Below are 115343 nucleotides of genomic sequence, written 5' to 3'. Positions count from 1 at the left end.
GTTGGCCATCGCGACCGTGCCGGCCGGGTAGACGACCTGGCCGTTCTGGTCCGCCTTGCCGAGCGCGTCCAGGTTCTCGTCCGCGATCGTGTAGCCGGGGCCGCCCTTGCCGGTGCCCTCGGGGTCACCGCACTGGAGGACGAAGATCCCCTCGGTGGTCAGACGGTGGCACTTGGTGTTGTCGAAGAAGCCCTTGTCCGCGAGCGACTTGAACGAGTTCACGGTCTGCGGGGTCTTCGCCGCGTCCATGTCGATCTTGATCTCGCCCTCGCCGGTCTTGAGGGAGAAGGTGTACTTCGCCTTGGCGTCGATGGCCATGGCCGGCGACGGGGACGACTTCGGCGCGGGGGGCGTCGGCGAGGCCGACGGCTGCGCGGCGGCGTCCTTCGTGTCCTTCTTGGAGTCGAACACGCCTCCCACCGTCAGGCCGACCAGCACCGCGATCACCACGGCCGCGGCCGCGCCGACCACCGCGGTGCGTCTGCGGGCCTTCTGCCGGGCCTTGGCCCTGCGCTCCTGCTGACGTTCGAACTTCTCCCTGGCGAGCTGGCGCCGCCGCTGATCGCTCGTGACCACCGGGTCTGTCTCCTCGTTGCAGTGGGGCTGTGGGCTGTAAGGCTGTAGGAACCGCTAGGAACCGCTGAGGCCGTACCGTATATGGGTTCGCTGTGCGATGAGCGTCGCCGGTAGGCTCTGATCTGCATCAACCCCACCTGACGATTGAGGACGAACGTGCTGATTGCCGGGTTCCCCGCCGGGGCCTGGGGGACCAACTGCTACTTGGTCGCCCCCGCCGTGGGTGAGGAGTGCGTCATCATCGACCCGGGCCACCAGGCCGCCCAGGGTGTCGAGGAGACGCTGAAGAAGCATCGGCTCAAGCCCGTCGCGGTCGTCCTCACCCACGGCCACATCGACCACGTGGCCTCGGTGGTCCCCGTGTGCGGAGCGCACGACGTCCCCGCCTGGATCCACCCGCGGGACCGCTACATGATGAGCGACCCGGAGAAGGCCCTCGGCCGCTCCATCGGGATGCCGCTCATGGGCGAGATCACCGTGGGCGAGCCGGACGACGTCCGCGAGCTGACCGACGGCGCCAAGCTGAGCCTGGCCGGTCTGGAGTTCACCGTCGCGCACGCGCCGGGGCATACGAAGGGGTCGGTGACCTTCCAGGTCCCGGAAGCCGCGGACATTCCGTCGGTGTTCTTCTCGGGCGACCTGCTCTTCGCCGGCTCCGTCGGACGCACCGACCTGCCCGGCGGCTCCCACGCCGAGATGCTCGAATCGCTGGCCCGCGTGTGCCTGCCGCTCGACGACTCGACGGTGGTGCTGTCCGGCCACGGTCCCCAGACCAGCATCGGCCGCGAGCGCGCGACCAACCCCTACCTGAGGGAAGTCGCCGCCGGCCACGGAGCGGGCCCCGCTCCACGACGAGGAATGTGACGAGTTTCGTGAGTACTTTTCAGGCCCCCAAGGGCACGTACGACCTGCTGCCCCCCCGCTCCGCCAGCTTCCTGGCGGTGCGCGAGGCGATCGCCGCGCCGCTGAAGAACTCGGGCTACGGGTACGTCGAGACCCCCGGCTTCGAGAACGTCGAGCTGTTCTCGCGCGGCGTCGGCGAGTCCACCGACATCGTCAGCAAGGAGATGTACACCCTCACGACGAAGGGCGGCGACGAGCTCGCCCTGCGCCCCGAGGGCACCGCCTCCGTGCTGCGCGCGGCCCTCCAGGGCAGCCTGCACAAGGCCGGCCTGCTGCCCGTCAAGCTCTGGTACTCCGGCTCGTACTACCGCTACGAGCGGTCCCAGAAGGGCCGCTACCGCCACTTCTCGCAGGTCGGCGCCGAGGCGATCGGCGCCGAGGACCCGGCGCTGGACGCCGAGCTGATCATCCTCGCCGACCAGGCGTACCGCTCGCTGGGCCTGCGCAACTTCCGGATCCTGCTGAATTCACTGGGCGACAAGGAGTGCCGCCCGGTGTACCGGGAGGCGCTTCAGGCCTTCCTCGGCGGGCTCGACCTGGACGAGGAGACCGTCCGCCGGGCCGAGATCAACCCGCTGCGCGTGCTCGATGACAAGCGGGCCGATGTCCAGAAGCAGCTCGTCGGCGCGCCGGTACTGCGCGACTACCTGTGCGACGCCTGCAAGGCGTACCACGAGGAAGTACGGGCGCTGGTGACGGCGGCCGGAGTGGTCTTCGAGGACGACGAGAAGCTCGTCCGCGGTCTGGACTACTACACCCGGACCACCTTCGAGTTCGTCCACGACGGTCTGGGCTCCCAGTCCGCGGTGGGCGGCGGCGGCCGCTACGACGGCCTCTCCGAGATGATCGGCGGCCCCGCGCTGCCCTCCGTGGGCTGGGCGCTCGGCGTGGACCGTACGGTGCTGGCCCTGGAGGCCGAGGGCGTCGCGCTGGACCTCCCGGCGGCCACCTCGGTCTTCGCGGTGGCCCTGGGCGAAGAAGCGCGCCGCGCCCTCTTCGCCACCGTGACCGAGCTGCGCCGGGCCGGGATCGCGGCGGACTTCTCCTACGGGGGCAAGGGCCTCAAGGGTGCGATGAAGGACGCCAACCGGTCCGGGGCGCGCTTCACCGTGGTCGCGGGCGACCGTGACCTCGCCGAGGGCATCGTCCAGCTCAAGGACATGGAGTCCGGGGAGCAGACCCCGGTCGCCCTGGCCGACGTGGTCGACGCGGTGCGCGCGAAGCTGGCCTGACGCCGGTACGCCCCGCCCGAAGCCTCCGGCTTCGGGCGGGGCGTACTTATGTCCATCGAACGGTGGGCAAGGGGCCCCGTACGGCACAATGGCCCCTGCTTGTCGACCTTGCTTGCGCACACGTGGGAGAGCGGCCGTATGACGACCACCACCGGTAGTGACGTTCCGCGGACCGTCGGCGGCAGCAGGGCGCTGGCCTGGCTGCTGGTGATCACGGGAGCCGCGGGCCTGCTCGCCGCCTGGGTGATCACCATCGACAAGTTCAAGCTGCTGGAAGACCCGAACTTCAAGCCGGGCTGCAGCCTGAACCCGATCGTCTCCTGCGGCAACATCATGACCAGCGACCAGGCGTCCGCCTTCGGGTTCCCGAACCCGATGCTCGGACTGGTCGCCTACGGGATCGTCATCTGCGTCGGCATGAGCCTGCTGGCCGGTGCCCGCTTCCGCCCCTGGTACTGGCTCACCCTCAACGCGGGCGCCCTCTTCGGCGTCGGCTTCTGCACCTGGCTGATGTACCAGTCGCTCTACCGCATCAACTCGCTGTGCCTGTGGTGCTGCCTCGCCTGGGTCGCGACGATCTTCCTCTTCTGGTACGTCACCGCGCACAACGTCCGCGAGCGCCTGCTGCCCGCGCCGGGCTGGCTGCGGAGCTTCCTCGGCGAGTTCGCCTGGGTGCTGCCCGTGATGCACGTCGGGATCATCGGCATGCTGGTCCTGACGCGCTGGTGGGACTTCTGGACCTCCTGACCGCGGGCCGGGCTGTCGGTGGGCTCGCATAGGCTTCCGGTGTGGAACCAGACCTCTTCACCGCAGCCGCCGAGGACCGCCAGGAGAAAGACCCGTCGAGTTCTCCGCTCGCCGTCCGGATGCGCCCGCGCGTCCTGGACGAGGTCGTCGGCCAGCAGCACCTGCTGAAGCCCGGCTCACCGCTGCGCCGCCTGGTCGGCGAAGGGGCGGGCGGTCCGGCCGGTGCCTCCTCGGTGATCCTGTGGGGGCCGCCCGGCATCGGGAAGACCACCCTGGCGTACGTCGTCAGCCAGGCCACCCAGAAGCGGTTCGTGGAACTCTCCGCGATCACCGCCGGGGTCAAGGAGGTCCGCGCGGTCATCGAGGGCGCCCGCCGCGCCGCCGGGGGATACGGCAAGGAGACCGTCCTCTTCCTCGACGAGATCCACCGGTTCAGCAAGGCCCAGCAGGACTCCCTGCTCCCCGCCGTCGAGAACCGCTGGGTCACCCTCATCGCCGCGACCACCGAGAACCCGTACTTCTCGATCATCTCCCCGCTGCTCTCCCGGTCCCTGCTGCTCACCCTCGAACCGCTCACCGACGACGATCTCAGCGCCCTGATGCGGCGGGCCCTCACCGAGGAGCGCGGCCTGGGCGGGGCGGTCACCCTGCCCGCCGACGCCGAGGCGCACCTGCTGCGGATCGCGGGCGGTGACGCGCGGCGCGCGCTGACCGCGCTGGAGGCGGGGGCCGGATCGGCCATCGCCAAGGGCGAGGCCGAGATCACCCTCCAGACGGTGGAGGAGGCCGTCGACCGGGCGGCCGTCAAGTACGACCGGGACGGCGACCAGCACTACGACGTGGCCAGCGCCCTCATCAAGTCGATCCGGGGCTCGGACGTCGACGCGGCCCTGCACTACCTGGCCCGGATGATCGAGGCGGGCGAGGACCCGCGGTTCATCGCCCGCCGCCTGATGATCTCGGCGAGCGAGGACATCGGCCTCGCCGACCCGACGGCCCTGCCGACCGCCGTCGCGGCCGCCCAGGCGGTGGCGATGATCGGCTTCCCGGAGGCGGCGCTGACCCTGTCGCACGCGACGATCGCGCTGGCGCTGGCGCCGAAGTCGAACACGGCGACCACCGCGATCGGGGCCGCGCTGGCCGACGTACGGGCGGGGCTGACGGGGGCGGTGCCGGCGCACCTGCGGGACGGGCACTACAAGGGGGCGGCGAAGCTGGGGCACGCGGTGGGGTACGTGTACCCGCACGACGTGCCGGGGGGGATCGCGGCGCAGCAGTATGCGCCGGACGAGATTCATGGGAAGCGGTATTACGAGCCGACGCGGTATGGGGCGGAGGCGCGTTACGCGGATGTGGTGGAGAAGGTGCGGGAGCGGCTGCGGGGGGTCTGAGCGGTTGTGGGCTCGGGGCTCCGCCCCGGACCCCGCCCTCCGGGGGCGCCTCAAACGCCGGCGGGGCTGGTTTTGCTCGCGGTGCGCTGGAAGTGCACGTGGTGGGGGTGCGGCCTACGGTCGTCCCATGAGGCTGCGTTCCGGGGGTGTGCTCGCGGTCGCCGCGGTGCTGCTGGTCGGGGGGTGTCAGCACGCCCGGCAGGAGCAGGTCGCGCGGGTGCCGCTCGTCGGGGTGGGGTTTCCGCCCGGGGCGGTCGAGGCCAGGGCGCAGTTGGCGGGGCTCGCCGTCGAGTGGGGCAGGAACTGGGAGACGTACAAGCGCGAGAGCTTCGGCAAGGACTGGTCGGACGAGACCGATGCCGTCGGCGGGCGCAACGGCTGTGACACCCGGGACGACGTGCTGCGCCGGGATCTGAGCGAGCTGCGCGAGGGTGACCGTGATCCCTGTGTCGTGGTGTCCGGGGAGCTGCACGATCCGTATACGGGGAAGGTCCTGCCCTATTACTACCGGCGGGCCTCGCAGATCCAGACGGACCATGTCGTCGCGCTCGGCGCGGCCTGGCGTGCGGGGGCGTACGCCTGGACCCCGCAGCGCAGGCTGGAGTACGCCAACGACCTGGACGTGCTGCTCGCGGTGGACAAGCAGACGAATCAGGAGAAGGGCAGCAGGACCGCGGACAAGTGGCGGCCGCCGCGGCGGGAGTACTGGTGTGAGTACGCGCGCCGCTACACCGGCATCAAGCACAAGTACCGGCTGTCCGTCACGGCCCCCGAGAAGCTCGCGCTCCAGGAGCTGCTGGGCACCTGCCCGCCGGGTCAGTGACCGGCCGCGGCGAACAGGGTGTGCATCGCCCGGCGCAGTCCGCGGATGTCGCGGACCGGCGTGGGGAAGTCGAAGCGGGCGTCGAACGGGCCGCCGGTGCCCCCGGTGAAGCGGACCCGCAGGCCGAGCCGGTCCAGCGCGAGCGGTACCGCGTCCAGGCCGTCGCCGTCGCCGCCGCGCGGGCCCAGCAGGCCGCACAGTTCGCGGACCCGGTCCGCGTGGTCGGCGTACAGGTGCTGGAGCAGCTCGGTCTCGTGGGCCACCATCGGGTCCGGCTCGGCGCCGGCCAGCTCGTCGGGGTCCACGTGTCCCGCGCCCCACAGGTCGTCGACGGTGATCTCGCCGACCTCCAGCCGCAGCAGCATCCAGGCGGGGCGGCCGAAGCGGCCGGGCTCGGGATCGGGTTCGAGCGCTTCGCCCATGCCCAGCAGCTCGCCCACCGGATGGCGCTCGGCGAGCAGTGCGGCGCAGGCGGCGCGGTCGGCCCCGCGCACCGGAGTGAGCCAGCCCGCCAGCCACGCGCGCCCTCGGATACGATGGGGCACGGACACCGGCGCCACATCCGTGATCTCGATCACGGCGGTGAGGTCGTCGTCCTGGGCGTGAGCGGCTGCCCTGGCAGCCGCGGATTCCCCTGACACAAGGAGAATCACGTCCCCGTCCGGAGTGACGGTCCGTGCGGCCGGCATTCCTGTCCCGAACCTGTCGGGCTCGTGCGTGTCGTGAGCACCCGGCAGAGTGAGGGATACTGAGGCGTTGGACTCTACGAGGGTTCGTACGCGCTCGGCTCCGGTGAGCTGTCGAGCGCCTTCCCTGGGACGCGGTTGACTCTGCCAATCGTCGTCGAAAGCAGATCCTGTTTCGTCTGGACCTGAACTTCGACGCGCACTGGGCAGAGGGATCCCATGTGGTCGAGACATTACGTCCTCCTCGCTAAGGTAAGCCTCACCTAACTTACATGGAGGTAGGTTCCACGTGAACCAGAAGCGACCCAAGGTCAAGAAGTCGCGTGCCCTCGGCATTGCGCTGACCCCGAAGGCCGTCAAGTACTTTGAGGCCCGCCCCTACCCGCCGGGCGAGCACGGCCGTGGCCGCAAGCAGAACTCGGACTACAAGGTGCGTCTGCTCGAGAAGCAGCGTCTGCGCGCCCAGTACGACATCTCCGAGCGCCAGATGGCCCGCGCGTACGACCGCGCGAAGAAGGCCGAAGGCAAGACGGGCGAGGCGCTTGTCGTCGAGCTCGAGCGTCGCCTCGACGCCCTGGTCCTGCGTTCGGGCATCGCCCGCACCATCTACCAGGCGCGCCAGATGGTCGTTCACGGCCACATCGAGGTCAACGGTGGCAAGGTCGACAAGCCGTCGTTCCGTGTCCGCCCGGACGACGTCATCACGGTCCGCGAGCGCAGCCGCGACAAGCACCCCTTCCAGGTTGCTCGTGAGGGTGGCTACGCCGGCGAGGGTGAGGCCCCCCGCTACCTGCAGATCAACCTGAAGGCCCTGGCCTTCCGCCTCGACCGTGACCCGAACCGCAAGGAAATCCCGGTCATCTGCGACGAGCAGCTCGTCGTCGAGTACTACGCCCGCTGATTTTTCTCAGCGAGCGCGGTCCTCACAGGCTGTTCGTCTCGACGGAAGCCCGTCCGCTCCCCTTCGGGGGAGGGGGCGGGCTTTCCGCCGTTCTCCGGCCCCCGCAGGGCCCGCTCCACCACCGCGTCGAGGTCCAGGCCGCTGCCGTGCCGGGCCCCGGCCGCGTACCGCTCCGCGCCCAGCAGCTCGCCCGCCCGCTCCTGGCACATCAGCCGCGGCGCGTTGAAGTAGCCCGAGCCGAAGAGCCGTAGCCCCACCGCACCCCACATCGGCTCCGCCGCGCCCTGGAGCACCGCGGCCTCCGCCGGTTCCCCCTCGGTCACCGTCACCAGCGCCAGCAGTTCGAGGGCCAGCACCAGCCCCAGCAGGTCGTGGAAGGCGTGGTTGATCGTCACGCACTCGTTCAGCAGCCGCCGCGCCTCGGCCGCGGAGCCCGCGTCCAGTGCCGCGAAGGCGAGGACGTACAGCGCGTACGCCTTCGCCCAGCGTTCCCCGCGGTCCTCGCAGATGTCCCGGGCGTCCTCGCACAGCGCCAGCGCGCCCGCCAGATCGCCCTGGAACGCCATCGTCATCGCCAGCTCCACCTGGCACATCAGCACGTTGCTGTTCAGCTCCCCGGCCTCCCGGTAGTGCTCCAGCGCCGCCCCCAGCAGCTCCCCGGCCCGCACCATGTCGTCCGAGAGCAGCGCCAGGCAGCCGAGGCGGTGCACCGCGTAGGCCGTGGCCACCGGGTTCCCGGCGGCCACGGCCGCGTCCCGGCACTCGTGCAGGGCGCTCATCGAGCCCACCGCGTCGCCCTGGAGCGCCGCGACGTACCCCAGCACCCACAGGGCCTTCAGCCGTGCCGGTTCGTGCTCGGTCCCCGGGCGTCCGGGCTGCTCCAGCGAGCGGTCCAGCCAGAGCCGCCCCTCGGTGAGCCGCCCGCAGCCCGCCCAGTAGAACCACAGGGTCCCCGCCAGGTACTGGCCCAGGTGCGGCTCGTCCGGATCCTCCAGGCAGCACTCCAGTGCGAGCCGCAGGTTCGCCAGCTCCGTATCCACCAGGGCCGCCACCTCGTGCTGGCGCGGACTGAACCAGTCCAGCTCGCACCAGGTCGCCAGGCCCACGTACCAGTCGCGGTGGCGCCGCCGCAGCCGCCCGGCGTCGCCCAGCGACTCCAGCCAGCCCGCGCCGTACATCCGTACGGTCTCCAGCATCCGGTAGCGGACCCCCGCCGCAGTCCGCTCGCGCACCAGCAGTGACTGTGCGAGCAGCTCGCCGACCAGGTCCAGCACGCTCTCCACCGGCAGGTCCGGGCCCGTGCACACGTATTCGGCGGCCTCCAGGTCGAACCGGCCCGCGAAGACCGACAGCCGCGCCCACAGCAGCCGCTCCTGAGCCGTGCACAGCTCGTGGCTCCAGCCGATCGCCGTCCGCAGCGCCCGGTGGCGGGGGAGCGCCCCGCGTCCCCCGCCGGTCAGCAGTGCGAACCGGTCCTCCAGCCGGACCAGCACCTGCGCCGGGGTCAGCGTCCGCAGCCGTCCCGCCGCCAGCTCCAGGGCCAGCGGGATCCCGTCGAGACGGGCGCACAGCTCGGCGACGGCGGCCCGGTTCTCCCCGGTGACCGCGAAGTCCGGGTCGGCCGCGGCCGCCCGGTCGGCCAGCAGTTCCATCGCGTCCGCGGGATCCAGCGGGGCCAGCGGGAAGGACCGCTCCCCGTCGAGCGCGAGCGGCCGCCGCCCGGCGGCCAGCACCCGCAGGCCGGGGGAGCGGCGCAGCAGCTCGTGGACCAGCTCCGCGCACTCGTCGACCAGCTGTTCGAAGCCGTCCAGGATCAGCAGCAGCCGGCGGGGCGCGAGGTGCTCGGCCAGCACGGTCCGGGGCGGGCGGGTGGTGTGGTCGGTCAGCCCGAGGGCCTCGGCGAGCGTCAGCTCCAGCAGGGCGGGATCGCGTACGGCCGACAGCTCGGCCAGCCAGACGCCATCGCAGTAGCGTTCCTGCGCCGGTGTCCGTGTCTGCCCGGATGCCTGCTCCTGTGCCCGCCGGGCTGCGGCGAGCGCCAGCCGGGACTTGCCCACCCCGCCCACACCGGTCACCGTCACCAGGCGCGCGGCGTCCAGCAGGCGCTCCAGCTCGCCCAGTTCCGGGCCCCGGCCGACGAAGCCGTTCAGCTCCGAGGGAAGATTGCCGTACGGCGCCGGGGCGGGGGCGCGGTCTTGGGGTGCTCGCATGGGACACGGAGGGTACTGGTCCGGATGCGCCGCGTACAAAGCGCCTGCGGGAACGCCCGAATTCCGGTAGGGCCGTGGATCTCCGGCGCGATAGGGTCGGGGGACGAGTTTTCAACACGCAGAGAGCGGTGCAAAGTGTCCGGTGGAGAGGTGGCCGGGATCCTCGTGGCCGTCTTCTGGGCGATCCTGGTCTCGTTCCTCGCGCTCGCGCTGGCGCGACTGGCCCAGACGCTGAGGGCGACCACCAGACTGGTGGCCGAGGTGACCGAGCAGGCCGTCCCGCTGCTGGCGGAGGCCTCCACGACCGTACGCTCCGCGCGCACCCAGCTCGACCGGGTCGACGCCATCGCCAGCGACGTCCAGGAAGTCACCTCCAACGCCTCCGCGCTCGCCGGCACCGTGGCCTCCGCCTTCGGCGGCCCGCTGGTCAAGGTCGCGGCCTTCGGCTACGGAGTGCGCAAGGCGCTCGGGCGCAAGGAGGCGGCAGCGGCCGCGAACGGCGTGCCCGCGCGGACACCCAGGCGTACCGTGATCGTCGGACGGACCGTGCCGGCGGCCCGGCGCCGGAAGCAGAAGGACTGAGACCGCGATGTTCCGCCGTACCTTCTGGTTCACCGCAGGCGCAGCCGCCGGCGTGTGGGCCACCACCAAGGTCAACCGCAAGCTCAAGCAGCTCACGCCGGAGAGCCTCGCCGCGCAGGCCGCCGACAAGGCGCTCGAAGCGGGCCACCGGCTCAAGGACTTCGCCCTCGACGTCAAAGCGGGAATGACGCAGCGCGAGGACGAGCTGAACGACGCACTGGGTCTGCACCAGGACCCCGACCGGCCCGACAACGTCACCGCCCTCCCCGGGCCGCGGCGGCTGCGGGCCATCGGGACCGACCCGGGCACCACGAAGAACCCCAAGACCAACCCACTGAAGTTTTCGTACAACCGGAATGAGGACCACTGATGGAGTCGGCTGAAATCCGCCGCCGCTGGCTGAGCTTCTTCGAGGAGCGCGGTCACGCCGTTGTCCCTTCGGCGTCGCTCATCGCGGACGACCCGACTCTGCTGCTGGTCAACGCGGGCATGGTCCCGTTCAAGCCGTACTTCCTGGGTGAAGTCAAGCCGCCCGCCCAGACGCTGACCAGCGTCCAGAAGTGCGTGCGTACGCCGGACATCGAAGAGGTCGGCAAGACCACCCGCCACGGCACGTTCTTCCAGATGTGCGGCAACTTCTCCTTCGGCGACTACTTCAAGGAAGGCGCCATCACCTACGCCTGGGAGCTGCTCACCAGCTCCGTGGCGGACGGTGGCTACGGCCTGGAGCCCGAGAAGCTCTGGATCACGGTCTACCTCGACGACGACGAGGCCGAGCAGATCTGGCGCGAGAAGATCGGCGTCCCCGCCGAGCGCATCCAGCGCCTGGGCAAGAAGGACAACTTCTGGTCCATGGGCGTCCCGGGTCCCTGCGGCCCGTGTTCCGAGATCAACTACGACCGCGGCCCCGAGTTCGGCGTCGAGGGCGGCCCGGCCGTCAACGACGAGCGGTACGTGGAGATCTGGAACCTGGTCTTCATGCAGTTCGAGCGCGGCGCGGGCGAGAACAAGGAAGACTTCCCGATCCTCGGGGACCTGCCGTCGAAGAACATCGACACGGGCCTCGGTCTCGAACGCCTCGCCATGATCCTGCAGGGCGTACAGAACATGTACGAGACCGACACCCTGCGCGTGGTCATGGACAAGGCCACCGAGCTGACCGGTGTGCAGTACGGCGCCGCGAAGGACAGCGACGTCTCGATGCGCGTGGTCGCCGACCACATCCGCACCTCCGCCATGCTCATCGGCGACGGCGTCACCCCCGGCAACGAGGGCCGCGGCTACGTGCTGCGCCGCATCATGCGCCGCGCCATCCGCAACATGCGCCTCATGGGCGCCACCGGCCCGGTCGTCCTCGACCTCATCGGCGTCGTCATCGACACGATGGGCCTCCAGTACCCGGAGCTGGTCACCGACCGCAAGCGGATCGAGACCGTCGCCCTCGCCGAAGAGGCCGCCTTCCTGAAGGCGCTCAAGGGCGGCACGAACATCCTCGACACCGCCATCAGCGAGACCAAGGCCGCCGGCGGCTCGGTCCTGGCCGGCGACAAGGCGTTCCTGCTCCACGACACCTGGGGCTTCCCGATCGACCTCACCCTGGAGATGGCCTCCGAGCAGGGCCTCTCCGTGGACGAGCCGGGCTTCCGCCGCCTGATGCAGGAGCAGCGCGACAAGGCCAAGGCCGACGCCCGCGCCAAGAAGACCGGTCACGCCGACCTGTCCGCCTACCGCGAGGTCGCCGACAACTCCGGCGAGACCGAGTTCACCGGCTACGGCTCCACCGAGGGCGAGTCCACCATCGTCGGCCTCCTCGTCGACGGGGTCTCCTCGCCCGCCGCCTCCGAGGGCGACGAGGTCGAGATCGTCCTCGACCGCAGCCCGTTCTACGCCGAGGGCGGCGGCCAGCTCGCCGACCAGGGCCGGATCAAGCTGCACTCCGGCGCGGTCGTCGAGATCCGCGACGTACAGAAGCCCGTCCCGGGCGTGCACGTGCACAAGGGTGTCGTCCAGGTCGGCGAGGTGACGGTGGGCGCCTCCGCGTACGCCGTCATCGACGTCAAGCGCCGCCGGGCCATCGCCCGCGCCCACTCGGCCACCCACCTGACCCACCAGGCGCTGCGCGACGCCCTCGGCCCGACGGCCGCCCAGGCCGGTTCCGAGAACTCGCCCGGCCGCTTCCGCTTCGACTTCGGTTCGCCGAACGCCGTCCCCGGCACGGTCCTCACCGACGTCGAGCAGAAGATCAACGACGTGCTGTCGCGCGAGCTGGACGTCACCGCCGAGGTCATGAGCATCGACGAGGCGAAGAAGCAGGGCGCCATCGCCGAATTCGGCGAGAAGTACGGCGAGCGCGTGCGCGTCGTCACCATCGGCGACTTCTCCAAGGAGCTGTGCGGCGGCACCCACGTCGGCAACACCGCGCAGCTCGGCCTGGTCAAGCTGCTCGGCGAGTCCTCCATCGGCTCCGGCGTGCGCCGCGTCGAGGCCCTGGTCGGCGTGGACGCCTACAACTTCCTCGCCAAGGAGCACACGGTCGTCGCCCAGCTCCAGGAGCTGGTCAAGGGCCGTCCCGAGGAGCTGCCGGAGAAGATCGCCTCCATGCTCGGCAAGCTGAAGGACGCCGAGAAGGAGATCGAGAAGTTCCGCGCGGAGAAGGTGCTCCAGGCCGCCGCCGGTCTGGTCGCCGGGGCCCAGGACGTCCGCGGCGTCGCCGTGGTCACCGGCCAGGTGCCGGACGGCACCGGCGCCGACGACCTGCGCAAGCTGGTCCTCGACGTCCGCGGTCGCATCCAGGGCGACCGCCCGGTCGTCGTGGCCCTCTTCACGGTCGCGGGCGGCCGCCCGCTCACCGTCATCGCCACCAACGAGGCCGCCCGCGAGCGCGGACTCAAGGCCGGTGACCTGGTGCGTACGGCCGCCAAGACCCTCGGCGGCGGTGGCGGCGGCAAGCCGGACGTCGCCCAGGGCGGCGGGCAGAACCCGGACGCCATCGGCGACGCCATCGCCGCGGTCGAGCGCCTCGTCGGCGAAACGGCCTGACGATGACGCTGCGCCGCGGCCGACGCCTCGCGATCGATGTCGGTGACGCCCGGATCGGGGTCGCCTCGTGCGACCCCGACGGGGTGCTGGCCACACCGGTCGAAACCGTGCCGGGACGTGACATCCCGGCCGCGCACAAGCGGCTGCGGCAGCTCGTGGCGGAGTACGAGCCCCTCGAAGTCGTGGTCGGTCTCCCCCGCTCGCTCAGCGGGCGGGAGGGGCCGGCCGCGGCCAAGTGCCGGGCCTTCGCCATGGAGCTGGCCAAGGGCATCAAGCCCGTGGGCGTGCGCCTGGTGGACGAGCGGATGACCACGGTCACCGCGGCCCAGGGGCTGCGGGCCTCGGGGCGCAATGCCAAGAAGGGCCGGTCGGTGATCGACCAGGCAGCCGCTGTGGTCATCCTCCAGAACGCTCTGGAGACCGAACGGGTATCAGGTAATCCGCCCGGTGAGTGCGTCGAAGTGGTTGTCTGATCGCGATACGGTAACGTTCCGCGCGATGTGACGGCATTCGAACAGCCGTCGCCCACCACTTCAGAGGCGGAACCGGGTGCCGCGGCCCACCAAGCAGCCGCTGCCTCCGTCTCGCGGCTCTAGGGGACCGATGACCGAGTATGGACGGGGCTCCGGCCCCGAACCGTGGCACCCAGAGGACCCTCTCTACGGGGACCCGGCGTGGGCGTACCAGACCCAGACCCAGCAGGGTCAGGTGCCCCACGCCGTCGGCCAGCAGCAGTATCCGCAGGAGCCGCAGTACCAGGGACAGCCGCAGCCGCAGCAGTACCAGCAGCAGCCGCAGCCGCAGTACGTCCAGCACCCGCAGCACCTCCAGCACCCCCAGCAGCAGTACCCCGCGGAGTACCAGGGCTACGCGCCCGAACACCCGCAGCAGCCGCAGCACCCCCAGCAGCCGCACCCCCAGCAGCACCCGTACCCGCAGCAACAACAGCAGCAGCCCCAGCCGCAGCCCGTGTACGACGGCGGGACGGGCCAGCTCGGCCAGGTCTGGGACACCGGCCAGGGTCAGCAGGCCGTCCCCTACGGTGTGGACGCCTACGCCCAGCAGCCCGTGGCCTATCCGGGGGAGACCCCCGACGACTACGGCACTGACGGGGCCTACCCCCCGCCGCAGCCCCCCGGCCGCCGTCACCTCGTCCCCGAGCCCTCCACCGAGTGGCAGGACGAGAGCGCCGAACCGCAGGACGCGGAGGACGAGTCGCTCCTCGCGGCCGGTGGCCGCGGTGACGACGACGAGCCGCCGTCCGGCGGGCGCCGCGGCGGCCGCGGCAAGGGCAAGGGGGGCAAGAGCAAGGGCACCAAGCGGGCCGGTTCGGCCTGCCTGGTCGCCGCCGTGATCATCGTGGGCGCGGTCGGCGGCGTCGGCTACTTCGGGCTCTCGTACGTCAAGGCGAAGCTCGGCATGGCCGCGGACTACTCGGGCGAGGGCACCACCGCGGTCGACGTGGAGATCCCCAAGGGCGCGACCCTCGGCCAGATGGGCGCCATCCTGGAGAAGGCCGGCGTGGTCGCCAGCGCCGAGGCCTTCGTGAGCGCGGCGGCGCAGCACCCCAACGGCAAGGGGATCCAGCCCGGCCTCTACCCGCTGCGCAAGCAGATGTCGGCGAAGTCCGTGGTCGAGGTCATGTCCGACCCCTCCAAGCTGAACGTGATCATCGTCGCCGAGGGCCTGCGCAACGTGCAGGTCTACGGCGCGATCGACAAGAAGCTCAAGCTCCAGGAAGGCACCACGGCGGAGCTGGCCAAACGGGAGGTCAAGACGCTGGGCCTGCCCGCCTGGGCCGAGGGCGCCCAGAACGTCAAGGACCCGCTGGAAGGGTTCCTCTACCCGGCGCGCTACGACCTGACCACCGGGATCACCCCGCAGGACCTGCTCAAGAAGATGGTCAAGAACGCGACGGAGAAGTACGCGGCGCTCGGCATCGAGGGCAAGGCCAAGGACCTCGGTCTCAAGTCCCCGCTGGAAGTGGTCACGGTCGCGAGCCTGGTCCAGGCCGAGGGCAACAAGCACGAGGACTACCGCAAGATGGCGGCCGTCATCTACAACCGTCTCAAGCCGACCAACAACATCACCAACCAGAAGCTCGAATTCGACTCGACGATCAACTACATCAAGGGCACGAGCAACATCAACGTCTCCCGCGAGGAGACGCGGTCCATCGAGGACCCGTACAACACGTACAAGAACCGGGGCCTGCCGCCCGGAGCCATCGGCAACCCCGGCGCCGACGCCTTCAACGCGGTCCTGAACCCGGACAAGGACGGGTGGATGTTCTTCGTCTCGGTCGACGGGGACAAGACCACCTTCAGCAAGACCCTCGCCGAGCACAACAAGCTCGTCGAGGAGTTCAACGCACGCCAGGCACAGAAGAAGCAACAGCAGAGCGGTGGGTAGCGGGAACATGTCACGGATAAGGGCCGCGGTGCTGGGTTCGCCCATCGAGCACTCCCTCTCACCGGTGCTGCACCGCGCCGCCTACCAGGAGCTCGGCCTCGTCGACTGGTCCTATGACCGGTTCGAGATCGACGAGGCCGCGCTCCCCGCCTTCGTCGCCGGACTCGGCGCCGAGTGGGCGGGCCTGTCGCTGACCATGCCGCTCAAGCGGGCGGTGATGCCGTTGCTCGACGAGGTCAGCGCGACCGCCGCCTCCGTGGAAGCGGTCAACACGGTCGTCCTCACCGGGGACGGCCGCCGGGTCGGCGACAACACCGACATCCCCGGGATCGTCGCCGCGCTGCGCGAACGGGGCGTGGAGAAGGTCCCGGCCGCCGCCGTCCTGGGCGCCGGGGCCACCGCCTCCTCCGCGCTGGCCGCCCTCTCCCGGATCTGCTCCGGCGAGGTCACGGCGTACGTCCGCTCCGCCGAACGGGCGGACGAGATGCGCATGTGGGGCGAGCGCCTCGGCGTGCCCGTCCGCACCGCCGACTGGTCCGCCGCGGCCGAGGCGCTGCACGCGCCGCTGGTGATCGCGACCACCCCGGCCGGGGCCACCGACGCCCTCGCCGCGGCCGTCCCCGAGCGGCCGGGCACCCTGTTCGACGTGCTCTACGACCCCTGGCCGACGGCGCTGGCCGCGGCCTGGACCGGGCGCGGCGGGCAGCTGGTCGGCGGTCTCGACCTGCTCGTCCACCAGGCCGTCCTCCAGGTCGAGCAGATGACCGGACGCTCTCCCGGCCCGCTCGCCGCGATGCGCGCCGCCGGGGAACGGGCCCTCGCCGCGCGGTAGATCACCCGGCGTGATCCGTCCGTACCCGCACGAACCCCTCCCGACCTCCCACAGTGGCGTCCGATAGCTGGACCGGAGGCCTGGACATCGGCCCGGACATGGGAGGATCGGGGGTGGCGAGCCCGGACGGCGCACCCGGTCACGCCGTAGCTGTGCCAGGCGCGAGCATGAGGAGCATCGTTGAGCAGGTTGCGTTGGCTGACCGCCGGGGAGTCGCACGGACCGGCGCTGGTAGCGACGCTGGAGGGTCTTCCCGCCGGCGTTCCGGTCACCACCGAACTGGTGGCCGACCACCTGGCGCGCCGCCGGCTCGGATACGGCCGCGGTGCCCGGATGAAGTTCGAACAGGACGAGGTGACCTTCCTCGGCGGCGTCCGCCACGGCCTGTCCCTCGGCTCCCCGGTCGCGGTCATGGTGGGCAACTCCGAATGGCCCAAGTGGGAGAAGGTCATGTCGGCCGACCCGGTCGACCCGGCCGAGCTGGAGGGCTCCGGGCGCAACGCCCCGCTGACCCGCCCCCGCCCGGGCCACGCCGACCTCGCCGGCATGCAGAAGTACGGCTTCGACGAGGCCCGCCCGATCCTGGAGCGCGCCAGCGCCCGCGAGACGGCCGCCCGCGTCGCCCTCGGTGCCATCGCCCGGTCCTTCATCAAGGAGACCGCGGGCATCGAGATCGTCTCCCACGTGGTGGAGCTGGCCTCCGCCAAGGCCCCCTACGGCGTCTACCCGACCCCCGCCGACGTCGACAGGCTCGACGCCGACCCGGTGCGCTGCCTCGACGCCGACGCGTCGAAGGCGATGGTCGCGGAGATCGACCAGGCCCACAAGGACGGAGACACCCTCGGCGGCGTCGTCGAGGTGCTCGCCTACGGCGTCCCCGTGGGCCTCGGCTCGCACGTGCACTGGGACCGCCGCCTCGACGCACGGCTCGCCGCCGCGCTCATGGGCATCCAGGCGATCAAGGGCGTCGAGGTCGGCGACGGCTTCGAGCTGGCCCGCGTCCCGGGCTCCAAGGCCCACGACGAGATCGTCTCCACCCCCGAGGGCATCAAGCGCACCTCCGGCCGCTCCGGCGGCACCGAGGGCGGACTGACCACCGGCGAGCTGCTGCGCGTACGGGCCGCCATGAAGCCGATCGCGACCGTGCCCCGCGCGCTCGCCACCGTCGACGTCGCCACCGGCGAGGCCACGGTCGCCCACCACCAGCGCTCCGACGTGTGTGCCGTCCCCGCGGCGGGCATCGTCGCCGAGGCGATGGTCGCCCTCGTGCTGGCCGACGCCGTCGTGGAGAAGTTCGGCGGCGACTCGGTGATCGAGACCCGGCGCAACGTCCGCTCGTTCCTCGACCACCTGCAGATCCGGTGACGGGCGGCCCCCTGGTCGTCCTCGTCGGACCCATGGGCTCCGGCAAGTCCACGGTGGGGGAGCTGCTCGCCGAGCGGCTCGGCGTGCCCTACCGGGACACGGACGCCGACATCGTCGCCGCGCAGGGCCGGCCCATCGCCGACCTGTTCGTCGACGAGGGCGAGCCGTACTTCCGTGACCTGGAGCGCAAGGCAGTCGCCGACGCGCTCTCCGGGCACACCGGGATCCTCGCCCTCGGCGGCGGCGCGATCCTCGACGACGGCACCCGGGCGCTGCTCGCCGGGCTGCCCGTCGTCTACCTGTCGATGGACATCGACGAGGCGGTCCGCCGGGTCGGCCTCGGCGCGGCCCGCCCGCTGCTCGCGGTCAACCCGCGCCGCCAGTGGCGCGAGCTGATGGACGCCCGCCGCCACCTGTACACCGAAGTCGCGCGCGTCGTGGTGGCCACCGACGACCGCACCCCCGAAGAGGTCGCCCAGGCGGTCCTCGACGCTCTGGAGTTGAAGGACGTATGACAGACCAGGTGACGCGCATCCAGGTCGGCGCGAGTGCCGGACACGACGCGTACGACGTGCTGGTCGGCCGGCAGCTGCTCGGCGAGCTGGGCACCCTGATCGGCACCAAGGCGCAGCGCGTCGCCGTGATCCACCCCGAGGCGCTGGCCTCCACGGGTGAGGCGCTGCGCGACGACCTCGCGGCCCAGGGCTACGAGGCCGTCGCCATCCAGGTGCCGAACGCCGAGGAGGCCAAGACCGTCGAGGTCGCGGCGTACTGCTGGAAGGCGCTCGGCCAGTCCGGCTTCACCCGCACCGACGTGATCGTCGGCGTCGGCGGCGGCGCCACCACCGACCTCGCGGGCTTCGTCGCGGCCTCCTGGCTGCGCGGGGTGCGCTGGATCGCCGTACCGACGACCGTCCTCGCGATGGTCGACGCGGCCGTGGGCGGCAAGACGGGCATCAACACCGCCGAGGGCAAGAACCTCGTCGGCGCCTTCCACCCGCCCGCCGGGGTCCTCTGCGACCTGGCGGCCCTCGACTCGCTGCCGGTCAATGACTACGTCAGCGGGCTCGCCGAGATCATCAAGGCCGGATTCATCTCCGACCCGGTGATCCTCGACCTGATCGAGGGCGACCCGCAGGCGGCCCGGACCCCCGAGGGCCCGCACACCGCCGAGCTGATCGTGCGCTCCATCCAGGTCAAGGCCGACGTGGTCTCCAGCGACCTCAAGGAGTCGGGCCTGCGGGAGATCCTCAACTACGGCCACACCCTCGCCCACGCGATCGAGAAGAACGAGCGCTACAAGTGGCGCCACGGCGCCGCCGTGTCCATCGGCATGGTCTTCGCCGCCGAACTGGGCCGGCTCGCCGGCCGGCTCGACGACGCGACCGCCGAACGGCACAAGAGCGTCCTCGCCTCGGTGGGCCTGCCGCTGACCTACCGCGGCGACCAGTGGCCCAAGCTGCTGGAGACCATGAAGGTCGACAAGAAGTCCCGCGGCGACCTGCTGCGCTTCATCGTCCTGGACGGGCTGGCCAAGCCGACCGTCCTGGAAGGCCCGGACCCGGCCGTGCTGATGGCGGCCTACGGCGAGGTGTCCGCGTGAGCCGCAAGGTGCTCGTGCTGAACGGCCCGAACCTGGGCCGCCTCGGCTCGCGCGAGCCCGACGTGTACGGGGCCACCTCGTACGCCGGGCTGGTCGAGAGCTGCCAGAGCCTCGGCCGCACGCTCGGCTTCGACGTCGAGGTCCGCGAGACCAACGACGAGGGCCAGCTGGTGCGCTGGCTGCACGAGGCCGCCGACGGGAAGATCCCGGTGGTCATCAACCCCGGCGCCTTCACGCACTACTCGTACGCGATGCGGGACGCGGCGGCCCAGCGCACCGCGCCGCTGATCGAGGTGCACATCTCGAACCCGTACGCCCGCGAGGAATTCCGGCACACTTCGGTCATCGCCTCGGTGGCGACCGGGACCGTGGCGGGCTTCGGGCTCGGCTCCTACCGGCTCGCGCTGCACGCGCTGGCGGAGGAACTGCCCGCCGCCTGAGATAACGTTCTCGCATCAGTCCTCGCCTGAACGAGACGGAGTGGCAGCGGATGCAGCACGGAGTGGGGGGATGGGGCGAGCCGGGACAGCACCCGGCCGCCCCCGCGCAGCCGCCGATAGCCCCCGTGCCCGGCTGGGCGCCGCCCGCCGGTCCGCCGCACGCGTCGCACCCGGGGGGGCTGCCGCGCCACCACGCCGGTCCGCCGCACCCCGCACAGCGCCCGGCCGCTCCGCCGCACCCGGCGGGCCCCCCTCCGCTTCCCGCCGGACCGCCGCACTCCGCCCCGGTGCCCCCGCCGCACGGGGTGCCGCGGCCGCCCGCCCACGTACCCGGGACGGGCGGACAGCCCACGGGCCCGGTGGTGCCCGTACCCGAACCCACCGGGCACATCCCGCTCCCGGCGGCGGCCCCGCCCGCCCCCGGCACCGGCGTCGCCACCCTCGCCGTGCTGCTCATCGGCCCCGCGGGCGCCGGCAAGACCACCGTGGCCCGGCACTGGGCGGGCTCCCGGCAGGTGCCGACCGCGCACATCAGCCTGGACGACGTCCGCGAGTGGGTCTGCTCCGGCTTCGCCGACCCGCAGTCGGGCTGGAACGACCACTCCGAGGCCCAGTACCGGCTCGCCCGCCGCACCTGCGGCTTCGCCGCCCGCAACTTCCTGGCCAACGGGATCTCCTGCATCCTCGACGACGCCGTCTTCCCCGACCGGCCCGTGGTGGGCCTCGGCGGCTGGAAGCGGCACGTGGGCCCCGGGCTGCTCCCCGTGGTCCTGCTGCCCGGCCTGGAGATCGTCCTGGAGCGCAACGCGGCCCGCTCCGGCAACCGCCGCCTCTCCGACGAGGAAGTCGCCCGGATCCACGGCCGGATGGCGGGCTGGTACGGCTCCGGCCTGCCCATCATCGACAACTCCCACCTGGACGTGGAGGGCACCGCCCGGGCCCTCGACGAGGTCCTCGCCCGCGCCATCGCGGCCCCCGGCGGCTGGTGACCGTAGAAGGAAGCTCCGGCCCGCCCCCCGTCCGGACGCGCTCACCAGGCCGGATGCGCGCGCCGCTCGTACGCTCGAAGACATGTCAGACGTGTACGCGGCCCGTCGGGGCCTGCTTCGCGACCGCTGTGCCGCAGCGGGCAACTCCGCCGCACTGATCACGCGTCCGGCCAACGTCCGCTATCTCGCCGGGGCCTTCCCCGAGGGCGCGGTACTGCTGATCGGGCCCGCCGAGGACGTGCTCTTCTGCGCCGCCTCGCCCACGGGCGAAGCGGACGAGGGCCGGCTCGACGAACACCTGCGGCTGTCCGTGCTCTCCGGCCCGGGCGGTGATCCGGCCGTCGCGGCGGCCGACCACGCCTCGGGCCAGGACGTCCGCGCGGACGCGCTCGCCGTCGAGGAACACCACCTCACCGTCGCCCGGCACCGCGCCCTGCGCTCGGTGGCGCCCCGGCTGCGGCTGGCCGACCTCGGACCCGCCGTCGAACAGCAGCGGCTGATCAAGGACGAGGAGGAGATCGCCTGTCTGCGGATCGCCGCCGAGATCGCCGACCAGGCCCTCGGCGAACTCCTGGAGTCCATCCTCGTCGGCCGCACCGAACGCCACCTCGCCCTGGAGCTGGAACGGCGCCTGGTGGACCACGGCGCCGACGGCCCGGCCTTCCCCACCTCCGTCGGCACCGGCCCGCACTCCGGCCGCTCCCGGCACCGGCCCTCCGACCGCCGGGTGGAGGAAGGGGATTTCCTCTCCGTCTGCCTGGGCGCGAACTACCGCGGCTACCGGTGTGAGATCGGCCGTACCTTCGTGATCGGCACCACTCCCGCGGACTGGCAGATCGAGCTGTACGACCTCGTCTTCGCCGCTCAGCGGGCGGGCCGCGAGGCCCTGCTGCCCGGGGCCGCGTACCGCGACGTGGACCACGCGGCGCGCTCCGTACTGGACTCCGCGGGCCATGGTGAAGCCCTCGCTCCGTGGACCGGACACGGCGTCGGCCTCGAAATCGACGAGGACCCGCAGCTTGCACCTACAGCAATGGGTAAACTGGACGCTTGCGTGCCGGTCACCGTCGAACCGGGGGTTCACCTCCCGGGCCGGGGCGGCGTCCGGATCGATGACACGCTCGTCGTACGCCCTGAGGCGGACGGCGGACCCGAGCTACTCACCATCACGACCAAGGAGCTGCTCGCGCTCTAGCTTTGCTGTGCGCGCCACCCGTGGTCCACCAGTCCAGGAGATTTCGCAACCGTGGCTTCCACGAACGACCTCAAGAACGGCATGGTGCTCAAGCTCGACGGGGGCCAGCTCTGGTCCGTCGTCGAGTTCCAGCACGTCAAGCCCGGCAAGGGCCCGGCCTTCGTGCGCACCAAGCTCAAGAGCGTGATGTCCGGCAAGGTCGTCGACAAGACGTTCAACGCCGGCACCAAGGTCGAGACGGCCACCATTGACCGCCGTGACATGCAGTTCTCGTACATGGACGGCGACTACTTCGTCTTCATGGACATGGACACCTTCGACCAGCTGATGGTCGACAAGAAGGCCGTCGGCAACGCCGCCAACTTCCTGATCGAGGGCTTCACCGCCTCCGTCGCGCAGCACGAGGGCGAGGTGCTCTACGTCGAGCTGCCGGCCGCCGTCGAGCTCGTGATCGAGCACACGGACCCGGGCGTCCAGGGCGACCGTTCCACCGGTGGCACCAAGCCCGCGACCCTGCAGACCGGTCACGAGATCCAGGTCCCGCTCTTCGTCACCACCGGCGAGAAGGTCAAGGTCGACACCCGTACCAGCGACTACCTCGGCCGGGTGAACAGCTAACCGTGGGAGCCCGGAGCAACGCCCGCAAGCGTGCTTTCCAGATCCTCTTCGAGGCCGATCAGCGCGGCGTGCCCGTGCGTGAGGTCCTCGCGGACTGGGTCCGTCACTCACGGAACGACACCGACGGCCGTCAGCCGGCGGTCAGCGAGTTCACGATGAACCTCGTCGAGGGGTACGCCGACAAGGTGGACCGCATCGACGACCTGATCGTCACCTACGCCGTGGACTGGGACCTCGACCGCATGCCGGTCGCGGACCGGAACATCGTGCGGCTGGGTGCCTACGAGCTGATCTGGGTTGACGAGACCCCGGACGCCGTGGCGATCGACGAGGCCGTCCAGCTCGCCAAGGAGTTCTCCACCGACGAGTCCCCGGGGTTCGTGAACGGCCTGCTGGGCCGTTTCAAGGACCTCAAGCCGAAGCTCCGGCGGGACGAGAGCCAGTAGCGTCCCGGACCGGCGGTCCGGTACACGCAGGGCCCGCAGCGCACCACGCGCTGCGGGCCCTGCGTGTACCCGGTGCGCGGCGTGCACCCGGTACGCGAGAAACCGGTGGGGGCCGGGAAGCACATGGCTTCCCGGCCCCCACCGGTAACGTTTCTGCTGGGCCTGGGCCCGGAGATCAGAGGGGGACTCAGATCTCCTCGTGGGTCACGGCACGACGGGCGTCCGCGTCCAGCACGCCCCAGCTGATGAGCTGCTCGGTCAGGACCGAGGGCGACTGGTCGTAGATGACCGCGAGGGTGCGCAGGTCGTCCTGGCGGATCGACAGCACCTTGCCGTTGTAGTCGCCGCGCTGGCTCTGGATCGTCGCCGCGTAGCGCTGGAGCGGACCGGCCTTCTCCGCGGGCACGTGGGCCAGGCGCTCCAGGTCCAGACGGAGCTTCGGCGGCGGCTCGGCCGCTCCGCCCGGAGTGGTGCCCGGCAGGAGCTCCTGCACCGGCACACCGTAGAAGTCCGCCAGCTCGGCGAGGCGCTGGACGGTCACGGCGCGGTCCCCGCGCTCGTACGACCCGACCACCACGGCCTTCCACCGGCCCTGGGACTTCTCCTCGACACCGTGGAGGGAAAGGCCCTGCTGGGTGCGGATGGCACGGAGCTTGGCCCCGAGCTGCTTGGCGTATTCGCTGGACATAACGCTCCCGGACGCTGTGACGCTGTGATGATATGGACAACGTGCGGCTGCGCCGCGCGGCTGGTAACTCACTGTGAGGTTACGCAGCGTTACTTGGATGCGTCAAGCCGAATGCTCTCCATCGCCCCTTGAAGGGGATCCCGCCGGGCCCCGGTCCGGCGGCCCCGCACGGCCCTGGTACCGTTGAATCCGTACGACCCGGTTGCCTCGGGCAGCCGGTCCAGACGTCCTTTAAGGTCCGTCCCGTGAGGCGGAGAAGGAGGTCCTTTTCATGGACGCTCAGCATGACCGGCACACCGCCGATGGTGCCCGCCCCGTACTCGAGGCGCAGGACATCGCACGGGTGCTGACCCGCATCGCCCACGAGATCGTCGAACGCGCCAAGGGTGCCGACGACGTGGTGCTCCTCGGCATTCCGACCCGCGGTGTCTTCCTCGCCCGCCGGCTCGCCGCCAAACTCGAAGAGATCACCGGCACCAAGGTCCCGGTCGGCTCCCTCGACATCACCATGTACCGCGACGACCTGCGGATGAAGCCCGCCCGGGCCATCGGCCGCACCGAGATCCCCGGCGACGGCATCGACGGCAGGCTCGTGGTCCTCGTCGACGACGTGCTCTTCTCCGGCCGCACCATCCGCGCGGCCCTCGACGCCCTCGGCGACATCGGCCGCCCCCGCGCCGTCCAGCTCGCGGTCCTCGTCGACCGGGGCCACCGCGAACTGCCGATCCGCGCCGACTACGTCGGGAAGAACCTCCCCACCTCGCTGCGGGAGACCGTCATGGTCCAGCTCCAGGAGGAGGACGGCCGCGACGCCGTACTGCTCGGCCAGCGGACCGCCCCGGCAGGCGGGCACTAGCCCGAACGAGTGAGGGCCCTCTCTCCAGGGGCCCGCGCCCCGGGGCCCCGCGCCCCGGGAGCCCGCGCCGACGCCTGCCCGGACAGACCCCTGCCCGCGCGGACATCGCCACGCCGGCGCCTGCCCGCACGCCAGCACGCCCGCCCGACCTCCCCGCAGACCCACGGACCCACGGAGCACCCAGATGAAGCGTCACCTCATCTCGGCCGCCGATCTCTCGCGCGACGACGCCGTCCTCATCCTCGACACCGCCGAGGAGATGGCCCGGGTCGCCGACCGGCCGATAAAGAAGCTGCCCACCCTGCGCGGCCTGACCATCTGCAACCTCTTCTTCGAGGACTCGACCCGCACCCGGATCTCCTTCGAGGCCGCCGAGAAGCGCCTCTCCGCCGACGTGATCAACTTCGTCGCCAAGGGATCCAGCGTCTCCAAGGGCGAGTCCCTCAAGGACACCGCCCAGACCCTCGACGCCATGGGCATCGACGCCGTGGTCATCCGGCACAGCGCCTCCGGCGCCCCGTACCGGCTCGCCACCTCGGGCTGGATCGACGTACCGGTCATCAACGCCGGTGACGGCACCCACCAGCACCCGACCCAGGCCCTGCTGGACGCCTTCACCATGCGCCGCCGCCTGGTCGGCCCCGACGCGCTCGGCCAGGACCTCTCCGGCAAGCGGATCACCCTCGTCGGCGACGTCCTGCACAGCCGGGTCGCCCGCTCCAACGTCGACCTGCTGCACACCCTCGGCGCCCACGTCACCCTGGTGGCCCCGCCCACCCTGGTCCCGATCGGCGTGGAGACCTGGCCCTGCGAGGTCTCGTACGACCTCGACGAGGTGCTGCCGAAGTCCGACGCGGTCATGATGCTGCGTGTGCAGCGAGAGCGGATGAACGCCGCCTTCTTCCCGACCGAGCGCGAGTACTCGCGGCGCTACGGCCTGAACGGCGAGCGCATGGCCAAGATGCCCGCGCACGGCATCGTGATGCACCCCGGCCCGATGGTCCGGGGCATGGAGATCACCGCCGAGGTCGCCGACTCCGACCGCTGCACCGTCGTCGAGCAGGTCGCCAACGGCGTGTCCATCCGCATGGCGGTCCTGTACCTGCTTCTGGGCGGCAACGAGTCCGCCGTCAGCCACGCCCGCCCCGTCGAATCGGAGAGCAAGTAAAGATGAGCAAGATCCTTATTCGTGGCGCGAAGGTGCTCGGCGGCGACGTCCAGGACGTCCTGATCGACGGCGAGACCATCGCCCAGGTCGGTACCGGCATCGACGCGGGCGACGCGACCGTGATCGAGGCCGCCGGCCAGGTCCTGCTCCCCGGCCTGGTCGACCTGCACACCCACCTGCGCGAGCCGGGCCGCGAGGACTCCGAGACCGTCCTCACCGGCACCCGCGCCGCCGCCAGCGGCGGCTACACCGCCGTCTTCGCCATGGCGAACACCTTCCCGGTCGCCGACACCGCCGGCGTCGTCGAGCAGGTCTGGCGCCTGGGCAAGGAATCCGGCTACTGCGACGTGCAGCCCATCGGCGCCGTCACCGTCGGCCTGGAGGGCAAGCAGCTCTCCGAGCTGGGCGCCATGCACGAGTCCGCCGCCCGCGTCACCGTCTTCTCCGACGACGGCAAGTGCGTCGACGACGCGGTCATCATGCGGCGCGCGCTGGAGTACGTGAAGGCCTTCGGCGGCGTCGTCGCCCAGCACGCCCAGGAGCCCCGCCTCACCGAGGGCGCCCAGATGAACGAGGGCATCGTCTCCGCCGAGCTGGGCCTCGGCGGCTGGCCCGCCGTCGCCGAGGAGTCGATCATCGCCCGTGACGTGCTCCTCGCCGAGCACGTCGGTTCCCGGGTGCACATCTGCCACCTCTCCACCGCCGGCTCCGTCGAGATCGTCCGCTGGGCCAAGTCCCGCGGCATCGACGTGACGGCCGAGGTCACCCCGCACCACCTGCTCCTCACCGACGAGCTCGTGCGCTCGTACAACCCGGTCTACAAGGTCAACCCGCCGCTGCGCACCGAGCGCGACGTCATGGCCCTGCGCGAGGCGCTCGCCGACGGCACGATCGACATCGTCGCCACCGACCACGCCCCGCACCCGCACGAGGACAAGGACTGCGAGTGGGCCGCCGCCGCCATGGGCATGGTGGGCCTGGAGACCGCGCTCTCCGTCGTCCAGCAGACGATGGTCGAGACCGGCCTGCTCGACTGGGCGGGCGTCGCCGACCGCATGTCCTTCCGTCCGGCGCGCATCGGCGGCCTGGAGAACCACGGCCGCGCCGTCTCGGCAGGTGAACCCGCGAACCTGACCTTGGTCGACACCTCGTACCGTGGTGTCGTGGACCCCGCACACTTCGCCTCCCGCAGCCGCAACACGCCCTACCAGGGCCGTGAGCTTCCGGGACGCGTCACTCACACCTTCCTGCGGGGCCGGGCAACGGTCGTGGACGGGAAACTGGCGTGACACCTGCAGTAATCCAACTGGCCGCCGAGGCCGCCGAACGACAGTCGGCGGAGGTGACGGACTGGGACGCGCGCATCGCGTGGGTCCTCGGTCTGCTCGTCTTCATCGCGTTCGTGTACTGGCTGATGCGGCAGGGCTGGAAGTGGCGCGGCGCACTGCAGAACGATCTGCCGGCGCTGCCCACGGCACCGAGCGGTCTCCCCGCGCACCGGCTGGCCCTGACCGGCCGGTACCACGGCTCCACGACCGCCGGCCAGTGGCTCGACCGGATCGTGGCCCACGGCCTGGGCATCCGCAGCCGGGTCGAGCTGACGCTCACCGACACGGGCCTCGACGTGGTCCGTCCGGGTGCCACCGACTTCTTCGTACCGGCCGCGCGGCTGCGCGGCGCCCGCCTCGACAAGGGAATCGCGGGCAAGGTACTGACCGAGGGCGGTCTGCTCGTCGTCACCTGGGCGCACGGCGACAAGCTGATCGACTCCGGATTCCGCTCCGACCGGGCGGCCGAACACGCCGCCTGGGTCGAAGCAATCAACTCCATGAACCACTCGCACACGACGGAAGGCGCCGAACGATGACGACCTCCACCAGGGGAGCAGCCAAAGCTCCCGCCGTACTCGTCCTGGAGGACGGCCGCATCTTCCGCGGGCGCGCCTACGGGGCCGTGGGGGAGACCTTCGGCGAAGCCGTGTTCTCCACCGGTATGACCGGCTACCAGGAGACGCTGACCGACCCGTCGTACCACCGCCAGGTCGTCGTGATGACGGCCCCGCACGTGGGCAACACCGGCGTCAACGACGAGGACCCCGAGTCGGCCCGCATCTGGGTCGCCGGATACGTCGTCCGCGACCCCGCCCGCGTCCCCTCCAACTGGCGCTCGCAGCGCTCGCTGGACGAGGAGCTGGTCAAGCAGGGCGTCGTCGGCATCAGCGGCATCGACACCCGGGCCCTGACCCGCCACCTGCGCGAGCGCGGCGCCATGCGCGTCGGCATCTTCTCGGGCGCCTCCATCGCGGACGACGCCGCGCTGCTGGCCCGCGTCCTGGACGCCCCGCAGATGAAGGGCGCGAACCTCTCCGCCGAGGTCGCCACCAAGGAGACCTACGTCGTCCCCGCGATCGGTGAGAAGAAGTTCACCGTCGCCGCCGTGGACCTCGGCATCAAGGGCATGACCCCGCACCGGATGGCCGAACGCGGCATCGAGGTGCACGTGCTGCCCGCGACCGCCACCGTCGAGGACGTCTACGCCGTCAACCCCGACGGCGTGTTCTTCTCCAACGGCCCGGGCGACCCGGCCACCGCCGACGGCCCCGTCGCCGTCATGCAGGGCGTCCTGGAGCGCAAGACCCCGCTCTTCGGCATCTGCTTCGGCAACCAGATCCTGGGCCGCGCGCTCGGCTTCGGCACCTACAAGCTGAAGTACGGCCACCGCGGCATCAACCAGCCGGTGCAGGACCGCACCACCGGCAAGGTCGAGATCACCGCGCACAACCACGGCTTCGCCGTGGACGCGCCCCTCGACAAGGTCTCGGACACGGCCTACGGCCGCGCCGAGGTCTCCCACGTCTGCCTGAACGACCAGGTCGTCGAGGGCCTCCAGCTGCTCGACCAGCCGGCCTTCAGCGTCCAGTACCACCCCGAAGCAGCTGCCGGCCCGCACGACGCCGCGTACCTCTTCGACCGCTTCGTGAATCTGATGGAGGCCGAGCGTGCCTAAGCGCACCGATATCCAGTCCGTCCTGGTCATCGGCTCCGGCCCGATCGTCATCGGCCAGGCCGCCGAGTTCGACTACTCCGGCACCCAGGCCTGCCGCATCCTCAAGGCCGAGGGCCTGCGGGTCATCCTGGTGAACTCCAACCCGGCGACGATCATGACCGACCCGGAGATCGCCGACGCCACGTACGTCGAGCCGATCACCCCCGAGTTCGTCGAGAAGATCATCGCGAAGGAGCGCCCCGACGCGCTCCTGCCGACCCTCGGCGGCCAGACCGCGCTCAACACCGCGATCTCCATGCACGAGCAGGGTGTGCTGGAGAAGTACGGCGTCGAGCTGATCGGCGCCAACGTCGAGGCCATCAACAAGGGCGAGGACCGCGACCTCTTCAAGGGCGTCGTCGAAGCCGTCAAGGCCAAGATCGGCTACGGCGAGTCCGCCCGCTCGGTCATCTGCCACACGATGGACGACGTCATCGCGGGCGTCGACACCCTCGGCGGCTACCCCGTCGTCGTCCGCCCGTCCTTCACCATGGGCGGCGCCGGTTCCGGCTTCGCCCACAACGAGGACGAGCTGCGCCGCATCGCCGGCCAGGGCCTCACGCTCTCCCCGACCACCGAGGTGCTCCTGGAGGAGTCCATTCTCGGCTGGAAGGAGTACGAGCTGGAGCTGATGCGCGACACCAAGGACAACGTCGTCGTCGTCTGCTCCATCGAGAACTTCGACCCGATGGGCGTCCACACCGGTGACTCGATCACCGTCGCCCCGGCGATGACCCTCACCGACCGCGAGTACCAGCGGCTGCGCGACATCGGCATCGCGATCATCCGCGAGGTCGGCGTCGACACCGGCGGCTGCAACATCCAGTTCGCGATCGACCCCACCGACGGCCGGGTCATCGTCATCGAGATGAACCCGCGCGTCTCGCGCTCCTCGGCGCTCGCGTCGAAGGCCACCGGCTTCCCGATCGCCAAGATCGCCGCCAAGCTGGCCATCGGCTACACGCTCGACGAGGTCCCCAACGACATCACCGAGAAGACGCCGGCCTCCTTCGAGCCGTCCCTCGACTACGTCGTCGTCAAGGCCCCGCGCTTCGCCTTCGAGAAGTTCCCGAACGCCGACTCCACCCTCACCACCACCATGAAGTCGGTGGGCGAGGCCATGGCCATCGGCCGCAACTTCACCGAGGCGCTCCAGAAGGCCCTGCGCTCCCTGGAGAAGAAGGGCAGCCAGTTCACCTTCGTCGGCCCCGTCGGCGACAAGGACGAGCTGCTCGCCACCGCGGTGCGCCCCACCGACGGCCGCATCAACACCGTCATGGAGGCCATCCGGGCCGGCGCCACCCAGGAAGAGGTCTTCGAGTACACGAAGATCGACCCCTGGTTCGTCGACCAGATGTTCCTCATCAAGGAGATCGCCGACGACCTGGCCGCCGCCGAGAAGCTCGACCCCGAGCTGCTCGCCGAGGCCAAGCGCCACGGCTTCTCCGACGCCCAGATCGCCGAGATCCGCGGCCTGCGCGAGGACGTCGTCCGCGAGGTCCGCCACGCGCTCGGTGTCCGCCCGGTCTACAAGACGGTCGACACCTGCGCCGCCGAGTTCGCCGCGAAGACCCCGTACTTCTACTCGTCCTACGACGAGGAGTCCGAGGTCGCCCCGCGCGAGAAGCCCGCGGTGATCATCCTGGGCTCCGGCCCGAACCGCATCGGCCAGGGCATCGAGTTCGACTACTCCTGCGTCCACGCCTCCTTCGCGCTCAGCGACGCGGGCTACGAGACCGTGATGGTCAACTGCAACCCCGAGACCGTCTCGACGGACTACGACACCTCCGACCGCCTGTACTTCGAGCCGCTGACGCTCGAAGACGTGCTGGAGATCGTGCACGCCGAGTCCCTCGCGGGCCCGATCGCCGGCGTCATCGTCCAGCTCGGCGGCCAGACCCCCCTCGGTCTCGCCCAGGCCCTCAAGGACAACGGCGTCCCCGTCGTCGGCACCCCGCCCGAGGCCATTCACGCCGCCGAGGACCGCGGCGCCTTCGGCCAGGTCCTCGCCGACGCCGGCCTGCCCGCCCCCAAGCACGGCACCGCCACCACCTTCAAGGGCGCCAAGGCCATCGCCGACGAGATCGGCTACCCCGTCCTCGTACGCCCCTCGTACGTGCTCGGCGGCCGCGGCATGGAGATCGTCTACGACGAGACCCGCCTGGAGTCGTACATCGCCGAGTCCACCGAGATCAGCCCCACCCGGCCGGTCCTGGTCGACCGCTTCCTCGACGACGCCATCGAGATCGACGTCGACGCCCTCTACGACGGCACCGAGCTGTACCTCGGCGGCGTCATGGAGCACATCGAGGAAGCCGGCATCCACTCCGGCGACTCCGCCTGCGCCCTGCCCCCGATCACCCTCGGCGGCTACGACATCAAGCGGCTGCGCGCCTCCACCGAGGCCATCGCCAAGGGCGTCGGCGTCCGCGGTCTGATCAACATCCAGTTCGCGATGGCGGGTGACATCCTCTACGTCCTGGAGGCCAACCCGCGCGCCTCGCGCACCGTCCCCTTCACCTCGAAGGCGACCGCGGTCCCGCTCGCGAAGGCCGCCGCGCGCATCTCGCTCGGCACCACCATCGCCGAGCTGCGCGCCGAGGGCCTGCTGCCGAAGACCGGCGACGGCGGCACCCTGCCGCTCGACGCGCCGATCTCCGTCAAGGAGGCCGTGATGCCGTGGAGCCGCTTCCGCGACATCCACGGCGCGGGCGTGGACACCGTCCTCGGCCCGGAGATGCGCTCCACCGGCGAGGTCATGGGCATCGACTCGGTCTTCGGCACGGCGTACGCCAAGTCGCAGGCCGGTGCCTACGGCCCGCTGCCCACCAAGGGCCGCGCGTTCATCTCCGTCGCCAACCGCGACAAGCGCTCGATGATCTTCCCGGCGCGCGAGCTGGTCGCCCACGGCTTCGAGCTGCTGGCCACCTCCGGCACCGCCGAGGTGCTGCGCCGCAACGGCATCAACGCCACCGTGGTGCGCAAGCTCAGCGAGGGCGAGGGCCCGGACGGCGAGCGGACCATCGTCCAGCTCATCCACGACGGTGAGGTCGACCTGATCGTCAACACCCCGTACGGCACCGGCGGCCGCCTCGACGGCTACGAGATCCGCACGGCGGCCGTGGCGCGCAGCGTCCCCTGCCTGACCACGGTCCAGGCGCTCGCCGCCGCCGTCCAGGGCATCGACGCGCTCAACCGCGGCGACGTGGGCGTCCGCTCGCTGCAGGAGCACGCGGAGCACCTGACCGCGGCCCGCGACTAGCAGCCCGTAGCTCGTAGCCCGTACAGGAGAGGGGGACACCGGACGCGCCGAGGCGCGCCGGGTGTCCCCCTCTTCATGAGCGCAGAAGGATCCTCAGCCCATGTACAAACTCTTCTTCAACCTGGTCTTCAAGCGGATGGACCCCGAGAAGGCCCACTACACGGCCTTCCGGTGGATCCGCCTCGCGGCCCGCACCCCGGTCCTGCGGACCTTCGCCGCGGCCGCCCTCGCCCCCCGCCACGAGGAACTGCGCACCGAGGCCCTCGGCCTGCGGATGCACGGCCCCTTCGGCCTCGCCGCGGGCTTCGACAAGAACGCCGTGGCCATCGACGGCATGTCCATGCTCGGCTTCGACCACATCGAGATCGGCACCGTCACCGCCGAGCCGCAGCCCGGCAACCCCAAGAAGCGGCTGTTCCGGCTCGTCGCCGACCGGGCGCTGATCAACCGCATGGGCTTCAACAACGAGGGCTCCGCGGCCGTCGCCGAGCGCCTCGCGCACCGCCGTCCGGTCTTCAACACGGTCGTCGGCGTCAACATCGGCAAGACGAAGGTCGTGCCCGAGGAAGAGGCCGTCGCCGACTACGTCGCCTCCACCGAGCGCCTCGCCCGGCACGCCGACTACCTCGTCGTCAACGTCTCCTCGCCCAACACCCCCGGCCTGCGCAACCTCCAGGCCACGGAGTCGCTGCGGCCGCTGCTGACGGCCGTACGGGAAGCCGCGGACCGCACGGTCACCGGCCGCCGGGTCCCCCTCCTCGTCAAGATCGCCCCCGACCTCGCCGACGAGGACGTCGACGCGGTCGCCGACCTCGCCCTGGAACTGGGCCTGGACGGCATCATCGCGACGAACACCACGATCGCCCGCGAGGGCCTCGGCCTGAAGTCGGCGCCCGAACTGGTCAAGGAGACCGGCGGACTCTCCGGCGCGCCCGTCAAGGCCCGCTCCCTGGAGGTCCTGCGCCGCCTGTACGCCCGCGTGGGCGACCGGATCGTCCTCGTGGGCGTCGGGGGCATCGAGAACGCCGAGGACGCCTGGCAGCGCATCCTGGCCGGGGCCACCCTGGTCCAGGGCTACAGCGCCTTCATCTACGAGGGCCCGTTCTACGCCCGCGCCATCCACAAGGGCCTGGCCGCACGCCTGGCCACCAGTCCGTACGCGACCCTCGCCGAAGCGGTGGGCGCCGAAACCCGAAAGGCCGCGTGACCGCTGTGACCTCCGCCCCTGTGATCCCCTTCGGCAAGCGCCTGCGCGAGGCCATGGACACCCGCGGCCCGCTGTGCGTCGGCATCGACCCGCACGCCGCCCTGCTGGCCTCCTGGGGCCTGAACGACGACATCGCGGGCCTGGAGCGCTTCTCGCGGACCGTCGTCGAGGCGCTGGCCGACCAGGTGGCCGTCTTCAAGCCGCAGGCCGCCTTCTTCGAGCGCTTCGGCTCCCGGGGCATCGCGGTGCTGGAACGGACCGTCGCGGACGCCCGGGCCGCGGGCACGCTGGTCGTCATGGACGCCAAGCGCGGTGACATCGGCTCGACGATGGCCGCCTACGCCCAGACCTTCCTCGACCCGGCCTCGCCGCTCTTCTCCGACGCGCTGACCGTCTCCCCGTACCTCGGCTACGGGTCGCTCGCCCCCGCCGTGGCGCTGGCGCGCGAGTCGGGTGCCGGGCTCTTCGTCCTGGCCCTCACCTCCAACCCCGAGGGCGCGGAGGTCCAGCGGGCGGTGCGCGAGGACGGGCGGACCATCGGTGCGACGATGCTGGCGCACCTGGCCGCGGAGAACACCGGCGCGGAGCCGATGGGCTCCTTCGGAGCGGTCGTGGGTGCGACCCTCGGGGACCTGTCCTCCTTCGACCTGGACATCAACGGGCCGCTGCTGGCCCCGGGCATCGGTGCGCAGGGCGCCACCGCGGCCGACCTCCCGGCGGTCTTCGGCGCGGCCGTCCGCAACGTCGTCCCGAACGTGTCGCGCGGCGTCCTGAGCCACGGCCCCGACGCGGCCGCGCTCCGCGCCTCGGCCCTCGAATTCGCCGACGCCATCCGCAAGGCCATCGCGTCGGCCTGACGCACCCCCCTGGCGGGGGCCAACCTCAGCCCCGCCGGCGTGCCGATGAGGCTGGATGTGGCGGGGCCAACCTCAGCCTCGCCGGCGTTTGAGGCGCCCCAGGAGGGCCCCGCCGGCGTCAGCGGCCCCTCAGGCGTAGTTGAGCGGACGGTGGCCGCCCGTGTGCCTCCGGCGGCGCCTCAATCGCCGGCGGGGCTGGATGCGGCCGGGCGGTGGCCGCCCGTGTGCCTCCGGCGGCGCCTCAATCGCCGGCGGGGCTGGATGCGGCGGGGCGGCGCCGTCCGACCGCGGGATCGGGTCGTTCACGTCCGCCGTGGGGCCGGCCCATCGGTCCACATGACGAATTCGTACGTCCTCCGCCGGACAAAACCGGGGTATTTTGTCCGTGATGTACGGTTCAGTGGAGGCTGACCAGGACTTTTCGTCCGTTCTCGCTGACTGGAGCGGCCGCGGCCGCTAGTCTCCGACCAGAGTGAACGAACGGCGGACCTGCGGGACCGTCGTTCGTGGGGCTCGCCTGGTGAGGTGCCTTGTGTTCCCCACCGGTCCGTATCCGACAGTTCGACATCCGAGGTGACGTAGGCGTGGCTCTTCCGCCCCTTACCCCTGAACAGCGCGCAGCCGCGCTCGAAAAGGCCGCCGCGGCTCGCCGGGAGCGGGCCGAGGTGAAGAATCGACTCAAGCACTCCGGTGCATCCCTGCACGAGGTCATCAAGCAGGGACAGGAGAACGATGTCATCGGCAAGATGAAGGTGTCCGCTCTCCTGGAGTCTCTGCCGGGCGTGGGCAAGGTCCGCGCCAAGCAGCTCATGGAGCGCCTCGGCATTTCCGAGTCCCGGCGTGTCCGAGGTCTCGGTTCCAACCAGATCGCTTCCCTGGAGCGCGAGTTCGGCGGCAGCGGCGCCTGACGCGTCACCCGAAGTTCTCCCGGTGTTCTCAGGCAGTCCTGGGAGCCTGGATAATCGCTCTATGGCAGCAGAGGTACGTCCGCGGCTGACCGTGCTCTCCGGCCCCTCAGGGGTCGGCAAGAGCACGGTCGTCGCGCATATGCGCAAGGTCCACCCCGAGGTATGGCTTTCGGTCTCGGCCACCACCCGCAAGCCGCGGCCCGGTGAGCGTCACGGAGTCCACTACTTCTTCGTCACAGACGACGAGTTCGACAAGCTGATCGCCAATGGCGAGCTGCTGGAGTGGGCCGAGTTCGCGGGCAACCGCTACGGCACACCGCGCGGCGCGGTGCTGGAACGCCTGGACAACGGCGAGCCGGTGCTGCTGGAGATCGACCTGCAGGGCGCCCGGCTCGTCCGCGAGTCGATGGCCGAGGCCCAGCTGGTCTTCCTCGCTCCGCCCAGCTGGGAGGAGCTGGTCCGCCGGCTGACCGGCCGCGGCACGGAATCGGCCGAGGTCATCGAGCGCCGACTGGCGGCCGCGAAGATCGAACTCGCCGCCGAAGAGGAGTTCGACACCACCCTTGTCAATACCTCCGTCGAGGACGTGGCCCGCGAGCTGCTAGCCTTGGTGGCAGTTGTTTGATCGTTGTTCGATCATTACCCATCTTCGGAAGGTAGAGCGTGTCCTCTTCCATGTCTGCGCCCGAGGGCATCATCAACCCGCCGATCGACGAGCTGCTCGAGGCCACCGACTCGAAGTACAGCCTCGTGATCTACGCGGCCAAGCGTGCCCGTCAGATCAATGCGTACTACTCGCAGCTCGGTGAGGGCCTGCTGGAGTACGTCGGGCCCCTGGTGGACACCCACGTCCACGAGAAGCCGCTTTCGATCGCGCTGCGCGAGATCAACGCGGGTCTGCTGACCTCCGAGGCCATCGAGGCCCCGGCCACCTAAGCAGCACGCGACACCCGATTTTTGTCACCTCAGGCCCGGTAGACCGACTGCCGGGCCTGAGGTGTGTCATGTCTTAGGGTCGGTGTCGGTGTCGGTGTCATGTCGTCCCGGTGGGGCGGCGCGTGAGGTGACGAGGGAGTCGCAGTGGACAAGCCGAAGGTCGTGCTCGGGGTCAGCGGCGGGATCGCCGCCTACAAGGCCTGCGAGCTGCTGCGCCGGCTGACCGAGTCCGGACACGAGGTCCGCGTGGTGCCGACCGAGGCGTCGCTGAACTTCGTGGGCGAGGCCACCTGGGCCGCACTCTCCGGGAACCCCGCCTCCACCCGGGTCTGGGAGAGCGTCCACGAGGTGCCCCACGTGCGGATCGGCCAGGGCGCCGACCTCGTCGTGGTCGCCCCGGCCACCGCCGACATGCTGGCCAAGGCCGCCCACGGCCTCGCCGACGACCTGCTCACGAACACCCTGCTCACCGCCCGCTGCCCGGTGGTCTTCGCCCCCGCCATGCACACCGAGATGTGGGAGCACCCCGCCACCCAGGAGAACGTGGCCACGCTGCGCCGCCGGGGCGCCGTGGTGATCGAGCCCGCCGTCGGGCGGCTCACCGGCAAGGACACCGGCAAGGGGCGGCTGCCCGACCCCGAGGAGATCTTCGAGGTGTGCCGCGGGATCCTGCGGCGGGGCGCGGAGGCCGGGCCCGACCTCGCCGGACGGCACGTCGTGATCAGCGCGGGCGGTACGCGCGAGCCGCTGGACCCGGTCCGGTTCCTCGGCAACCGCTCCTCCGGCAAGCAGGGCTACGCCCTCGCCCGGACCGCCGTGGCCCGCGGGGCCCGGGTCACCCTCGTCGCCGCCAACGCCGCGCTCGCCGACCCCGCCGGGGTGGACGTCGTACGCGTGGGGACGGCCCTGCAGCTGCGGGAGGCGGTGCTCAAGGCGGCCGCCGACGCCGACGCGGTGGTGATGGCCGCCGCGGTCGCCGACTTCCGGCCCGCCGCCTATGCCGAGGGCAAGATCAAGAAGCAGGACGGGCAGGAGCCCGCGCCCGTCGCCCTGGTCCGCAATCCTGACGTACTCGCGGAGCTTTCCGCCGGGCGCTCCGTGCCGGGCCAGGTCGTGGTCGGCTTCGCCGCCGAGACCGACGACGTACTGGCCAACGGGCGGGCGAAGCTGCTCCGCAAGGGCTGCGACCTCCTCGTCGTCAATGAGGTGGGCGAGGCCAAGACCTTCGGTTCCGAGGAGAACGAGGCTGTGATCCTGGCCTCTGACGGGGCCGAGACGCCTGTGCCCTACGGACCCAAGGAAGCCCTCGCCGATGTCATCTGGGACCAGGTGGTGACCCGGCTGGCGCCGCCGGTCACCCTCCGACGCGCCTGAAAGACGGCCCTTTTCTCCGGCTGTCCGATGAGACAAGATGGAGTGCCGCAGGTCACACGGCTCCCACAAGGCGAGACGGGTGGTCCGGCAGACGGTGGCGACCGATAAACTGCACAAGGAACACGGCCAGGCGCAGCTCCCGGTAGTGTTCCGCCAATTGATCAGCCAGCAGCCGCTGCAACCCCAGGGAGCGATGTGTCCCGCCGCCTCTTCACCTCGGAGTCCGTTACCGAGGGCCACCCCGACAAGATCGCTGACCAGATCAGCGACACCATCCTCGACGCCCTGCTCAGGGAAGACCCCACCTCGCGCGTCGCGGTGGAGACCCTGATCACCACCGGTCTCGTGCACATCGCCGGCGAGGTGACGACGAAGGCCTACGCCCCGATCGCCCAGCTCGTCCGCGACAAGATCCTCGAGATCGGCTACGACTCCTCGAAGAAGGGCTTCGACGGCGCCTCCTGCGGCGTCTCGGTGTCCATCGGCGCGCAGTCCCCGGACATCGCGCAGGGTGTCGACACGGCGTACGAGAGCCGGGTCGAGGGCGATGAGGACGAGCTGGACAAGCAGGGCGCCGGCGACCAGGGCCTGATGTTCGGCTACGCCTGCGACGAGACGCCCGAGCTGATGCCGCTGCCGATCCACATCGCGCACAAGCTCTCGCGCCGCCTGTCCGAGGTCCGCAAGAACGGGACCATCCCGTACCTGCGCCCCGACGGCAAGACCCAGGTCACCATCGAGTACGACGGCGACAAGGCCGTCCGCCTCGACACCGTCGTCGTGTCCTCGCAGCACGCCTCGGACATCGACCTCGACTCGCTGCTCGCTCCCGACATCCGCGAGTTCGTCGTCGAGTACGTCCTCAAGCAGCTCGTCGACGACGGCATCAAGCTGGACACCGAGGGCTACCGGCTGCTGGTCAACCCGACCGGGCGCTTCGAGATCGGCGGCCCGATGGGCGACGCCGGCCTCACCGGCCGCAAGATCATCATCGACACCTACGGCGGCATGGCCCGTCACGGTGGCGGCGCCTTCTCCGGCAAGGACCCGTCCAAGGTCGACCGCTCGGCCGCCTACGCCATGCGCTGGGTCGCCAAGAACGTCGTCGCCGCCGGTCTGGCCTCGCGCTGCGAGGTCCAGGTCGCCTACGCGATCGGCAAGGCCGAGCCCGTCGGTCTCTTCGTCGAGACCTTCGGCACCGCCAAGGTCGACGTGCAGAAGATCGAGGACGCGATCGCCCAGGTCTTCGACCTGCGTCCGGCCGCGATCATCCGCGACCTCGACCTGCTGCGCCCGATCTACGCCCAGACCGCCGCCTACGGCCACTTCGGCCGCGAGCTGCCGGACTTCACCTGGGAGCGCACCGACCGCGTCGACGCGCTGCGCGCCGCCGCCGGTCTGTAAGCACAGCCGGATCACGCTTCACGAACGGCCCCGGACCTCACGGTCCGGGGCCGTTCGCCGTCCCGCGCGTCGTTCGCCGTGCCGTGACTGTCGGTGGCATGGGTGAGAATTCCGGTGTGAGCAGCCAGAACGAAGACGGGACCGGCGGGGCGCCGGAACAGCTCGCGCTGATGCGGGAGATGGTCGCCGAGGCGAAGGCCAAGGCGCCCAAGGCCAAGCCGCGCACCTGGCGCGGTGCCTCGCTGGCCCGGGAACTGCCCGTCGCGCGGATCCTCGTGAACAAGGGCGTGCTCCACCTCGACCAGCTCTGGGACTACGCCGTCCCCGAGGACCTGTCGGAGGCCGCGCAGCCCGGGGTCCGGGTCCGGGTCCGCTTCGGCGCGGGCTCCCACCAGGTGCACGGGGGCCGCCGCGAGGGCGGCGGCCTCATCGACGGCTTCGTCGTCGAGCGGCGCGCCGACACCGACTACAACGGCCCGCTCGCGGCCCTCGCCCAGGTCGTCTCGCCCGAAGCCGTCCTCGGCCCGCGCATGCTCGCCCTCGCCCGGGCCGTCGCCGACCGGTACGCGGGCAGCCTGGCCGATGTCCTCCAGCTCGCCCTCCCGCCCCGCAACGCCCGCGCCGAGGCCAAGCCCTCGCCGGAGCCGCTGCCCGTGCCCGCCGCGCCGGACCCCGGAGGCTGGGAGCGCTATCCGGCCGGGCCCGGCTTCCTGCGGGCCCTGGCGGCCGGAGCCGACCCGCGCGCGGTGTGGACCGCGCTGCCCGGGCCGGGCTGGGCCGACGAGCTGGCCCGGGCCATGGCCGCCACCCTCGCCTCCGGCCGCGGCGCCCTGGCCGTCCTGCCCGACGGGCGCACCGCGTCCCGGGTGGACGCCGCCCTGACCGCGCTGCTGGGGGAGGGGCGGCACGCGCTGCTGACCGCCGAATCCGGTCCCGAGAAGCGCTACCGGCAGTGGCTCGCCGTCCACCGCGGCTCGGTGAAGGCCGTGATCGGCACCCGGGCCGCGATGTTCGCACCCGTCAAGGACCTCGGCCTGGTGGCCGTCTGGGACGACGGCGACTCCAGCCACAGCGATGACCACGCCCCCTTCCCGCACGTGCGGGAGGTGCTCGAACTGCGCGCGGTCACCGACGGCTGCGCCTTCCTCGTCGGCAGCACCAGCTGCACCGTGGAGGCCGCCCAGCTCGTCGAGTCCGGCTGGGCCCGGCCGCTGGCCGCCGACCGGGAGCGGGTACGGGAGTGCGCGCCCCGGATCCGGACCGTGGGCGACGAACTGCTGGCCCGGGACGAGGCCGCGCGCGCCGCCCGGCTGCCGAGCCTGGCCTGGGAGACCGTACGGGAGGGACTCAAGGCCGGTCCGGTCCTGGTCCAGGTGCCCCGGCGCGGGTACGTGCCGCGGCTCGCGTGCGAGCGGTGCCGGACCCCGGCCCGCTGCCGCCACTGCGCGGGGCCGCTGGAGGCCCCCGACGAACGGGAGCTGCACTGCGGGTGGTGCGGGCGCGGGGAGGCCGCCTGGCGCTGCGAGGAGTGCGGCTCCGTCCGGCTGCGGGCCCAGGTGGTCGGCGCCCGGCGGACCGCGGAGGAGCTGGGGCGGGCGTTCCCGGCGGTCCCGGTGCGGACCTCCGGGCGGGACCACGTGCTGGACTCGGTGCCCGACCGGCCCGCGCTGATCGTGTGCACGCCGGGCGCGGAACCGGTGGCCGAGGGCGCCGGGTACGCCGCCGGGCTGCTGCTGGACGGCTGGGCGATGCTGTCGCGGCCCGACCTGCGGGCCGGGGAGGAGGCGCTGCGGCGCTGGATCGCCGCCGCCTCGCTGGTCCGGGGGGACGGCTCGGTGGTCGTCGTCGCCGAACCGACGCTGCGGCCGGTCCAGGCCCTGGTGCGCTGGGATCCCGTGGGGCACGCCGTACGGGAACTGGCCGAGCGCGCGCAGCTGGGCTTCCCCCCGGTCTCCCGGATGGCCGCGGTGGCGGGGCGGCGCGAGGCGCTGGACGCGTTCCTGGCGGGGGCCGGGCTGCCGGGCGATGCGGAGATCCTGGGCCCGGTGCCCTTGCACGGCCGCCGGGGCGAGCCGTCGCCCGGCGAGCGGGCCCTGGTCCGGGTGCCCCCGGGCAGCGGCGCCGCGCTGGCCGCGGCCCTCAAGACGGCCCAGGCCGCCAGGATGGCCCGCGGGGTCGCGGTGGCGGACACGATCCGGGTGCGGATCGACCCGCCGGACATCGGCTGACGCCCACGGGACCCTCCGGGGGCGCCTCAATCTCCCCCAGCTACCGCTGGGAGGTGCCCCCGGGCGAGGCTGAAATTGGCTCCGCCAACCCGCCCCCCGGCCGGGGCGACATCCAGCCGCGCCAGCGTTTGAGGCGCCTCCGGGCCGGGTTTGAAATTGGCTCCGGCAACCCGCCCCGGGCCGGGGCCATACCCAGCCCCGCCGGCGTTTGAGGCGCCTCCGGGCGGGGCTGAAACGGGCTCCGCCAACCCACCCCCACCCCCGGGGCCACATCCAGCCACGCCGGCGATCGAGGCGCCGCCGGAGGCACGGGAGCGGGCGCTGCCCGCTCTGCTCACGCCCCGGAAGGGGGGTCGGCCGTCGCCGGTCAGCCGTTGCGGGGGCCGGGGAAGGCCGAGGGACGCGCGGACGCGGCCCCCGCGGCGGACTCCTCGCGCTGCGGCTGCGGCGGCACCGACCGGGCGGCCGGGATCGTGGGCATCGGTGACATCGGGGGGATCCCCAGGGTCCGCGTGGTCGTTCCCTCGGCCAGCGGCTCGGCCGCCTCGGAGGCCTGCGCGCGCCGGGCCCCGTACCGCCGGTGCACGGCCTGCTTGGTGACCCCGAGGGCGGATCCGACCGCGTCCCACGAGAAACCGAGTGAGCGGTCGAAGTCCACCGCGGCGGTGACCAGCGTCTCGACGCTGTCCCGCAGTTCCTGCGCCAGGCGGACGGTGGGGGCGGGCGCGCGCCCGTAGACGACGAACCCCGTGGAGGGGCCGGAGCGGCGCGGGCGGTACACATTGCCCAGCTGGGCGGTGAGCGTACGCAGCGCATCCACCTGCCGGCGGACCCGCTCGATGTCCCGCACCAGAAGGTGCAGGCTGGCCCGCGCTTGGGCGTCGTGGGTGGCGTGGTCGGCCATGAAGAAGCCTCTCGAACCGGTGCTGAGGAGCGGATCGGGCCGCACACACCGTTCACACGCGGCCCGCTTCGGGTCAATCTCTCTTGACCAACGCGTCATGTGGCGCGTTGGTCACGCTGTGGGGGCGTGTCGGCATATGCGAGAGGCGCGCGCGTGTGCGTACGCCCCCCGTGTGGGTGGTGCGGGCGGGGGCCGGTGGGGCGGATGACCGTAGCTGGGGAGGAGGTGGCCGCCGGTGGGGCGCGGCCCGGGCGCCGCATAGACTGGTGCGCTGCTGACAGCCGAGATTAGCGAGGTAGACACCGGTGAAGCTCGTCTTCGCAGGCACCCCCGAGGTCGCCGTACCCGCCCTGGACGCCCTCCTCGCCTCCGGGCGCCATGAGGTCGCCGCCGTCATCACCCGCCCGGACGCGCCCGCGGGCCGCGGCCGGCGGCTGGTCGCGAGCCCGGTGGCCGAACGCGCCGAGGAAGCCGGGATCGAGGTCCTCAAGCCCGCGCGGCCGCGCGACGAGGCGTTCCAGGCCCGGCTCCGGGAGATCGGCCCGGACTGCTGCCCGGTCGTCGCCTACGGCGCCCTGATCCCCAAGAGCGCCATCGAGATCCCCTGCCACGGGTGGGTCAACCTGCACTTCTCGCTGCTGCCCGCCTGGCGCGGAGCGGCGCCCGTGCAGCACTCGATCATGGCCGGGGACGAGGTCACGGGCGCGTCCACCTTCCAGATCGAGGAAGGGCTGGACTCCGGCCCGGTCTACGGCATCCTCACCGAGGAGATCCGCCCCACCGACACCAGCGGCGACCTGCTGACCCGCCTGGCCTTCGCCGGGGCCGGTCTGCTGGCCGCCACCATGGACGGCATCGAGGACGGCACCCTGCGCGCCGTCGACCAGCACCCCGAGGGCATCTCGCTCGCGCCCAAGATCTCCGTCGAGGACGCCCGCGTGGACTGGACGGCCCCGGCGCTGCGCGCCGACCGGGTCGTGCGCGGCTGCACGCCCGCGCCGGGCGCGTGGACGGTGTTCCGCGGGGAGCGGCTCAAGCTCATCTCGATGGCCCTGGTGACGGACCGGACGGACCTGACGCCCGGCGAGCTGGCGCCCGCCAAGAACAACGTCTTCGTCGGAACCGGCTCCCACGCCGTGGAACTGCTCTGGGTCCAGCCGCAGGGCAAGAAGCCGATGAAGGCGGCCGACTGGGCGCGCGGGGTGCGGATCGCTCCCGGCGAGCGCCTGGGCGGGGCCGACGTAGGCTGAACCGAAGGACGAAGGCCGAAACCGGCCACCCGAACCGCACACCGCTAGATCTCACCTCCATCTCGTCTCGTAATCCCGGAGCACCTTTCACGTGAGCGAACAGCCCCGCCGTCCCGCCGCCGCGGGCGGCAAGAAGGCCAACCCCTACCGTCGGCCCAAGAAGGACCCCGTCCGGATCCTGGCCTTCGAGGCGCTGCGGGCGGTGGACGAGCGGGCCGCGTACGCGAACCTCGTGCTGCCACCGCTGCTGCGCAAGGCCCGTAAGGACGAGAGCTTCGACGCGCGGGACGCGGCGCTCGCGACCGAGCTGGTCTACGGGACGCTGCGCCGCCAGGGCACCTACGACGCCATCATCGGCGCGTGCATCGACCGGCCGCTGCGCGAGGTCGACCCGCCGGTACTGGACGTGCTCTCGCTCGGCGCGCACCAGCTGCTCGGCACCCGGATCCCCTCGCACGCCGCGGTCTCCGCGAGCGTGGAGCTGGCCCGGGTGGTGCTCGGCGACGGCCGTGCCAAGTTCGTGAACGCCGTCCTGCGCAAGATCGCCGCGAAGGACATGGAGGCCTGGCTGGAGCAGGTCGCCCCGCCGTACGACGTGGACGCCGAGGACCACCTCGCGATCGTGCACTCGCACCCGCGCTGGGTCGTCTCCGCGCTGTGGGACTCCCTCGGCGGCGGGCGGGCCGGCATCGAGGACCTCCTCGAAGCCGACAACGAGCGCCCCGAGGTCACCCTCGTCGCCCGGCCCGGCCGGTCCACGCCGCAGGAACTCCTCGAAGCGGTGGGCGAGGACTCCGCGCTGCCGGGCCGCTGGTCGCCGTACGCCGTCCGGATGGCCGAAGGCGGCGAGCCGGGCGCGCTGGAGGCGGTCCGCGAGGGCCGCGCGGGCGTCCAGGACGAGGGCAGCCAGCTGGTGGCCATGGCGCTCGCGAACGTACCGGTCGAGGGCCGCGACGCCCGCTGGCTGGACGGCTGCGCCGGTCCGGGCGGCAAGGCGGCGCTGCTCGCCGCGCTCGCCGCGGAGCGCGGCGCCTTCCTGCTGGCCTCCGAGAAGCAGCCGCACCGGGCGCGCCTGGTGGAGAAGGCGCTGGCGGGCAACCCCGGCCCGTACCAGGTGATCACGGCGGACGGCACCCGCCCGCCGTGGCTGCCGGGCTCCTTCGACCGGGTCCTGATGGACGTGCCGTGTACGGGCCTCGGCGCGCTGCGCCGCCGCCCGGAGGCCCGTTGGCGGCGCCGCCCGGAGGACCTGGAGGGCTTCGCGCCGCTCCAGCGCGGGCTGCTGCGCGAAGCGCTGTCCGCGGTGCGGGTGGGCGGGGTGGTCGGGTACGCGACGTGCTCGCCGCACCTGGCGGAGACCCGGATCGTGGTGGAGGACGTCCTCAAGGGCCGCGGCGCGGGCCACGAGCCGATCGCGGCCGAACTCATCGACGCCAGGCCCTACATGGAGGGCGTCCCGGCCCTCGGCGACGGCCCGGACGTCCAGCTGTGGCCGCACCTGCACGGGACGGACGCGATGTACCTGGCCCTGCTGCGGCGCACGGCCTGACGCCTTACCCGCCCTCCATGCCCTCCATGCCCTAGTCCAGGAGGGCGAGCAGTCGCGCCACCGCGTCGGCGACGGGCTGGCCCACCGTGCCGACGGCGGCCGCGATCTGCGCGACGCGGGCCAGGACGAGCCCGCGCTCGCGCAGGGCGCCGGGGTCGGGCGACAGCTCGGGCAGCGCCCGTTCGACGGTCCGGTCCTGCTCCGGGGTGAGGTGCTCGCGCAGCTCGCCGAGGAGGCGGGTGAGTTCCGCGACGGCGGCGCCGAGCCCGGTCTCCTGGACGCCGCCGCCGACGGTGCCGTAGTTGATGCCGACGTTGTCGTGGCCGTCGTTCATGTTGACCACGGGTCCGTAGTAGTTCGAGCTCGACGTCTCGCTCACAGCCTCATCCCCGTGTTCCCCCTGCCGCCGTTCATGTTGACGACGGGACCGAAGTGGTTCGTCTGGTTGCTGTGGTACTGGTGCACGACCGTGGTGAATTCGGCTTCCGGGTGGTCGATCGCGTACACGATCTGTGCCGCGATGTGCCGCAGCTCGTCCATGTTCGGCAGGGTCAGCAGGATCATGGAGCCGCCGGCCGTCTCGACGGCCAGCACCGGTTTCGGCCTCTTGAACAGGGCCGCGAGCGCGAGGACGACCAGAACGATCAGGGCCAGCGGGAGCAGGGTGTTGCTGTTCCCGCCGCTGATCGCGTCGCCCTGGCTCACGTAGGCGAGCGCGGCGAGCAGCAGGGCGGCGCCGATCAGCCACTTGACTGAGCTGACGAAGGCCTCCCACCGCGAGGGCTGGAACCTGAAGGCGTCGACGAGGGTGATGTTGCGCAGCGGCACGGCCGCCGAGCCGACCCACAGCATCCGGCCACTGACCCGGAGCACCAGCCGACCCCGCCCGACGGACGCCGACGGCTCCCGGGGCGGTGGGGGTGGTGGAGATGGTTGGGGTGGTGGGGATGCTGGGGGCGGCGGGGCCCCGACGTTTCCTGTGGAATCCATCTGCTCCCCCGTGGTGGTCGCGCCAGCCCACACAGTGCGGAGCACCATTAAGCGACCGCGGCTCGGTGAGGGGCAGACGGAATACGGCCATTTTCGGCATGCTGGCTGGAAGGGGGGCCCGGCTGGCGCCGGGTGCGGCTTCGCCGCAGAGGGTGCGTTGTGCGCGTCCGGGGTCGGGGAGGTTCCGGGGGCTGCCCGCCAGTTCAACTGTCTCTTCGTGCCGGGTCACGCTGTCAAGGGCGCTCCTTCGTCGCGTCGCTTCGCGATGGCCTTCGGCCACCCTTGACAGCGCGCCCCGTCACGAAAAGCCAAGAACTGTCGGGCGGCCCCCGGGGGAAGGCATGGGGGACAGGAGCCACTTATCGGGGTTCCGGGCGGGTGGCCCAGGGGCCAGGTGCGGCCAAGCCGCGCCCTCCGGGCGGACAAGCGACAAGCCGCACCCAAATCGCTACGCGCTCCTCCGGGAGCGGCGTCTGCGGCCCCGTTGGGGCTGGTGAGTGGTGCGGGAAGGCCGAAAGCTCGGCTGGACGAGCATGGAGTCGAGTCAAGCCGCTCCCACCACTCAACACCCCTCCAATACGCCCCTTTTGTGATGCTTTGGACCCACAGCCTTGGGGCGGACGGCCGGCTGACCCGTCTCCACTTCGGCTGACGGAAGTCCGGGCCACAAACAGCCCGCAGACGCCTCCCCAAGCGCAACTGTGTAGCGATCTGTGTGCGGGTCTGTTGCTTGTCGCCTGTCCGCCCGAAGGGCGCGGCATGGCCGCACCCGGACCCCGGGCCGGTGACCAAGGCACTGGAGCATGGACCAGGTCCCCCATGCCTTCCCCCGGGGGCCGCCCGACAGTTCTTGGCTTTTCGTGGTGCCGTGACCTGTCAAGGGTGGCCGAAGGCCATCGCGTAGCGACGCGACGAAGGAGCGCCCTTGACAGGTCACGGCACCACGAAGAGACAGTTGAACTGGCGGGCAGCCCCCGGAACCTCCCCGACCCCGCCCGCACAACGCCACCGCCCCCCCGCGGCGAAGCCGCGCCCCGCCCCCGGGCACCCGAAGCCACCGCCCCCCGCGGCGGAGTCGCGGCCCTCCGGGGTCGTGTCCGGAACTGGTTGCGGGCATGGCACGCTTGGGGGCATGGCCGTTCAGATCAATCCCAGCATCCTGTCCGCGGATTTCTCCCGTCTCGCCGAAGAGGCGAAGGCCGTCGAGGGCGCCGACTGGCTGCACGTCGACGTCATGGACAACCATTTCGTGCCGAACCTCACCCTCGGCGTGCCGATCGTGGAGTCCCTCAGCCGTGCCACGGACATCCCGCTGGACCTGCACCTGATGATCGAGGACCCGGACCGCTGGGCCCCGCAGTACGTGGAGGCCGGTGCCGGATCGGTCACTTTCCACGCCGAGGCGGCCGCCGCGCCCGTACGTCTGGCCCGGGAGATCCGCGCCAAGGGCGCACGCGCGTCCATGGCGCTCAAGCCCGCGACGCCGATCGAGCCGTACGAGGACCTGCTGCCCGAACTGGACATGCTGTTGATCATGACGGTGGAACCCGGCTTCGGCGGGCAGCCGTTCCTCGACATCATGCTGCCCAAGATCCGCCGCACCCGGGAGCTGATCGGCAAGCACGGCCTGGAGCTGTGGCTGCAGGTGGACGGCGGGGTGTCGGCCACGACCATCGAGCGCTGTGCCGAGGCGGGCGCGGACGTCTTCGTGGCCGGCAGCGCGGTCTACGGAGCGGTCGACCCGGCCGCCGCGGTCCGCACCCTGCGCGAGCAGGCGGACCTGGCGATCTCCGCGGCCCCCTGGGCGTGCGGCCACTGAGCCAAGGTGAGCGAAGGCTTGGTGAACAGCTCGGTGAACGCTGGCTGTCCAGGCTGATCAACGGCCGTCGGATCTGACAGGATGAACGGCGAGTCGAGAATGTGAACAGCAGTGAGGAGAACGCGGTGTCTGCAATGTCGGCGGGACGGTCAGCCCTGCGGATGGGACCCGCGGAGCTGGTGCAGGCGGCGGCCATGGCGCGCCGCTTCTACCTGGAGGGCAAGTCCAAGATCCAGATCGCCGAGGAGTTCGGCGTGAGCCGCTTCAAGGTGGCCCGGGTCCTGGAGACCGCCCTGGAGCGCGACCTCGTGCGCATCGAGATCCGGGTGCCCGCCGAACTGGACGCGGAGCGCTCCGACGCGCTGCGCGCCCGGTACGGCCTGCGGCACGCGGTCGTCGTGGAGTCCCCGGCCGATGCGACCGAGGACGCTCCCGACCCGGAGAACCTCGGCGCCGTGGCGGCGGACCTGCTCGGCGAGCTGGTCAACGAGGGCGACGTGCTGGGCCTGGCGTGGGGCCGCTCCACCATCCACATGGCCGCGTCCCTGCACCGGCTGCCGCCGTGCACCGTGGTCCAGCTGACCGGTGTGTACGACGCCGGGACGGCCGAGCGCGGTTCGGTGGAGGCCGTCCGGCGCGCCGCCCAGGTCTCGGGCGGGGACGCCCACCCCATCTACGCGCCGATGCTGCTGCCCGATCCGGCGACGGCGGCCGCGCTGCGCGGCCAGACCGGCATCGCGCGCGCCTTCGAGTACTTCGACAAGGTGACCGTCGCGGCGGTGTCCATCGGGTCGTGGGAGCCGGGCATCTCGACCGTCCACGACATGCTGACGGACGAGGAGCGGGCGCACTACGCCTCGCTCGGCGTCGCCGCCGAGATGTCCGCGCACCTCTTCGACTCCGAGGGCCGCCGGGTCGGGCGGGACCTCGGCGAACGCTGCATCACGGTCGAGGCGGACCGGCTGCGGCGGATCCCGGAGGTCGTGGCGATCGCGGGCGGGCTGCGCAAGGCCTCGGCGATCGGGGCGGTGCTGCGCTCGGGGCTGGTCACCAGCCTGGTGACGGACACCGCGGTGGCGGACTTCCTGCTGACCGAGTCCCAGCCGGGGCTGCGGCCCGCGCTGGAGCGCGCCGACCCCGACGACCTGGTGCAGTAGTAGGCGTAGTAGGCCCTCCGTGGGCGAATTCCAGGGGCCCTCGGCCATCTGACCTCCGCGATTCGCGGGCGAAACGGATATTTGGCACCATCAGCGCATGATCTTCCGGAGCGTGCCCCGCCAGCTGCCCCGTCGGCTGCTGCGTCTGCTGGGGGCTGTGTTCCTCTGCGTGGCCCTGGTGGGTGCGGCGGGCTGTGCGGGGAAGAAGGACCCCGCGCCGCCGGGCTCCGCCGCGTCGAGCGGTTCCGCCGCCGGCGGCTCACCGGCCCCCCGCTCCAGCGCCGCTCCCGGGTGGGCGAAGGGGGTGAAGACCGTCCGGGCCGCGGAGCTGCCCGAGCAGGCGCGGGACACGCTCGCACTGATCGACAAGGGCGGACCGTACCCGTACCGGCAGGACGACACCGTCTTCGGGAACTTCGAGAAGGTGCTGCCGCAGCAGAAGCGCGGCTACTACCACGAGTTCACGGTGAAGACCCCGGGCTCCCGGGACCGCGGTGCGCGGCGGATCATCACCGGTCAGGGCAGCGAGTTCTTCTACACGGACGACCACTACAAGACCTTCAAGGCGGTTCTCCGATGACCCTGGACCCCCGCGCCCTCGCCCCCGCCCTGGCCGCCGCCGAGGAGGCCGGCTGGACGACCGTACGGCTCGATCTGGACGGCGTGCGCAGCAAGGACGAGCTGATGCGCAGGTGCGGGGAGGCGCTGCGGCTGCCGGAGCACTTCGGCGGGAACTGGGACGCGCTGGCGGACTGTCTGATCGACCTGTCCTGGCTGCCCGAGGCGCCGGGGCGGCTGCTGGCCGTCACTTCCTGGCGCGGCTACGCGGTGGCCCGGCCGGGGGACTGGGAGACCTTCCGGGACGTGCTGGAGCAGGCCGTGGACTTCTGGCGGAACTCCACCGAGGGCGCGCTGACCGTGCTGCTGGCGGAACCGGGCGACAAGCCCCGGCCGAAGCCGGGGCCGCCGCCGCGCCGGGGCTGACGGCTACGGACCCGTGGCTGCTGCCACGGGTCCGTGGTCCTGCCGGGATCAGTCCGCCTTCGGTACCCACGGCGGGGTCTGGCCCCAGGACCAGACCGGGATCTTGGCCGCGTCCACCGGGGGCGGGTTGGGCCCGGAGTAGATCAGTGCCATCCGGGTGCCCCACTCGATGTAGTAGACGAACACCGCCCGGAACTCGGGGTCGGTCGGCAGGCCGACCTCGTCGGCCGTGTCGAGCAGCAGGTCCACCCAGCGGCGGCGCTGCTTCTCGGTGATCGCGCGCCCGAGGTGCTTGGTGGCCATGTGCTGGTGGCCGCCGTGGTGGGCGGAGTACTCGGCCGGGCCGCCGAACACCTCGGACAGCCAGGCCGCGACGTGCTGGGGGTGCTCGGCGTCCATGCCCGCGAAGACCGGGGCGAGGATGTCGTCCTGCAGGGCGTACGAGTAGAAGACGTCGGTGAGGCGGTTCATCGCCTCGGCCCCGCCCATCCACTCGTAGATCGTCGGCGTGCTCATGACCTTCAGGAAGCCTTTCCCGTGCCCACGACATCGGTGACGAGGTAGTGCTGCATCTCCTCGATGGCGGTCACGTACGGGCGGATCGCGGTGAAGAACGCCGGGAAGTGCTCGCCCTTGCGGAAGCCGTTCAGGTGGGCGTCGACCGAGGTCCAGCGGATCCGCAGGATGTAGCGCTCGCGCTCCTCCTCGCAGTGCGCCAGTTCGTAGTCGACGCACTCCGGTGAGGCGGCCAGGGCCTCGGCCGCCCGCCGGTACGCGTCCTCGAAGGCCGGCTGGTCGTCCAATGCGATCCGGTAGCGGATGTATTCGACGGTCGTCGTCATGGTGTGCGTGCCTCTCCCTGGGTTCGGGTGTTCGCGGCTACCCTTCCGCGATCATTGGTCCCTGGACGCGCTTTTCCGCTATTCGGACCCGGACTTCCTGGAGTCGTCGGATACGGGGGTCTCGGCGCCGGGCTTCTCGGCCCCGGCCTGGTCGGGGCCCTGCGCGCGGACCTGCTGGACCTTCTCCAGCGAGCCCCGCAGGTCGGCGAGCCAGGCGTCCGTGTTCGTCCCGACGAGGCGCACGCACCAGGCGAGCGCGTCGGCCCGGCTGCGGGCGACCCCGCCCGCGACCAGGGTGTCGAGCACCGCGCGCTCGGACTGGCGCAGCCGGGTCATCACGGGCACGGCGAGGTGGGTGAAGAGGGTCCGCTCGCCCTCGGCCTCCACCCCCCAGGCCACCTTGCGCTGGTAGAGCTCCTCGGCCTCGCGGGCGACCTCGATGCGCTGCTCGCGGGTGCGCTCGCGGAAGCCCCGTACCGACTCGGCGGCCGGGATGCGGCCGACGACGGTGATCTCCTCGCGGTCGACCACCACCTCGACCAGCTCTTCGTAGACGTCGATGGGCAGGCGCTCCGCGAACCAGCCGCGGAGCTGTTCACGCTGTTCGGCTGTAATCATGTAATCAACGTTGCATCCGGTGCTTCGTTGATCGCAAGGGTTCGGGTCCCGTTCCCGCCGGATTTCGCTCTCAGCCCATCGAGCGGTAGCGGTGGATCAGGGACACCGCCATCGCGCCCTCGCCCACTCCCGAGGCGACCCGCTTGACGGAGTGGGCCCGGACGTCGCCCGCCGCGAAGACCCCGGGAACGCTGGTCTCCAGCGGGTACGGGGCCCGCTCCAGGCTCCACTCGGCGGGCAGCTCGCCGCCGTTGGAGATCAGGTCCGAGCCGGTCAGCACGAAGCCGTACTCGTCCCGCTCGACCACCCCGGCCAGCCAGCCGGTGTGCGGGCGGGCACCGATGAAGGTGAACATGAAGCGGGCCGGGACCTCGGTGTCCTCCCCGGTGTCCGCGTGGTGCAGGACGATCCGCTCCAGGTGCCCGTCCCCGTCCAGCGAGACCACCGTGGTGCGGACCCTGACCTCGATGTTGGGGGTCCGCGCGATCTCGTCGATCAGGTACTGGGACATGCTGTCGTCGAGCGAGGCCGCCCGGACCAGGATCGTCACCCGCGCCGCGTACTTGGCGAAGTGGACCGCCGCCTGACCGGCCGAGTTCGCCCCGCCCACGATGAACACGTGCTGCGAGATGCAGGCTGAACTCTCCGTCGTGGCCGCCCCGTAGTACAGCCCCGCGCCCTCGAAGCGGTCCGCGCCCGGAGCCTGGAGCTTGTTGTACGCGACCCCGGTCGCCAGCAGCACCGTCTCCGCGCTGATCTCCGTACCGTCCGCCAGGGTCAGGATCTTCGCCGGATCGTCGCGGGTCAGCGAGACCACCTCGACCGGGTGCAGGATCTCGGCGCCGAACCGGGAGGCCTGGATGGTGGCCCGGCGGGTCAGGTCGCCGCCGGAGAGGCCCGAGGGGAAGCCCAGGTAGTTCTCGATCAGGCTGGAGGTGCCCGCCTGGCCGCCCGGCGCCCGGGAGTCCAGCATCAGCGTGGTCAGGCCCTCGGAGGCGGAGTACACCCCGGCGGCCAGGCCCGCCGGGCCCGCGCCCACGATCACGCACTCGTAGTGCGGGCGCGAGGCGGTGGTGGCCAGGCCCAGGCGCCCGGCGAGTTCGGTGTCCGACGGCGCGGAGAGCACCGCTCCGTCCGGGAAGCGGACGAGGGGCAGCGCGGCGCCCGGCTGCGCGGCGAGCAGGGTCAGCGCCTCGGGATCACGCTCGACGTTCAGGAAGCGGAACGGCTGCCCGTTGCGGGTGAAGAAGTCCCGGACGGCGTGGGTGCCGGGGGACACCAGGTGACCCGCGACGATGATCCCGTCGTAGGCGGGCCGGTAGGTGGCCAGCCAGTCCGACAGCAGGTCGTCGAGGACGGGGAAGAGCCGCTCGTGCGGCGGGTCCCACGGCTTGAGCAGGTAGTAGTCCAGGCGGACCCGGTTGATCGCGGTGATCGCCGCGTCCGTCTCGGCGTAGGCGGTCAGCAGGACGCGCCGGGCGTCCGGGAAGCGGGAGACCGCTTCGAGCAGGAACTCCACGCCCGTGACGTCCGGCATCCGCTGGTCCACCAGGAACAGCGCCGGGTCGTGGCCGCGTTCGTCGAGGGAGTCGAGGATCTTCAGGGCGTCGGCGGCGGAGGACGCGCCCAGCACCCGGTAGCGGTCCCCGTAGGCGCTGCGCAGGTCGCGGCGCACGGCCCGCAGCACCTGCGGGTCGTCGTCCACGGCCAGGATGACCGGCTTGCGGTTCTCCGCGCGGGCGGCGGTCGCCGCGGTCGCGGCGGCGGTGGACGTGGGACCACCGGACGCGGCTCCGGCGGGGGCCGTGCCGGGCGTGGTTCCGGGGGCCGCCGGGCTCCCGGGGGCCGCGCTCACGCCGGGTCCAGCATGAGCTGGTCGGCGTAGCACCAGGCCCAGTACTCGCCCGGCTCGTGCGAGGCCGCGATGGGATGGCCGGAGGCCCGGTAGTGGCGGGTGGCGTGCCGGTTCTTCGAGGAATCGCAGCACCCCACGTGGCCGCAGCCGAGGCACATCCGCAGGTGGACCCAGCCCTCGCCCAGCGCGAGGCATTCCTCGCAGCCCTCCGCGGAGGGCTTCACCGGACGTATCTGATCGATGTGCGCGCAACTACTTTCCATCGGCCCCGTCCTTCTCCTCGACCTTGATGCTGACCTCGATCGTGACCTCGGCTCCGATGTCGCCCCGACTCCGGCCTCGGCGTCCAGACCATAGGACGGGACCCGGGAAGTGGTTCATGGATTCGGCCGAAGTCAGGAAGTCCTGCGGGTACTTCATGAACTCCCCGCACGACTTCGTGAGGTGCCCGCATGACCTGGGCCGCTACCTCACGTAGTCGCACACCGGCGCTTTGACGCAGGCCCGGGACGGAAGCAGTGTGGGTCACGCCAACGACAACAGGCGGCGCCTGGAGGAATCTGTGAGCAGAAAGATTCTGGTCATTGTCTCCGAACACGGTTACTGGGCCGAGGAACTGATAGGGCCCGTATCGAAGTTCGACGAGCGGGGCTACGAAGTCGTATTCGCCACCCCGACCGGAAAGCGCGCGCACGCCCTTCCGCCGAGCCTCGACGCGAACTACATCGACCCCCCGCTGGGGCGCTCGGTCACCACCGAGGAGAACGCCCGGCTGGGCCGCGAGTTCGAGCAGTCGAGCCGGCTGGACTCGCCGCTCGACATCGAGGCATGGGCGCCGGAGCGCCCGTACACGAGCGACGAGGGCTATCTGCGCAAGCTGGAGCAGTACCACCGCGACCTGGACAAGCTGCAGGCCGACATCGACGGCTACGACGCCGTGCTCATCGTGGGCGGCAGCGGACCCATCGCCGACCTCGCCAACAACGAGCGCGTCCACGCCCTGATCCTGGCCTTCCGGAAGGCCGGCAAGGTCGTGGCCGCCGAGTGCTACGGCGTGGCCTGCCTGGCCTTCGCCCGCGACTGGGGCGACCGCCGCAGCATCATCTGGGGCAAGCACGTCACCGGCCACTGCAAGGAGTACGACTACAAGGACGGCACCGGATTCCTCGGTACCGACTTCAACATGGGCCCGCCGCCGTACCCGCTGGAATACATCCTGCGCGATGCCACGGGCCCGCGCGGGGCGTACCACGGGAACTTCGGGAAGCCGGTCTCGGTGATCGTCGATTACCCCTTCGTGACCGGCCGTTCGACCCCGGATTCCTATCTGACGGGTCAGAAGATCGTGGAAGTCCTGGAGGACGGTCTCACCCGGTACGGATGGTAGCCGTCTCCGGAAGTCCGAGTCCGAGTCCGACCTGACGGTCCGGCAACCCGTGTGAATCGAGGGGGAATTCATGGAAGCCACTCCCGGACGGGAAAGGCTGATCGAGCAGTTCAAGGCCGACGGCCTGAATGTCATGTTCGGGAATCCCGGGACCGTGGAACAGGGATTCCTCGATGCGGCCGACGCGGCGGACGATTTCCATTACGTCCTCGCCCTCCAGGAAACGGTGGCCGCGGGCATCGCCGACGGCTATGCCCGCGCCACCGGCGGTCCGGCGCTGCTCCAGCTGCACTCCGGTGTGGGTCTGGGCAACGGCATCGGCATGCTGTACCAGTCCCTGCGCGGCCACACCCCGCTCGTCGTGATCGCCGGTGACGCCGGGGTCCGCTACGACGCGATGGACGCGCAGATGGCCGCCGACCTGGTCGCCATGGCCCGGCCGGTCACCAAGTACGCGACCCGGGTCACCGATCCGCGCTCCGTCCTGCGCACGGTCCGGCGGGCCGTGAAGATCGCCCTGACCCCGCCGCGCGGGCCGGTGTTCGTGGCGCTGCCGATGGACGTCCTGGACGAGCTGAACTCCGAGCCCGTCCTGCCGGCCACCGTGCCGCTGACCGATGTGGCGCCCTCGCCCGCCTCGGTGGGGCGGGCGGCCCAGCTGCTCGCCGCCGCCGAGCGGCCCGTCGTCCTCATCGGCGACGGGGTCGCGCTCTCCGGGGCGCAGGCCGAACTCGCGGCCGTCGCCGAGCTGCTGGGCGCGGACGTGTACGAGGTCGACTCCTCGGAGGTCAACATCGCGGCCTCGCACCCCCTGCGCCGGGGCCAGAGCGGCCACATGTTCGGCCCGCACAGCAAGGAGCTGATCGCCGGGGCGGACGGGGTGCTGATCGTCGGCACCTATGTCTTCCCGGAGGTCTTCCCGGAGCTGGAGAGCCCCTTCCGGGCGGGCGCCAAGGTCGTCCACATCGACCTCAACGCCTACGAGATCGCCAAGAACCACCCGGTGGACCTCGGGCTCGCCGCCGACCCGAAACAGGCGCTGCGCGCGCTGGCGGGCGTACTGGAACGCCTGCTGACCCCGCAGCGGCGGGCGGCGGCCGCCGCCCGGCTGGACGCCCGCACGCGGGAGCGGGCCCTCGCGGCCCGCGACACCGGGCCGGGGGACGGCACGCCGATGGCCGTCTTCCTGCGGACGCTGGCCGAGCGGACCGGCGGCGACCTGATCGTCGTCGACGAGGCGCTGACCACCTCCCCGCTGGTCACCCGTTACCTGCCCGCCGAGCGGCCCGGGGACTACCACCTCACCCGGGGCGGTTCCCTCGGGGTCGGCTTCCCGGGCGCGGTCGGCGCCAAGCTGGCCCGGCCCGACCGGACCGTGGTCGGTTTCGCGGGGGACGGCGGGTCGATGTACACCTACCAGGCGCTGTGGACCGCCGCCCGGCACGGCATCGAGGCGAAGTTCGTCGTCTGCAACAACCGCAAGTACCGGCTGCTGGACGACAACATCGCCCAGTACTGGCGGGAGCGGGACATCCCCGAGCACGGGTTCCCCGGTTCCTTCGACCTCTCCCGTCCCGAGATCGACTTCGCCGGGCTGGCCCGGGCGCTGGGCGCGGGCGGGATGCGGGTGGAGAAGCCGGACGAGGCGGCCGCGGCCGTCGGCCGGATGCTGGAGCACCCGGGCCCGTTCCTCGTCGACATCCAGATCTGAATCCGGATCTGATGCGACACCCCTCACCGGCAAGACCGACAAGGAGGAGACCGGCATGCCCGTCGAGCGGCTGACCGAGGAAGCGATCCGCGAGTTCACCGACAAGTGGTACGTGGCGCTGGACCAGCACCTTCCGCTGGAGCAGGTGCTCGCCTTCATCACCGCGGACCTGGAGTTCAAGGTCCCCGAGGACACCTTCCTCGGCCACCAGGGCTTCGGCCGCTGGTACGCGGCCGTCACCGGCCGCTTCTTCGACGAGGTGCACACCGTCACCAAGGTGGAGCCCGTCATCGAGGGCGACCGGGCGGTGGTGCGCGTCCTCGTCAACTGGCAGGCGAAGATCTGGGACCCGCCGGGCGCCCGCAGCCAGTGGCTCGGCTTCGACGCCGACCAGACCTGGACGGTCGTGGCCTCTGCGGCCGGCCCGCTGATCAAGACGTACACCGTCAACGAGCTGGCCCCGATGCCCGGTTCGGGCTCGCTCTGAGACCCGGGCCCGGACCCGAGGAAGGACACGAGCGATGACCGAAGTGACACGGGAGCGGGTCGAGTCGGCCTACCGGGCGCTCGGCTCCGGAGACCGCGCGCGGATCCTGGAGTACTACGCCGAGGACCTGCGCTGGCTGGTGCCGGGCAACCACCCGCTGGCCGGGTGGTACGAGAGCCTGGACGCCTTCCTGGAGCTGATGGGCCAGACCCACAAGCTCACCGGCGGCACCTTCCGCATGGACATCGAGGCCGTGCTCGTCGGCGAGGACTGCAGCGCCGACCTGTGCCGCAACGTCGCCCTGCGCGAGGGAGCGGATCCCGCGAGCGGGTCGCCGTACGAGCGGATGGACTACCCGGTCTTCCACTTCATGCGCTGGCGGGACGGCCGGATCGTCGAGGGCCGCGACGGCCTCTTCGGCGACTCGGCGAGCGCCTTCAGCCAGTTCTGGGCGCCCTTCGCGCCGGACGGAACCCGCAGGGACCGATAGGGGGATGAGCCCGATGGACGCACGGCAGATCCTGACGAAGTACTACGAGTACGCCAACGCCGGTGACTGGGACCGCTGGTGCGACCTCTTCGCCGACGACCAGGTGATGGACGAGCAGCTCGCCGGACACATCGAGGGCCTGGACACCCTGCGCTCGATGATGAAGGGCATGGGGGACCTGTACCGGGTCTTCCGCAACGAGCCCGTGCACTTCGTCATCGACGGTGACGGGGAGAAGGCCGCGGCCGTGTCCCACCTGACCGCCGTGAGCGCCTCGGGCGAGGGCATCGAGGCCGAGGTCATGAACTTCTTCCGGATCGCGGACGGAAAGATCGCCTACATGGCGAACTTCCACGACACGGTCCCCTTCCAGGCGCCGGGTACCCGGTGAGCGCCGCCGGCACCGGAACCGAAGCCGAGTACGACTACGTCATCGTCGGCGCGGGCACCGCGGGCAGCGTCCTGGCGGGCCGCCTTTCCGAGGACCCGGACGTCACCGTCCTCGTCCTGGAGGCGGGCGGCCCCCGGATCCCGCCCGAGGTCGACGACCCGTCCTCCTGGTACAAGCTGCTGGGCGGACCGGTCGACTGGGGCTACACCAGCGTCCCGCAGCCCGGCCTGGACGGCCGCCGCACCTACGAACCGCGCGGCAAGGCCCCCGGCGGCAGCAGCAACCTCTACATCATGATGCACATCCGGGGCCACGCCTCGGACTTCGACAACTGGGCCTACCAGGGCGCCGCGGGCTGGTCGTACGAGGACGTCCTGCCCTACTTCGCGCTGCTGGAGGCCCAGGAGGACCCGACCGCCGCCACCACCGGCACGACGGGCCCGCAGCGCGTCACGCACGCCGGGCGGCACGACCCCAACCCGGTCTCCCGCGCCTTCATCGACGCGGCCGTGGAGATCGGCCACGAGGAGATCGCCGACTTCAACACCGACGGGCCCCGGCGCGGTCTCTTCGGCGCCGGCTGGCACCACATCGACGTCGCCGACGGCCGTCGCCAGGGCGTGCTCGCCGCCTACCTGGAACCCGCCCTGGACCGCTCCAACCTCACCCTGCGCACGGGGGCCCAGACCACCCGGCTGCTCTTCGACGGGGACACCTGCACCGGCGTCGAGTACGTCCAGAACGCCCCCGCGGCGGACTTCCCGGGCCGCGACGTGCGGGACGCGCACGCCACCACCGGTGCGCCGGGCACGTACACGGTCCGGGCCCGGCGCGAGGTGATCGTGGCGGCCGGGGCGATCGAGTCCCCGAAGCTGCTGCTGCTCTCCGGGATCGGGCATCCGGACCAGCTGCGCCCGCACGGCATCGCGGTGACCGCCGCGCTGCCCGGGGTGGGCGAGAACTTCCACAACCACGTCCTGACGGGCCTGATGGCCGAGGTCACCCAGGAACTGCCCGCGCCCGCGCAGAACCTCTCCGAAAGCGCGCTCTTCCTGTCCTCCCGGCCGGGGCTGCCCGCGCCGGACCTGCAGATCGCCTTCGTCCACGTCCCGTTCGACGTGATCGTCGGCCAGGACCACCCGCACACCGTGTCCATCCTGCCCGGGGTGGTCCGTCCCGCCTCCCGCGGCTGGATCCGGCTGGCGAGCCCCGACCCGCTGGCCCACCCGCTGATCAACCCGAACTACCTGGGCGACCGCTGGGACCTGGAGCGGATGGTGCAGGGCGTGCGCGTGGCCCGGGAGATCTTCGCGACCTCCGCCTTCTCGCCCTGGTACAAGCAGGAACTCCAGCCGGGCCCGGGCGCCGTCACCGACGAGGACCTGCGCCGCTTCGTGAAGCGGAAGGCGGAGAGCTACCACCACCAGGCCGGCTCCTGCCGGATGGGCGTCGACGACCTCTCCGTGGTCGACCCCGAGCTGCGGGTGCACGGCGTACGGGGCCTGCGCGTCGTCGACGCGAGCGTGATGCCCGCCGTGCCCTCGGGCAACTGCCACACCGCCATCGCGATGATCGCCGAGCGCGCGGCGGACTTCCTGAAGGGGGCCTCCCGTGTCTGACGCCGTACTGCGCGAGGGAGCGCTGTCCGGGACCCGGATCGCGGTCCTGGTCGAGAGCGACTTCTACGAGCCGGAGATCTTCTACTACGGCCGCCGCTTCGCCGAGGAGGGCGCCGAGGTCGATTTCCTGACCCGGCTGTGGGGCAACGACTCCATCACCTTCACCGGCCACGAGTACCGGGCGCCGTTCACCGCCGACCAGAGCCTCGAAGGGCTCAGCGACGAGCAGCTGCGCCGCTACTCGGCCCTGATCGTGCCCTCGGGCATGGTCGCCGACCGGCTGCGCTACACCGAGGACGTCGACCAACTGGCGCCTGCCACCGAGCTGTTGCGCCGGGCCTTCGAGGAACCGACGGTCCTCAAGGGGATCATCTGCCACGGCATGTGGCTGGCCGCCTCGATCCCCGGCAAGGTGCGCGGCCGCAAGGTGGTGTGCCACAACAACCTGATCGGCGACGTGCGCAACATGGGCGCGCAGTACGTCGACGAGGACGTGGTGGTCGACGGCGACCTGGTCACCGGCCGCACCGGCGCCCACCACCACCTCTTCGCCCGCCGGATCATCGAACTGCTCGCCGCCGGGCGGGGCCGGGGGGCCGGCTGATGGGGTCGATGGTCTGGTCGCACGTGGGTCTCAACTGCACGGACCAGAAGACCACCGAGGAGTTCTACACCCGGTACTTCGGCTTCGCCCGGGCCCGGGTCGTCGACCTCGGGGACGCCCGCATCGTGTTCCTGCGCAAGGGGGACGCGTACCTGGAGCTCTTCGCGGCCGGCGCCGAGCCGGCCCGGCCGGCGCACGACGACGGGCCGCAGGCGCCCGGCCGGATGCGCCACCTGGCCTTCCAGACCGACAGCGTGGACGCGTTCCTGGCATCGCTCGGTGACGCGGCAGAAGTGACCCTGGGACCGCTGGACTTCGACGACTTCATCTGCGGCTGGCGGACCGTGTGGGTCCGCGATCCCGACGGGGTCATCGTCGAGGTCAGCCAGGGATTCGAGGACGACCGCTCTCACGACAAGGACGGTGCATGACATGGCGGATGCCGTGAGCTTCTCCTTCTCCGACACCATCGCGGGCTACGTCGGCCGCTTCGACTCCACCACCCGCGCCCTGCGCCTGAAGACCGCCGACGGACGCGAGTTCGAGGTCTCGCTCGCCGGGGACCCCAGCGCCGAGCTGGTCCGCAACCTGGACGAGCCCTACGTCGACGCCTCCGGGCACATCGACGAGATGCTCTCGCCGGGCCGCTTCCTCTACGTCTACGGGGTGCACTACCCGGAGCACGGGGGCCGGTTCGAGGCCAAGCGGCTGGTGTTCCTGGGCCGCGGGGCCGAGGACTACCGCTTCGAGGAGCCGAGCTGGTGGGTCAAGCAGATCGAGTCGCTGGCCTCCTTCTACCGGCGCGCCCAGTTCGGCGACGGCCCGGTCGACTTCACGCAGTACCGCACCGAGGTCCGCCTCGGCGGCGACAAGACCGCCAGTCACGTCCAGGAGACGGACACCATCTCCCGGCTGGTCTACGGCATGGCCTCGGCCTACCTGCTGACCGGCAAGGACGAGTACCTGGAGGTCGCCGAGCGCGGCACCGAGTACCTGCGCAAGCACATGCGGGTCGTGGACAGCGAGGAGGACGTGGTCTTCTGGTACCACGGCATCAGCGTCGACGGGGACAGCGAGCGCAAGCTCTTCACCTCTGAGTTCTCCGACGACTACGACGCGATCCCGATGTACGAGCAGATCTACGCGCTGGCCGGGCCGGTCCAGACGTACCGGGTGACCGGCGACGTACGGATCAAGAACGACGCGGACGCCACCATCCGGCTGTTCGACAAGTTCTTCCACGACGCCGAACTCGGCGGCTACTACTCGCACATCGACCCGATCCTCTTCAGCGCCGACCACGAGTCGCTGGGCGAGAACCGCGAGCGCAAGAACTGGAACTCGGTCGGGGACCACGCGCCCGCCTACCTGATCAACCTGTACCTGGCGACCGGCGAGCAGAAGTACGCCGACTTCCTGGAGTACACCTTCGACACCATCGCGGACCGCTTCCCGGACTACAAGAACAGCCCGTTCGTCCAGGAACGCTTCCACCGCGACTGGTCCCACGACACCACGCACAGCTGGCAGCAGAACCGCGCGGTCGTCGGCCACAACCTCAAGATCGCCTGGAACCTGATGCGGATGAACTCCCTGAAGGCGAAGCCCGCCTACGAGGAGCTGGCCCGCCGGATCGGCGAGATCATGCCGGAGGCCGGCAGCGACCTCCAGCGCGGCGGCTGGTACGACGTCGTGGAGCGCCTGAAGAGCGGCGACGCCCAGACGTATCGTTTCGCCTGGCACGACCGCAAGGCGTGGTGGCAGCAGGAACAGGCGATCCTCGCCTACCTCATCCTGCACGGCACCCTCGGCGACGAGGACTTCCTGCGCGAGGGACGCCAGGCCGAAGCCTTCTACAACACCTTCTTCCTCGACCACGACGAGGGAGCGGTCTACTTCAACGTGCTGGCCAGCGGCACGCCGTACCTGCTCGGCACCGAGCGGCTCAAGGGCAGCCACTCGATGTCCATGTACCACTCGGCGGAGCTGTGCTACCTCTCCGCCGTCTACAACAACCTGCTGATCAACGGCCAGGAGATGGACTTCCACTTCCAGCCCGACCCGGCGGGCCTGCCCGACCGCGTGCTGCGCGTCTCGCCCGACCTGCTCCCCGCCGGCTCGGTCCAGGTCGCGTCCGTCGAGATCGACGAGAAGCCGTGGACGGACTTCGACGCGGACGGCCTCACCGTGCGGCTGCCCGACGTCCAGGGGCGGGTGAAGGTCAAGGTCCGGCTGCGGCCGGTGAACAAGTAGCGCTCAACGGGGGGCGCCCCAACACGAGGGGAAGACCATGACACTCAGTGTGAAGGAACGCCGGAACAAGACGGGCACCGTGCTCGTCGTCACCGGCGAGATCAACAGCGAGACCTCCGGGTCCCTGCTCCAGTCGCTGCTGCCGCTGGTCCGCGAGGGCCGACCGCTGCGCATCGACCTCACCGCCGTCACCTACGTCTCCAGCGCGGGCCTGCGGACCCTGCTCGTCGTCTACCGCGAGGCCCAGCACGCCGGCGTCGCCGTCACCCTGCACGGGGTGAGCGAGGAAGTCCGGTTCGTCATGTCGGCCACCGGCTTCCTCGACTTCTTCGAGACCGGCGAGGCCGCCGCGGCCGCCAGAAAACCGGCCGTGCGATGAGCGAGAGCCGCTCCGAACAGGTGCTGCGCGTCGACGCCTACCCGACTCACGAGGTGAGCGGGTACGGCGTCCGCGCCGGCAAACCGTTCCCCTTCGGGGCCAACGTGGTCCCCGGCGGGGTCAACTTCTCCGTCTTCTCCGACCAGGCCACCTCCATGTCCCTGGTCCTCTTCAAGCGCGGAGCGCCCGAGCCGATGGCCGAGCTGGACTTCCCCCAGGAATTCCGCACCGGCAGCGTCTTCTCCATGACCGTCTTCGGCCTCGACCACGAGAACATCGAATACGGCTACCGGGCCGACGGACCCTTCGACCCGGTCACCGGCCACCGCTTCGACGCCCGCCAGATCCTCTCCGACCCCTACGCCCGGCTGATCAGCGGCCGCGACGTGTGGGGCGTGGAGCCGGACCGGGACCGGGCCTACCAGTACCGCTCGCGGGTCTGCCTCCAGGACTTCGACTGGGGCGACGACACACCGCTGCAGATCCCCGCCACCGACCTCGTCGTCTACGAGACCCACGTGCGCGGATTCACCCGGCACCCCTCCTCGGGCGTGACGGCCCCCGGCACCTTCGCGGGCCTGCGCGAGAAGATCCCGTACCTCAAGGAACTCGGCGTCAACTGCATAGAGCTGCTGCCCGTGTTCGAGTTCGACGAGAGCGACAACCCGCGCTCCAACCCGGAGACCGGCGAGAAGCTCTTCGACTACTGGGGCTACAACACCGTCTCGTTCTTCGCACCGAAGGCCGGATACGCGGCCACCGGACGCTACGGGATGCAGGGCGACGAGTTCCGCACCCTCATCAAGGACCTGCACGCGGCGGGCATCGAGGTCATCCTCGACGTCGTCTTCAACCACACCGCCGAGGGCAACGAGTTCGGCCCGACCATCTCCTTCAAGGGCCTCGACAACGCCACGTACTACATGCTCACGCCGGAGGGGTACTACTTCAACTTCAGCGGCACGGGCAACACGGTCAACTGCAACCACCCGGTCGTGCGCAACTACGTGCTCGACTGCCTGCGCCACTGGGTCGCCGACTACCACATCGACGGCTTCCGCTTCGACCTCGCGGCCATCCTCGGCCGGGACCTGGACGGCACCCCGCTGCCCAACCCGCCGCTGCTGGAACTGCTCGCCTACGACCCCGTCCTGCGCCACACCAAGCTCATCGCCGAGGCCTGGGACGCGGGCGGCCTCTACGAGGTCGGCAACTTCCCGGCCTACGGCCGCTGGGCGGAGTGGAACGGCAAGTACCGCGACACCGTCCGCAGCTTCCTCAAGGGCGACCCCGGAGTCACCGGGGAACTCGCCACCCGCATCGCCGGCTCGCCCGACCTGTACGCCGGGCGCGGCACCGCGGCCTCCGTCAACTTCCTGACGGCGCACGACGGTTTCACCCTGGCCGACCTGGTCTCGTACAACGAGAAGCACAACGAGGCCAACGGCGAGTACAACAACGACGGCGGGAACGACAACGCCAGCTGGAACTGCGGCGCCGAGGGGCCGACCGACGACCCCGAAGTCAACGCGCTCCGGCTGCGCCAGATGAAGAACGCCCTCGCCATCCTCTTCACCAGCCAGGGCATCCCCATGCTGCTGGCCGGCGATGAGGTCGGCCGCACCCAGCAGGGCAACAACAACACCTACTGCCAGGACAACGAACTCTCCTGGTTCGACTGGAACCAGGTCGACGACAACGCCGAACTGCTCCGCTTCGCGCGGCAGTTGATCGCCTTCCGCAAACACCACCGCGAACTGCGCTCCACCGCCCACCCCACCGGCCAGGTCCGCGACCACGTCGGCCTCCCGGACATCAGCTGGCACGGCGAGCGGGCCTGGCAGCCCGACTGGTCGCCCGACAGCCGCCTGCTGGCGGTCGCCCGGTGCGGACCCGCCGACGACGACGTCGTGTACGTCGCCATGAACGCGCACTGGGAACCGCACGACCTGGAACTGCCCGCCCTCCCGGGGCACCGCAGCTGGCACCTCTTCGCCGACACCGGCGCCACCGCCCCGCACGACATCCGCTCCCCGGGCGGCGAGGCCGAACTGGAGAACTCCGGCAAGTACCTGATCGGTCCGCGCTCGGTCGTCATCCTCGTCGGCCGCGCACCGGATCCCGAGACGTCCTGACCGCACGGCCGAAGGAGACCTGACATGCCGCTTTCCGTGTCCCTGAGCATCGAGGGCGACACCACCGTGATCGAGCTGGCGGGCGAACTGGACGCCAACACCGCGCCCGACTTCCACCAGACCATCGAAAAGGCCGCCGGGCACGGCACCAGCACCGTCGAGATCCGCATGGCCGGTGTCGGCTACATGGCCAGCGCCGGGCTGCGCTCGCTGGTCTTCGCGCAGCAGAAGGTCGCCGCCCACGTCACCATCAAGGTCGTCGGCGCGATCGAGCCGGTCTCCCGGACCATCCGGACGGCCGGGCTGGACCGCAGCATCGTCCTCTCCGATGAGTGAGCGCCTGAGCGAGCGGATCCATGGGCGCTAGCCCGCAGCACGGGGCCCGCCTGAGCGACCCGGCCACGACCGAGCTGCACGTCCCGGCCGTCCTCGGCTCGCTCACCGCCATCGCCCACTTCGTGCGGGCGGTGGCGGTGGCCGCCGGACTCGACCGGGGGGCCGCCTACCGGCTCCGGCTCGCGGTGGACGAACTGGCGACGAACATCGTGACGCACGGCTACCGGGGCGGCGAGGGACGGATCACCGTCCTGGGCCGCGCCGGGGCCGGGCGGGCGAGGATCGTCCTGGAGGACGCCGCCCCGGAGTTCGACCCGGTGGCCGGCTGCCTGCCGCCCGCCACCGACCTGCCGCCCGAACGGCGGCGGATCGGGGGCCTCGGCATCCACCTCGCGCTCACCAGCGTGGACGAGTTCGGCTACGTACGCAGGGAAGGCCGCAACATCAGCACGCTGACCGTCCTCGCGGGCCCGCGGCCGCAGCGATGACACCCGCGCAGGCAGAGGGGAACGGCCCATGCCCTCCACAACCGTGATCGTCCTCGACGCGAACCCGCCCCCGCCCAGGGAACTGCTCGCCGCCCTGGAGGCGATGGACGCCGCCGTGGTCGCCCGTACGCTCTCGGAGCTGCTCACCGGCCCGGTGGACGTGCTGCCCGTCGCCGACGTGCTGCTCGCCCCCGCCGAGGTGCCGGGCGACTCCGTGCGCACGGTCGTGCGCAGGCTGCGCCGCTGGGCCGGAGCCCCGATCGTGGTCGTCTGGACCGTGGACGGATTCGCCGCCCTGGAGGAACACGTACGCATCGGCCACGACTACCTCGTACCCCCCTTCCTGCCCGCCCTGGTGCAGGCCCGGCTGCACACCTGCTCGGAGCGCGCCGAACTCGGCCGCACCCTGCGCGAAGCCGACGCCCGCGCCGAACTCATGAGCTACGAGAAGGAACTGGAGATCGGCCGCGAGATCCAGGCCGGATTCCTGCCCGAGTCCCTGCCCGTGCCCGACGGCTGGGAGATCGACGTCCGCTTCCGGCCCGCCCGCCAGGTCGCCGGGGACTTCTACGACGTCTTCGAGATCTCCCATCGCCGCCGCCTCGCCGTGGTCGTCGCCGACGTCTGCGACAAGGGCGTCGGCTCGGCCCTCTTCATGGCCCTGATCCGCTCGCTGCTGCGGCACACCGCCGAGAACAGCGGGCTGCAGAACCTGGTGGCCGCCGGACGCACCGGAAGCAGCAGACGCATCCCGGTCGTCGGCGCCACCCCGCTGCTCAACGCGGTCACCGCGACCAACGGCTACCTCACCCGCAACCACCTGCGGCAGGGCTACTTCGCCACCCTCTTCTTCGGCGTCCTCGACCCGCTCACCGGCAGCCTCGTCTACATCAACGGCGGCCACAACCCGCCCCTGCTGCTCAGCGCCGACGGCTCCGGCCCCAGACCGCTGGACGTCACCGGCCCGGCCGTCGGGGTGCTGCCCGACTGCGTCTACACCCTCGGATACGCCCAGCTCGACCCCGGGGACACCCTCTTCATCTTCACCGACGGGGTGCCCGAGGCCCGGTGCCCGGACGGCACCTTCCTCGGCGACGAGCGGATGCTCGACCTGCTCGCCCGGACACCGCTGCGCGGCCGGGACCTGCTCGACCGGATGGACACCGCGGTACGGGAACACACCGGGGCCGCGGAACAGCACGACGACGTCACCATGCTGGCCCTGCACCGGCCACCTGCGGCGCGGGGGCCGCACGTGGGCGGCGACGGGCCCGGCGGCGGGCATCCCGGACCGGCCGCGCGTCCCGGACCGGCGACGCATCCCGGACCGGCCGCGCGGGCGGTGGCCTGATGGCCCGGACCATCGTGGTGCACTCGCACCGCGGCGGCACCGGCAAGTCCACCGTGCTGGCCAACCTGGCGCTGCTGCTCGCCGCCGCGGGTCGCCGGGTCGGGGTGGTCGACACCGACATCCAGTCACCCACCCTCGACCTGCTCTTCCGGCTCGGACCGGGCCCGTCGCTGGCCGACTACCTGCTCGGCCGCTGCGAGATCGAAGCCGCGGCCCAGCCGGCCGGCGTCCCCGGGCTCTACGTCGTACCCGCCAGGACCGGCAGCGCGGCCCTGCGGGAGATCATGACCACGGGCTACGACGTCGGGCTGCTCCCGGAGGGCTTCGACCGGCTGGCCTCCTACTTCGCCCTGGACGTGCTGCTGCTCGACACCCACGCCGGACTCAGCAACGAATCGGTGACCGCCATGGCGAGCGCCGACGTCCTGCTGATCCTCGCGCGGGCCGACCGGATCGACCTCTCCGGGGTCGAGGAGACGATCGCCCTGGCCGGGCGGCTCTCCTGCCGGCGCGCCCTGGTGATGAGCATGGCCCCGCAGGGCGTGGACCCGGCCCGCTTCCGGCGCTGCGCGGAGGAGGTCTACGGCGCGCCGCTGGCCGGAATCCTGCCGTACGCCCCGGAATTGGCCGCACTGTACGGCGAACGCATATTCGCCGAAGCCCATCCCGACCACCCCATGGTCGATGAATTCCGCACCATCATCACGGTGCTCGACGCACGTGACGAAGTATCACGTGCCTGAGGTCACCCCCTTACGCCCCTTGCGGGGGGCGTGTTGAATCGGCAGCGAATCGGAAACAAGGAGAACAGTCATGAAGATTCTCGTCGTCATGACGGCCAAGGCCACGCTCCACCTGCTGGACGGTGAACAGCACCCCTCGGGATTCTGGGCCGAGGAATTCGTGGTGCCCTGGTCGCTGTTCAAGGCCGCGGGCCACACCGTGGACCTCGCCACGATCGGCGGCCGGGCCCCCACGGTCGACCAGACCAGCGTCGACGCGGCGTTCCTGCAGTGGGTCCGGCCGCAGGGGTCCGAGGACAACGACGCGGCCAACGCCGCCGAGTACCTGCGGGTCATCGCGGACACCCCGCAGCTGCGGTCGCCCCTCGCCCTGGAGTCCCTCGGCGAGAAGGACATCGCCGACTACGACGGGATCTACATCAGCGGCGGCCACGGAGCCATCGGCGACCTGCCCAAGTCCGATGAACTGGCGCAGATCCTGCGCTGGGCCATCGCCCAGGACAAGCCGCTCGCGACGGTCTGCCACGGCCACACCTCGCTGCTCGCGCTGCGCGACGGCGAGGGGCGCTGGCCCTTCGAGGGCTACCGGATGACGGCCTTCTCGCACGGCGAGGAGCTGGTCACCAACATGGCGGGCCGGCTCCCGCTGATCCTCGAAGCCGAACTCACCCGGCTCGGCGCCCGCTACGAGAAGGCCGAGGCGATCTGGGACTCGCACGTGGTCGTGGACCGCAGGCTCACCACGGGCCAGAACCCCTACTCCTCCAAGGCCCTTGCCGAGACGTTCCTGCGTCAGCTCCCGCAGGGGTAGCACACCGCCCGCACCCGATACCGGAAGGCAGCCATGACGAAGCGTCTGCTCAAGGGCCAGCCCCTGGCCAACCCCGGGAAACTGTTCATCGGCGGCACCTGGGTAGAGCCCCGGGACGGCCGGACCGAACCGGACATCAGCCCCGTGGACGGCCAGGAGATCGTGCCGGTGGCCCAGGCCGCCGCAGCCGACGCGGACGCGGCCGTGGCCGCCGCCCGCACGGCGTACGAGGAAGGCCCCTGGAGCAGACTCTCGGCACAGGAGCGCGCGCTCAGGCTGAACCGGGTCGGCGAGCTGATCGAGCGGGACCTGGAGGAGATCGCGCTGCTGGAAACCGTGGACATGGGCAAGCCGTTCGCGTTCTCCAGCACCGTGGACGCGCCCATGGCCGCCCAGCTCATGCACTACTACGCCGGGGCCGTGACCCGGGTGGAGGGCTCCTCTCGGGCCCCGGCGGGCGGGCAGCTCGCCTACACGCTGCGCGAACCCGTCGGGGTGGTCTGCGCCATCACCCCCTTCAACTTCCCGCTGCTGCTGTCGATGACGAAGATCGCGCCCGCCCTCGCGGCGGGCAACGTGGTCGTCCACAAACCCTCCCCGGCGACCCCGCTCACCGCCCTGAAGATCGCCGAACTCTTCCAGGAGGCGGAGATCCCGGACGGGGTGCTGAACGTGATCACCGGGCCCGGAGTGGAGCTGGGCGAGACCCTCACCGGCCACCCGGGCATCGACAAGATCGCCTTCACCGGCTCCACCGTCGTCGGCCAGTCCATCATCCGCAGGGCCGCCGGCACCCTGAAGAAGGTCACGATGGAACTCGGCGGAAAGTCCGCCAACATCGTCTTCGCCGACGCCGACCTCGACGCCGCCGAGGAACTCGCCTTCTTCGGCATCTACTACAACAAGGGCGAGATCTGCACCGCGGGCTCGCGGCTGCTGCTCCAGCGCCCCATCCACGACGAGATGGTCGAGCGCCTGGTGCGCCGGGCCGCCGCCCTCAAACCCGGGGACCCGCGCGATCCGGCCACCCTGTTCGGGCCGCTGGCCCACCAGGGACAGTTCGACAAGGTCAGTTCGTACATCGAGACCGGCCAGAAGGAAGGCGCCGTGCTGCGCGTCGGCGGCACCGGCTGGACCCCCGAAGGGGCCTCGGCCGAAGGACTGTACTTCCTGCCGACGATCTTCACCGGCGTGGACAACGGGATGCGGATCGCCCAGGAGGAGATCTTCGGGCCGGTCCTGTCGGTCATCCCCTTCGACACCGAGGAGGACGCCGTACGCATCGCCAACGACAGCGCGTACGGCCTCGCCGCCGGGGTGCACACCAAGGACCTGCGCCGCGCCCACCGGGTCGCCTCGCAGATCAAGGCCGGGACGGTCTGGGTCAATTGCTACAACCAGTACGACCCCTCGGTGCCCTACGGCGGCTACAAGGCCTCCGGTTTCGGCCGCGAGTGCGGCCCCGAATCCCTGGAGAGCTACACCCAGACCAAGTCGGTCTGGATCGGCATGGACTGACGGACCGACAGATTGGTGTGAGGCCCATGAACACCGGCATCATCGGCACCGGACGGATCGGCGCGACCCTCGCGCGGATCCTCGTCGCGGCCGGCCACCAGGTCGTCCTCGCCAATGCGCGCGGCCCGCGCTCCCTCGGCCCGCTCCTCGCCGAACTCGGCCCGGACGCACAGGCCGCGACCGCCGCCCAGGCCGCGGAGCGCGCCGAACTCCTGGTGCTGATGATGCCCTTCGACAGCGCCGCCGGGCTGCTGCCCGCCTCCGCCGTCGACGGCACGGTGCTCGTGGACGCGATGAACGCCTTCGACGGACGGGGCACGCCCCGGGACTTCGGCCCGAAGGCCTCCAGCGAACTGGTCGCCGAATGGTATCCGGGCGCCCGGATCGTGAAATCGCTGAACACCATGCATTTCGAAACGCTCGCGGTCGCGGGATCCGCCGGGGCCGCGACCGCGGCGGAGCGCCTCGCGCATTACACGGCGGGCGACGACCCGAAAGCCAAGGAAATCGTCGCGGGAATCATCAACGATCTCGGATTCGCCGCAGTCGACACCGGTCCGCTGCATTCCGGAGGAATTCTCCAGCAGCCCGGCGGTCCCCTCTTCAACCGGCCGCTCACGGAAGCGCAGGCCCTTGCATGGATATCACACTGAAAGTGAACGGAGCCGAGGAGCGGTTCGCGGCCGAGCCGAACGAACTGCTCGTCGAACGGCTCCGCGACGGACTGGGCCTCACCGGCACCAAGGTCGGCTGTGACACCGGCCAGTGCGGGTCCTGCGTGGTCCGGCTCGACGGGAAGTCCGTCAAGAGCTGCCTCGTCATCACCGTCGCCGCGGCCGGATCCGAGGTGTCCACCATCGAGGGCGTGGCCGGCCCCGGCGGCGAACTGACCGGACTCCAGGAGGCCCTGCGCCAGGAGCACGGCACCCAGTGCGGCTTCTGCACCCCCGGCATGGTCATGGCGCTCGGCGAACTCGTCGACTCCACCGCCGGGGGCGCCGCCCCCACCGAGCCCGAGATCCGCGAATGGCTCACCGGCAACCTCTGCCGCTGCACCGGCTACCACAGTGTCGTCCGGGGCGTACAGCGCGCCTGCGCGACGTCGAGACAGGAGGGGTGAACGCCATGACCGCAGTGACGGGGGAGAGCGCCCTCCAGGGACCGGGCCTGCTCGGGCAGCCGATCGACAGCCGCGAGGACCCGCAACTGCTGCGCGGGGAGGCCGTGTACGTCGCCGACGTGAACCTGCCCGGCACCGCCCACATGGCGATCCTCGGCAGCGAGGTCGCGCACGCGAAGATCCTCGGGATCGACACCAAGGCCGCCGAGCAGCTGCCCGGCGTCCTGAAAGTGGCCACCGCGGCCGACTTCCCCGATCTGATGCCGCTGCCTTGCATCTGGATCCCCGGCGGGGTGGAGAGCCACTTCCCGCCCCACCCCTACGGACTTCCGGGCGCCCGCCCGGTGCTCACCGGCGACGCCGTGCGCCACGTCGGCGACCCCATCGCCGTGGTCGTCGCCGAGACCGAGCGCCAGGCCGTGGCCGCGCTCGCCGCGATCAGCGTGGAGTACGAGGCGCTGCCCGTGGTCACCCGGGCCGACGACGCGCTCGCCGAGGGCGCCCCGCAGCTCCACGAAGCCGTCCCCGGCAACCTCAACGCGTACTGGACCTGCGGCGACAAGGACCGCACCGACGCGGCCATCGCCGCCGCCGAGGTCACGGTAGAGCTGGACCTGGTCAACCAGCGCACCATCAACAGCCCCATCGAACCGCGCGGCGCGGTCGGCGACTACAACAAGGCCACCGGCGAATACACCCTCTACGCCTCCACCCAGGGCCCGCACAACCACCGTTTCCTGCTCTCCGCGCTGGTCCTCGGCATCCCCTTCAACAAGCTCCGGGTGATCGCCCCGACCGTCGGCGGCAGCTTCGGCACCAAGGGGTACCTGTACCCCGACATGGCACTGGTCCTGGTGCTCGCCAAGGCGCTCGGGCGGCCCGTGAAATGGGTGGACACCCGCACCGGCCTGATGAACTCCACCGTCCAGGGCCGCGACCACCGCCAGCACGTCACCCTGGCCGGCACCCGCGACGGCCGGATCACCGCCGTGCGCTGCACCAGCTACGCCAACCTCGGCGCGTACCCCTCCACCATCGGCCCCGGTGTGGCCACTGCCCTGATGGGGCGATCCATCACCGGCATGTACGCCATCGACGCCGCGTTCTGCGAGGTCTACGCCGCCTTCACCAACACCGTCTCGCTCGGCGCCCAGCGCGGCAGCGGCCGCGCCGAGGCCGCCTTCCTGATGGAACGCCTGGTGGACCGGTACGCCGGGGAGATCGGCATGGACCCGGCCGCCGTCCGGCGCAGGAACCTGGTCCCGGCCGAGAAGTTCCCGTACGACAACGGCCTCGGCTGGACCTACGACTCGGGGAACTACCAGGAGAACTTCGAACGGTCCCTGGAACTCTCCGGATACGCCGACATGCCCGCCCGCAAGGCCGAGGCCCGCACCCGCGGCAAGCGCCTGGGCGTCGGCCTCGCGACCTACGTCGCGATCTGCGGGGTCGGCCCCTCCACCCGGATGTCCAAGGAGGGCATGCTCGGCGGGACCTGGGAGAGCGCGAACATCCGGGTCCACCCGACCGGCGAGGTCAGCGTCACCGTCGGCTCCGCCTCCACCGGCCAGAGCCACGGCACGGTCTTCGCCCAGGTCGCCGCCGATGAATTCGGCATCGACGTGAACACCGTCAACGTCTACGAGGGCGACACCCTCAAGGCGCCCTACGGGCAGGGCACTTACGGCAGCCGCTCCTACAGCATGGCCGCCCCCGCCATCGCGCTCACCGCCCGCAAGATCAAGAGCAAGCTGGTCCGGGCCGGAGCCGTCTTCCTCGGCATCCCCGAGGACCGGGCCGTCTACGCGAACGGCAAGGTCTTCGAAGAGGGCAACGAGGAGAACGCGAAGACCTTCGCCGAACTGGCCATGGCCATGTGGTACGGCTGGGGACTGCCCCCCGAGATCGAACCCGCGCTCGACGAGACCACCCACTTCGACCCGCCGGACTTCAACTATCCCTTCGGCAGCCACGTCGCCGTCGTCGAAGTGGACGAACTCACCGGCGAGACCGAGGTGGTGGCCTACACCGCCGTCGACGACGCGGGCAACATCGGCAACCCGAAGGTGGTCCTCGGCCAGATCGAGGGCAGCATCGTGCACGGCCTCGGCCAGGCCCTGATGGAGGCCGCCGAATACGACGACCAGGGCCTCCTGGTCAGCGCCGACCTGCGCGACTACGCCCTGCCCCGCGCCGCCGACGTTCCCTTCTTCGCCCTGGACAAGACCTGCACCCCCAGCCCGCACAACCCGCTGGGCGCCAAGGGAGCCGGGGAGATCGCCACCGTGCCGCCCGCGGCCGCCGTGGTCAACGCGGTCGTCGACGCCCTCTCCGACCTGGGCGTCCGGCACATCGACATGCCCCTCACCCCGGAGAAGGTCTGGCGCCGCCTGCGCGGAGAAGGAGCGGAGCAGTGATCCTCACCGCATTCGACTACGTCCGGCCCGTCGGCGTGGACGAGGCCCTGACCCTCCTCGCGGGCACCCCGGGCGCCCGGATCCTGGCCGGCGGCCAGAGCCTGCTCCCGGGACTGCGCACCGGGGAGGCCGACCCCGGCGGGACCGGGACCCGGCTGCTGGTCGACGTACGCCGCCTCGACGAGCTGCGCGGGACCGAGCGCACCCCCGGGGGGCTGCGGATCGGCGCGCTCACCACCCTCGCCGAACTCGCCGCCGACCCGCTGGTGCTGACCGAGGCCCCCGAACTGGCCGCCGCCGCCCGCGCCAACGGGGATCCGCAGGTCCGCAACCTCGGCACCGTCGGCGGCAACCTCGCCGCGCCCGGCCGGGCCACCGACCTGCCGGTGGCCGCCCTGGCCGCCGACGCCCTGGTCGAACTCGCCGCCCCCGGCGGCCGGTCCACCCTGACCGCCGAGGAGTTCACGGCCGGCGGCGCACCTCCCGGCGCCCTGATCACGGCGCTGCTGGTGCCCGCCGCCGGGCCCGCCGCCGCCTTCGAGAAGACCGCCGACCGGGCCACCCGCTACCCGGTCTGCGCGGTCGCCGTACGCATCACCCCGGACGGGCCGCGGATCGCGGTCACCGGAGCCACCGCCAGAGCGCTGCGGCCGCACGGCATCGAGGAGCGGCTGCGCGGCCGGGACGCCTACCCGACACCGGTGGTCCTGGCGGCCTTCCGCGCCGAACCGCGGGAACTCTTCGTCCCCGGGCGCGGCACCTCGGCCGAGTACCTCGGCCACCTCGCGGGAGTACTGACCGCCCGGGCCCTCGCACGGGCCCAGGCCGCATGGACCGCGCTCGGCTGAGCGTGGCCCGGGAACCACGGACCACGGGGGAGTGAGAGCAGTGGCCCACCTGCCCAAGACGACCACGGGAGTGACGGTGCACCCTGCCGGCGGGGCGGCCGTGTCCTCCAGAGGCTCCGGCTTCTGGGTGATCGGCGCGGTCCTCGTGCTCCTGATGCTCTCCTCCTCCGTCCCCTCCGCCCTCTACGTGCTCTACCAGGAGAAGTGGGACCTCTCCTCCGGCATGATCACCGTGGTCTTCGCCCTGTACGCCGTCACCGTGCTCGGCGGACTGCTGCTCTTCGGCTCCCTCTCCGACACCGTCGGACGGCGCCCGGTGCTCGGCGCCGGGCTGCTCCTCGCGATCGTCTCCATGGGCCTCTTCGCCGGGGCCCAGGGCCTCGGCTGGCTGCTCGCCGCCCGCGCCGTGCAGGGGCTCGCCGTCGGACTGGCCACCGGAGCCATGGGCGCCGGACTCCTCGAACTGGCCCCCCGCTCCCGCCCCGCGCTCGGCGCCCAGGTCAACAGCGCCGGACCCACCGTCGGGATCGGGCTCGGCGGGCTCGGCGCGGGACTGCTGGTGCAGTACGGGCCCGCGCCCACCGCGCTCAGCTACCTCCTGCTCATCGGCGCCTTCGCGCTCACCCTGATCGGGGTGGCGCGGATGCGGGAGAGCGCCCCCGGCGCCGCCCGGCCGCGCCGCGGCTTCGCGCTGAGCCCGCACCGGATCGGCGTACCGGCCCCGGTCCGGCGCCGCTTCGCCGTCCTCGTCCTGACCATCGTCGCCGTCTGGTCGGTCGGCGGCTTCTACCTCTCGCTGGGCCCGCACCTGGCGCTCTCCCTGCTCCAGAGCACCAACTACCTCGTCGGCGGCGCCACCGTGGCCCTCCTCGCGGGCGCCGCCACCACCGCCCAGCTGCTCCTCGGCCGCACCGAGGCCCTGCGGACCGCCGTGATCGGCCTGTGCGGGCTGCTCGCCGGACTCGGCCTGGTCCTGCTGGCCCTGGGACTGCGCTCGGCCGCCGTCTTCCTGATCGGCACCGCCGTCCTGGGGGCCGGCTGGGGCGCCGCCTTCCTCGGCTCCTTCCGGGCCCTCGCCGCCCTGGCGGACCCGGCGCACCGCGGCGAACTGACCGCCGCCGTCTACGTGTTCGCGTACCTCGCCATGAGCGTCCCGGCCGTCCTCGCCGGGCTGCTCACCAACATCCACGGGCTGCACCGCACCTCGGTCGGCTTCATGACCGCCGTCGCCGCCGTCTGCGCGCTGGCCCTGCTGGTGACCCTGCGACTGGCCGCCCGCACCCGGGCCGATGGGAGCACGGCATGAACCCGGAGGGGAGCACGACATGAACCTGCCCGAGCTGCGCACCGCCCTGGCCCAGCTGGAGATCTTCGCCGCGCTCACCGGGGACCAGCTCGACTGGCTGGCCTCCGTCTCCGCACCCCGGGTGCTCGCCGACGGCGAAGTGCTCTTCCGCGACGGCGAGGAGGCCACCGCCTTCCACGTGCTGCTCTCCGGCGGGCTGGTCGTCACCAAGGTCGTCGACGGCCGCGAGGAGGTGCTCACCCGGCACTCCACCGAGGAGGAGAGCGCCGCCGCCGAGGAACACGACGGCAAGCCCTCCGCGGCCCACCGGTTCACCGGCGAACTGCCCCTGCTCACCGAAGGGGCGTACGTGGCCACCGCGGCCGCCAGCGGGCCCGCCACCACCGTCGTCGCCTACCCCCGGCCGGTCTTCTTCGAGATGCTGACCCGCTGCCACGGGGTGGCCGCCGTCCTGCTGCCGGTCCTGGCCTGGCGGATCAAGTCCTCCGAGATCCAGGCCCGCAAACGGGCCACCGTGGAAGCGCTCGGCACCCTCGCGGCGGGCCTGGCGCACGAGCTGAACAACCCGGCGGCGGCCGTCGCCCGGGCCGCCCAGGAACTGGCCCCCGCGCTGGACCGGCTCACCGCGACCGCGCAGTCCTGGGGCGCCGCCGCCACCGGCGCCGAGCGCGCCGTACTCGACCGGATCGCCGACGAGCTGGACAAGGTCCCGCCGCCCGCCACCACCGACCCCCTGGCCCAGGCGGACGCCGAGGAGGAGATCAGCGACTGGGCCGAGGAGACGGGGGTGGAACGCCCCGGGCTGCTCGGCGCCGGGGTCTCCGACCTCGGGCTGGAACTGGGCTGGCTGCTGGAACGGCTTGAGGGGATCGGCGAACCGGCGCTGCCCGCCGCCCTCGACCACCTGGCGGCCCTGCTCGAAATCCGGTCCCTGGCAGCCGAGTTGCGGGCCGCCGGACCCCGGATCTCGCACCTCGTCTCGGCCACCCGGGATTACGCCAATCTGGACCGCGCCCCCGAGCAGCGGTTCGCGGTGACCGACGGACTGGAGAACACGCTGGTCGTGCTGCGGTCCAAGCTCTCCGGGATCAGCATCGTGCGCGCGTACGAACCCGGTCTGCCCGAACTGACGGGCTACCCCAGCGAGCTGAACCAGGTGTGGACCAACCTGGTCGACAACGCGGCCGAGGCCATGGAGGGCTCCGGAGTGCTCACGCTGCGTGCCCGCGCCGAGGGGGTGTGCATGGTCGTGGAGATCTCCGACACCGGCCGCGGCATCCCCGAAAGCTCCCTGCCCCGGATCTTCGAGCCGTTCTACACCACCAAGGACGTCGGCAAGGGCACCGGCCTCGGACTGCACCTGAGCTACCGCATCGTCACCCAGCGCCACCACGGGTCGATCGTGGCCCGGTCCCGGCCGGGCGAGACGCGCATGGTGGTCCGGCTCCCGCTGGCCCCGGCCCCGCTCGCCGATCCCGCCGCCACCTGACCGTCCGGCCGCCCCGCGCACCAACCCACCCCAGTTGAGAGGGAGTCGACATGGCCACATACGACATCGCCAAGCTGCACCCGGTCTTCGTCCGCCAGATGGAGGCGCTGGCCGCCCTGGACATCGAGGCGGTCATGAAGAACTACACCGACGACGCCGTGCTCCTTCGATTCGAAGGCGTCTCGGTCGGAATCGACGCGGTACGGGAGACCTTCACCGGCTATCTCACGGTGAAGCCCACACTGGTCGAACTCCAGGAGTACATCGAGACGGAAGACACGATCTTCTACCGGGCGATCATGAACCTCAACGGTGAACCGGAGCACGCGTTCGGGACACTCGTCGTCCGCGATGGCCGGATCTGGCGCCAGACCGCCGGGTTCGGCGGCTGACACCCGATATCTGGGTAGCGTGTGCGGGGAGGGTGGGGGAAGCGCCCCTCCCCGCACACGCGGAGCAGTGGGGCGAAGGGGAGGTCATGGAATCGGAAACCGGGCGCGTCGAGGCGTTCAGCGACGGCGTGTTCGCCATTGTCATCACGATTCTCGTGCTGGAGATCAAGGTCCCGGAAGAAACCGGATCCGCACTCTGGCACGGATTGTGGGCGCAGTGGCCGCATTACGCGGCGTACGTCGTGAGTTTCCTCATCATCGGCGTCATGTGGGTCAACCACCACACCATCTTCATTCACCTCAGGAAGGTGGACCGGCCCCTGCTGTTCCTGAATCTCTTGGTGCTGATGGTGGTTTCGGTGATCCCGTGGACCACCTCCGTGCTCGCCGAGCACCTGGACGACGGGGATTCGGCCAACGCGGCCGCCATCCTCTACAGCTCGTGGACCGTCGTGTACGCCCTCGCCTATCTCGGCTTCTGGTGGTACGTCACGCGCGTGGGCCACCTCTTCCACGAACACGTCGACCGCGAAGGCGCCCGGGCCACCCGGATGCGCTTCGGTCTGGGAGCCATCGCCTACCCCTGCACCGTGCTCCTGTCCTTCTTCTCCGCACCTCTCACTCTCGTCGCACACTTCGTGATCGCGCTCTACTATGCGGCGAACCAGATCCCCATCCCCCTCGTGGTACAGGAAGAGCGGCTCGAAAGTGGCAGCGACCTCATGAAGTAGCCGCAGGGGCCTACGGCCGATCTCACCGGTCAAGTAGGGTATTGGATCTAGCTGGTCGCGGGGGAGGCCCGGATGGCTCGCGTAGTCCTGCCGGAGGAATCCGCCAAGGATATCTCCGAATTGATCGATGTTCTGATCTCACTGTTCTTCGAGTCGTTACCCCGGCGGGACCAGCGGAACTGGGCCCGCGTATATCTGAACGGCCTCGTACGGACCAGCGGCAAGAAGACCATCCGGAATATCGCGGGAACCGGCGCGAGTTCCGTGGAGCAGAGCCTCCAGCAATTCATCAGCAAGTCCCCCTGGGACTGGACCCCGGTACGCCGGTCCCTCGCCCAGCACCTCGAACGCACCGCCCAGCGCCCGCTGGCCTGGGTGGTGCAGCCCATGGTCATCGAGAAGGCCGGCGACCGCTCGGTCGGGGTCGGCCGCCAGTTCGTCCCCCAGCTCGGCCGGACCGCCAACTGCCAGCAGGCGGGCGGCATCTGGCTCGCCTCCAGCGAAGCGAGCTTCCCCGTCGAATGGACCCTCACCCTCCCCGGGCCCTGGACCAGCGAACTCCTGCACCGCCGCCGCGCCGGCATCCCCGACACCGCCCGCTCGCTCACCCCCGCGCAGGACGCCGTGGGCGCCGTCCAGCGGATGGCCGCCACCTGGCAGCTCCAGCGCAGGCCGGTGGTGATGGAGGTCGCCAACACCGACATCGCGCACACCATCGAGTCCTTCTCCCTCCAGGACATCCCCTTCGTTCTGAAGGTGGACGGCTCCCTGCCGGTGTCCTTCGGGGGCGCGGGCCGCCACAAACCCGGACCGCACACCGCGCCCGCCCGCGAGCTCATCGACTCCCTGCGCTCGCAGCGCCGGGTCGTCGAGTGGACCCGGCACGGCCGCGGCGAGGGCGCCGTCACCCTGCTGACCGCCGCCGCCGTCCTCGGCACGCCCCTGGACGAACGCACCCCACCGGCCGCGCCGGCCCCGCTGCTGCTCGTCGGGGCCTGGACCGAGGCCGCCCTGCTGCCCTCCGAATTCTGGATCACCAACATCGGCGACCGGCCGCTCGCCCAGCTCTTCCTGCTGGCCAAGCTCACCGACCGGGTCTCCCTCGACTTCGCCGGGATCTGCGAACCCGTCGGCATCCGCGATTTCGAAGGCCGCTCCTTCCGGGGCTGGCACCACCACGCCACCCTCGCCAGCGTCGCCCACGCCGCGACCCTGCTGGGCGCGCGCGGGCGCGCCGCGTCCGATCCGTACCCCGGCCCGGTCCGGCCCCCCGGCCCCTCCCGCCCCACCCCGGCGGTGCTGCCGCCCCGGCCGCTGATCCCGGGCCAGAGCGCCCACCGGGAGTTCATCCGCTGACCCCGGGCCACTCCGCGACCGCACGCTACGCGCGTGGCGCGGAGTGGAGCAGGGTGGTCCGTTTTGGTGTGGATCACGCCTCTGGGGTGCATTCGTGCGGGAAAAGGCGGCCGACATCCTTTCCGTACCCCCCGGCCGGGACTAAAGTCCCGTAGGAAACAACCACTCGGCCCACCCCGTCCTGGACGATCGGCCCTGCCCGCGCCAACGCCAGGACATGGGAGAATGAAGTACGTGCGTTTCCTCGGCTGCCCCGCCAGGGCAGGCGGCCCCTCCGATCGACTGGGATGTTCAGCACGTGCGTTTCCTCAATGACCTGAAGCCGCCGTACGACCTCACGTACGACGATGTGTTCATGGTGCCCAGCCGTTCCTCGGTGGGCTCCCGTCAGGCCGTCGACCTCTCCTCGCCCGACGGGACCGGCACCACCATTCCCCTCGTGGTCGCCAACATGACCGCGATCGCGGGCCGCCGGATGGCCGAGACCGTCGCCCGCCGCGGCGGCATCGTCGTCATCCCGCAGGACATCCCGATCGAGGTCGTCACCGACGTCATCTCGTGGGTCAAGACCCGCCACCACGTGCTCGACACCCCGATCACGCTGGCCCCCACGCAGACCGTCGCCGACGCGCTGTCCCTGCTGCCCAAGCGGGCGCATGGCGCCGGTGTCGTCGTCGACGCCGACAACCGCCCGATCGGCGTCGTCACCGAGCACGACCTGTCCGGCGTGGACCGTTTCACCCAGCTCTCCGAGGTCATGTCGAAGGAGCTGCTGCTCATCGACGCCGACATCGACCCCCGCGAGGCCTTCAACCAGCTCGACGCGGGCCACCGCAAGCTGGCCCCCGCCGTCGACAAGGACGGCCGCCTCGTCGGCATCCTGACCCGCAAGGGCGCGCTGCGCGCGACGCTCTACACCCCCGCCACCGACGCCAACGGCAAGCTGCGCATCGCGGCCGCCGTCGGCATCAACGGCGACTTCGCCGTCAAGGCCAAGCAGCTGCTCGACGCGGGCGTCGACACCATCGTCATCGACACGGCCCACGGCCACCAGGAGTCGATGATCCACGCGATCAAGACCGTACGGGCGCTCGACCCGCAGGTCCCGATCGTCGCGGGCAACATCGTCGCCGCCGAGGGCGTCAAGGACCTCATCGAGGCCGGCGCGGACATCATCAAGGTCGGTGTGGGCCCCGGCGCCATGTGCACCACCCGCATGATGACCGGCGTGGGCCGCCCGCAGTTCTCCGCGGTCCTGGAGTGCGCGGCCGAGGCGAAGAAGCACGGCAAGCACGTCTGGGCCGACGGCGGCGTCCGGCACCCGCGCGACGTGGCCATGGCGCTCGCCGCCGGTGCGTCCAACGTGATGATCGGCTCCTGGTTCGCCGGTACGTACGAGTCCCCGGGCGACCTCCAGCAGGCGGCCGACGGCCGTCTGTACAAGGAGTCCTTCGGCATGGCCTCCGCGCGCGCCGTGCGCAACCGCACCTCCGAGGAGTCCGCCTACGACCGCGCCCGCAAGGCGCTGTTCGAAGAGGGCATCTCCACCTCCCGCATGTTCCTCGACCCGGCCCGCCCGGGCGTCGAGGACCTGATCGACTCGATCATTGCGGGCGTCCGCTCCTCCTGCACCTACGCCGGTGCGGGCTCGCTCGCCGAGTTCGAGGAGAAGGCCGTCGTGGGCATCCAGTCCGCCGCCGGTTACGCCGAGGGCAAGCCGCTGCACGCCAGCTGGAGCTAGTACCTCCCCGATCTCCACCCCACGGCCCCCGGCCCGTCCGCTCCAGGACGGGCCGGGGGCCGCGGTCGTTCCCGCTGCCCCGCCGCGCCCTGCCCCGCGCCGCCCCGCCGGGTCGCGCCTGCGCACCGCCCGTCGCGCGGCGCGGACCGTTCGTCGCGCCGAACGGCCGTCCACCGGCCTTCCGCCCCCGGTCCGCCATCCGGCGGATAACTCCCCGCCGCTCCTCGGTCACGCTCGGATCACCGGCGCCCACGAAGGAGTGACGATGACGACCACCACCCTGGCCCGCCCCCGCCCGTACCCCCGCACCGAAGACGGCGCGCTCGAACGGCTCCAGCGGGAACACGGCCGCGCCCTCTACGGCTTCCTCCTCGCCCTCACCCACGGGGACCGCCAGCGCGCCGAGGACCTCGTACAGGAAACCCTGTTCCGGGTCTGGACCCACCCCGAGGCGCTCGCCAACGACGCCCACCCCTCGCCGCGCCCCTGGCTCTTCACCGTCGGCCGCCGGCTCGCCATCGACGCGCGCCGGGCCCGCCTGGTGCGGCCCACCGAGGTCGCCGCCGACGCGCTGGAGCAGCTCCCGTACGCCGACGACACGGCCGAGCGGGCCGTCGCGGCGCTCGACCTGCGCCTCGCCCTGCGCTCGCTCAGCCGCGAACACCGCGCCGTCCTCGTCCAGATCTACTTCCGGGGCGCCTCCGTCACCGAGACCGCCGAGGCGCTCGGGATACCCGCCGGGACCGTCAAGTCCCGTACGCACTACGCCCTGCGCGCCCTCAGGAGCGCACTGCCCGGCTACGGACCCGGCCGGGTTCAGTCATCGGCGGCGCTGCGGCCCGCCGCGTGAGCGGCGACCTCGGCCCGCGAGCGGACCTGCAACTTCCCCAGGATGTGCGACACATGGGTCTGCACCGTCCGCCGGGACAGGAACAGCGCCCGCGCGATCTCCGGGTTCGACCGCCCCCGCGCCACCAGCAGCGCCACCTTCAGCTCGGCGGGCGTCAGCGCCTCCCACCCGCTGGCCGCCGTGCGCCGTGGCCCCCGGCTGCCCCGGCGCACCCCCAGTCTGCGCAGCCGGGCGTCCGCCCGCGTGATGTCCCACCGCGCGCCCAGCCCCTCGTACACCGCCACCGACCGCGTCAGCGCGTCCCGGGACCCGGCCAGATCGCCCCGCCAGGCCAGCGCCACCGCGAGGTCCTCCAGGGCCCGGCCCGGCAGCAGCGGCCAGCAGCCCCGCTCGCCCCGTGCCACCACCTCCCGCAGCAGCCCCGGGTCCTGCCCGAACAGCCCCCGGCAGCGCAGCAGGGCGGTCGCCGCGCCCGGGTGCTCCGGCTGGGCCCGCACCGCGTCCACGCACGCGGCCACCGCCGCCCGCGCCGTGCCCGGATCCCCGCTCTCCAGGGCCAGCCGGACGATCTCCGACAGCGTCCAGGGGTGCTCGTGGGCCGTCGCCGCGGGCCCGTCCCGCTCCAGTACGGGCACCAGCGCGGCCAGCGCCGCACCCGTCCGGCCGTCCCGCTCCGCCAGCAGTGCCCGGGCCAGCAGCAGGTGCCCGCAGTAGCGCAGGGCCGGGTCCGTCGCCGTCGCCCCGTCGGGCAGCGCGGCCAGCTCCGCCCGCGCCGCCTCCGGCTCGTCGCGGTGGCCCAGCACCAGCGCCCGCAGCCCGTGCAGGGCGGCGGGCAGCCACCCGTCGGACGCGGGCAGCCGGCGCGCCCGGGCCACCCCGGCCAGGGCCGCGTCCCAGTCCCCGAGCCGGTAGCGGAACTCCGCCAGCCGGGTCTCGGTCACCGCGAGCCGCCCGGTCGAGCGGGTCTCCGCCGCCAGCTGCCGCGCCTCGCGCAGCGCCCCCGCCACGGCCTCCGGCTCCTCCAGCCGGGTGTGCCCCTCGGCCAGGTTCGCGAGCAGCAGCAACCGCATGTCGTTGGCGGCCGGGGTGCGCCGCGCGCAGGCGATCCCCTCGGCGACATGGCGCAGCGAGGCCCGGGCGCGGCCCAGGTGGAACAGGGCGTAGGCCATGGCGTGATGGGCCTCCGCGCCGCACAGCGGATCGCCCAGCCGGTCCGCCCGCTCCACCACCGCCGCCGCCAGCTCGTGCGCCCGCCCGGCCCGCCCGAGGTCCGCGAGGGCCAGCACCCGGCAGGCGTCCAGCCGCAGCCGCCACGCGACCGAGGGGAACGGCTCGGCCAGGGCCCGCTCCGTGACCGCCAGCGCCCGGTCCATGTCCCCCTGGATCATCAGCGCCGACACCAGCTTGAACTCCAGGGCCGCCAGCCGGTCCGGATCCCCGGCGCGCGCCCGCAGCGCCTCCAGCAACGCCACCGACTCCGGCCTGCGCAGCAGCAGCGCCGCATCCGCGAGCCGCTCCTCCAGCTCATCCAATTCCGCGGGGGCGCCGGGGGCGGCGTGGGCGGCCGTGCGGGTCTGGGTGACGGCGCGCTGGATCAGTTCCGCGGCGGGGCCCGGGGCCGCGGCGATCAGGGGCTGGGCCGCGCCGGCCAGCCAGCGCAGCGCCCAGGGGGCGAGCGGCCCGCCGTCCAGGAGCTGCTCGGCGATCCGCGCGGGGGCGGACCCGGCGTCCGGGCCGTCCGTGGCCGCGGCCTCGGCGAAGGCCCGCGCCGCCGCCTGGTGCAGGGCCGCGCGCACCGCCCCCGGCAGCGTCCCGTACAGCGCCTCCCGCAGCGCGGGCTGGCGGAACCGCAGCCGCGCGCCCGCGTCCTCCAGTACCCCGGCCAGCACCGGCTCCTCCAGCTCCGCCGCCAACTCCCGCACGGGCCGCGCCCGTACGAGCCCCAGCTCCGCGACGGTGAACTCCGCGCCCAGCAGCGTCGCGTGCCGCAGGGTGGCGTGCGCGCCGGGGGAGAGGCAGTCCAGCCCCTGGGCGATGGCGGCCGGGGCCGCCGGTAACTCGTCCTCGGCGACGGTGAGTTCGGCCTGGTCCGCGGAGCCCGCGCGCCGCACCCGTAGCAGCCCCGCCCCCGACCACTGGGCCAGCAGCTCCCGCAGCAGCCGTGGATTGCCGCCCGCGCGGGCCGCCGCCTCCCGCAGTCGAGGCCCGGGCGGGGCCCCGAGCAGCTCCCGGACCAGCGCCGCCGACTCATCGCCGGTCAGCGGCTCCAGCCGCACCGCGCAGCCGCCGCCCACCGCGAGCAGCGCCGCCCACAGGTGGTCGACCTCGGGCCGCCGGGGCAGTGGCCGCCGGGTCACGGCGAGGCGAACCGGCAGCCCGTCGGCCCCCGCCCGGGCGAGGCGCCGCCACACCAGCAGAGACGCCGGGTCCGCGGCGTGCACGTCGTCCAGGGCCAGCAGCAGCGGACCCCCGGCGCACTCCTCCCGGACCCCCGTCACCAGCAGGTCCATGGCCGCCAGCAGCGCGCCCCCGGATCCGGTGGACCCCGGGGCGGGCCCCGCCTCCCGCAGCAGAGCGATGACGGCCGCCCGCTGCGCGGAGCCCGCCGCCCCGCAGCCGTCGGGGTACAGGCAGTCCAGGGCCGCGCGCAGCGGCAGCCCCGGCCCCTCGGCCGCCGCGAACCGCACCCGGAAGCCGCCGCGCGCGGCCTCCGCGAGGGCGGCCCGGAGCAGGGTGGTGCGGCCCGCGCCCGGCTCGCCCTCCACGGTCAGGGCGCCGCCGCCCGGCCCGGCGGCCCCGCGCGCCCAGGCCCGTACCGCCTCCGCGCACCCTGCCCGCCCGGCGGCGGCCGACCGCACGCTCAGCGCCCGGAGGGTCGGTCCGCCGGGGCCGAACTGTGCACCCCGGCACGGTACTTGGGGATCCTCACGGTGATCTTCATGCCCTCGCCGACCGCCGTCTCGAAGAGCATCCCGTAGTCGTCGCCGAAGACCTGGCGCATCCGCTGGTCCACATTGGGCAGCCCGATGCCGGTCCCGCAGCCGGGCTGTTCCTCAGCCAGGACCCGGCGCAGCACGGCGGGTTCCATCCCCACCCCGTTGTCCTCGATGGTCAGCACCGCCTCCGGACCCGCGTCCCGGGCCGTGATGGTGATCCGGCACTCCCTGGCCGAGTCCTCCAGGCCGTGCTTGACCGCGTTCTCGACCAGGGGCTGCAGGCACAGGAACGGCAGCGCCACCGGCAGCACTTCGGGGGCGACCCGCAGGGTCACCTTCAGCCGGTCCCCGAACCGGGCCCCGGCCAGGGCCAGGTACTGCTCGATCGAGCGCAACTCGTCCGCGAGGGTGGTGAAGTCACCGTGCCGCCGGAACGAGTAGCGGGTGAAGTCGGCGAACTCCAGCAGCAGTTCGCGGGCCCGCTCCGGATCGGTCCGGACGAAGGAGGCGATCGCGGCCAGCGAGTTGAAGATGAAGTGCGGTGAGATCTGCGCCCGCAGCGCCCTGATCTCGGCCTCCATCAGCCGGGTCCGTGAGCGGTCCAGTTCCGAGAGCTCCAGCTGTACGGAGACCCAGCGGGCCACCTCGGTCGCGGCCCGCACCAGGACCGCCGACTCCTGGGACCCGTACGCCACCAGCGTGCCCAGCACCCCGTCCTCCCCGGTGAGCGGGGCGATGACCTCCCACTTCAGGGTGCAGCCGGGCTCGCGGCAGTCCGTGCGGCCGCTGCGGCTGCGCCCCGAGTCGAGGAGTTCGGCGGCCCGTTCCATCGCCCGCCGTTCGTGGTGTCCGGCCCCCGGACCGTCCCAGGCCAGCACCTTCTCCCGGTCGGTCAGGCACAGCGCCTCGGTGCCGAGGAGCGAGCGCAGCCGCCGGGCGGCCTTGCGGGCGGTGTCCTCGGTGAGCCCGGCGCGCAGCGGGGGCGCGGCCAGCGAGGCGGTGTGCAGGGTGTGGAAGGTGGCCCGCTCCACCGGGGTGCCGAGGCCGGACGCGGTCCGCCCGGCCCGGCGCGCGTGCAGCCGCCCCAGTCCGTAGCCCAGCGCCAGGACCACGGCGGCCGCGGCGGACAGCGCGAAGAGCGCGGCCCCGGTCACCGGCCGTCCCCGAGCCGCTCGGCGGGGCGTTCGGCGGGGCGGCTCCCGGAGCGGCCGCGCACCAGCTGCTCGGGCAGGTGCAGCCGGGCCAGGGTGGCCGCCGTCCCCTTCGGCACCCGCGCCGGGGTGGCCAGCGACACCAGCACCATCGTCAGGAATCCGAGCGGCACCGACCAGGCGGCCGGCCAGGCGAGCAGGGTGGTCGCCCAGCCCGCGGGGGCCAGTCCGGCCCGGGTCGCCAGCACCGCGCCGAGCGCCGCCCCGCCCCCGGCCACCAGCCCGGCGACCGCGCCGGGCGGGGTCAGCCGGGGCCACCAGATCCCCAGCACCAGCAGCGGGCAGAAGGAGGAGGCCGACACCGCGAAGGCCAGCCCCACCGCGTCCGCGACCGGCACGTGCGAGGCGAGCACCCCGCCCGCCAGCGGCACCGCCATCGCCACCAGCACCGAGAGCCGGAAGGCCCCCGCCCCCCGCGGGACGCCCAGGCGCCGGGCGGGCAGCACGTCCTGGTGCAGCACCCCGGCCACGGCCATCGTCAGCCCGGAGGCGGTGGACAGGAACGCGGCGAAGGCGCCCGCGGCGAGCAGTGCGCCCAGCAGGTCACCGGTCATCCCGCCGACCATCCGTGCGGGCAGCACCAGGACCGCCGCGTCGGTGTCCCCGGTGAGGGCGAGTTCGGGAGCGTAGATCCGGCCGAGCGCCCCGTAGACCGGCGGCAGCAGGTAGAACGCGCCGACCAGGCCGAGCACGACCAGGGTGGTGCGCCGGGCGGCCCGCCCGTCGGGGCTGGTGTAGAAGCGCACCGCGACGTGGGGGAGGCCCATGGTGCCGAGGAAGGTGGCGAGAATGAGTCCGTACGTCGCGTACAGCCGGTACTCCTCCCGGTCCCCGGCGAGCGGCTGCGACCAGGAGGGCCGGGCGGGCCCGGCGCCCGCGCGCGCCTTGGGCAGCGCGCTGCCCGCCGCGAACTCCAGCCGGGTCCGGGCGGCCACGGTGTGCTCCCCGGTGCCCAGCGGCACCGGGTCCCCCGTGTACGTCCGGCCGTCGACCCTGCCGGTGACGCGCAGGACGAGCGGCGCGTCCAGGGTGATGCGCACCTCCTGCGCGAGGGTCACCGAGGTGTGCTCCCGCAGCACCGCGGGGGCGTCGAAGGTCGCGCGGGGCGCGCCGTCCCCGGCCCAGGCGGCGATCAGGAAGAAGGCCGGGACCAGCAGCGCGGTGAGCTTGAGCCAGTACTGGAAGGCCTGCACGAAGGTGATGCTGCGCATGCCGCCCGCGCCCACCGCCACCGTGACCACCACGGCCACCACCAGCCCGCCCGCCCAGTGCGGGGCGCCGGTGAGGATCTGCAGGGTCAGGCCGGCGCCCTGGAGCTGCGGCAGCAGGTACAGCCAGCCGACGCCGAGGACGAAGACCACCGCGATCCGGCGCACCGCCCTCGACTCCAGCCGCGCCTCCGCGAAGTCGGGCAGGGTGTAGGCCCCCGAGCGGCGCAGCGGCGCGGCCACCAGGACCAGCAGCACCAGGTACCCGGCCGTGTACCCGACCGGGTACCAGAGCATCTCCGGCCCCTGGAGCAGCACCAGCCCGGCGATCCCGAGGAAGGAGGCGGCGGAGAGGTACTCCCCGCTGATGGCCGCCGCGTTGAGCCGCGGGCCGACGGTGCGCGAGGCGACGTAGAAGTCGGAGGTGGTGCGCGATATCCGCAGGCCGAGCCCGCCGAGCAGCACCGTCGCCAGGACGACGACGGCGACCGCGCTCAGCGCGTACGTCTGGTTCACCGTGCGGCCTCGGAGGGGGAAGGGGGTGGGGGAACAGGATTCTAGGCACGGCGGCGCGGCGGGCGACAGGCGTGTTCCGGCGAATGACGGGAGGTGGATCCCTCCGGAGTCAGCGGATGCGGTCGTGGGTGTGCGGCCGCGCGCAGTCGCGGTGCTCGGCGCAGTCGCGGCGGGCGATCTCCAGCTCCACGTACGACTCTTCGGCCCGCCGGAAGGCCAGGGTCAGCGCGGCCTCCGCGCGCGGCGGCAGGTGCTGGCGGCAGCCCTCGTCGGCCTCCGACAGGACATCGGCCCAGCGCGCGGCCGCGCTGCGCAGCCGGGCCAGCAGTGCCTCGGCCTCGGCCGGACCGGACGGCCGGGTGCGGGGCAGTCCGCTCAGCGCGTCGAGCAGCGCCTGGATCTCGGACATCTGGCTCCTCCCGCCCGGAAGATCCACGATAGGGGCGGGCGGACCGGCGGCGGGCCGAACGGGCGGGTCCTGCGGCCGACGGGCCCGGCGGATCGCCGTACGCGCGGTGCGGCGCGACGAACGGTGCCCGCGCAGCGCCCGGCGGTCGTGGCCGGGGATCAGCCGGTGGCCTTGCGCATCAGAAGATCGCGCAGCTCACGGGCGTGCCGACGGCTCACCTGGAGTTCCGCGGCGCCGATCCGGACGCTGGTCGTGCCCGCGTCCAGGCGCAGTTCGTCGATCCGGTCGAGCGCCACCAGGTGGCGCCGGTGTATCCGTACGAAGCCCCGCGCGGCCCAGCGTTCCTCCAGCGTGGACAGCGGGATCCGGACCAGGTGGCTGCCCTCGCCGGTGTGCAGCCGGGCGTAGTCCCCCTGGGCCTCGACGTACGCGATGTCCGCGATGGCCACGAACCGGGTCACCCCGCCCAGTTCGACCGCGATCTGTTCGGCGGCGCGGTCCGCGACGGTGACGGGGGTGGTGCCGGGGCCGGTGGGGGCGGTGGCGGAGGCCGGGCCGCCCGGGACGACGGGTGCGGGCGCCGGGTACGGGGCGAACGCCGGGGCGGCGGGAGCGGCGGCCGGCTCCCGGCCCTGGCCCAGCAGCGCGCAGGCCCGGCGCACGGCCTCGGCCAGCCGCTCCGGCCGGACCGGCTTCAGGACGTAGTCCACCGCCTTGAGGTCGAAGGCCTGGACGGCGAAGCCCTCGTGGGCGGTGACGAAGACGATCAGCGGCGGCGAGCTGAACCCGGCGAGCAGTCGGGCGATGTCCAGTCCGGTCAGCCCCGCCATGTGGATGTCGAGGAACACCACGTCGAGGCCGTCAGCCCCGTCCGGGCCGGACTCCACGGCCAGGGTGATGCGGCGCAGCGCCTCGGTGGCGTCCGAGGCCCCGGCCGCCGTGCTGATCCGCGGGTCGGAGCGCAGCAGGTAGAGCAGCTCCTCCAGGAGCGGCTTCTCGTCGTCGACGGCCAGTACGCGCAGCATGGGGGCAGTCTAGGGAGGCTCACCCGGGGGCGGAACGGGGTGCGCCGAGGGCGTCGGCGAATCCGGCCCGGCGCAGGGCCGCGGCCACCGCGAGCCCCAGCACCCGGTGCCCCTCGTCGTTGGGGTGCAGTCCGTCGGCGAGGTGGCCGGGGCCCAGCAGATCGCGGCCCGGGAGCAGCGCGAGGCGGCCATCCCCGGCCGCGATCCGCTCCAGTACCGCCCGTTCCATCGCGTCGCGCAGGGCGCCCAGGGTGGCGCCGAGCCGGTTCGGGGTGCGTTCGGCGTCGGGGCGCAGGACGGGGGAGAGGAGCAGCAGCGGGGTCCGGGGGTGCCCCTGGCGCACGATCTCGACGAAGGCGCGGGTGGTCTCGTACAGCAGGGGGACGGAGAACGGCACCCGGGACCAGCAGTTGGTGCCGAAGGCCAGGGTCAGGGCGTCGGCGGGCAGGGTGGCGAGCTGTTCGGCGGTGGCCAGCTCGCCGCGGGCGGCCCCCGCGTAGCCGAGGTTGACCGTGTCCCAGCCGAGCGCCCGGCCGGTCACGGCGGGCCAGCCGTGGGCGGGGCGGGTGGACCACCAGCCCTCGGTGATGGAGTCCCCGTGCACCACCCAGCGCGGCGCGGCGGGCGCCGGGGCGAGCGGCCCGCCCACCCCGCGCAGGCCGAGCACCAGCGGGGCCTGCGCCTCGGGCGGGTGGAGGGTGAAGGGGCCGCCGCCGGGCGGCAGCCCCATGCGTACGACGGCCTCCGCGGCCGGGTCGGTGAACACCTCGGCCCGCCGCCCGGACCGGTCCCACAGGGCGAAGCCGTGCGCGAGGTCGCGCAGCGCGTCGGTGGGCCCGGGCACGGTGGCCCGGTAGCGGATCTCCACGGCGTGCGCCCCGGGCCCGGCGGTGAACTCCAGCCGCACCCCGATCGGCAGGGTGGCCCGCTCGCCGGTGTCCCAGGGCAGCCGGTCCGTGTCGGCGGGATCGGCGCGCACCGCCCGGCCCCGTTCCCGCCAGGCCACCCCGCGCAGGAAGGGGCCGGGGTCCAGCCAGCGCTCGTCGACGTCCATGGCGGCACGCTCCGGCAGATCTGACGAAGTGTCAAGAAAGGGGGTCCGATGGCGTCCGCGCATTGATCGATCATCTGCGCGCAACAAAGGACCATTCCGGCCAGATCCGCGCAATGATCGTGCGGCAATGTGCAAGGATGATGCATTACGGGCGCCTTATCCCAGCTCGTAGGCTCACTCGCTGTACGTGGAGTGGTGCGACTGCCTGCTCGGCGGTCCCCCATGCCCAGGCTCTGCCTGTCCCTGCTCAGGATCGCCGCGGTCGACGCCGTTTTCTCCGATCCCGCAGTGTCAGAAGGAGTCCCCTCGTGCTCGACCACGGCCAGGCGCCACCGCTCGCGTCCCCGCCCCGCAGGCCCTCCCACCCGCTGCTGCGCCGCAAGCCGGTCGACCAGCTGGTCGCCGAGGGCGGTCAGGGCGAGGGCGGCACCCTGCGCCGCTCGCTCACCATGTGGCAGCTGACCATGATCAGCATCGGCGCCACCCTGGGCACCGGCATCTTCGTCGTTCTCGGCGAGGCCGTCCCCAAGGCCGGACCCGCCGTCACGATTTCCTTCATCGTCGCGGGCCTGACCGCGCTCTTCTCCGCCCTCTCCTACGCGGAGCTGGCCGGATCGGTCCCGGTCTCCGGATCCTCGTACTCGTACGCCTACGCCACCATGGGCGAGCTCGTCGCCTGGGTCTGCGGCTGGTGTCTGATCCTGGAGTACGGGGTCTCCGTCGCGGCGGTCGCCGTCGGCTGGGGCGAGTACCTCAACGAATTCCTCGACGGGACGATAGGCGTCAAGATCCCCGGGAGCATCTCCGCCCCGCTGGGCGAAGGCGGCTTCATCAACCTGCCGGCGCTCGTCGTGGTCCTGCTCGCCATGGTCTTCCTCATGCGCGGAGCCAAGGAGAGCGCCCGGATCAACTCGATCATGGTCGGCGTGAAGATCGTCACCCTGCTGCTCTTCATCGGCGTCGGCGTCGTGGGCATCAAGTCCGGCAACTACGCGAACTTCAACCCGCTCGGCAGGGACGGCATCACCGCCGCGGCCGGCACGCTCTTCTTCTCCTACATCGGCTTCGACGCCGCCTCCACCGCCGGTGAGGAAGCCAAGAACCCCAAGCGCGACCTGCCCCGCGCGATCATGCTCTCGCTGCTGATCGTCACCGTCCTCTACGTCCTCGTCGCCTTTGTCGCCGTCGGCGCCATGCCCTGGCAGGACTTCGAGGGCACCGAGGCGGCGCTCGCCCAGATCATGACCGACGTCACGGGCCACACCTTCTGGGGCGTTGTCCTCGCCGCCGGCGCCGTCGTCGCCATCGCCTCGGTGGTCTTCGCCGTGCTCTACGGCCAGACCCGCATCCTCTTCGCGATGTCCCGCGACGGCCTCGTCCCCAAGGCCTTCGGCAAGGTCAACGCGCGCACCGGCGTGCCCCGCGCGAACGTCGCGATCGTCGGCCTCTTCTGCGGACTCCTCGCCGCCACCATCCCGCTGGGCAAGCTGGCCGACGCCACCAGCATCGGCACGCTCTTCGCCTTCGGCCTGGTCAACGTGGCCGTCATCATCCTGCGCTTCACCCGCCCGGACCTGCCGCGCACCTTCAAGGTGGCCCTGTTCCCGCTCACGCCGATCCTCGGCTTCCTCGCCTGCGGCTGGGTCATGCTCAGCCTCGACGCCGTCACCTGGCAGGTCTTCGGTGGCTGGATGGCCGTGGGCCTCGTGGTCTACTTCCTCTACGGCATCCGCCGCTCCCGACTGGCCGCAGCAGAACCGGCCGCAGCAGAGAAGTGATCCACGCGCAGTGCGACTGAACGATCTCGACGAACGCATCGTGCACGCCCTCGCCGAGGACGCCCGGCGTTCCTACGCGGACATCGGCTCCGAGGTCGGGCTCTCCGCCCCGGCGGTCAAGCGCCGCGTGGACCGGCTGCGGGCCGAAGGAGCCATCACCGGCTTCACGGTCCGCGTCGACCCGGCCGCCATGGGCTGGGAGACCGAGGGCTTCATCGAGATCTACTGCCGCCACAACACCTCGCCGGACGACATCCGGCGCGGCCTGGAGCGGTACCCCGAGGTGGTGTCCGCGTCGACCGTGACGGGCGACGCGGACGCGCTGGTGCAGGTCTTCGCCTCGGACATGCGGCACTTCGAACGGGTGCTGGAGCGGATCGCGGGCGAGCCGTTCGTGGAGCGGACGAAGTCCGTCCTGGTCCTCTCCCCGCTCCTGCGCCGCTTCACCTCCGGCGCCCCGGCGTAGGGCCTCCGGCCTCCGGCCCGGTTCGGGGGCCAGGTCTCCGGTGGCTTCCGGCCCGGCGGTGGCCGGGGCTGCCTCCGGCGGGCCCTCAAACGCCGGGCGGGCTGGGTTTGGCTGCGCCGGCTGGATGTGGCTGCGCCGGCTGGGTTTGGCTGGGCCGGAGGCGGACCGCGGGCCCTCCAACGCCGGGCGGGCTGGATGTGGCTGCGCCGGCTGGATGTGGCTGCGCCGGCTGGGTTTGGCTGGGCCGGAGGCGGACCGCGGGCCCTCCAACGCCGGGCGGGCTGGATGTGGCTCCGCCGGAGGCGAAAGGCTGCGTACACCCGAGGGATGACGCAACGAATCGCCGCCGCGTGAGCAAAAGACGCAACGAATCGTTCGGTTACGCGCAACGGACACCCCTTGTCGACCGTTCGCGCCCGCCCGTACCGTCTATAGGACCCCGCCCCTCCTGCCCCAGAGGACGTCCATGCCCACGCTGCGCACCGCTCTCCTCCAGAGTTCCGGACGGCTCGGCGATGTCGCCGGGAACCTGAAGGCCCTCGACGAGGCCGCCGCCCGCGCCGCGCAGAGCGGGGCCGGGCTCCTCGTGAGCTCCGAGATGTTCCTCACCGGGTACGCCCTGGAGGTCCAGGAGATCGCGGCGCTCGCCGAGCCCAGCGACGGCCCGTCCGCCGTCGCCGTCGGCGAGATCGCCCGCCGCCACGGGGTGGCCGTGCTGTACGCCTACCCCGAGCGGGACGGCGCGGCCGTCTACAACTCCGCCCAGCTCATCGGCCGCGACGGCGCCCCGCTCGCGAACTACCGCAAGACCCACCTCTTCGGCTGCTTCGAGCAGGACGCCTTCACCCCCGGCGACACCCCCGTCGTCCAGGCCGATCTGGACGGCCTCCGCGTCGGCATCATGATCTGCTACGACGTCGAGTTCCCGGAGAACGTCCGTGCCCACGCCCTGGCCGGCACGGACCTGCTCCTCGTGCCGACGGCGCAGATGCACCCCTTCCAGTTCGTCGCCGAGCAGCTCGTGCCGGTACGGGCCTTCGAGAACCAGATGTACATCGCGTACGTCAACCGCACGGGCCCCGAGGGCGAGTTCGAGTTCGTCGGCCTCAGCTCGCTGGCCGCCCCCGACGGCGCGACCCGCGCCCGTGCGGGCCGCGGCGAGGAGCTGGTGTTCGGCGAGGTCGACCCCGAGCTGCTCCAGGCCTCGCGCGCGAACAATCCGTACCTGCGCGACCGCCGCCCCGGGCTCTACGCCTCCCTGATCTGACCCCTTCCCCCCAGCTCTGCCGCAAGGAGACGTGCCCCATGACGTCCACGGTGCCCACCACCGCCGTCCCGCACAGCGACGGACAGCCGCCGATCACCATGTTCGGCCCGGACTTTCCGTACGCCTACGACGACTTCCTCGCCCACCCGGCGGGCCTGGGTCAGATACCGGCGACCGAGCACGGCACGGAGGTCGCCGTCATCGGCGGCGGGCTCTCCGGCATCATCTCCGCCTACGAGCTGATGAAGATGGGCCTCAAGCCCGTCGTCTACGAGGCCGACCAGATCGGCGGCCGGCTGCGCACCGTCGGCTTCGAGGGCACCGGCACGGAGGGGCTGACCGCGGAGATGGGCGCCATGCGCTTCCCGCCGTCCTCCACCGCGCTCCAGCACTACATCGACCTGGTGGGCCTGGTCACCGAGCCGTTCCCGAACCCGCTCTCCCCGGCCACCCCCTCCACGGTCGTGGACCTCAAGGGCGAGTCGCACTACGCCGAGACCATCGCCGACCTCCCGCAGATCTACCGCGACGTCGCCGCCGCGTGGAACGACTGCCTCGACGAGGGCGCCGACTTCTCCGACATGAACACCGCGATGCGCGAGCGGGACGTCCCGCGCATCCGCGAGATCTGGGCCAAGCTCGTCGAGAAGCTCGACAACCAGACCTTCTACGGCTTCCTGTGCGAGTCGAAGGCCTTCCAGTCCTTCCGCAAGCGGGAGATCTTCGGCCAGGTCGGCTTCGGCACCGGCGGCTGGGACACCGACTTCCCGAACTCCATCCTGGAGATCCTCCGCGTCGTCTACACCGAGGCGGACGACCACCACCAGGGCATCGTCGGCGGCTCGCAGCAGCTGCCGCTGCGGATGTGGGACCGCGCCCCCGAGAAGATCGTCCACTGGGCCCAGGGCACCTCGCTGTCCACCCTGCACGAGGGCACCCCGCGCCCGGCCGTGACCCGGCTGCACCGTACGGCGGGCAACCGGATCACCGTCACCGACGCGTCCGGGGACATCCGTACGTACCGCGCCGCGATCTTCACGGCCCAGTCGTGGATGCTGCTGTCCAAGATCGAGTGCGATGACACGCTCTTCCCGATCGACCACTGGACGGCGATCGAGCGCACCCACTACATGGAGTCGAGCAAGCTCTTCATCCCCGTGGACCGGCCGTTCTGGCTGGACAAGGACGAGGACACCGGCCGCGACGTCATGTCGATGACGCTGACCGACCGGATGACGCGCGGCACGTACCTGCTGGACAACGGCCCGGACCAGCCCGCCACCATCTGCCTCTCGTACACCTGGTGCGACGACAGCCTGAAGTGGCTGCCGCTGTCCGCGAACGAGCGGATGGAGGTCATGCTGAAGTCCCTCGGCGAGATCTACCCCAAGGTCGACATCCGCCGCCACATCATCGGCAACCCCGTCACCGTGTCGTGGGAGAACGAGCCCTACTTCATGGGCGCGTTCAAGGCGAACCTGCCGGGCCACTACCGCTACCAGCGGCGCCTGTTCACCCACTTCATGCAGGACCGCCTCCCTGAGGACAAGCGCGGCATCTTCCTCGCGGGCGACGACATCTCCTGGACGGCGGGCTGGGCCGAGGGCGCCGTGCAGACCGCGCTGAACGCGGTGTGGGGCGTCATGCACCACCTCGGCGGCGGGACCGACGCCACCAACCCGGGCCCCGGCGACCTCTACGACGCCATCGCCCCGGTAGAGCTGCCCGAGGACTGACCGTCCCCGGCACCTCCCCCTGACAACGGGCCGCCCCCGCGCCACGAGCGCGACGGCGGCCCGTTTCCATGCGCGCCCTGCTACGCCTCCCGCCGCCATATCGCCCTGGCCGGCCAAGCCAGCCCCGCCGGCGTTTGAGGCGCCGCCGGAGGCGACACCGGCCACAGCCGGGCAGCACACGGGGACCTCTCGGCGGCTCCGCGGGATCGGGGGATCCGCACCCCGGCGTGCTTCTGGGCCGTGCGCCGTTCCCGCCAGGGGGCGAACTCGGTGAGGCAGGTGCGCAGGGCGCTCAGGCGACGGTGCGGTGGATGGGTCCGGTCGTGGACCCGGAAGCGGTGGGTGGCGAAGCTGGTCACGGACCGAGGTTAGAACCGCACCGGCCAGGTCGCGCCGGATTTCTGCCGCACCGGGGTGAGCAGGCAGCGGCCGACCAGGCCGACGCCCGCGTCCAGGGACTCCTCGAACTCCTCGGCCAGGTCGGGGGAGCGGCGCAGGGTCCACAGCAGGCGGGCCGAGGCCCAGGCGCCGTCGCGGGCGCGCTGCAGGCTCCACGAGCCGATCAGGTGGGTCAGCGGGTCGGCGATCTCCAGCAGGTCCGGGCCGGGCATCAGGTCTTCCCGGATGCGTTCCTCCAGGGCGACCAGGGTGTCGCCGACGCGGTCGAAGTCGGCCTCCAGGGCGGCCGGTTCGCAGTCCAGGGCGCGGCAGGTGGTGACCACGGCGAGGGCCAGGTCGTGCCCGATGTGCGCGTTGATCCCGGCGAGAGCGTGCTGGAGCGGCCGTACGCCGGGGTGGCGCCGGTACTGGAAGAGCGGCCGCCAGCAGGAGGGCGTACGGTCCCCCTCGGCGGCCGCGTCGACGGCCATGAGGTACCGCTCGGCGAACCGCACGCTCAGCACCGCCGCCCGGCGCGGCCCGGGGAAACCCCCGTGCTCGATGCGGCGGTGCAGGTTCTCGGTCACCGTCAGGTACACCCGGTTGAAGACGGCGACGCCGTCGTGTTCGGGCAGTCGCTCGTCCAGGGCGCGCATCCGCGCGAGCACCGCTTCCATGGGAGGCAGGTTCGCAGGTGGCGGCGGTTACCGGGAGACTTGGCCCGGTACTTCGCCGGTTCGGGCGAACCTGCCCGCACCGGGTGGGTCAGGAAGGCCTTGCCGAGGAGCCCGGGGCGTCGGGGGCGTCGGGGGCGTCGTACGTCGACGTCCCCGAGTCGAGCAGCGGCTCCTGCTCCTTCATGTGCGCCGGGGCGAAGTAGCGCAGCACGTGGTAGCCGGTGATGACCACGATCGTGCCCAGCGCGATGCCGCCCAGCTGGAAGTTGTCGCTGATCTTCAGACTGACCCCGCCGACGCCGATGATGATGCCCGCCGCGGCCGGCACCAGGTTCAGCGGATTGCGCAGGTCCACCCCGCCGTTGATCCAGATCTGGGCGCCGAGCAGGCCGATCATGCCGTAGAGGATGACGGTGATCCCGCCGAGCACCCCGCCCGGGATGGCCGCGACGACCGCGCCGAACTTGGGGCACAGGCCGAAGAGCAGCGCGAATCCGGCGGCCGCCCAGTAGGCGGCGGTGGAGTAGACGCGGGTGGCGGCCATGACGCCGATGTTCTCGGAGTACGTGGTGTTCGGCGGACCGCCGAGCGCGGTGGAGAGCATCGAGGCGGCGCCGTCGGCGGCGATCGCGGTGCCGAGCTGGTCGTCCAGCGGGTCGCCGGTCATCTCGCCGACGGCCTTGATGTGCCCGGCGTTCTCGGCGATCAGGGCGATGACCACGGGCAGGGCGATCAGGATCGCCGACCACTCGAACTGCGGGGCGTGGAAGGAGGGCAGGCCGATCCAGTCGGCCTTGCCCACCCCGGAGAGGTCCAGGCGCCAGTGGTCGACGGCGGCGCCGCCGCCCATGGTGGAGTGGATCTTGCCGAAGAGCAGGTCGAAGAGGGCGGAGATCCCGTAGCCGAAGAGCAGCCCGAGGAAGATCGCGATCCGCGACCAGAACCCGCGCAGGCACACCACCGCGAGCCCGGTGAAGGCCATCACCAGCAGCGCGGTCCACTGGTCCTGGGGCCAGTACGTCGAGGCGGTGACCGGCGCGAGGTTGAAGCCGATCAGCATCACGACGGCGCCGGTGACCACGGGCGGCATCGCCGCGTGGATGATCCGCGCGCCGAAGTACCGTACGGCGAGCCCGGCGAGGAAGAGGGCCGCGCCGACGACGAGGACGGCGCCGGTGACGGTCGCGCTGCTGCCGCCGCCCGCCCGGATCGCCGCGGCGACGCCGACGAAGGAGAGGGAGCAGCCGAGGTAGGACGGGATCCGGCCGCGGGTCGCGAGCAGGAAGATCACCGTCGCGACACCGGACATCATGATGGCCAGGTTCGGATCCAGGCCCATGAGGACCGGCGCGACGAAGCTCGCACCGAACATGGCGACGACGTGCTGGGCGCCGAGCCCCGCGGTGCGCGGCCACGAGAGCCGCTCGTCCGGCCGGACGACCGCGCCGGGGGCGGGTGTCCGTCCGTCGCCGTGCAGGGTCCAGCGCACGCCGAGGCCCATGGTGAAACTCCGTTTCGCGGTGCGGGCCGCAGGCGCCGACCGGGTGTGGGGGGATCGAAGACCGGCCGGAGGACGGCCGAGGTCATATCGAGGTCATATTACGGCCGGATAGCGGCAGGTTCGTCCTGATTGCCTGTCGCGGGGTCGGCCGCGGGAGAGGTTACGGGGTCGGTCTCGGGGTCCGCCGGGCCCGGTTCGGCGCCGGGCCGGGCGCGCAGTACGGTCGCCCCCGCGACCAGGGCCAGCGCCAGCAGCGTGACCAGCCCGAAGGACACCACCAGCGAGGTCGCGTCGGCCACCGCGCCGATCGCGGAGGGCGCGATCAGCCCGGAGGTGTAGGTGATCGTCGCGACTCCGGCGATGGCCTGGGCCGGGGCCGGACCGCTGCGCGCGGCGGCCGCGAAGGCCAGCGGGACCACCACCGCGATGCCGAGCCCGATCAGGCCGAAGCCCGCGAGCGATCCCGCGGGCTGCCGGACGAAGACCACCAGCAGGCCGCCCGCCGTGGCCAGCGCCCCGCCGGCCCGGACGGTGCGCACCGCGCCGAAACGGTCCACCACCTTGTCGCCCGCGAGCCGGGCCGCGGCCATGGTGAGCGCGAACATCGTGGTGGAGGCGGCGGCGAGACCGGCGTCGGTGTGCAGCACGTCCCGGAAGTAGACCGCCGACCAGTCCATGCTCGCGCCCTCCGCGAAGACCGCGCAGAAGCCGATCGCGCCGATGACCAGCGCCGATTTCGGCGGCAGCGCGAAGTGCGCGGGCGCCTCCTCGTCCTGGCCGCCGCGCAGGTCGAGCACCCCGCGCACGGCGACCAGCCCGACGGCGGTCAGCGCGAGCGCGGCGATCAGGTGGTGCAGCCGGGCGTCGGCTCCGGCGTGCGCGGCGACCGTACCGGCGGCCGAGCCGAGCAGGGCGCCCACGCTCCACATGCCGTGCAGCGAGGACATGATCGAGCGGCCGAGCCGGTTCTCGGTCTCGACGCCGAGCGCGTTCATCGCGACGTCCGACATGCCCGCGGTCGCGCCGTAGACGAAGAGCAGGAAGCAGAGGGCGGGGAGGTTCGGGGCGAGGCTCGGCAGGATGAGGGAGAGGGTCCACATCGCGAGCAGGCCGCGCAGCGCGTTGCGGGCGCCGAAGCGGTGGTTGATGCGCCCGGCCAGCGGCATCGCGAGCGCCGCGCCGACCGCGGGGAAGGCGAGGGCCATGCCCAGGGTGCCCGCGCTGAGCTGGGCGTGTTCCTGGATCCAGGGGATCCGGGTGGCGAAGCTGCCGGTGACCGCGCCGTGGGCGCAGAAGACGGCGGCTATGGCGAAGCGTGCGCGGCGCAGGCGGCGCGGTGTGAGATCCGTTTCCCCGGTCATGGGATCCAAACTATCAGGGACCCTGCCTGATAATAACTCTTCCGTCCCTCCTAGGATGGCCTGGTGACCTCCGCACCCGCATCCGCCGCTCCCTCGCCCGCCTCGCCGAGCACGGCCCGGGCGATGAACGACCGGCTCGCGCTCCGGCTCCTCCAGGAAGAAGGGCCGCTCACCGCACCCCAACTCAAGCAGCTGACCGGACTCTCCCGCCCCTCCGTCGCCGATCTCGTCGAACGCCTCACCGGCGCCGGACTGATCGAGGTCGTCGGCGCGTCGGGCGAACAGCGGCGCGGACCGAACGCCCGGCTCTACGGGATCGTCGCCCGCCTCGCCCACCTCGCCGCCCTGGACGTACGGACCGACGGCGCGACCGCGGTGATCACCGACCTGCTCGGCCGCCCGCTCGCCGAGGCCCGGCTCCCCGCCGACGCCGTCGAGGAGGCCGTGACCCGGCTGGAGGAACTCACCCGGGAAGCGGGCGCGACGCCCCTGCACACCGTCGTCATAGGCGCGCCCGGCCTGGTCGCCCCCGCCAGCGGCGAACTGCGCGACCTGCGCGGACTGCCCGCCTGGCACCGGGACCTGGTCGCCGCGCTCCAGCGGCGTCTGCCCGCCGTGGTCGTCGTCGAGAACGAGACCAACCTCGCCGCCCTGGCCGAACAGCGCATGGGCGCGGCCCGCGACGTCGACTCCTTCGTCCTGCTGTGGCTGGGTGCCGGGGTCGGCGCCGCCGTGGTCCTGGACGGGCGGCTGCGCCGCGGCGCGTCCGGGGGAGCGGGCGAGATCGGCTTCCTGCCGGTGCCGGGCACGGTGGGGCTGCCCTCCGCCACCGACTGCGGCGGCGGCTTCCACGGGCTGGTCGGGCGCGGGGCGGTGGCCGCGCTGGCGGCCGCGCACGGATTCACCGGGCCGGTGGAGGAAGCGGCCGCCGGAGCCGCCGGGGAGGAGTTCCTCGACGCCTATGCCGAGCGGCTCGCCCTGGGGGTGGCCGCGGTGACGGCTGTACTCGACCCCGGCTGCGTGGTCCTCGGGGGCGAGCTGGGCCGTGCGGGCGGCCCGGCCCTCGCCGCCAGGGTCGCGGGCCGGCTCGCGCTCCTGACCCCGGTGCCGACCGAGGTCCGCGCGACCACCCTCGGGGATCCGGCGGTCTTGGAGGGCGCCCGGCTGGCCGCCCGGGAATCCGCCCAGGACGCCCTGTTCGGGGCGCCGTAACCGGTGCGGTGACCGGTGCACCCTCAGCCTGCCCGGCGATTGAGGGCCCGCCGGAGGCACGTGCGCCGCACCGGACACCCGCCGCCCGGGCTCGCGTGGCCGCTCGGTGGGCCCTCCGGGGGCGCCTCAAACGCCGGCGGGGCTGGATTAGGCCCGCCTCGGGCCTGCGTGGCTGCTCGGTGGGCCCTCCGGGGGCGCCTCAAACGCCGGCGAGGCTGGATTCGCCCCGTTCAGCGGTGTGCGGAGGCGGCCAGGAAGTCGGCGAAGGTGACTCGGCCCACCGCGTGCTCCGGGGTCAGGTGGCCGCCGCGGCGGAAGGCGGCGTAGGCCCGGCCCGCCAGCGGGAAGGTGACGACGCGGCGGCGGCTGCCGCGTGCGGCCAGATACGCGCGGCCCAGGTCGGCCAGGGTCCGCACCTCGGGGCCGCCCATGTCCTCCACCCGGCCCGCCGGGGGCGCCACGGCCAGCTCCGCGAGCCGGTCCGCGACCTCGTCGACCGCGATCGGCTGCACCTGGACCCCCTTCGGCAGCGGCACCACCGGCACCACCGGCAGCTTCGCCGCCGTGCCCACCGCCTGGGCCACCAGGTCGTGGAACTGGGTGGTCCGCAGGATCGTCACGCCGAGCCCCGACGCCTCCAGCATCCGCTCCACCTTCAGCTTCATCGTGTAGTAGCCGAAGGGGACCACGTCCACGCCGACGATCGAGATGTAGACGAGGTGCGCGGTCCCGGCCCGCCGGGCCGCGTCGATCAGGTGCCGGGCGGCCACGTCGTCGCCCCCGCGCGGGCTGCTCGCGCAGTGCACGACCACGTCCGCACCCGCCATCGCCGCGTCCAGCCCGCCGCCGTCGCGCAGGTCGACGGGGTACTGCGGGGAGTGGCGGCTCAGCACGCGGACCTCGTGGCCCGCGGCCCGCAGCCGCTCGCTGACCAGCGAGCCGAGGGTTCCGGTGCCCCCGGTGACGAGGATGGTGCTCATGGTGTCCGCCTTTCGCCGCTGCCGACGGGGCACACGGCGCGCCCCTCGTCAGCATTGACTGAACGGCGCAGGGAAATGTGACATGCACGTACGAGGACCCGGTGGCCGCCGGGCCACCGGGTCCTCGTGTCCTACGGGTGCACCGGATCCACCGGGTGCACCGGGTCAGCAGGCGCCCTGGTCCTTCCAGACGCCCCAGTCACCGGTGGTGCCGGGCTCCTCGTTCTGCGTCCACCACTGGGCCTTCCAGTTGTGGCCCTTGTGCGAGACGACCGAGCCGCCGGTGTAGGTGTTGCCCGCCACGTACGCCGGGCTGGTGCAGGTCCCGCCCGGAGGCGTGGTGGGCGGCGTGGTCGGCGGGGTGGTGGGCGGAGTCGTCGGAGGCGTGGTCGGGGGAGTCGTCGGCGGGGTGGTGGGCGGGGTGGTCGGGCCCCCCGGCTCGACCACCGTGGTGCCGCGCGCCAGGTCACCGGCGATGCCGTAGGTCTTGCCGCCGAAGGTCACCGTCCAGTTGGACGGGGTGGAGGTCGGCAGGTAGTAGACGAAGTCCAGCTCCACCGAGGCCCCCGGGGCCAGCGTCTGCCAGCTCGGCAGCTTCAGCGAGACCCGGTTGTAGTCGCCCTTGAGGCCGCCCACGTTGGTGCCCGTGTGGTCGCTGCGGATCACCGTGGTGCCCCAGCCGGACTGGTCCTTGGCGTTGTTCGGCGCGGAGGAGGAGTAGTCGAACTGGAACTCCGTGCCGCCGGGCAGGGTGGCCGTGGTGTTGTTGGTGATCTTCAGCTTGGGACTGATCGGGTAGTTCGAGTCGCCCAGCGGGAACTGGCCGAACTCGGTGTCCACCTTGATCGACTCGGTCGGCATGGTGATCGTGGCCCGCTTGGCGCCGTACGGGGCGGCCGCCTTGAACTTGTCGTACATCGCCGTGGTGAGCGTGCTGCCCATCTCGTACTGGCCCTTGGCGGAGTTGTAGGCGTAGTCGCCCGCCAGCTCCCACACCATCGTGCCGCCGATGCCCTTGTTGACCACGTAGTCGGCCTTGGCGCCCACCGACTGCTCGTCCTCGGTGGAGAGGAAGACCTTCTTCTGGTCGTTCCACAGCCACGGCGCGACCAGCGTGGAGTCGTACTTGCGGACGTAGGTGCCGGTCAGGGTGGTGTTCGCCGGGAAGCCGTACTTGGTGACGTAGTCGCCGACGACCCCCTTCTCCAGGTTCTTGGCGTGCCACATCGGGTTGGAGCCGGCCGGGGCCTCGACCCCGTTGGTGTCCAGGTCGTGCCACAGGTTGTCGATGCCGACCGCGCCGTCACCGCACTTGGTCAGACCCGCGCCCGCCGGGCAGTTGGTGGCCGGGGCCTTGCCCCACAGGCCGTCCGTGCCGCCCTGTACGTTCTTGAACCCGCGGGTGTAGTAGGGCAGGCCCATGTTGATGCGGCCCGCCGGCATCGAGCCGCGGAAGTAGTGGTAGGCCCAGTCGGAGTTCAGGTACCCGATGCCGCCGTACTGGGAGGTCGAGTAGACGCCCGCGGAGGCCAGTTCGGCGTCCTTGCCGTCGTCGAAGAGGGAGGCGTTGGGGCCGACGTACTCGTTCCAGGCGCCGTGCAGGTCGTAGGACATGATGTTGACGTAGTCCAGGTACTTCTGCATCTGGAACGTCTCCATGCCCCGCAGCAGGTAGCCGGAGGAGGGGGCGGCGACGGAGAGCAGGTAGTGCTTGCCGTCGGCGGCGCCCGCGCGGTCGAGCTTCTCGCGCAGCGACTTCATCAGCGCGGCGTAGCCCTTGACCAGGCCCGCGCGGCGGGCGTTGGAGAGCTGCCAGTCGAGCGGGTTGCCCGCGTCCTTCATCGTGGTCGGGTACTCGTAGTCGATGTCGACGCCGTTGAACCCGTACGTGCGGATGAAGTCGACGGAGGAGTTCGCGAAGGTGTCGATGCCGGCCTGGTTGACCGAGCCGTCGGCGTTGGTGGCCATGGAGTAGAAGCCGCCGGAGTTCACCCGGTTGCCGTCGTCGCCGAAGTAGCCGCCGGTCTCCGCCCAGCCGCCGACCGAGATCAGCGTCTTGACGTTGGGGTACTGCTTCTTGAACTTGTTCAGCAGGTTGAAGTGGCCCTTGTAGGGGAGCGAGGGGTCCATCTCCGCGCCCGCGACGCCCGGCCAGGTCATCCCGGTGGCCGCGTTGTTCGGGCCGTCCGCGCCGACCGACAGTTTGTTGTCGGAGCCGACGTGGCCGAAGGCGTAGTTGAGGTGGGTGACCTTGTCCCACGGGATGTTGTTGGCCAGGTAGGCGGGGGTGCCGTCCTTGCCGGTGCGCCAGCCGGTGAAGTAGCCGATGACCCGTCGCTGGTGGTCGGGGCCCATCTTCTCGCGGCCCTCGGCGTCGTAGACCGAGCAGTAGGGGACGTCGACGCCCGGGGTCTTGTACAGCCCGTCGGGACGACAGCTCTCGTTGTCGGCCGCGTGCGACACGCCCGCGGAGAGGCCGCCGATCAGCAGGCCTGCGATGGCGGCACCGGAGGCCAGGAGCATGGCCCGGGTGCGCGTGGGGGACGGCATTGTGCCTCCTGGGGAGGGGAGGTAATCGGACACAACGTGCGTAAAAGTGGCGCTGGTTGGCCCGTGACGTGCGCACATCGGAGGGCCGGCTCCCGGGGAAGATGAAGGGAACGTTAAGAGGACTAGACCAGACCGTCAATAGGTCTGGACCAAAGCTGAACCCTCGGGATGCCGCGCCGGATGTCGCACGGAAATTGCGCCGAACGTGTGAGCCAGGCCACAAGTACTTGCGGGCATGGCTTCCGATCACTCGTGGCACACTGGCCCTAGTACCAGTAGCAGCGCACTCCGGGGTCGGTGTAATTCCGAACCGGCGGTTATAGTCCGCGACCCGTCCGCAGCCAGCGGCCGGTTGACCAGGTGAAATTCCTGGACCGACGGTTAAAGTCCGGATGGGAGGCAGTGCGCGGCGGGCCAGTCACCGGTACGCCGCCGTCGGCGGTTCGTCGGCGTAACCCCCAGGGGATACGTCTCGGACGGACCGGAATCCCGGCCCCGGCGTCCCCGCGTGTGCTACCCGCTTCATCTGTCGTATCCCGACAGGCCCCGGAGTCCGTGCCCGATGAGGCAGGAGGACCCGGTGGCGACACGCGCCGACGCGAACGACACGCACGCCATGCGGCGTGCCATCGAGCTGGCCGCCCGCGGCCTCGGCTTCACCAGCCCCAACCCCGTCGTCGGCTGCGTCATCACCGATGCCGAAGGCCGGACCGTCGGCGAGGGCTGGCACCAGCGGGCCGGCGGCCCGCACGCCGAGGTGCACGCCCTGCGTGCCGCAGGGGACGCCGCCCGCGGCGCCACCGCCTACGTCACCCTCGAACCCTGCAACCACACCGGCCGTACGGGCCCCTGCGCCGAGGCCCTGCGCGACGCCGGGATCACCCGTGTCGTCTACGCCGTCCCCGACCCGAACCCGCAGGCCAGCGGCGGCGCCGCCACCCTGCAGGGCGCCGGGATCGAGGTCCTGGGCGGGCTGCTGCGCGGCGAGGCCGAGGCGGGGAACCTGCCCTGGCTGACCTCCGTACGCCTGGGCCGCCCCTACGTCCTCTGGAAGTACGCCGCCACCCTGGACGGCCGGGTCGCCGCCGCCGACGGGACCAGCCGCTGGATCAGCGGCCCCGAGTCCCGCGCCGACGTCCACCGGCTGCGCGCCGAGGCCGACGCGGTCGTCGTCGGCTCGGGCACCCTGCGCGCCGACGACCCGCACCTCGCGGTCCGCGGCGTCGAGGGCGCCCGCCAGCCCCTGCGCGTCGTCCTCGACACCCGCGCCACCATCCGGCCCACCGCCCGGATCCTCGACGAGGCCGCCCCCACCCTGGTGGCCGTCGCCGAGGACGCCGACACCCGCCACCTGGCGGGCGTCGAGGTGGCCCGGCTGCCCCACGACAAGCACGGCATCTCCGTGGACGCGCTCCTCGCCGAGCTGTCCGCCCGCGGGGTGCGCTCCGTCCTCGTCGAAGGCGGGCCGACCCTGGCCGGCGCCTTCGTCGCCGCGGGAGCCGTCGACCGGGTCGTCGGCTACCTCGCCCCGGTCCTCCTCGGCGCGGGCCCCAACGCCCTCGCCGACGCCGGGATCACCACGCTCGGCCAGGCCCTGCGCCTGGAGATCACCGAGGTGGTCCGCCTCGGTCCCGATCTGCGCGTCACCGCCGTTCCCGCGGCCGACGCCGTCCCCACCGCCCTCACCGCCCTCAAGGAGCACTGAGTGTTCACCGGAATCGTCGAAGAACTGGGCGAGGTCACCGCCGTCGAGCAGCTCACGGAGGCCTCCCGCTTCCGGCTGCGCGGACCCGTCGTCACCGAAGGCGCCAAGCACGGGGATTCGATCGCCGTCAACGGCGTCTGTCTGACGGTCGTGGAGACCGGGGACGGCGAGTTCACCGCCGACGTCATGCAGGAGACCCTCGACCGCTCCAGCCTCGGCGCCCTGGCCAAGGGATCCCGGGTCAACCTGGAGCGCCCGATGGCCCTCGGCGGCCGCCTCGGCGGACACCTGGTCCAGGGCCACGTGGACGGCACCGGCCGGATCCTCTCCCGCACCCCCTCCGAGCACTGGGAACTCGTCAAGGTCTCGCTGCCGGCCCGGCTGGCCCGGTACGTGGTCGAGAAGGGCTCCATCACGGTCGACGGCGTCAGCCTCACCGTGGTCGAGGCCGCCGCCGACTTCTTCACCATCAGCCTCATCCCCACCACGCTGAACCTGACCACGCTCGGCATCAAGCAGCCCGGCGACCCGGTCAACCTGGAGGTCGACGTCCTCGCGAAGTACGTCGAGCGCCTCCTGGCCGCCGGGGTCGACCCGCTGACCGCCGCCGCGTCCGCGGCCGACGGGACCACGAAGGAGACGGACCGGTGAGCGCGCTCTCCTGGCTCAACACCGAGGCCTTCGCCGTCTTCGGCCAGAAGGTCATCTGGTCGGACATGATCGGCAACCTGATGGGCCTGGCGGCCCTCGCCCTCGGCTGGCGCCGCTCCATATGGACCTGGCCCGCCCAGCTGCTCTCCGGCCTCATCCTGGTCGGCGCCTACGCCACCGCCCACCTCGCGGGCGGCGTCGGCAAGCAGCTCCTGGTCATCGCCGTGGCCCTCTGGGGCTGGCGCGCCTGGCAGCGCGGCAAGCAGCAGGCCCAGGACGGCTCCATCGCCGTGCGCACCGCCACCTGGACCGAGCGCGGCCTGCTGCTGGCGGGCGCGGCGCTGGGCACCGCCGCGGTCGGCGGCCTCTTCACCCTCGTCCCCTCGCTCTCCTGGAGCCCGTGGGCGGACGCCTACATCTTCGTCGGCACCATCGTGGCGATGGTGGCCCAGGCCCGCGGTCTCGTCGAGTTCTGGTTCGCGTGGCTGCTGGTCGACCTCGTCGGCGTTCCGCTCGCATTCCAGAGCGGTCTGGTCTTCTCGGGCCTCGTCTACGTCGTCTACTTCGCCCTCGTGCTGTGGGGCGCCTACGACTGGTACCAGCGCTCGCGCACCACCACCGACGCACCGGCCCTGGAAGGAGCAACGGCATGACCCTCAAGCCCGTGCCCAACGAGAGCGACACCGAGTCCTTCCTGCTCGACCCGGTCGAGCAGGCGATCCGCGACATCGCGGCGGGCCGCCCGGTCGTCGTGGTGGACGACGAGAACCGCGAGAACGAGGGCGACCTCGTCATCGCGGCCGAGATGGCCACCCCCGAGATCATCGCGTTCATGATGAGCGAGTGCCGCGGCCTGATCTGCGCGCCCATGGAGGGTCCCGAGCTGGACCGCCTGGAACTGCCGCAGATGGTGGCGCGCAACACCGAGTCGATGCAGACCGCCTTCACCGTCTCCGTCGACGCGAGCGCCGCGCACGGCGTCTCCACCGGCATCTCCGCCGCCGACCGCGCCACCACCCTGCGGCTGCTGGCGAGCGGCGCGTCCACCGCGGACGACTTCGTCCGCCCGGGCCACGTCTTCCCGCTGCGCGCCAAGCCCGGCGGCGTCCTGGTCCGCAACGGCCACACCGAGGCCGCCGTCGACCTCGCCCGCCTCGCGGGCCTGCGCCCGGCGGGCGCGATCGTCGAGATCGCCGGTGAGGACGGGGTCATGCTCCGGCTGCCCGAGCTGATCCCCTTCGCCCGCAAGCACGGCCTGACGATCATCTCCATCGAGGACCTGGTCGCCTACCGCCGCTCCGCCGAGCCGACCGTGCGCCGCGAGGCCGAGGTCAGCCTGCCGACCGCCTTCGGGCACTTCACGGCGTACGGCTACCGCTCCACCGTCGACGGGGTCGAGCACATCGCCCTGGTCCACGGGGACATCGGGGACGGCCGCGACGTCCTGACCCGGATGCACTCCGAGTGCCTGACCGGCGACATCTTCCAGTCCCAGCGCTGCGACTGCGGCCCCCAGCTGCACGCCTCCATGGAGCGGATCAAGGCCGAGGGCCGCGGGGTCGTCGTCTACCTGCGCGGCCACGAGGGCCGCGGCATCGGCCTGCTGGCCAAGCTGCGCGCGTACGAACTCCAGGAGCGCGGCCGCGACACCCTGGACGCCAACCTGGAGCTGGGCCTGCCCGCCGACGCCCGCGACTACGGGGCGGGCGCCCAGATGCTCGCCGACCTGGGGGTGCGCAGCACCCGCCTGATGACGAACAACCCCCAGAAGGCCGAGGCCCTGGTCCGGCACGGCATCGAGGTCGTCAGCCGCGAGGCCATGCCGACCGAGACGGGCGAGCACAACCTGCGGTACCTGCGCACCAAGCGGGACCGGATGGGGCACGACCTGCCCTGGCTCGACGGCGTGGCGTCCGTCTCGGCCTGCGGCAACCAGTAACACCTGAACCAGCAACACCAGCAACACCAGCAGCACCCGACATCTGACAGACAACGCAAGCGAAAAAGAACCAACGCACCGAGGAGAGCTGTGAGCGGCAAGGGCGCACCCGAACTGAGTGTCAAGAACTGCGGAGACCTGCGGGTGGCCGTGATCGCGGCCCAGTGGCACGAGAAGGTCATGGACGGCCTCGTCGACGGCGCCCTGCGCGCCCTGCACGAGCTGGGCATCGACGAGCCCACCCTGCTGCGCGTCCCGGGCAGCTTCGAGCTGCCGGTGGTGGCGAAGGTACTGGCCGGTCGCGGCTACGATGCCATCGTCGCCCTCGGAGTGGTCATCCGCGGCGGCACCCCGCACTTCGAGTACGTGTGCCAAGGCGTCACCCAGGGCCTGGTGCAGGTATCGCTCGACACCGGAGTCCCCGTCGGCTTCGGCGTACTGACCTGCGACAACGACGAGCAGGCGCTGGACCGCGCCGGCCTCGAAGGGTCGAACGAGGACAAGGGGCACGAAGCGGTCACCGCCGCCGTCGCCACCGCCATGACCCTGCGCACCGTCAGCGAACCCTGGCGCTAACCGGCAGGGGCGGACCCTCTATTCTGAGGACCATCATGGCGAACACACCCAAGACCTTCGAGGCGCTCTTCACCGAGCTCCAGCTCAAGGCAGCCAACGGCGACCCGAGCACCTCCCGCACCGCCGAGCTGGTCGGCAAGGGAGTCCATGCCATCGGCAAGAAGGTCGTCGAGGAGGCCGCCGAAGTCTGGATGGCCGCCGAGTACGAGGGCAAGGAAGCCGCCGCCGAGGAGATCTCGCAGCTGCTCTACCACGTCCAGGTGATGATGGTCGCGCGCGGGATCTCCCTCGACGACGTCTACGCCCACCTCTAGACCGGCCCGCACGCACACACCCCTTTTTCGCACCCACGCACCAAAGGAAGCCCCATGCTGCGCATCGCCGTCCCCAACAAGGGTTCCCTCTCCGGACCGGCGTCGGCGATGCTCCATGAGGCCGGCTACCGGATGCGCAAGGAGTCCAAGGAGCTCGTGGTCGTCGACCCCGAGAACGAGGTGGAGTTCTTCTACCTCCGCCCCAAGGACATCGCGATCTACGTGTCCTCCGGCAAGCTCGACATCGGCATCACCGGCCGCGACCTGCTGCTCGACTCCGGCGCCAGCGCCGAGGAGATCCTGCCGCTGAACTTCGGCCGGTCCACCTTCCGCTACGCCACCATCCCCGGCACGGCGAAGGGCCCCGAGGACTTCACCGGCATGACGATCGCCACCTCCTACGAGGGCATCGTCGCCAAGCACCTCGCCGAGAAGGGCATCGACGCCTCCGTCGTGCACCTCGACGGCGCGGTCGAGACCGCCATCCAGCTCGGCGTCGCCCAGATCATCGCGGACGTCGTCGAGACCGGCACCAGCCTGCGCAACGCCGGCCTGGAGGTCATCGGCGAGCCGATCATGACCTCCGAGGCCGTGGTCATCCGGGGCAGCACCACCGACCCGGACGACCCGCAGGCCCAGCAGTTCCTGCGCCGCCTCCAGGGCGTCCTGGTGGCCCGCAGCTACGTGATGATGGACTACGACTGCCGCGCCGAGCACCTGGAGCGCGCGGTGGCCCTCACCCCGGGCCTGGAGTCGCCGACGGTCTCCCCGCTGCACAACGAGGGCTGGGTCGCCGTCCGTGCCATGGTCCCGGCCAAGGAGGCCCAGCGGATCATGGACGACCTGTACGAGCTGGGCGCGCGCGCGATCCTCACCACCTCGATCCACGCCTGCCGGCTCTGATCCGTCCGCGAACCGGCCCCGCCGGATCGCCCGGTACGCCCATCCGTACGCCGTACGTCCTTTCGTAGAACCGAGCACCCCATGAGCGAGTCCGCCGCCCAGCCCGTACTGCCCGCCCTGCCGGTCACCTTCCGGCCGACCCGCACCCGGGTGGTCCTGCTGGGCGTCGGGCTCGTCATGTTCGTCACCATCTCGGTGATCGGCATGATCCTGCCGGACCTCGGCGGCGGCGAACGGCTCAGCTTCGTCATCACCGCCGCCCTGTTCGCCTCCGTCCTGGTCCTGCTCAGCCGCCCCAAGGTGGTCGCGGACGACAGCGGCGTCACGGTCGTCAACCTCACCACCACCCGACGGCTGGAATGGGCGCAGATCCTGCGCGTCAACCTCCGGCCCGGCGACCCGTGGGTGTTCCTCGACCTCAGCGACGGCACCAGCCTGCCCGCCCTCGGGATCCAGCCCGGAGTGGCCAAGGAGCAGGCGATCGGCGACGCGCGGGCGCTGCGCGCGCTGGCCGAGAACCACGGCAGCGGCCCGCTCGGCGGCTGAGTGCCATTGCGGCCGGGATCTCAATGACTACCCTGGTGGCGGGGCGCACGCACGCGCCCTCCCACCGGCCCCGGGACAACGCGGCCCGTGGGTACCTGCGACTTGAGGAGTGACTCCCTCCAGCAATGGACGGATCGTCCGGTAGTACCCGCGCCGCCCTCCCCCCGGAGGCGGCGGCATGACCACCCCGCTACTCCTGCTCGTGGCGGCATTCGCCCTGATCCTCGCCAACGGTTTCTTCGTGGCGGCCGAATTCGGCCTCGTCACGGTGGAGAGACCCGAGGCCGAACGCGCCGCCGCCGACGGCGACAAACGCGCCCGTACGGTCGTCAAGGCCCTGCGGGAGCTGTCGTTCCAGCTCTCCGGAACCCAGCTCGGCATCACCCTCACCTCCCTCGTGGTCGGCATGCTCGCCGAACCCGCCCTCGCCGGGCTGTTCACCGGGCCGCTCACCGCGACCGGACTGCCCCGCGGGGCGGTCACCGGGATCGCCGTCCTCACCGGCATGCTGCTCGCCTCCGCCGTCCAGATGGTCGTCGGCGAGCTGGTCCCCAAGAACTGGGCGGTCTCCCGGCCGCTCCAGGTGGCCCGCATCGTGGCCGGTCCCCAGGACGTCTTCTCCCGCGCCTTCCGGCCGGTCATCGCCGGCCTCAACGCCGTCGCCAACCGGCTCGTCCGGGCGCTGGGCGTGGAACCCGCCGACGAGATGGCCTCCGCCCGCACCCCGGGCGAACTGGTCTCCCTGGTCCGTCATTCGGCCCAGGCGGGCGCCCTGGAACAGGACACCGCCGACCTCTTCGTACGGACCCTCTCGCTCGGCGACCTGACCGCCCAGCACGTCATGACCCCCCGGGTGAAGGTCAGTGCCCTCCAGCACACCGCCACCGCGGCCGACGTGCTCAACCTGACCCGGGCCACCGGCCTGTCCCGCTTCCCGGTCTACCGCGAGCGCATCGACGAGATCACCGGCGTGGTCCACCTCAAGGACGCCCTCGCCGTGCCCGAGTCCGAGCGCGCCCGCACCACCGTGGGCCGGATCTGCGTCGCCCCGCTGCTGGTGCCCGGCTCCCTGCCGGTGCAGCCGCTGCTGGAGCGGCTGCGCAGCGAACAGCCGATGGCCGTCGTCGTCGACGAATACGGCGGCACCGCCGGCGTCGTCACCCTGGAGGACATCGTGGAGGAACTCGTCGGCGAGGTCCGCGACGAGCACGACCTCGCCGAGGACGACACCCCGGAGCTGGCCGCCGTGCCCGCCGAGGACGGCCGTCCCTCCTGGGAGGCGGACGGCAGCTGCCGGGTCCACACCCTGCGCCGGATAGGCCTCGAAGTGCCCGAAGGGCCCTACGAGACCGTCGCCGGGCTCGTCGCCGACCTGCTCGGCCGGATCCCCGCTCCCGGGGACCGGGCCGAACTGCCCGGCTGGAAGCTCTCCGTCCGCCAGGTCGGCCGCTACCGCGCCGAACGGGTCCGCCTCGTCCGTACGGCCGAGGGCGCCACGGACGACAGCGCCACCGGCGCCGACGGACGGCGCGAGATGGCGGTCCTGCGGTGATCGCGCTCCAACTGCTCTTCGCCCTGCTCCTCGTCCTGGCCAACGGCTTCTTCGTCGGCGCCGAGTTCGCGCTCGTCTCCGTCCGCCGCAGCCAGATCGAGCCCCTCGCGGCCTCCTCCAAGCGGGCCCGCCAGGTGCTGCACGGGCTGGAGAACCTGCCCCGGATGATGGCCGCGGCCCAGTTCGGCATCACCGTCTGCTCCCTCACCCTGGGAGCGGTCGCCGAACCCACCGTGGCCCGGCTGCTGGAGCCGCTCTTCGAGGCCGCGCGGGTGCCGCACGGCCTGGTCCACCCCCTCGGGTACGCCTTCGCGCTGGCCGCGGTGGTCTTCCTGCACCTGGTCATCGGCGAGATGGTCCCCAAGAACCTCGCCATGGCCGCCCCCGAGAAGACCGCCCTGTGGTTCAGCCCCGGCCTGGTGGCCTTCGCCCGGCTCTGCGGGCCGGTCACCACGGCGCTCGGCGCCTGCGCGACCCTGGTTCTGCGCCTGTTCAAGGTGGAGCCCAAGGACGAGGTCGAGGCCGTCTACACCAGGGCCCAGCTCGGCCGGCTCGTCGAGGACTCCCGGCAGGCCGGGCTCCTCGCGCCCGGCGAGCACGAGCGCCTGGAGGACGCCCTGGAACTGGGCAGCCGCCCCGTCACCGACGTGCTCCTCGGCCGCGACGGGCTGGTCACCGTCACCCCTTCGGTGACCCCGCGCCAGATCGAGCAGCTGACCGTGCGCACCGGCTACTCGCGCTTCCCGGTCCGCTCCGACACCGGCACCTTCATGGGCTACGTCCACGTCAAGGACGTGCTCGACCTGGAACACCGGGAAGGGGCCGTCCCCCAGCGGGTCTGGAGGCGGATGACCACCCTGTGCTCCACCCTCCCGCTGGACGACGCGCTGAGCGTCATGCGGCGGGACGCCACCCATCTGGCGCAGGTCGCGGACCCTGCCGGGCGCGTGCTCGGTCTGGTCGCGCTGGAGGACGTACTGGAGAAACTGGTCGGCGAGGTACGCGACCCCGCGCACCGGGGGTACGCGCGGAGCCTTTAGCTCTCCAGCCCGTCCGGCGTTTGAGGCGCGGGGTCTGGGGCGGAGCCCCAGCGGGCTCCGCCCGGACCCGGTCCTCAAACGCCGGACGGGCTGAAAGATGCCGCTGCGCGGGAAGGCCCCGCGCAGCGGACTACGGCGGCGGGGGCTCCGGCCGTTCCTGGGGGCCCCGGCCCGAGAGGACCTCCCCGTAGGCCTGCATCAGGTCCGCCAGCCGCAACGTGGCGAGATCGTCCCGCGAGGGCTCACCGGCGAAACCCGTCAGCCGCAGGTCCCGGTAGGCGCAGCTCTTCTCGTACAGGGTGCGCAGGAAGCGGCCGTTGCCCAGCTCGTCGATCCAGCCCTGCTCCACCACGTGCCCGCTGATGCTGCGCAGCTCCTCCAGCGCCTCCTCGTCCCAGCGGTCCCCGTTCGCGTCCGCCAGCACCCCGCCGATCGCGGTCAGTTCCAGCGGGCGGTAGCTCGGGAAGTCCACCCGGGTGGTGAACCGCGAGGACAGCCCCGGATTCGTCGCGAGCAGCCGGTCCATGCCCGCCGGGTAGCCCGCCAGGATCACCACCAGGTGGCCCCGGTTGTCCTCGGCCCGCTTGAGCAGCACCTGGAGCGCCTCGTCGCCGTACGCGTCGCCCTTGCTGTAGCCCGAGTTGGACAGGCTGTAGGCCTCGTCCACGAACAGCACCCCGCCGATCGCCGAATCGATCAGCTCGTTGGCCTTCACGGCGGTCTGCCCGAGGAACTCGCCGACCAGGTCCGCCCGCTGGGCCTCCACCAGGTGGTCGCCGCCGAGCAGCCCGAGGGCGTAGAAGACCCGGCCCAGGATCCGGGCCACGGTCGTCTTGCCCGTACCGGACGGCCCGGAGAAGACGAAGTGCCGTTTCGGCGGCTGCACCGGCAGCCCCTGACCGGCCCGCAGCCGGGCCATGTGCAGCTGCGCCGAGAGCGCCTTGACCTGCCGCTTGACCGGCTCCAGCCCGACCATCCGCTCCAGTTCGTCGAGCGCCTCGGCGAGCAGCGCCGGATCCGCCGGTCCGGCCGGCAGCCCCTGCGGCCCGCCTTGCGCCGGTACGCCGGTCCTGCGCCGTACGCCGTCCGCGCGCCCGGTGGCGTCGGGCCCCGGCCCCACCGGACCGTTCGGCGCGCCCGCACCCGGGGCGAAGCGGGTCTCCGGCGGCTCGGACGGCAGCGGCGGGTCCGGTTCGGCCTGCCCGTCCGCCGCGATGTCCTGCCCGAGCCCGCCGCCCAGTGCCACGGCCGCGAAGTCCCCGCCCGCCGCGGCGAGTCCGTACCCGTCCGGCCCGCTCAGCCCGTCGAGCCCGTCGAGGCCATCGCTCTCCGAGATCGCGGTCAGCCGGGCCGCGGTGTCCATGAAGGCCGGGTCCACCCGGTGCACCGCCCGGTACAGCGGCAGCGCCGCCGCGCTGCGCCCGGTGCCCTCGTGCGCCCGGGCCAGCCAGTAGCGCAGCTCCTTGCGCTGTGGCTGCTCGCTGCGGCAGCGCATCAGCGCGGCCGACAGCATCGGCTCCGCCTGCCCGTACATCTCCAGCCGGACCCGGGCCATCCCGCCGAACAGGCCCGCCTCGATGCCGAGCAGCGGATCGTCCACGAGCGGCTCGGTGTGGCGCACCAACTGGTCCCAGTCCTTGACCAGATAGGACCGGCAGGCGTGCAGGAAGCGCACCTGAGGGTCGGTGTCGACCGGCGGCAGCGCGGCCAGCGCCCGGTCCAGTTCGGGCACGTGGCGGCCGTCCAGCCAGTGCGAGGCGTGCGCGAGCAGCAGATCGCGCTTGCTCTCCAGCACGGGCTGGACCCACCAGCCAAGCCAGTACCAGGAGTTGAGCGTCCGCCGGTGCCGTGCGCGCTGCTCCCCGAAGCGGTCCCGGTGGGCGTACATGCGCAATAAGGCGTTGGTGGTGTCCACCCGCAGCGCGTGCAGCCCCAGCCAGGCGTCGGCCATCGAGGGATCGAGCAGCACGGCCGCCCGGAACTCCTCCTCGGCCTGCGGATAGGCGCC

107 protein-coding genes and 1 riboswitch (2 of these 108 only partly in view) are annotated in these 115343 nt (G+C 72.0%); of the genes, 83 read left to right on the top strand and 24 right to left on the bottom strand.

The genetic code is table 11. The annotated features are described in order from the left end of the window. On the bottom strand, positions 1 to 576 hold the 5' portion of the coding sequence (locus OHS33_RS06775) for a peptidylprolyl isomerase (protein WP_330329469.1). Its footprint begins 210 nt before the window's first position; 576 of the gene's 786 nt are visible here — the first part of the coding sequence; its start codon is at positions 574 to 576; its stop codon lies beyond the left edge, outside the window. Between the two features lie 156 nt (positions 577 to 732). On the opposite strand from OHS33_RS06775, the gene OHS33_RS06770 reads away from it, so the two are divergent. The 5 genes from OHS33_RS06770 (at position 733) to OHS33_RS06750 (ending at position 5672) form a co-directional block, all read left to right on the top strand. After that, positions 733 to 1440, top strand: a complete 708-nt coding sequence (locus OHS33_RS06770) for an MBL fold metallo-hydrolase (RefSeq protein WP_330329468.1) — start codon at positions 733 to 735, stop codon at positions 1438 to 1440. Between the two features lie 8 nt (positions 1441 to 1448). Further along, complete coding sequence (gene hisS / locus OHS33_RS06765; RefSeq protein ID WP_330329467.1) at positions 1449 to 2711, top strand: histidine--tRNA ligase; 1263 nt, start codon at positions 1449 to 1451, stop codon at positions 2709 to 2711. Between the two features lie 138 nt (positions 2712 to 2849). Continuing rightward, positions 2850 to 3458 carry a vitamin K epoxide reductase family protein gene (locus OHS33_RS06760; protein ID WP_330329466.1) on the top strand — a complete coding sequence of 203 codons (609 nt, stop codon included), beginning with the start codon at positions 2850 to 2852 and terminating at the stop codon, positions 3456 to 3458. Positions 3459 to 3499: 41 nt separating this feature from the next. Then, positions 3500 to 4849: a replication-associated recombination protein A gene (locus tag OHS33_RS06755; RefSeq protein ID WP_330329465.1), complete on the top strand. Its 1350-nt coding sequence runs from the start codon at positions 3500 to 3502 to the stop codon at positions 4847 to 4849. 127 nt (positions 4850 to 4976) lie between these two features. Continuing rightward, on the top strand, positions 4977 to 5672 hold the full coding sequence (locus OHS33_RS06750; protein WP_330329464.1) for an HNH endonuclease family protein: 696 nt from the start codon (positions 4977 to 4979) through the stop codon (positions 5670 to 5672). Here the strand turns inward: OHS33_RS06750 and OHS33_RS06745 are convergent. Continuing rightward, positions 5666 to 6592, bottom strand: coding sequence for a DUF2470 domain-containing protein (locus OHS33_RS06745; RefSeq protein WP_443065252.1), 927 nt, complete (start codon positions 6590 to 6592; stop codon positions 5666 to 5668). The genes OHS33_RS06750 and OHS33_RS06745 overlap by 7 nt on opposite strands. Positions 6593 to 6647: 55 nt before the next feature. On the opposite strand from OHS33_RS06745, the gene rpsD reads away from it, so the two are divergent. Continuing rightward, the gene (gene rpsD / locus OHS33_RS06740) at positions 6648 to 7259 is read left to right on the top strand and encodes a 30S ribosomal protein S4 (protein WP_283451479.1); all 612 of its coding nucleotides are present in this window, start codon (positions 6648 to 6650) and stop codon (positions 7257 to 7259) included. Here the strand turns inward: rpsD and OHS33_RS06735 are convergent. Next, complete coding sequence (locus tag OHS33_RS06735) at positions 7247 to 9469, bottom strand: ATP-binding protein (RefSeq protein ID WP_330329462.1); 2223 nt, start codon at positions 9467 to 9469, stop codon at positions 7247 to 7249. The genes rpsD and OHS33_RS06735 overlap by 13 nt on opposite strands. A 135-nt stretch (positions 9470 to 9604) precedes the next feature. Between OHS33_RS06735 and OHS33_RS06730 the strand changes: the two genes are divergently transcribed. The 14 genes from OHS33_RS06730 to nusB all read left to right on the top strand — a co-directional run bounded on the left by OHS33_RS06730 (position 9605) and on the right by nusB (position 22990). Beyond that, positions 9605 to 10051, top strand: a complete 447-nt coding sequence (locus OHS33_RS06730) for a DUF948 domain-containing protein (RefSeq protein WP_330329461.1) — start codon at positions 9605 to 9607, stop codon at positions 10049 to 10051. A 7-nt stretch (positions 10052 to 10058) separates the two neighbouring features. Next, positions 10059 to 10421 carry a DUF6167 family protein gene (locus OHS33_RS06725; RefSeq protein WP_330329460.1) on the top strand — a complete coding sequence of 121 codons (363 nt, stop codon included), beginning with the start codon at positions 10059 to 10061 and terminating at the stop codon, positions 10419 to 10421. Further along, positions 10421 to 13090: an alanine--tRNA ligase gene (gene alaS, locus OHS33_RS06720; protein WP_330329459.1), complete on the top strand. Its 2670-nt coding sequence runs from the start codon at positions 10421 to 10423 to the stop codon at positions 13088 to 13090. The genes OHS33_RS06725 and alaS overlap by 1 nt, the downstream gene beginning before the upstream one ends. Positions 13091 to 13092: 2 nt before the next feature. After that, positions 13093 to 13563, top strand: a complete 471-nt coding sequence (gene ruvX / locus OHS33_RS06715) for a Holliday junction resolvase RuvX (RefSeq protein ID WP_330329458.1) — start codon at positions 13093 to 13095, stop codon at positions 13561 to 13563. A 130-nt stretch (positions 13564 to 13693) separates the two neighbouring features. Continuing rightward, positions 13694 to 15502: an endolytic transglycosylase MltG gene (mltG, locus tag OHS33_RS06710; protein WP_330329457.1), complete on the top strand. Its 1809-nt coding sequence runs from the start codon at positions 13694 to 13696 to the stop codon at positions 15500 to 15502. A gap of 7 nt (positions 15503 to 15509) precedes the next feature. Further along, the gene (locus tag OHS33_RS06705; RefSeq protein ID WP_330329456.1) at positions 15510 to 16334 is read left to right on the top strand and encodes a shikimate dehydrogenase; all 825 of its coding nucleotides are present in this window, start codon (positions 15510 to 15512) and stop codon (positions 16332 to 16334) included. A gap of 180 nt (positions 16335 to 16514) precedes the next feature. Next, positions 16515 to 17699: a chorismate synthase gene (aroC, locus tag OHS33_RS06700; protein WP_330329455.1), complete on the top strand. Its 1185-nt coding sequence runs from the start codon at positions 16515 to 16517 to the stop codon at positions 17697 to 17699. After that, positions 17696 to 18214 carry a shikimate kinase gene (locus OHS33_RS06695; RefSeq protein ID WP_330329454.1) on the top strand — a complete coding sequence of 173 codons (519 nt, stop codon included), beginning with the start codon at positions 17696 to 17698 and terminating at the stop codon, positions 18212 to 18214. The genes aroC and OHS33_RS06695 overlap by 4 nt, the downstream gene beginning before the upstream one ends. Next, positions 18211 to 19302, top strand: coding sequence for a 3-dehydroquinate synthase (aroB, locus tag OHS33_RS06690; protein WP_330329453.1), 1092 nt, complete (start codon positions 18211 to 18213; stop codon positions 19300 to 19302). The genes OHS33_RS06695 and aroB overlap by 4 nt, the downstream gene beginning before the upstream one ends. Next, positions 19299 to 19742 carry a type II 3-dehydroquinate dehydratase gene (gene aroQ / locus OHS33_RS06685; RefSeq protein WP_330329452.1) on the top strand — a complete coding sequence of 148 codons (444 nt, stop codon included), beginning with the start codon at positions 19299 to 19301 and terminating at the stop codon, positions 19740 to 19742. The genes aroB and aroQ overlap by 4 nt, the downstream gene beginning before the upstream one ends. Before the next feature lie 50 nt (positions 19743 to 19792). Then, a complete protein-coding gene (locus tag OHS33_RS06680; protein WP_330329451.1) occupies positions 19793 to 20731 on the top strand; it encodes an AAA family ATPase in 939 nt (312 codons plus the stop codon). 82 nt (positions 20732 to 20813) lie between these two features. Continuing rightward, positions 20814 to 21926: an aminopeptidase P family protein gene (locus tag OHS33_RS06675; protein ID WP_330329450.1), complete on the top strand. Its 1113-nt coding sequence runs from the start codon at positions 20814 to 20816 to the stop codon at positions 21924 to 21926. A gap of 51 nt (positions 21927 to 21977) precedes the next feature. Beyond that, positions 21978 to 22544 carry an elongation factor P gene (efp, locus tag OHS33_RS06670; RefSeq protein ID WP_330329449.1) on the top strand — a complete coding sequence of 189 codons (567 nt, stop codon included), beginning with the start codon at positions 21978 to 21980 and terminating at the stop codon, positions 22542 to 22544. Between the two features lie 2 nt (positions 22545 to 22546). Then, the gene (gene nusB / locus OHS33_RS06665) at positions 22547 to 22990 is read left to right on the top strand and encodes a transcription antitermination factor NusB (RefSeq protein WP_330329448.1); all 444 of its coding nucleotides are present in this window, start codon (positions 22547 to 22549) and stop codon (positions 22988 to 22990) included. 187 nt (positions 22991 to 23177) lie between these two features. Here the strand turns inward: nusB and bldD are convergent, their stop codons facing one another. Then, positions 23178 to 23678, bottom strand: a complete 501-nt coding sequence (bldD, locus tag OHS33_RS06660) for a transcriptional regulator BldD (protein WP_283451446.1) — start codon at positions 23676 to 23678, stop codon at positions 23178 to 23180. A gap of 271 nt (positions 23679 to 23949) precedes the next feature. On the opposite strand from bldD, the gene pyrR reads away from it, so the two are divergent. From pyrR to OHS33_RS06590, 14 genes are all read left to right on the top strand, one after another. After that, entirely contained in the window at positions 23950 to 24534 is a 585-nt protein-coding gene (gene pyrR, locus OHS33_RS06655) for a bifunctional pyr operon transcriptional regulator/uracil phosphoribosyltransferase PyrR (protein WP_330329447.1), read from the top strand. A 184-nt stretch (positions 24535 to 24718) separates the two neighbouring features. Next, positions 24719 to 25702, top strand: a complete 984-nt coding sequence (locus OHS33_RS06650) for an aspartate carbamoyltransferase catalytic subunit (RefSeq protein ID WP_330329446.1) — start codon at positions 24719 to 24721, stop codon at positions 25700 to 25702. 2 nt (positions 25703 to 25704) lie between these two features. After that, positions 25705 to 26991 (top strand): dihydroorotase, encoded by a 1287-nt coding sequence (locus tag OHS33_RS06645; protein ID WP_330329445.1) that lies wholly within the window; start codon positions 25705 to 25707, stop codon positions 26989 to 26991. Continuing rightward, on the top strand, positions 26988 to 27569 hold the full coding sequence (locus OHS33_RS06640) for a PH-like domain-containing protein (RefSeq protein ID WP_330329444.1): 582 nt from the start codon (positions 26988 to 26990) through the stop codon (positions 27567 to 27569). The genes OHS33_RS06645 and OHS33_RS06640 overlap by 4 nt, the downstream gene beginning before the upstream one ends. Beyond that, positions 27566 to 28708 (top strand): glutamine-hydrolyzing carbamoyl-phosphate synthase small subunit, encoded by a 1143-nt coding sequence (gene carA / locus OHS33_RS06635; RefSeq protein ID WP_330329443.1) that lies wholly within the window; start codon positions 27566 to 27568, stop codon positions 28706 to 28708. Before OHS33_RS06640 ends, carA begins: the two co-directional genes overlap by 4 nt. Further along, entirely contained in the window at positions 28701 to 32009 is a 3309-nt protein-coding gene (gene carB, locus OHS33_RS06630) for a carbamoyl-phosphate synthase large subunit (RefSeq protein ID WP_330329442.1), read from the top strand. The genes carA and carB overlap by 8 nt, the downstream gene beginning before the upstream one ends. A 100-nt stretch (positions 32010 to 32109) precedes the next feature. Then, on the top strand, positions 32110 to 33216 hold the full coding sequence (locus OHS33_RS06625) for a quinone-dependent dihydroorotate dehydrogenase (protein ID WP_330329441.1): 1107 nt from the start codon (positions 32110 to 32112) through the stop codon (positions 33214 to 33216). Positions 33217 to 33221: 5 nt separating this feature from the next. Continuing rightward, positions 33222 to 34073 (top strand): orotidine-5'-phosphate decarboxylase, encoded by an 852-nt coding sequence (pyrF, locus tag OHS33_RS06620; RefSeq protein WP_330329440.1) that lies wholly within the window; start codon positions 33222 to 33224, stop codon positions 34071 to 34073. 584 nt (positions 34074 to 34657) lie between these two features. Next, the gene (locus OHS33_RS06615; protein WP_330329439.1) at positions 34658 to 34981 is read left to right on the top strand and encodes an integration host factor; all 324 of its coding nucleotides are present in this window, start codon (positions 34658 to 34660) and stop codon (positions 34979 to 34981) included. A 61-nt stretch (positions 34982 to 35042) separates the two neighbouring features. Next, positions 35043 to 35606 carry a guanylate kinase gene (gene gmk / locus OHS33_RS06610; RefSeq protein ID WP_330329438.1) on the top strand — a complete coding sequence of 188 codons (564 nt, stop codon included), beginning with the start codon at positions 35043 to 35045 and terminating at the stop codon, positions 35604 to 35606. A 38-nt stretch (positions 35607 to 35644) separates the two neighbouring features. Next, on the top strand, positions 35645 to 35917 hold the full coding sequence (rpoZ, locus tag OHS33_RS06605; protein ID WP_283451425.1) for a DNA-directed RNA polymerase subunit omega: 273 nt from the start codon (positions 35645 to 35647) through the stop codon (positions 35915 to 35917). Between the two features lie 144 nt (positions 35918 to 36061). After that, positions 36062 to 37291 carry a bifunctional phosphopantothenoylcysteine decarboxylase/phosphopantothenate--cysteine ligase CoaBC gene (gene coaBC, locus OHS33_RS06600; RefSeq protein ID WP_330329437.1) on the top strand — a complete coding sequence of 410 codons (1230 nt, stop codon included), beginning with the start codon at positions 36062 to 36064 and terminating at the stop codon, positions 37289 to 37291. Between the two features lie 195 nt (positions 37292 to 37486). After that, positions 37487 to 38695 carry a methionine adenosyltransferase gene (metK, locus tag OHS33_RS06595; protein WP_330329436.1) on the top strand — a complete coding sequence of 403 codons (1209 nt, stop codon included), beginning with the start codon at positions 37487 to 37489 and terminating at the stop codon, positions 38693 to 38695. A gap of 98 nt (positions 38696 to 38793) precedes the next feature. Further along, positions 38794 to 40923: a primosomal protein N' gene (locus OHS33_RS06590; RefSeq protein WP_330329435.1), complete on the top strand. Its 2130-nt coding sequence runs from the start codon at positions 38794 to 38796 to the stop codon at positions 40921 to 40923. Positions 40924 to 41290: 367 nt separating this feature from the next. Here the strand turns inward: OHS33_RS06590 and OHS33_RS06585 are convergent, their stop codons facing one another. Continuing rightward, on the bottom strand, positions 41291 to 41827 hold the full coding sequence (locus tag OHS33_RS06585; RefSeq protein ID WP_330329434.1) for a hypothetical protein: 537 nt from the start codon (positions 41825 to 41827) through the stop codon (positions 41291 to 41293). A 305-nt stretch (positions 41828 to 42132) separates the two neighbouring features. Here OHS33_RS06585 and fmt point away from each other — a divergent pair, with 305 nt between their 5' ends. Continuing rightward, entirely contained in the window at positions 42133 to 43077 is a 945-nt protein-coding gene (gene fmt / locus OHS33_RS06580; RefSeq protein ID WP_330329433.1) for a methionyl-tRNA formyltransferase, read from the top strand. A gap of 91 nt (positions 43078 to 43168) precedes the next feature. After that, a complete protein-coding gene (locus tag OHS33_RS06575; protein ID WP_330329432.1) occupies positions 43169 to 44626 on the top strand; it encodes an RsmB/NOP family class I SAM-dependent RNA methyltransferase in 1458 nt (485 codons plus the stop codon). 31 nt (positions 44627 to 44657) lie between these two features. Here OHS33_RS06575 and OHS33_RS06570 read toward each other — a convergent pair whose 3' ends face one another. Both OHS33_RS06570 and OHS33_RS06565 read right to left on the bottom strand, forming a co-directional pair. Next, positions 44658 to 45005 (bottom strand): hypothetical protein, encoded by a 348-nt coding sequence (locus tag OHS33_RS06570; RefSeq protein ID WP_330329431.1) that lies wholly within the window; start codon positions 45003 to 45005, stop codon positions 44658 to 44660. Continuing rightward, complete coding sequence (locus OHS33_RS06565; protein ID WP_330329430.1) at positions 45002 to 45499, bottom strand: DUF6232 family protein; 498 nt, start codon at positions 45497 to 45499, stop codon at positions 45002 to 45004. The genes OHS33_RS06570 and OHS33_RS06565 overlap by 4 nt, the downstream gene beginning before the upstream one ends. A gap of 1249 nt (positions 45500 to 46748) precedes the next feature. On the opposite strand from OHS33_RS06565, the gene rpe reads away from it, so the two are divergent. From rpe to OHS33_RS06545, 4 genes are all read left to right on the top strand, one after another. After that, positions 46749 to 47435, top strand: coding sequence for a ribulose-phosphate 3-epimerase (gene rpe, locus OHS33_RS06560; RefSeq protein WP_330329429.1), 687 nt, complete (start codon positions 46749 to 46751; stop codon positions 47433 to 47435). Positions 47436 to 47569: 134 nt separating this feature from the next. Continuing rightward, positions 47570 to 48592 carry a sugar-binding transcriptional regulator gene (locus OHS33_RS06555; protein ID WP_443065420.1) on the top strand — a complete coding sequence of 341 codons (1023 nt, stop codon included), beginning with the start codon at positions 47570 to 47572 and terminating at the stop codon, positions 48590 to 48592. Positions 48593 to 48689: 97 nt separating this feature from the next. Then, positions 48690 to 49172, top strand: a complete 483-nt coding sequence (locus OHS33_RS06550) for a ribonuclease domain-containing protein (RefSeq protein WP_330329427.1) — start codon at positions 48690 to 48692, stop codon at positions 49170 to 49172. Continuing rightward, positions 49169 to 49576 carry a barstar family protein gene (locus OHS33_RS06545; protein WP_330329426.1) on the top strand — a complete coding sequence of 136 codons (408 nt, stop codon included), beginning with the start codon at positions 49169 to 49171 and terminating at the stop codon, positions 49574 to 49576. Before OHS33_RS06550 ends, OHS33_RS06545 begins: the two co-directional genes overlap by 4 nt. Before the next feature lie 48 nt (positions 49577 to 49624). Here the strand turns inward: OHS33_RS06545 and OHS33_RS06540 are convergent, their stop codons facing one another. The 5 genes from OHS33_RS06540 to OHS33_RS06520 all read right to left on the bottom strand — a co-directional run bounded on the left by OHS33_RS06540 (position 49625) and on the right by OHS33_RS06520 (position 53154). After that, positions 49625 to 50092, bottom strand: coding sequence for a group II truncated hemoglobin (locus tag OHS33_RS06540; RefSeq protein ID WP_330329425.1), 468 nt, complete (start codon positions 50090 to 50092; stop codon positions 49625 to 49627). A gap of 5 nt (positions 50093 to 50097) precedes the next feature. Then, entirely contained in the window at positions 50098 to 50418 is a 321-nt protein-coding gene (locus OHS33_RS06535) for a putative quinol monooxygenase (RefSeq protein ID WP_330329424.1), read from the bottom strand. Positions 50419 to 50496: 78 nt separating this feature from the next. Beyond that, positions 50497 to 51036, bottom strand: a complete 540-nt coding sequence (locus OHS33_RS06530) for a hypothetical protein (RefSeq protein ID WP_330329423.1) — start codon at positions 51034 to 51036, stop codon at positions 50497 to 50499. A gap of 70 nt (positions 51037 to 51106) precedes the next feature. Continuing rightward, on the bottom strand, positions 51107 to 52741 hold the full coding sequence (locus OHS33_RS06525; RefSeq protein ID WP_443065419.1) for an FAD-dependent oxidoreductase: 1635 nt from the start codon (positions 52739 to 52741) through the stop codon (positions 51107 to 51109). Positions 52742 to 52887: 146 nt separating this feature from the next. Further along, on the bottom strand, positions 52888 to 53154 hold the full coding sequence (locus OHS33_RS06520) for a UBP-type zinc finger domain-containing protein (protein WP_330329422.1): 267 nt from the start codon (positions 53152 to 53154) through the stop codon (positions 52888 to 52890). Positions 53155 to 53453: 299 nt separating this feature from the next. Between OHS33_RS06520 and OHS33_RS06515 the strand changes: the two genes are divergently transcribed. The 28 genes from OHS33_RS06515 to OHS33_RS06380 all read left to right on the top strand — a co-directional run bounded on the left by OHS33_RS06515 (position 53454) and on the right by OHS33_RS06380 (position 81844). Further along, positions 53454 to 54278: a type 1 glutamine amidotransferase domain-containing protein gene (locus OHS33_RS06515; protein ID WP_330329421.1), complete on the top strand. Its 825-nt coding sequence runs from the start codon at positions 53454 to 53456 to the stop codon at positions 54276 to 54278. Positions 54279 to 54348: 70 nt separating this feature from the next. Beyond that, positions 54349 to 55989, top strand: a complete 1641-nt coding sequence (locus OHS33_RS06510) for a thiamine pyrophosphate-binding protein (RefSeq protein ID WP_330329420.1) — start codon at positions 54349 to 54351, stop codon at positions 55987 to 55989. Positions 55990 to 56044: 55 nt separating this feature from the next. Continuing rightward, entirely contained in the window at positions 56045 to 56476 is a 432-nt protein-coding gene (locus tag OHS33_RS06505; RefSeq protein ID WP_330329419.1) for a nuclear transport factor 2 family protein, read from the top strand. A gap of 34 nt (positions 56477 to 56510) precedes the next feature. After that, positions 56511 to 56966, top strand: coding sequence for a nuclear transport factor 2 family protein (locus OHS33_RS06500; RefSeq protein ID WP_330329418.1), 456 nt, complete (start codon positions 56511 to 56513; stop codon positions 56964 to 56966). A gap of 13 nt (positions 56967 to 56979) precedes the next feature. Beyond that, entirely contained in the window at positions 56980 to 57357 is a 378-nt protein-coding gene (locus tag OHS33_RS06495; RefSeq protein WP_330329417.1) for a nuclear transport factor 2 family protein, read from the top strand. Further along, entirely contained in the window at positions 57354 to 58976 is a 1623-nt protein-coding gene (locus tag OHS33_RS06490; RefSeq protein ID WP_330329416.1) for a GMC family oxidoreductase, read from the top strand. Before OHS33_RS06495 ends, OHS33_RS06490 begins: the two co-directional genes overlap by 4 nt. After that, on the top strand, positions 58969 to 59580 hold the full coding sequence (locus OHS33_RS06485) for a DJ-1/PfpI family protein (protein WP_330329415.1): 612 nt from the start codon (positions 58969 to 58971) through the stop codon (positions 59578 to 59580). The genes OHS33_RS06490 and OHS33_RS06485 overlap by 8 nt, the downstream gene beginning before the upstream one ends. Continuing rightward, entirely contained in the window at positions 59580 to 60011 is a 432-nt protein-coding gene (locus OHS33_RS06480; RefSeq protein ID WP_330329414.1) for a VOC family protein, read from the top strand. Before OHS33_RS06485 ends, OHS33_RS06480 begins: the two co-directional genes overlap by 1 nt. A 1-nt stretch (position 60012) precedes the next feature. Further along, positions 60013 to 61833, top strand: coding sequence for an AGE family epimerase/isomerase (locus tag OHS33_RS06475; protein WP_330329413.1), 1821 nt, complete (start codon positions 60013 to 60015; stop codon positions 61831 to 61833). 37 nt (positions 61834 to 61870) lie between these two features. Further along, positions 61871 to 62212 (top strand): STAS domain-containing protein, encoded by a 342-nt coding sequence (locus OHS33_RS06470; RefSeq protein ID WP_330329412.1) that lies wholly within the window; start codon positions 61871 to 61873, stop codon positions 62210 to 62212. After that, positions 62209 to 64347, top strand: coding sequence for a glycogen debranching protein GlgX (glgX, locus tag OHS33_RS06465; RefSeq protein ID WP_330329411.1), 2139 nt, complete (start codon positions 62209 to 62211; stop codon positions 64345 to 64347). Before OHS33_RS06470 ends, glgX begins: the two co-directional genes overlap by 4 nt. Positions 64348 to 64371: 24 nt before the next feature. Then, positions 64372 to 64683, top strand: coding sequence for an STAS domain-containing protein (locus OHS33_RS06460; protein WP_330329410.1), 312 nt, complete (start codon positions 64372 to 64374; stop codon positions 64681 to 64683). A 20-nt stretch (positions 64684 to 64703) separates the two neighbouring features. Then, positions 64704 to 65171 (top strand): ATP-binding protein, encoded by a 468-nt coding sequence (locus OHS33_RS06455; RefSeq protein ID WP_330329409.1) that lies wholly within the window; start codon positions 64704 to 64706, stop codon positions 65169 to 65171. A 28-nt stretch (positions 65172 to 65199) separates the two neighbouring features. Beyond that, on the top strand, positions 65200 to 66522 hold the full coding sequence (locus tag OHS33_RS06450; RefSeq protein WP_330329408.1) for a PP2C family protein-serine/threonine phosphatase: 1323 nt from the start codon (positions 65200 to 65202) through the stop codon (positions 66520 to 66522). Continuing rightward, complete coding sequence (locus OHS33_RS06445) at positions 66522 to 67265, top strand: MinD/ParA family protein (RefSeq protein WP_330329407.1); 744 nt, start codon at positions 66522 to 66524, stop codon at positions 67263 to 67265. The genes OHS33_RS06450 and OHS33_RS06445 overlap by 1 nt, the downstream gene beginning before the upstream one ends. A gap of 70 nt (positions 67266 to 67335) precedes the next feature. Then, positions 67336 to 68076 carry a type 1 glutamine amidotransferase domain-containing protein gene (locus tag OHS33_RS06440; RefSeq protein ID WP_330329406.1) on the top strand — a complete coding sequence of 247 codons (741 nt, stop codon included), beginning with the start codon at positions 67336 to 67338 and terminating at the stop codon, positions 68074 to 68076. A 33-nt stretch (positions 68077 to 68109) separates the two neighbouring features. Further along, on the top strand, positions 68110 to 69594 hold the full coding sequence (locus OHS33_RS06435) for an aldehyde dehydrogenase family protein (RefSeq protein ID WP_330329405.1): 1485 nt from the start codon (positions 68110 to 68112) through the stop codon (positions 69592 to 69594). Between the two features lie 26 nt (positions 69595 to 69620). Then, positions 69621 to 70247, top strand: a complete 627-nt coding sequence (locus OHS33_RS06430) for an NADPH-dependent F420 reductase (protein WP_330329404.1) — start codon at positions 69621 to 69623, stop codon at positions 70245 to 70247. A gap of 2 nt (positions 70248 to 70249) precedes the next feature. Further along, positions 70250 to 70714, top strand: coding sequence for a (2Fe-2S)-binding protein (locus OHS33_RS06425; RefSeq protein ID WP_330329403.1), 465 nt, complete (start codon positions 70250 to 70252; stop codon positions 70712 to 70714). 5 nt (positions 70715 to 70719) lie between these two features. Then, entirely contained in the window at positions 70720 to 73131 is a 2412-nt protein-coding gene (locus OHS33_RS06420; protein ID WP_330329402.1) for a xanthine dehydrogenase family protein molybdopterin-binding subunit, read from the top strand. Then, on the top strand, positions 73128 to 73979 hold the full coding sequence (locus tag OHS33_RS06415) for an FAD binding domain-containing protein (RefSeq protein ID WP_330329401.1): 852 nt from the start codon (positions 73128 to 73130) through the stop codon (positions 73977 to 73979). Before OHS33_RS06420 ends, OHS33_RS06415 begins: the two co-directional genes overlap by 4 nt. A 40-nt stretch (positions 73980 to 74019) precedes the next feature. Next, positions 74020 to 75285: an MFS transporter gene (locus OHS33_RS06410; protein WP_330329400.1), complete on the top strand. Its 1266-nt coding sequence runs from the start codon at positions 74020 to 74022 to the stop codon at positions 75283 to 75285. A 19-nt stretch (positions 75286 to 75304) separates the two neighbouring features. Next, the gene (locus tag OHS33_RS06405; RefSeq protein ID WP_330329399.1) at positions 75305 to 76774 is read left to right on the top strand and encodes an ATP-binding protein; all 1470 of its coding nucleotides are present in this window, start codon (positions 75305 to 75307) and stop codon (positions 76772 to 76774) included. A 50-nt stretch (positions 76775 to 76824) separates the two neighbouring features. Further along, the gene (locus OHS33_RS06400; protein ID WP_330329398.1) at positions 76825 to 77166 is read left to right on the top strand and encodes a nuclear transport factor 2 family protein; all 342 of its coding nucleotides are present in this window, start codon (positions 76825 to 76827) and stop codon (positions 77164 to 77166) included. Between the two features lie 86 nt (positions 77167 to 77252). Beyond that, a complete protein-coding gene (locus OHS33_RS06395; protein ID WP_330329397.1) occupies positions 77253 to 77897 on the top strand; it encodes a TMEM175 family protein in 645 nt (214 codons plus the stop codon). 72 nt (positions 77898 to 77969) lie between these two features. Further along, positions 77970 to 79253, top strand: a complete 1284-nt coding sequence (locus OHS33_RS06390; protein ID WP_443065251.1) for an IS701 family transposase — start codon at positions 77970 to 77972, stop codon at positions 79251 to 79253. Positions 79254 to 79530: 277 nt separating this feature from the next. After that, positions 79531 to 80994, top strand: a complete 1464-nt coding sequence (locus OHS33_RS06385; protein ID WP_330334931.1) for a GuaB1 family IMP dehydrogenase-related protein — start codon at positions 79531 to 79533, stop codon at positions 80992 to 80994. A gap of 265 nt (positions 80995 to 81259) precedes the next feature. After that, positions 81260 to 81844, top strand: coding sequence for a sigma-70 family RNA polymerase sigma factor (locus OHS33_RS06380; RefSeq protein ID WP_330329395.1), 585 nt, complete (start codon positions 81260 to 81262; stop codon positions 81842 to 81844). Here OHS33_RS06380 and OHS33_RS06375 read toward each other — a convergent pair. The 6 genes from OHS33_RS06375 to OHS33_RS06350 form a co-directional block, all read right to left on the bottom strand. Next, positions 81811 to 84702 (bottom strand): LuxR C-terminal-related transcriptional regulator, encoded by a 2892-nt coding sequence (locus OHS33_RS06375; protein ID WP_330329394.1) that lies wholly within the window; start codon positions 84700 to 84702, stop codon positions 81811 to 81813. The genes OHS33_RS06380 and OHS33_RS06375 overlap by 34 nt on opposite strands. 2 nt (positions 84703 to 84704) lie before the next feature. Next, the gene (locus OHS33_RS06370; protein ID WP_330329393.1) at positions 84705 to 85934 is read right to left on the bottom strand and encodes a histidine kinase; all 1230 of its coding nucleotides are present in this window, start codon (positions 85932 to 85934) and stop codon (positions 84705 to 84707) included. Next, positions 85931 to 87715 carry a sodium/solute symporter gene (locus tag OHS33_RS06365; protein ID WP_330329392.1) on the bottom strand — a complete coding sequence of 595 codons (1785 nt, stop codon included), beginning with the start codon at positions 87713 to 87715 and terminating at the stop codon, positions 85931 to 85933. Before OHS33_RS06365 ends, OHS33_RS06370 begins: the two co-directional genes overlap by 4 nt. Before the next feature lie 109 nt (positions 87716 to 87824). Then, the gene (locus OHS33_RS06360; protein WP_330329391.1) at positions 87825 to 88124 is read right to left on the bottom strand and encodes a hypothetical protein; all 300 of its coding nucleotides are present in this window, start codon (positions 88122 to 88124) and stop codon (positions 87825 to 87827) included. A gap of 158 nt (positions 88125 to 88282) precedes the next feature. Beyond that, positions 88283 to 89149: a LytR/AlgR family response regulator transcription factor gene (locus OHS33_RS06355; RefSeq protein WP_330329390.1), complete on the bottom strand. Its 867-nt coding sequence runs from the start codon at positions 89147 to 89149 to the stop codon at positions 88283 to 88285. 19 nt (positions 89150 to 89168) lie between these two features. Continuing rightward, positions 89169 to 90203, bottom strand: coding sequence for a GDSL-type esterase/lipase family protein (locus OHS33_RS06350; protein WP_330329389.1), 1035 nt, complete (start codon positions 90201 to 90203; stop codon positions 89169 to 89171). A 308-nt stretch (positions 90204 to 90511) separates the two neighbouring features. Here OHS33_RS06350 and OHS33_RS06345 point away from each other — a divergent pair, with 308 nt between their 5' ends. The 4 genes from OHS33_RS06345 (at position 90512) to OHS33_RS06330 (ending at position 95450) form a co-directional block, all read left to right on the top strand. Then, complete coding sequence (locus OHS33_RS06345) at positions 90512 to 91981, top strand: amino acid permease (RefSeq protein ID WP_330329388.1); 1470 nt, start codon at positions 90512 to 90514, stop codon at positions 91979 to 91981. A gap of 10 nt (positions 91982 to 91991) precedes the next feature. After that, positions 91992 to 92447: an Lrp/AsnC family transcriptional regulator gene (locus OHS33_RS06340; protein WP_007262967.1), complete on the top strand. Its 456-nt coding sequence runs from the start codon at positions 91992 to 91994 to the stop codon at positions 92445 to 92447. Positions 92448 to 92913: 466 nt separating this feature from the next. Continuing rightward, entirely contained in the window at positions 92914 to 93714 is an 801-nt protein-coding gene (locus OHS33_RS06335; protein ID WP_330329387.1) for a carbon-nitrogen hydrolase family protein, read from the top strand. 38 nt (positions 93715 to 93752) lie between these two features. Then, the gene (locus OHS33_RS06330; RefSeq protein ID WP_330329386.1) at positions 93753 to 95450 is read left to right on the top strand and encodes a flavin monoamine oxidase family protein; all 1698 of its coding nucleotides are present in this window, start codon (positions 93753 to 93755) and stop codon (positions 95448 to 95450) included. 368 nt (positions 95451 to 95818) lie between these two features. Here OHS33_RS06330 and OHS33_RS06325 read toward each other — a convergent pair whose 3' ends face one another. The 3 genes from OHS33_RS06325 to OHS33_RS06315 all read right to left on the bottom strand — a co-directional run bounded on the left by OHS33_RS06325 (position 95819) and on the right by OHS33_RS06315 (position 99367). Continuing rightward, entirely contained in the window at positions 95819 to 96505 is a 687-nt protein-coding gene (locus tag OHS33_RS06325; RefSeq protein ID WP_330329385.1) for a DUF5995 family protein, read from the bottom strand. 88 nt (positions 96506 to 96593) lie between these two features. After that, positions 96594 to 98006 carry a uracil-xanthine permease family protein gene (locus tag OHS33_RS06320; RefSeq protein WP_330329384.1) on the bottom strand — a complete coding sequence of 471 codons (1413 nt, stop codon included), beginning with the start codon at positions 98004 to 98006 and terminating at the stop codon, positions 96594 to 96596. 98 nt (positions 98007 to 98104) lie between these two features. Continuing rightward, positions 98105 to 99367 (bottom strand): MFS transporter, encoded by a 1263-nt coding sequence (locus OHS33_RS06315; protein ID WP_330329383.1) that lies wholly within the window; start codon positions 99365 to 99367, stop codon positions 98105 to 98107. A 123-nt stretch (positions 99368 to 99490) separates the two neighbouring features. Here OHS33_RS06315 and OHS33_RS06310 point away from each other — a divergent pair, with 123 nt between their 5' ends. Continuing rightward, entirely contained in the window at positions 99491 to 100579 is a 1089-nt protein-coding gene (locus OHS33_RS06310) for an ROK family transcriptional regulator (RefSeq protein WP_330334930.1), read from the top strand. Between the two features lie 230 nt (positions 100580 to 100809). On the opposite strand, the gene OHS33_RS06305 is transcribed toward OHS33_RS06310, so the two are convergent. Together OHS33_RS06305 and OHS33_RS06300 are read right to left on the bottom strand one after the other, a co-directional pair. Continuing rightward, a complete protein-coding gene (locus OHS33_RS06305) occupies positions 100810 to 101559 on the bottom strand; it encodes an SDR family oxidoreductase (protein ID WP_330329382.1) in 750 nt (249 codons plus the stop codon). Positions 101560 to 101724: 165 nt separating this feature from the next. Continuing rightward, entirely contained in the window at positions 101725 to 104109 is a 2385-nt protein-coding gene (locus OHS33_RS06300; RefSeq protein ID WP_330329381.1) for a chitinase C-terminal domain-containing protein, read from the bottom strand. Between the two features lie 279 nt (positions 104110 to 104388). Then, positions 104389 to 104519: riboswitch (FMN riboswitch) on the top strand. Between the two features lie 152 nt (positions 104520 to 104671). Here OHS33_RS06300 and ribD point away from each other — a divergent pair. From ribD to OHS33_RS06250, 10 genes are all read left to right on the top strand, one after another. Then, the gene (ribD, locus tag OHS33_RS06295; protein ID WP_330329380.1) at positions 104672 to 105814 is read left to right on the top strand and encodes a bifunctional diaminohydroxyphosphoribosylaminopyrimidine deaminase/5-amino-6-(5-phosphoribosylamino)uracil reductase RibD; all 1143 of its coding nucleotides are present in this window, start codon (positions 104672 to 104674) and stop codon (positions 105812 to 105814) included. Next, positions 105815 to 106465: a riboflavin synthase gene (locus tag OHS33_RS06290; protein ID WP_330329379.1), complete on the top strand. Its 651-nt coding sequence runs from the start codon at positions 105815 to 105817 to the stop codon at positions 106463 to 106465. Then, positions 106462 to 107118, top strand: coding sequence for a nicotinamide mononucleotide transporter family protein (locus OHS33_RS06285; RefSeq protein WP_330329378.1), 657 nt, complete (start codon positions 106462 to 106464; stop codon positions 107116 to 107118). The genes OHS33_RS06290 and OHS33_RS06285 overlap by 4 nt, the downstream gene beginning before the upstream one ends. Then, entirely contained in the window at positions 107115 to 108404 is a 1290-nt protein-coding gene (locus OHS33_RS06280; RefSeq protein WP_330329377.1) for a bifunctional 3,4-dihydroxy-2-butanone-4-phosphate synthase/GTP cyclohydrolase II, read from the top strand. Before OHS33_RS06285 ends, OHS33_RS06280 begins: the two co-directional genes overlap by 4 nt. Before the next feature lie 90 nt (positions 108405 to 108494). Then, positions 108495 to 108980 (top strand): 6,7-dimethyl-8-ribityllumazine synthase, encoded by a 486-nt coding sequence (gene ribH / locus OHS33_RS06275; protein WP_330329376.1) that lies wholly within the window; start codon positions 108495 to 108497, stop codon positions 108978 to 108980. A gap of 35 nt (positions 108981 to 109015) precedes the next feature. After that, positions 109016 to 109294: a phosphoribosyl-ATP diphosphatase gene (locus tag OHS33_RS06270; protein ID WP_330329375.1), complete on the top strand. Its 279-nt coding sequence runs from the start codon at positions 109016 to 109018 to the stop codon at positions 109292 to 109294. 54 nt (positions 109295 to 109348) lie between these two features. Continuing rightward, positions 109349 to 110197 (top strand): ATP phosphoribosyltransferase, encoded by an 849-nt coding sequence (hisG, locus tag OHS33_RS06265; RefSeq protein ID WP_330329374.1) that lies wholly within the window; start codon positions 109349 to 109351, stop codon positions 110195 to 110197. Between the two features lie 81 nt (positions 110198 to 110278). Beyond that, positions 110279 to 110743: a PH domain-containing protein gene (locus OHS33_RS06260; protein WP_330329373.1), complete on the top strand. Its 465-nt coding sequence runs from the start codon at positions 110279 to 110281 to the stop codon at positions 110741 to 110743. A 178-nt stretch (positions 110744 to 110921) separates the two neighbouring features. Beyond that, the gene (locus OHS33_RS06255; protein WP_330329372.1) at positions 110922 to 112295 is read left to right on the top strand and encodes a hemolysin family protein; all 1374 of its coding nucleotides are present in this window, start codon (positions 110922 to 110924) and stop codon (positions 112293 to 112295) included. After that, positions 112292 to 113335 carry a hemolysin family protein gene (locus OHS33_RS06250; RefSeq protein WP_330329371.1) on the top strand — a complete coding sequence of 348 codons (1044 nt, stop codon included), beginning with the start codon at positions 112292 to 112294 and terminating at the stop codon, positions 113333 to 113335. The genes OHS33_RS06255 and OHS33_RS06250 overlap by 4 nt, the downstream gene beginning before the upstream one ends. A gap of 130 nt (positions 113336 to 113465) precedes the next feature. Here OHS33_RS06250 and OHS33_RS06245 read toward each other — a convergent pair whose 3' ends face one another. Continuing rightward, positions 113466 to 115343, bottom strand: partial view of an AAA family ATPase gene (locus tag OHS33_RS06245; protein ID WP_330329370.1) — the 3' portion only. 78 nt of this gene lie beyond the right edge of the window; 1878 of the gene's 1956 nt are visible here — the last part of the coding sequence; its start codon lies off the right edge, out of view; the stop codon is at positions 113466 to 113468.

The sequence above is a fragment of the Streptomyces sp. NBC_00536 genome, from assembly GCF_036346295.1.
In the GTDB taxonomy this organism is placed as follows: Bacteria; Actinomycetota; Actinomycetes; order Streptomycetales; family Streptomycetaceae; genus Streptomyces.
The sequence above is the reverse complement of the archived record's forward strand: the minus strand, read 5'-3'. Positions and strand labels throughout refer to the sequence as shown.

Bases quoted from the DNA above. Each gene is read 5' to 3' on its own strand.
- OHS33_RS06530 (WP_330329423.1), bottom strand. From the start codon at position 51,036: ATGATTACAGCCGAACAGCGTGAACAGCTCCGCGGCTGGTTCGCGGAG.
- OHS33_RS06450 (WP_330329408.1), top strand. From the start codon at position 65,200: ATGCCCTCCACAACCGTGATCGTCCTCGACGCGAACCCGCCCCCGCCC.
- OHS33_RS06590 (WP_330329435.1), top strand. From the start codon at position 38,794: ATGGGTGAGAATTCCGGTGTGAGCAGCCAGAACGAAGACGGGACCGGC.
- OHS33_RS06455 (WP_330329409.1), top strand. From the start codon at position 64,704: ATGGGCGCTAGCCCGCAGCACGGGGCCCGCCTGAGCGACCCGGCCACG.
- OHS33_RS06360 (WP_330329391.1), bottom strand. From the start codon at position 88,124: ATGTCCGAGATCCAGGCGCTGCTCGACGCGCTGAGCGGACTGCCCCGC.
- OHS33_RS06495 (WP_330329417.1), top strand. From the start codon at position 56,980: ATGGACGCACGGCAGATCCTGACGAAGTACTACGAGTACGCCAACGCC.
- OHS33_RS06650 (WP_330329446.1), top strand. From the start codon at position 24,719: ATGAAGCGTCACCTCATCTCGGCCGCCGATCTCTCGCGCGACGACGCC.
- OHS33_RS06500 (WP_330329418.1), top strand. From the start codon at position 56,511: ATGACCGAAGTGACACGGGAGCGGGTCGAGTCGGCCTACCGGGCGCTC.
- OHS33_RS06745 (WP_443065252.1), bottom strand. From the start codon at position 6,592: ATGTCTCGACCACATGGGATCCCTCTGCCCAGTGCGCGTCGAAGTTCA.
- OHS33_RS06675 (WP_330329450.1), top strand. From the start codon at position 20,814: ATGTCAGACGTGTACGCGGCCCGTCGGGGCCTGCTTCGCGACCGCTGT.
- OHS33_RS06405 (WP_330329399.1), top strand. From the start codon at position 75,305: ATGAACCTGCCCGAGCTGCGCACCGCCCTGGCCCAGCTGGAGATCTTC.
- OHS33_RS06725 (WP_330329460.1), top strand. From the start codon at position 10,059: ATGTTCCGCCGTACCTTCTGGTTCACCGCAGGCGCAGCCGCCGGCGTG.
- mltG (WP_330329457.1), top strand. From the start codon at position 13,694: ATGACCGAGTATGGACGGGGCTCCGGCCCCGAACCGTGGCACCCAGAG.
- OHS33_RS06680 (WP_330329451.1), top strand. From the start codon at position 19,793: ATGCAGCACGGAGTGGGGGGATGGGGCGAGCCGGGACAGCACCCGGCC.
- OHS33_RS06550 (WP_330329427.1), top strand. From the start codon at position 48,690: ATGATCTTCCGGAGCGTGCCCCGCCAGCTGCCCCGTCGGCTGCTGCGT.
- glgX (WP_330329411.1), top strand. From the start codon at position 62,209: ATGAGCGAGAGCCGCTCCGAACAGGTGCTGCGCGTCGACGCCTACCCG.
- aroB (WP_330329453.1), top strand. From the start codon at position 18,211: ATGACAGACCAGGTGACGCGCATCCAGGTCGGCGCGAGTGCCGGACAC.
- OHS33_RS06505 (WP_330329419.1), top strand. From the start codon at position 56,045: ATGCCCGTCGAGCGGCTGACCGAGGAAGCGATCCGCGAGTTCACCGAC.
- OHS33_RS06270 (WP_330329375.1), top strand. From the start codon at position 109,016: ATGGCGAACACACCCAAGACCTTCGAGGCGCTCTTCACCGAGCTCCAG.
- OHS33_RS06430 (WP_330329404.1), top strand. From the start codon at position 69,621: ATGAACACCGGCATCATCGGCACCGGACGGATCGGCGCGACCCTCGCG.
- OHS33_RS06320 (WP_330329384.1), bottom strand. From the start codon at position 98,006: ATGGGCCTCGGCGTGCGCTGGACCCTGCACGGCGACGGACGGACACCC.
- OHS33_RS06325 (WP_330329385.1), bottom strand. From the start codon at position 96,505: ATGGAAGCGGTGCTCGCGCGGATGCGCGCCCTGGACGAGCGACTGCCC.
- OHS33_RS06435 (WP_330329405.1), top strand. From the start codon at position 68,110: ATGACGAAGCGTCTGCTCAAGGGCCAGCCCCTGGCCAACCCCGGGAAA.
- OHS33_RS06390 (WP_443065251.1), top strand. From the start codon at position 77,970: ATGGCTCGCGTAGTCCTGCCGGAGGAATCCGCCAAGGATATCTCCGAA.
- OHS33_RS06540 (WP_330329425.1), bottom strand. From the start codon at position 50,092: ATGAGCACGCCGACGATCTACGAGTGGATGGGCGGGGCCGAGGCGATG.
- OHS33_RS06585 (WP_330329434.1), bottom strand. From the start codon at position 41,827: ATGGCCGACCACGCCACCCACGACGCCCAAGCGCGGGCCAGCCTGCAC.
- OHS33_RS06380 (WP_330329395.1), top strand. From the start codon at position 81,260: ATGACGACCACCACCCTGGCCCGCCCCCGCCCGTACCCCCGCACCGAA.
- OHS33_RS06520 (WP_330329422.1), bottom strand. From the start codon at position 53,154: ATGGAAAGTAGTTGCGCGCACATCGATCAGATACGTCCGGTGAAGCCC.
- OHS33_RS06625 (WP_330329441.1), top strand. From the start codon at position 32,110: ATGTACAAACTCTTCTTCAACCTGGTCTTCAAGCGGATGGACCCCGAG.
- OHS33_RS06645 (WP_330329445.1), top strand. From the start codon at position 25,705: ATGAGCAAGATCCTTATTCGTGGCGCGAAGGTGCTCGGCGGCGACGTC.
- OHS33_RS06305 (WP_330329382.1), bottom strand. From the start codon at position 101,559: ATGAGCACCATCCTCGTCACCGGGGGCACCGGAACCCTCGGCTCGCTG.
- OHS33_RS06535 (WP_330329424.1), bottom strand. From the start codon at position 50,418: ATGACGACGACCGTCGAATACATCCGCTACCGGATCGCATTGGACGAC.
- ribD (WP_330329380.1), top strand. From the start codon at position 104,672: ATGAGGCAGGAGGACCCGGTGGCGACACGCGCCGACGCGAACGACACG.
- OHS33_RS06355 (WP_330329390.1), bottom strand. From the start codon at position 89,149: ATGCTGCGCGTACTGGCCGTCGACGACGAGAAGCCGCTCCTGGAGGAG.
- ruvX (WP_330329458.1), top strand. From the start codon at position 13,093: ATGACGCTGCGCCGCGGCCGACGCCTCGCGATCGATGTCGGTGACGCC.
- OHS33_RS06280 (WP_330329377.1), top strand. From the start codon at position 107,115: ATGACCCTCAAGCCCGTGCCCAACGAGAGCGACACCGAGTCCTTCCTG.
- OHS33_RS06255 (WP_330329372.1), top strand. From the start codon at position 110,922: ATGACCACCCCGCTACTCCTGCTCGTGGCGGCATTCGCCCTGATCCTC.
- OHS33_RS06310 (WP_330334930.1), top strand. From the start codon at position 99,491: ATGAACGACCGGCTCGCGCTCCGGCTCCTCCAGGAAGAAGGGCCGCTC.
- OHS33_RS06760 (WP_330329466.1), top strand. From the start codon at position 2,850: ATGACGACCACCACCGGTAGTGACGTTCCGCGGACCGTCGGCGGCAGC.
- OHS33_RS06545 (WP_330329426.1), top strand. From the start codon at position 49,169: ATGACCCTGGACCCCCGCGCCCTCGCCCCCGCCCTGGCCGCCGCCGAG.
- OHS33_RS06510 (WP_330329420.1), top strand. From the start codon at position 54,349: ATGGAAGCCACTCCCGGACGGGAAAGGCTGATCGAGCAGTTCAAGGCC.
- pyrR (WP_330329447.1), top strand. From the start codon at position 23,950: ATGGACGCTCAGCATGACCGGCACACCGCCGATGGTGCCCGCCCCGTA.
- hisG (WP_330329374.1), top strand. From the start codon at position 109,349: ATGCTGCGCATCGCCGTCCCCAACAAGGGTTCCCTCTCCGGACCGGCG.
- OHS33_RS06445 (WP_330329407.1), top strand. From the start codon at position 66,522: ATGGCCCGGACCATCGTGGTGCACTCGCACCGCGGCGGCACCGGCAAG.
- alaS (WP_330329459.1), top strand. From the start codon at position 10,421: ATGGAGTCGGCTGAAATCCGCCGCCGCTGGCTGAGCTTCTTCGAGGAG.
- OHS33_RS06440 (WP_330329406.1), top strand. From the start codon at position 67,336: ATGAAGATTCTCGTCGTCATGACGGCCAAGGCCACGCTCCACCTGCTG.
- OHS33_RS06350 (WP_330329389.1), bottom strand. From the start codon at position 90,203: ATGGACGTCGACGAGCGCTGGCTGGACCCCGGCCCCTTCCTGCGCGGG.
- OHS33_RS06330 (WP_330329386.1), top strand. From the start codon at position 93,753: ATGACGTCCACGGTGCCCACCACCGCCGTCCCGCACAGCGACGGACAG.
- OHS33_RS06420 (WP_330329402.1), top strand. From the start codon at position 70,720: ATGACCGCAGTGACGGGGGAGAGCGCCCTCCAGGGACCGGGCCTGCTC.
- OHS33_RS06395 (WP_330329397.1), top strand. From the start codon at position 77,253: ATGGAATCGGAAACCGGGCGCGTCGAGGCGTTCAGCGACGGCGTGTTC.
- gmk (WP_330329438.1), top strand. From the start codon at position 35,043: ATGGCAGCAGAGGTACGTCCGCGGCTGACCGTGCTCTCCGGCCCCTCA.
- OHS33_RS06750 (WP_330329464.1), top strand. From the start codon at position 4,977: ATGAGGCTGCGTTCCGGGGGTGTGCTCGCGGTCGCCGCGGTGCTGCTG.
- OHS33_RS06335 (WP_330329387.1), top strand. From the start codon at position 92,914: ATGCCCACGCTGCGCACCGCTCTCCTCCAGAGTTCCGGACGGCTCGGC.
- OHS33_RS06470 (WP_330329412.1), top strand. From the start codon at position 61,871: ATGACACTCAGTGTGAAGGAACGCCGGAACAAGACGGGCACCGTGCTC.
- carA (WP_330329443.1), top strand. From the start codon at position 27,566: ATGACGACCTCCACCAGGGGAGCAGCCAAAGCTCCCGCCGTACTCGTC.
- OHS33_RS06705 (WP_330329456.1), top strand. From the start codon at position 15,510: ATGTCACGGATAAGGGCCGCGGTGCTGGGTTCGCCCATCGAGCACTCC.
- OHS33_RS06480 (WP_330329414.1), top strand. From the start codon at position 59,580: ATGGGGTCGATGGTCTGGTCGCACGTGGGTCTCAACTGCACGGACCAG.
- OHS33_RS06400 (WP_330329398.1), top strand. From the start codon at position 76,825: ATGGCCACATACGACATCGCCAAGCTGCACCCGGTCTTCGTCCGCCAG.
- OHS33_RS06300 (WP_330329381.1), bottom strand. From the start codon at position 104,109: ATGCCGTCCCCCACGCGCACCCGGGCCATGCTCCTGGCCTCCGGTGCC.
- OHS33_RS06315 (WP_330329383.1), bottom strand. From the start codon at position 99,367: ATGACCGGGGAAACGGATCTCACACCGCGCCGCCTGCGCCGCGCACGC.
- OHS33_RS06260 (WP_330329373.1), top strand. From the start codon at position 110,279: ATGAGCGAGTCCGCCGCCCAGCCCGTACTGCCCGCCCTGCCGGTCACC.
- OHS33_RS06735 (WP_330329462.1), bottom strand. From the start codon at position 9,469: ATGCGAGCACCCCAAGACCGCGCCCCCGCCCCGGCGCCGTACGGCAAT.
- OHS33_RS06460 (WP_330329410.1), top strand. From the start codon at position 64,372: ATGCCGCTTTCCGTGTCCCTGAGCATCGAGGGCGACACCACCGTGATC.
- OHS33_RS06555 (WP_443065420.1), top strand. From the start codon at position 47,570: ATGTCGGCGGGACGGTCAGCCCTGCGGATGGGACCCGCGGAGCTGGTG.
- bldD (WP_283451446.1), bottom strand. From the start codon at position 23,678: ATGTCCAGCGAATACGCCAAGCAGCTCGGGGCCAAGCTCCGTGCCATC.
- OHS33_RS06475 (WP_330329413.1), top strand. From the start codon at position 60,013: ATGGCGGATGCCGTGAGCTTCTCCTTCTCCGACACCATCGCGGGCTAC.
- rpe (WP_330329429.1), top strand. From the start codon at position 46,749: ATGGCCGTTCAGATCAATCCCAGCATCCTGTCCGCGGATTTCTCCCGT.